Below are 82,571 nucleotides of genomic sequence, written 5' to 3' on the forward strand. Positions count from 1 at the left end.
TTGCGTGGGGATAAGTGGGATTCTGTTTGGTCAGAACTGACTGATAACGAGGATTTGAACTTCGTTGATGCCAGTAGAGGAACCAGTCTGTCATCGTTGATCACGTCATCGGTTGAGTCCATTCACACGGCCTTAATTGATGGGTGGACCATGATGATCGGCTATTCCAGTGGTAAAGATTCTGAAACGGTCTTGCACCTGTTCCTGATGGCCCTGATCCGGGCTGTAAGGAGTGGGGCGACCATCAGCCAGCACCACTTCATCTTGCACACTGACACACTGATCGAAAGCCCAGAGGTAAGGTGGCTGGCGGATCAGAAACTGGCCGAGCTGGAGCGTTTCATTGCGAAGGAAAACCTTCCTCTGACCATCGTTCTAGCAAAGCCTGGGATCTCGCAGAGTTGGACGGGCCGAATCCTTACTGGGAGGGGGTTGCCTACGTTTTCCAACTCCACGGCCCGCCAGTGTAGCCAGGATTTAAAAATCACCTCTGCCAAAAGAGCGAAGGCAGCTTATATGCGAGAGCTTCCCAAAGAGGTTCGACAGAAAGTCTGCCTTTTGCTGGGCAGTCGTGATGCTGAAAGCACTATTCGTGCGGCCAACATTGCAAAACAGCGAGGAAGCTCAGATCGCGTCATTAAGACGAAAGATGGGGGTGAGCTGTATGTGGTGAAAAACTGGTTGGCGAGTGATGTCTGGGAGTTCTTACTATCCGCTGGCATGGGCTCAGCATATCCTCTGCCAAGTTACTTGGAGAGCAATGTCACTACGGCAGAGCTTTACAAGGCGGCAACAGGGGAGTGCGTGTGGTCGGCAACAGAGAAGAAGGCCAGTGACGCCTGTGGCGCTCGCTTCGGTTGCTGGGCTTGCCAGGCTGTTGGGTTGGATAAGTCAATGGAGACGTTGCTTGCCACGGACCCTGAAAGGCATGGCTATATGTCGGGGCTGAACCGCATCCAGCGCTACTTGGCAAAACGCCGGTACGCATGGGAAGACCGCCATCCCGTAGGTCGAACGATTTACGAGGGCGGATACATCAAAATACAGCCGGACGTTTACAGTCCTGTTTTCCTAGAACGATTGCTTCATGTCTGTTGCAGCATGGACTACATGGAGCAAAAGAGAGCTGATGAGCTGGCATACAAGCTGGCTACTGGTCAAGCAGAGGATAACGACTGGAACCGTCGAATGGCAGAGCCACAATTCCGGATCATATCGGAAGAGGCTTTAGTCCATATCGACTTCATGTGGGCCTTCCATCATTTCAATGATAAGCCTTTCCATGCCCTGGAGATTTACCACAGGGTTTGGTCGATGGGTGATCTGGACTTGCTGGAAGACGAGCCGCAGTGTGAAACCGTTCCTCAGTCACCAATTCCGAAGCCATTGTGGTTGAAGGTTGGTCGCTGGGGCGATGGTTCGCTTTCTGATGGCTTGGCCGATCCGTTAGCGGAAATGGCTTACTTTGACGGCGGGGATGACCCGTTGGCAGCGCAAGTGATCAATACCGCAGACGGAAAGAGAAGGGTGGTTTGCTTCGCAGAAGATGATGAAGTGAAAGTCGATCCCGACTCCGCTGCGTTCATCATCTGGAACGAATACCCGCGACTAAGGGAGTCTGTACTGAAGGGACATTATACGCCCGGTAGTGCAGCGCAGTTCTACCTTCGGTTCGGAGCAATCCAGCTTGCGAAAGGAAAAGGCGCTTTGTATCACCGTATGATGCAAAGAGGTCAAACCTACCACCAGATGGGCCTTACAGGGCTACAGACGATGGAAGGAATCCAACAGCGCAAGGATGTCAAAGTGCTTAGCGATGCTAAGTACAAAGATCTGGTGAAGCGAAAAATCAAGGGAAGACTGGCAACGGTACGCTGGTGGGTCAACTTGCACTTAACGTTCAAGTACCATCTGCACCACCGTACTCCGACGGGGTTGTTCATCGAGAAGCAACTTGACCAGGAAGCAATGGAAGAACAGAAACGGCATCAGGAGCGATGGTTTAACTACGTGACTGACGCGATGCTTTGTTACTCCAGCGCATTCTGTATGAGCGTCATGGAAGGGCGAGAGGGGAGCGGAAACGCCAACATTCGTCGTTACATGGCCGCGACCAGAAGGAAGGCTTATACGGCCCTCTGCGAGCTCTTGGACAATACTGACGCCCAGTGGGTGAATGATGTGGTCCAGAGTGCCGTAGGGCAGTATGAGGCGATACAGGCAGCCCTAACCGAAGGTTCCGCGCTTGCTATCTATCTCGACTGGATCAACCTACTGTCAAAACGCCATCCAGCCTCTTTGGAGCGACATGTCAGAACGATGATCAAGGCGGTTCAACGCTTACATCGCCGCGACGACACAGAGTTGCAAAGAGGACAGCAAGGCTTGTCCTTGGCCGCATAAAAAGCCCTCCTTCGGGAGGGCTTTTTCTTTTGCACCCCAAAAGGGCAATTACAGCGTTTTACCCTTTTAGGTGGCTGTCATACTCTTTGTTCATTGTCAGCGCTTGCTGGCTATAACGGTAGCTGGCCCAAAACAGCAATAACCTAACCCCTCGGGAGGAAACCCCTCCTGGGTTCTCTCCCACAAACAAAGGAGAGAAGCATGAGCCTAGACAAGTTAAGTCGGCTGGTGGACCAACAACGAAAGACCCAGGATGAAATCGACAATGAAATCATTCTGGCCGTCAAAGAGGTGTTGGCTACAAACTCAGTCGGTTTAGCCCGTGAGCTTGTTGGGGGTGTCCCGCAAGATCATCCATTCCATCCGTTTTTACTCGCTATAGCTAAGCAGCTTGACCCGAGATAACTAAGTAACCCAACCGGGTACACCAAGGCCCGGTCGGCTTTGGTGTACCTCCAACCAATTTTGGAGGCACTATGTCTAATTCAAATTTCGGCTTTCTAGCTCTGGCCTTGCGCCAACGCCTGATCAAACGCTGGTCACTGATGCACTCTGTTCAACCGGAGTCTGTGTTGGAACACAGCGCTGTTGTTACCCTGCTTTCCTACCTGGCTGGCAATATTGCCATTCAGCAAGGGAAGTCGGTGGATCTGGCAGTCATGCTTGCTCATGCTTCGTTGCATGATGCAGCCGAGGTTCTCTGTTCGGATGTTGTAACACCGGTCAAGAAAGCAAACGCTGTTTTGCAGCGTGAGTTTGAACGACTGGAAAAGGCCGCAGAGGACAAACTCATCCAGACTCTTCCCGAAGAACTCCAGGATGCAGTCGCCATAGCCTTCGCTCCCGGTGGCTATGAACAATCACTGGTTAAGGCCTGTGATACCTACTCCGCTTACATCAAGTGCAAACTTGAGGTGGCCGCAGGTAATGGCCTTGAGTTCCAGGATGCTCTCAGCAAAATGGAACGTGTTGTTGCTCAGGTGAAATCGGACTTCCCGGAAATCGACGCTCTGGACAAATGGTTTGGTAACGGACTCGGCCATTCAGTAGATAAACTGCTGGCAGGGGGTAACGATGACTAATCCAATCCCTGGCGACATCAAGATTAAGGACTTTGGCCGCGACCGGAAATTCCGTTCGGTTGATGAGCTTCAAAGCACTTTGTCAGAACAGTACAAAGGTCAGCATGTCAGCATCGTTTACCCTGCAAAGCCCAGCGGTTTACTCCGCACGGTTTTTGTCAGTGTCGATGATGCTGGTGGCGTGAATCGAACCTATGGGGACCAGTCTCCTGTCGATTTTTCTGCCATCAAAGATGACCTGTATGTACCAAGTGACCTGTAGGAGAGCACTAGCTATGGTGGTGATCATCGTAAACACAGGACACTATGAGTTTATCGGCCTTGGTGAGACCCACGGACAAGCCACAGAAGGGCTTTTGAAACGCTGGGACGAACACTGCGAACGTAATCCGGATGCTGAGTCTGGTTACATGCAGGAGCTGATAGAAGAAGGAAGCGCACAAGTTGTCGAGATGGAGCCCGGCTCCGCCGTAATTTACGGACTTGACGGCTAAGCCTTCTCAACTAACCCACTCGGGCGCATCATCCCGAGAGGGTGTGGTGCGTCCTAACCAAAAGGAATGCACTATGTCTAACTTTGAACAAGCTCTGGAGCGTACTGACGGTAAAACACTGATTCTCAGCAATGGGAGTAAGTGGGCAGGCCAAGACCCGGACAGCATTCAGACTTTACTGGATGTCCTGGGTGACAACGTTCTTGACCCGATGTTTGAGCAGTATCACTGTTATCGCCCATACCCGTTTGAACCAATGGTGAGGACGGGGCGAAATGGCGAAATGTTCCAGCCTTGGCTTGGGGCAGCCTGCTTCTTTGGGAACTTCCTGACCGTCTCTCATGTTTTCAACATCATCACGAAAGATGACGGTGTTGTTGAGGCCTTAACAGAGGCGATCCGGAAGAATATGGCGACTGAACAGTACCAGCAGAATGCCTATGAGCGTTATGCCGGTTGGTTCTACGCTGAAACCAGCGAAGGGTTAAGGCTAGTCTCTCCAAGTGAGGCTGCCGACATCCGAGCTGGCGCAGTTTCAAAGCTGCGTTACCCAAGAAACTTCGAGGTTATGAAAACTGCGGTTCTCAAAGGTCCTCGATTTGATACTGAATTAAGCCGCAAGGCTTCTTAACCCAAACATTAACCCCACGGGGGACATCGGTCCCTGAGGGGATGGTGTCTCCCTCTGAAATTAAGGAGATACCAATGATTAAACAGCATTTTCAAAACGAACTGGTTAAGTGTGGATACCCGGATGATCTGACGATTGAGTACAGTCTCGGATACTGCCAGGGGGATGGCGTAGCCTTCTACGGGGATTTGAGCGTTGATGACGTCAAAGCTCTCATGAATCGCCTATTCAGCACTGAGCCCGGCCAAGTGGATGCTGTCAGCCGCGTGAAGAACCTGATGGCACAGAAAGACATTGAGAATATGCTTTCTGTCCTCCGCGAATATGGTTCCTGTGACCTGTCCATTACTCGGAATAGTCACGGGCATCACTACAGCCATTGGAACTGCATGAACATCGACGACAACGTGGACTTCACAGGGATCTTCCCTGATGATGATTCCATGATTGGCACCGGCATTGAAGGGATTAACCAGGATATGGTCGAGCGCTGGCAAGACCTCTGGGAACGCTTTGTGCTGGAGCTGGCGGATGATGTAAAAAGTCTTTCCAAGAAGCTCGAAGCGGACGGGTACTCGCTGATCGAGGCCTCTCCATGCGAAGATGAAGTGGTTTGGGAACGGGCCACTGAAAACTACCTGGTGCGTGTTACTGAACTCCCTGAGCGGGATTTCGATATGGGCCACTGGGATGACGAAGTAAGAGACCAAACAATTTGTTCTATCCTGGAAGGGAAAGAGCGAGTGCTTGGCCTACGTGTTGAGGTACTCTCTCGTGAAAACGAGATTGTCCTGGGTGAAGAGAGTCTGCACGGCTTGACCGTTGCCAGTGATGACAAGAGCTACGCTGGCTACAGACGAGAACTTCTCCGGGGCGCTATCCAGCAAACCAGGGACTTTTTCTCTCGCCACCTCAAAGCGGCATAACAAGGCAGGGGGAAACCCCTGCTTTACTTCCCAAGTCTTCTTACTCATGGTTAAGCCATCAGTAAGCAGATTTTGTCCTCCCTGAGGGCGAAAGCGTGCGATAGCTGGTCGCCAAAAACAAACAGCAAATTAACGTTAATTTATTAATCCCTGCGGGAGTCTATCTCCTGCTGGAGATACCTCCCGTTATTTCTGGAGGTATCCATGAACAAATTCCAAGACTTTAAGTTGGTTTATCGTCAAGGTGGTCGTCGCTTAGAGCGTGTCTTTAAGGACACTCTTTACGCGAATGTGAAGCGTGTCGCTGACTCGTTTCCTCCGACCGTTCTTTGGCGCATTCAGCCAGCGTAAAACTCGGAACCTTAAAGCTCGGCTTTGGCCGTGACCTTTCAATAACCCATGCGGGTACACTTCCCCGCACGGGGTAGGTGTACCCATTAACTTTGGAGTACACCTTATGAACCAAGTAGCTAAATTGGACCTCGCCCAAATCCGTCAACAAGCCATCAATGATGGTCTGCTGGTGGACCAATCTTCCATCGGTAAACAAGCTGGTTTCCTGACCAATGTGGCAGTGACCCCGGCAATTGTCGATGGAGTATTTGGTGCAGATGGTAAGCACTCGGTAGAAGACTTCCTTTTCATGTTTTTGCAGCTTTGTGTTGCTCAAACAAAGGTCGCTTTTACCGACAACAAGAATTGGGGAAAGATTCGTCTTTATTACCCCATGCCCACTGTAGATGGCTTTTTCAAACCCACTGAGGTTGTGATTAAGTCAGATCCTGTAACCGCAGATGTCACAATCATGATGGCCTCGGAAGATGGCACTCATTTGTGCTTGTGATATTCACAAAATTCGCCTCCGTTTCGGGGGCGACCTTTTTAAACCCCTCGCCGGGGAGTTCTCCCCGGCTGGGGAGCCTCCTTGGCACATTCTCCCGGTGTCGGGGTTTCCTTAAAACCCTGGCGACGGGGGTTTAAGGAAGCCTCGATGCTGGGGTTCACGCTAAGGAGAAAACCTATGTCTTACTACAAAGCTGACACCGTTCGTGAAGCTGCAAACGGAAACTGGCTATTCATCCTGGCGGCCCTAGCGCCCCATCTTGAACCAGCTCTCCGTAAACCTGGTCGTCATGTTTCTTGTCCTATCCACGGCGGGAAAGATGGCTTCCGACTGTTCAAGGATGCCCACCTGACTGGTGGCGGCGTATGCAATACATGCGGTGCCAATCATGATGGTTTTGAGCTGCTGATGTGGCTCAATAACTGGGACTTTAAACAGTGCCTGAGCGAGGTTGGTGATTATCTGGGCGTTGAGAAAGAGCAACCCCAGTATCAACAAGCCGCTGCACCGACACGAGCTCCTGTCCAGGCCAAAGCGCCTGTTCAGCAAGAGCCTATGAAGGTGAATAACAAGGTTCTCGATTCCAAGAATCGTAAAAAATCCATTGCCGGTACTCTGATTGCCCACGGTAAAGCTCCTTATGAGCATAACGAAGACAACGAGCTCAGCTACTTTGCCTTCATCCGTGACAAGAGCGGTTTGGAACGCACCATCTGGGGCGTGGATCTTGAAAGAGCCATTGGTGAAAGTGAAGCCAAGTATGGGGATGAGATCGTCATGACAAACCTCGGGCGCGAGCCTGTAACTGTCGTCGTTGAAGTTAAGGACGAGCAGGGGAATGTTGTGAGAGAACAACCTATGCAAACGCATCGCAACACCTGGCTGGTGGAACGTCGCGGCGCTACGGTAACGCAGTTCCGCGCTCGCTCGAACGGTGGTGTTGAGCCGGTGAGTCACCATGTTGAGTCGGCCCCTGTGGTCAACCGCACGGTAGAAGCTCCGGCACCGCAAGTACAACATGCGGCCACACAACCGGAAGAGCAAAGCAGCGAAAACAAGCCGAAAGTTGTTCCGATGTTTCGTGAACAACCTAAGCCTTGGCTGCTTGAGCTCCAAGAAGAAATGGAGAAGAGAATGGAGCGCGAACGCGCTTACAGTGCTCGTCTCCGTGAGAAAATCGAGAAGGTATGGAACGAGTGTTTGCCGTTCTCCAGTCATGTGACTGAGCCAATGCGTCTGTACTTCAAAAACCGCGAGCTTCTGTTCAAGGTTGATGAAGTAGAAAAAACAGACTGTCTGCGGTTCAATCCGGCTATGGCCTACTACGACGAAGATGGCAATGAAGTTGGGAAATTCCCGGCTATCGTCTGCGCTATCCGAGATGTGGAAGGCAACCTGGTAACGCTCCACCGCACCTATCTCACCCAAAACGGTAAAAAAGCCAAGGTCGGCAACGCCAAGAAGATGATGCCCATTCCTGACGGTTTGGATGTCAATGGCGCGGCCATCCGCCTCGGTGAACCGACTGAGGGTATCCTGGGTGTTGCAGAAGGGCTGGAAACAGCCCTGTCAGCTTATCGAGTCACTCAAATCCCGGTTTGGTCAACGGTCAATGCGACCCTGATGGAGTCCTTCGAGGTTCCAGAAGGTGTTCACACCGTACTGATCTGGGCTGACAAAGATAAGTCTGTGACTGGTGAGAAGTCAGCGAACGTGCTGAAAGCCAAGCTGGAGAAGCGCGGCATTCGTGTGTACGTCCTGCTGCCTAAACTCCCGATCCCGCCCAGAGCGAAAGGGATTGACTGGAACGATGTCCTGATGAGTCAGGGAAGCCTCGGTTTCCCGAATGCTCGCTACCTGCGCGATTTCATTGCGAGAAGGAGAGCTGAGTATGGCCGTCATTGATGTCTCGAAGGTTGATACAACGCCTGGTAACGACGCGGTGTGCCCCTTTTCTCCCCCTGAGGGGTGGGAGGGGGACTCTGCGGCCTACGTTGAGCTTATGCGGTCTCGGTATCGTCATCTGATGCACGGCCAGAGAATGATGGTGACAGCCTCCTTCGCAAGAAGGGAGCCTATCCAAGTTACTGGCCCGTTTGCTGATGAAGCGACGAAGATCATTAACTCAATGAAGATGAACAAGGCGAAGCCAACAGCTTTGTCTGCCTAAAACTTTAACCCTGAGGGGGTGTTCATGCCCTCTCGGGCATGATTCGCCTCCTCTTCAACTATGGAGGTAATCATGAAAAAGTTTTTGCGTATTAAGACGTGGTTTGTGCGTCTTTTCTCTCCTGACAAGAAGACTCTGGGAGCTATCGGTGAAGACCTGCGTAAGGTCGCCGTAACAGCCATCGGTGTCGGTATTGTAGGATTGGCTGTATCTGGGGACACTATAACCGTCAAAGAAGCCGGTTTGGTGTTGGTCATTGGGGTTATCCTGTGGATCTATGGTATAATCTTAACCAAGGTCAGCAATTCCTAAGGGGGTCAAATGGACGCTTTCACATTAGGCATGTTGGGGTTGCTCATTTTTTTCACTGTCGTCACTGGCGGCAGTCTGTATCTCTACCATGAGAAACAGAAGGAAAAAAAGCATCACAACGCCTAAAGAGTAACTGCGATAATGAACGTAAAGGCCAGCAATAGCTGGCCTTTTTTTATACTTGCAGTTTGAAGTGTTACATGTCACGATGAAGTTGGTGTGACATGTAACGGTAAAGGTGTTTTTTTGAAAGTATCCAATGAAGATGCTCAGGCTACGGCGATCTATCTCCTCAGAGCTGCTTCGCGCCCAGCTTTCTGGCGTGACGTCCCATTCGATAAGAAACTTGAAGCCGTGGACAGCCTGAACAGCATGGGGCGATCACCATCAGAACTCACTGAATGGATTAATAAATATCTGACAGCAGAGCAAATCAATAAACTCGGGACATCAATTAGGCAACGTCGCAGAAGGGGATATGGTGTTGGTAAAAGCATAACTATAAGCGATAAAGCCCACAGGATTTTGAAGCGGTTGGCAGAAGTCGATGGTTGCAATTTGTCAGAAGTGATAGAGAAACGCCTAGCCCGAGCTTATAAAAATACTTGGGACCACAAATAGAGTGGCACTAGGGGTTGCATTTTTAAAACCCGTGGTAGCATCTAAATGAACCCTAACGAATAGGGGTGCTGGCGGCGATGCCGACCATTATCCCGATAATGGAGAAATAGACCATGATGACACTGACTACTGTCTCGAAGAAAACTTCTAATAATTCAGCCCTTGTATTCTGGCGCGTTGGTACAAAACGGAAAGGCATCCTTGATGTTCGTATTGATTTTGACAACGAGGAGGCAGATCTTTTGGCTGAGCTCGTAGCCATTCGCTATCTGGCGCTGGACAAACAGGTTTTTTGCAGAGAGCCAGGTGCTGGTGCTGGTTACAAGCTGGTGGTATCCAAAGGTGCGATTAAAAAGCTGGCGCTGGGCAAATCCACCAAGGAGTTTGCATTCAAGTTTGCGGCTTGCCTCACTGGACGTTTAAAGGGCGCTACTATTGAAGTTTCGCAGAGCATGGAGTTTATGGATGAGCCGGGTGAGGGCAACGTTGAGCTCCTCGATGTGGACAAGCAAGCCTATACTCAAACCCATGACGAAATCTCTACACCGGCCATTGGTCCCGTCCTTGTTACTCAACATGCCATCGATCAGTATCAGGCCCGGATAACCTCTGGAGACCCTAAAAAACCGTGGGCCTCACTCGTTGGTCGCCTCCAGCATCCAGAGTTACAGGTTCAACCCTTTGACGAGAAAGTGGCTCGCCATAAAGCCAGAAAGTATGGCCGCGTAGATAACGTGGAAGTCTGGGGCCATAGAGATTCCAAGTTCAAGTACCTGATGGTGATCAACGACGACAACCAAAAACGTGTTCTTGTCACAGTGTTTGAGCGAAATGAGTAACCTGCTTCTCATTTGTTCTGAATACACAACCTCTCCAAATCACGTATTCATACCCTAAAAGGGCAAAAACGCAGTCGTTGATAACGACTCTCCCACCTGAAAATAGCTCCAGCATAAAAACTGGAGCTGTAAATGAGATCGAGACCTTCCCTTTTACTGATGCGAAACCTGCGGTCATTGGCCGTTGTGGTGCTCGCAACTTTGCCATGCGTTGCTTTTGCACAATGGCGGGTTGTAGCCGTGAGCACCGAAGTAGACAAAATGCGCTTCAACACCATCATAGACGCGCATTCCTTCATGAAGAATTATCGCTCTGGTGAGGAGCAAGGGAAGGGAACGCCAGTTGGGGATGCGCTTTATCCGGTTGCCAGTTATGGTGATGGCCGTTATGTCTCCAGGATCTGTTTTAAGTATCTAGGTGCTACTGGCGATTATGACCCCACTACCTGCACTGGCGACCCAGCTACGGTCTACTGGCGCTCAACCTATGTTCTGCCGGGTGAGATGGATAAAACACCGTTCCTGGACAGGGATCTCGGCTTACCAACAACGACCATGTGTGTAGGGAACCCTATCCATCTTGGCACCGGCAACAAGTTCCAGGCTGAACTGGATTATCAAAGCGGAGGCTCCGACCCTTTCACATTCACCAGATACTACAATAGCCACCTTCCTGATGAAGAGCTCGGCGGCTGGCGGCATACCTACTCGCGGAGCGTCGAGGTCAACGCCTCGAAGTACGGTGAGAACATGGTTGTCCTGCACCGGCCAGAAGGGCAACAACTCGCGTTCTACAACTCGTCCTCTGTCTGGGTGCCAACATGGAAAACCGATGATACCTTGACGAAGGATGCTACCGGCTGGCGTTACACTCAATCTGACGGGGTAGTCGAGGCCTATGATGAAACCGGACGACTGACCGGCATCGAGAAGCCCAACGGCAATCACATCACCCTGAGCTATCTGAACGGAGAGCTATCCTCGATCACTGACGGCTTTGGCCGCAACATCCAGTTCCAGCATCAAGATGGCCGCATGGTCAGTGTCACCGATCCTGCTGGTGGCAGTATTCAGTACCAGTACAACAGCGCTGGCAAGCTGGCGGAAGTGATCTACCAGGACAATACGAGCCGCAGCTATCTCTACGATGACCCGAATGCACCGGGTTTGCTCTCTGGGCTGGTGGACGAGAACGGCAACCGTTTCGCCACATGGGGATATGATGCTCAGGGGATGGCAGTTCTAAGTGAACACGCCGGGGGCGCAGAGAAGACTCAGGTAAGCTACAACGCTGACGGAAGCGTCTCTGTCACCAACGCCCTCGGCCACGTTCAGCGATATACCTACAGCCGTCACAACGGGATGCTCAAGCCTGATGTTGTTGAGGGTGCGCCGTGTACCGGCTTTGTGGGAGGCAAGGAAACCTACGTCTACGACAGCAAAGGCCTCGTCTCCAGCATTACAGATCGTGCTGGACAGAAGCGCACGTTCACCCATAACGACCGGGGATTGGAAACCACCCAGATAGACCAGGATGGGGGCAAGGTTACGACCGACTGGCTTCCTTCCAAGTCGCTCCCTGCAAAAATCACGGAACCAACCAGGATCACTGAGCTTACCTACGACACTCATCTCCGGGTGATAAGCCGCAAGGTCACAGATCGCAGCTCGGGCGCTTCCCGGACATGGACCTACACCTATGCCCCTGTTGGTACAGGAAAGCCGAGCCTGTTGGCCTCGGTTGATGGTCCGCGCACCGACGTCAGCGATGTTACGACATTTGACTACGATGACCAGGGCAACCTGATCCGGACAACAAACGCGCTGGGGCAGGTGATGCAGTTTGGTGACTACGACGCGAACGGTCGCGCCGGGACCATTCAGGGCGTCAACGGTGTAACCCAAACCCTCACCTATGACGCCAGAGGAAGACTTGTCAGCTCCACTGGACCAGAAGGAACCACGGCCTACAACTATGATGCTGTGGGCCTCCTGAGCTCGCTGACTAAGCCAAATGGTGCAACCGTCAGCTATGAGTACGACGCTGCACATCGGCTGGTGGCGGAAACAGATGCACAGGGCAACCGGCGCGAGCTTGAGCTCAATGACCTCGGGAACCCAGTAGAAGAGCGACTGCTCGATGCGCTGGGCCAGACCCGTTGGATAGAGCGCCGGATCTTCAACGAAATCGGCTGGCTCTCCAGTGTCTCCGACGCCTATAGCAATCAGTCATCGTTTTCCTACGATGTGGTGGCAAACCTGATACAGGAGACCAGTCCCTCTGGTAACACACACTCCTACAAGTACGACGGCTTCCATCACCGGACACAAACGACCGATCCACTCGGGAAGGTCACGCAGGTGCTCTACAAGGATACCGGCGATGTTTACCGTGTCTCCGACCCTCGTTCGCGCCTGACCTACTACAGCTACAACGGCTTTGGCGAAGTGACTCAGGTCCGGAGCCCGGACACCGGCACCACCGACATTACCTATGACGAAGCCGGTAACGTGGCAACGCGCAAGACGGCCAAGGGACAAACCACAAGCTACAGCTACGACGCGCTGAACCGGATCATCGAGGCATCCAGCGGTGTCGCTGGCGAATCGCCAATTCTGTACGGGTACGACGAAGCAACCTCACCATACGGCATGGGCCGCTTGACCTCAGTCGATGATGGCAACGGTGTCCGGAGATATGGCTATACACCCGAAGGATGGTTGGCTTACGAGACCTGGGAAACCCACGGGCAGAGCCTTACTACCCAGTACCAATACGATGGTGCAGGCCTCATCACGAAGATCACGTATCCCAGTGGTCGTGAGGTTTCCTACACCCGTGATTTAGCCGGTGACGTCATCGAGGTGGCAACGACACAAGCAGGCACCACAACAAGCCTGGCAAGCCAGATCGAGCGAGCGCCCTTTGGCCCCGTCACCAGTATGGTCAGATGGAACGGCATTTCAGAAAGTCGCTCTTTGGATCTCAATTACCGAGTCACCGGCATCGACGCTACTAGAGTGCATTCGCTGGTCTATCGGTACACGCCAGACTCGTTGATTTCAGCCATAGACGACAATCTGGGGTCGTCTCAGAAAACGGAATCTATGGTCACTCCCGTTTTTGCAACACCGATTTTGACGATAAATTGGCTTGCTTGAATCTATCCGGCGTCTGAATGGGATTTTATTCCCGCGCCTCGATGAGTTCCGCGCCTGATGAACCTCCAGAAAATATACGGCTTCAATGAGCCTTTCCGTTTTACAGGTTCCTCAACAGGCCGGTGGGCCGTTAGTATCATCAATATCAGTATTCGCAAAACCAGATCAGTGATTCTTTAAACCGGTGTATTTCTGCCGTTATGCTACATAAGTTTGCTGTCGTGCCGTTAGGGCCCAGGCTATTCTGGCCAGCTTGTTTGCCAGAGCACAAGTGACGACAAAGTTGCTTTTCCTACACAGTAGATCCCTGACCCAATCGGCCAATTTGCCAGACTGGTGTTCCAGTTTTTGTATGAATACCCTGGCACATTGAACCAACAAAGTTCGGATCTTTTTGTTACCTCGCTTACTAATTCCCAGCAATGTCGTCCGACCTCCCGTGCTGTACTGTCGAGGCACTAGCCCTGTTGCCGCCGCAAAGTCACGACTGCTGGCGTACTGCTTCCCGTCGCCAATCTCAGTTGAAATAGTACTCGCTGTCAGTGTTCCGACGCAGGGAATGCTCAGCAAGCGCTGTCCAATCTCATCTTCGTCCAACTTTCGTTTCAACTGGGATTCCAAATCTTTAATCTGCTCAACAAGATAGTGATAATGCTGTTGTAATTTCAGCAATAACTGGCTGAGGTATAGAGGCAAACTATTGTCCTCAAGAAGGGTACTCAGTCGGCTAATAACGGCAGCTCCTCGTGGAACGCTGATGCCAAATTCCAGCAGAAAAGCATGCATCTGATTGGTTGTTTTTACCTTATCCTGAACCAAGGATTCACGGACACGATGCAGCGCACGCATTGCCTGCTGAGATTCAGTTCTGGGCTGTACAAAACGCATAGACGGACGCGATGCAGCTTCACAAATAGCTTCGGCGTCGACAAAGTCGTTTTTGTTACTTTTAACGAATGGACGGACAAATTGTGGTGATATCAGCTTAGGAAAATGCCCCAACTCTTCCAACTTGCGTGCCATAAAGTGAGAGCCACCACAGGCTTCCATTGCGATGGTTGTAGCGGGGCATGTCGCCAAAAATTCGATTAACTTTGGCCGTGTAAATTTTTTACGGTAAACAGCCTTGCCGCGACGATCCTGGCAATGAATATGGAAAGAGTTTTTACCCAGATCGATACCAATGAGCGCAATGTTTTCCATGATAGTTCTCCGAATGAAAGCCTATCCTCAGCATAGTACCGGGAAGGAGGGAGTGACCATCTCATTAAATAAAGCACGCTAAGCCGGTGGCAGCGGTCGCAATGGCCTAAACTTCCCCGCACCGACCTTGGCGCTGCTGCGCCATAGGTAATCGCCGGTCAGGTTGATGTGCTCCCACCCCAGCGGCGACAGATATTGCAACAATGTGTCGTCCAGCGCCGTGCCGTTGCCACGCAAAGCACTGGTGGCACGCTCCAGATATACCGTGTTCCACAACACGATGGCCGCCGTCACCAGATTGAGGCCGCTGGCCCGGTAGCGCTGCTGCTCAAAACTGCGGTCGCGGATTTCACCCAATCGGTAGAAGAAGACCGCCCTGGCCAGCGCGTTGCGCGCCTCGCCCTTATTCAGCCCCGCATGGACGCGGCGGCGCAGCTCCACGCTTTGCAGCCAATCCAAAATGAACAGCGTGCGCTCGATGCGCCCCAGCTCGCGCAACGCCACGGCCAAGCCGTTCTGGCGCGGGTAGCTGCCGAGTTTGCGCAGCATCAGCGAAGCCGTTACCGTGCCTTGCTTGATGGAGGTGGCCAGCCGCAGAATTTCATCCCAATGGGCGCGTATTTGCTTGATGTTCAGCCTGTCGCTGCTAATCATCGGCTTGAGCGCGTCATAGGCGGCATCGCCCTTGGGGATGAATAGCTTGGTTTCGCCCAAGTCACGGATACGCGGCGCGAAGCGAAATCCCAGCAAATGCATCAAGCCAAACACGTGATCGGTGAAGCCTGCCGTGTCGGTGTAGTGTTCCTCGATGCGCAAGTCCGACTCGTGGTACAGCAGGCCATCAAGCACGTAAGTTGAATCACGAATGCCCACGTTGACCACCTTGGCACTGAAGGGCGCGTACTGGTCGGAGATATGGGTGTAGAAAGTCCGTCCTGGACTGCTTCCATACTTCGGGTTGATATGACCAGTGCTTTCTGCTTTGCTGCCGGTTCTGAAGTTCTGGCCGTCCGACGATGACGTGGTGCCGTCACCCCAGTTGCCGGCGAAGGGTTGCCGAAACTGCGCATTCACCAGCTCGGCCAGCGCCGTCGAATAGGTTTCATCGCGGATGTGCCAGGCTTGCAGCCAAGACAGCTTGGCGTAGGTGGTGCCAGGGCAGGACTCGGCCATTTTGGTCAGACCCAGGTTGATCGCGTCGGCCAGGATCGTCGTCAACAGCAAGGTTTTGTCCTTGGCCGTGTCGCTGGTCTTCAGGTGTGTGAAGTGGCGGGTGAAGCCCGTCCATTCATCGACCTCCATCAGCAACTCGGTGATTTTGAGGTGCGGCAGCAGCATAGCTGTCTGGTCGATCATGGCTTGCGCGGCGTCTGGTACTGCCGCGTCCAGCGGCGTGATCTTCAGGCCTGACGCGGTGGTGATGATGGCATCCGGTAAGTCGTTGGCCGCAGCCATGCGGTTGACTGTGGCGAGTTGCGCCTCCAACAATTCCAACCGGTCATGCAGGTATTGGTCGCAGTCGGTGGCCACTGCCAGCGGCAATTCGCTGGCCAGCTTCAAAGTGGCGAACTTCTCGACCGGCACCAGGTATTCGTCGAAGTCCTTGAACTGGCGAGAACCCTGCACCCAGACATCACCGGAGCGCAGCGCGTTCTTCAGCTCCGACAGGGCGCATAACTCGTAGTAACGCCGGTCGATGCCGTCGTCGGTCAGAACCAGCTTTGCCCAGCGCGGCTTGATGAATGCGGTTGGCGCATCGGCGGGCACCTTGCGCGCGCTGTCGCTGTTCATGCCGCGCAGCATGTCGATGGCATCGAGCACACCCTTGGCGGCGGGCGCAGCCCGCAATTTGAGCACGCCCAGGAACTGCGGCGCGTAGCGGCGTAGCGTGGCATAGCTTTCACCGATGTGGTGCAGGAAATCAAAGTCGGCAGGCCGCGCCAATGTTTGCGCTTCGGTGACGCTGGCGGCGAAGGTGTCCCAGGGCATAACGGCCTCGATGGCGGCGAACGGATCGCTGCCGCTTTGCTTGGCCTCAATCAACGCTTGACCGATGCGCCCATACATCCGCACCTTGTCGTTGATCGCCTTGCCGGAAGCCTGGAACTGCTGCTGATGCTTGTTCTTGGCCGCGTTGAACAGCTTGCCGATGATGCGATCGTGAAGGTCGATGATTTCATCGGTGACGGTGGCCATGCCTTCGATGGCCAGCGCTACCAGCGTGGCATAGCGTCGTTGCACCTCGAACTTTGCCAGATCAGCAGGCGTCATCTGGCCACCTTCACGAGCGATTTTGAGCAGGCGGTTCTGGTGAACCTGCCGCTCGATGCCTGCGGGCAGATCAAGTGCTTGCCAGGATTTCAGGCGCTCAATATGTTCGAGCATGTGGCGAGAGTTCGGTTTGGCAGGCGACTGGCGCAGCCATGCCAGCCACGTCACTTTACTGCCGTCCTTGCGCTTGAGAAGTTCGTCCAGGCGCTGACGGTGGGGTGATAACAAAGAATCGGTCAGCGCCGCGTAAATGCGTCGGTTGGCACGGGTGATGGCCTCGGCGCTTGCGCGCTCGATGGCATTCATGGCGGGCAGGATAATGCTCTGCCGCCGCAGATTCTCGACAAGTGCGCTCGCCAGCACGATGCCTTTGTCGGTCTGCAAGGCCAGCTCGGTCAATGTATGCACGGCTTGCCGATAGTGGCTCATGGTGAAGGGCTTGAACCCAAAAACCGTTTGCAGCTCGACCAAGTGCTCCCGCCGTGTCTGTTCGCGCTGGCCGTACTCGCTCCAACTTTCCACTGGCATCTTGAGTTGCGCGGCCACCATGCGCAACAGGGGCGGAAACGGAGGCTCATCGACGCCCAAAAAGGTGCCAGGGAATCGCAAGTAGCAAAGCTGCACAGCGAAGCCCAATCGATTCGCGGCGCCGCGACGCTGACGGATCACCGACAGGTCGGTTTCGTTGAACGTGTAGTGCCGTATCAGTTCGTCTTTGGCATCTGGCAGTGCCAGCAGGCTTTCGCGCTCGGTGGCGGACAGGATTGAGCGGCGTGGCATGGTCAGTCTTCCCGCAGGTACTGGTACAAGGTTTCGCGGCTGATGCCGAAGTCACGGGCCACCAAGGTTTTTTGGTCGCCTGCCGCAACTCGCCGTTTCAACTCGGCAATTTGTTCGCTGTTCAGCGATTTCTTTCGTCCCCGGTAGGCACCGCGCTGCTTGGCCAGCACGATTCCCTCGCGCTGACGTTCGCGGATCAGGGCGCGCTCGAACTCAGCGAAGGCTCCCATGACCGACAGCATCAGATTGGCCATCGGTGAGTCCTCGCCGGTGAACTTCAGCCCTTCTTTGACGAACTCCATGCGCACGCCCCGTTGTGTCAGCCCTTGGACGATGCGGCGCAGGTCATCAAGGTTGCGTGCCAGCCTGTCCATGCTATGCACCACCACGGTGTCGCCCTCGCGGACGAAGGCCAGCAGCCTTTCCAGCTCGGGACGCTGGGTGTCCTTGCCAGAAGCCTTGTCGGTGAACACCCGCGCCACCTGAACACCCTCCAATTGCCGTTCCGGGTTCTGGTCGAAGCTGCTGACGCGGACATAGCCGATGCGTTGACCTTGCAAGATGCCTCCAAAGGCAAAAGTGTCAGGATGAAATCTATTACCTTTGACGGAATATGTCAATCAATAGGAAATTTAACTCTATTCTGACATCGTTTGCACATGGCATCTGACATCAAGTTTGTCGTTTTCAGAAGACGGCTGCACTGAACGTCAGAAGCCGACTGCACTATAGCAGCGGAGGGGTTGGATCCATCAGGCAACGACGGGCTGCTGCCGGCCATCAGCGGACGCAGGGAGGACTTTCCGCAACCGGCCGTTCGATGCGGCACCGATGGCCTTCGCGCAGGGGTAGTGAATCCGCCAGGATTGACTTGCGCTGCCCTACCTCTCACTAGTGAGGGGCGGCAGCGCATCAAGCGGTGAGCGCACTCCGGCACCGCCAACTTTCAGCACATGCGTGTAAATCATCGTCGTAGAGACGTCGGAATGGCCGAGCAGATCCTGCACGGTTCGAATGTCGTAACCGCTGCGGAGCAAGGCCGTCGCGAACGAGTGGCGGAGGGTGTGCGGTGTGGCGGGCTTCGTGATGCCTGCTTGTTCTACGGCACGTTTGAAGGCGCGCTGAAAGGTCTGGTCATACATGTGATGGCGACGCACGACACCGCTCCGTGGATCGGTCGAATGCGTGTGCTGCGCAAAAACCCAGAACCACGGCCAGGAATGCCCGGCGCGCGGATACTTCCGCTCAAGGGCGTCGGGAAGCGCAACGCCGCTGCGGCCCTCGGCCTGGTCCTTCAGCCACCATGCCCGTGCACGCGACAGCTGCTCGCGCAGGCTGGGTGCCAAGCTCTCGGGTAACATCAAGGCCCGATCCTTGGAGCCCTTGCCCTCCCGCACGATGATCGTGCCGTGATCGAAATCCAGATCCTTGACCCGCAGTTGCAAACCCTCACTGATCCGCATGCCCGTTCCATACAGAAGCTGGGCGAACAAACGATGCTCGCCTTCCAGAAAACCGAGGATGCGAACCACTTCATCCGGGGTCAGCACCACCGGCAAGCGCCGCGACGGCCGAGGTCTTCCGATCTCCTGAAGCCAGGGCAGATCCGTGCACAGCACCTTGCCGTAGAAGAACAGCAAGGCCGCCAATGCCTGACGATGCGTGGAGACCGAAACCTTGCGCTCGTTCGCCAGCCAGGACAGAAATGCCTCGACTTCGCTGCTGCCCAAGGTTGCCGGGTGACGCACACCGTGGAAACGGATGAAGGCACGAACCCAGTGGACATAAGCCTGTTCGGTTCGTAAACTGTAATGCAAGTAGCGTATGCGCTCACGCAACTGGTCCAGAACCTTGACCGAACGCAGCGGTGGTAACGGCGCAGTGGCGGTTTTCATGGCTTGTTATGACTGTTTTTTTGTACAGTCTATGCCTCGGGCATCCAAGCAGCAAGCGCGTTACGCCGTGGGTCGATGTTTGATGTTATGGAGCAGCAACGATGTTACGCAGCAGGGCAGTCGCCCTAAAACAAAGTTAACCCAGGATGAGAACCTTGAAAGTATCATTGATGGCTGCGAAAGCGAAAAACGGCGTGATTGGTTGCGGTCCAGACATACCCTGGTCCGCGAAAGGGGAGCAGCTACTTTTTAAAGCATTGACCTACAATCAGTGGCTTCTGGTGGGTCGCAAGACGTTTGAATCTATGGGCGCACTCCCCAATAGGAAATACGCGGTCGTTACCCGCTCAGGTTGGACATCAAATGATGACAATGTAGTTGTATTTCAGTCAATCGAAGAGGCCATGGACAGGCTAGCTGAATTCACCGGTCACGTTATAGTGTCTGGTGGCGGAGAAATTTACCGAGAAACATTACCCATGGCCTCTACGCTCCACTTATCGACGATCGACATCGAGCCAGAGGGGGATGTTTTCTTCCCGAGTATTCCAAATACCTTCGAAGTTGTTTTTGAGCAACACTTTACTTCAAACATTAACTATTGCTATCAAATTTGGAAAAAGGGTTAACAAAGCTATGCAATCGACGGCAAAAAGCTTCGTTCGCTTCGCGCACTACGCCTTTTCCGCGATTGATAGCGACGTTATGTGAATATTGAAATGAGCATTCCAAAGAAAGGAAGTAGAAAAATTATCGTGGGCGAAAATGAGTTTTTGTGGCTCATTAGGTCAAAACTCACATATTCGCAGGACTGTTTAGGTACAGAAATGACTGCGGTCGTTGAACCGGATGCCGGTCCTCACTGATGAAGAAGTGAACACCGTACGGGAATCGTGCCGGCAGCTTGGAGCTATCGGCCGGAACCTCAACCAGGTGGCCAGGGCCTTGAACATCGAGTTCAGGGAAAGTGACAAGCTCAAGCAAGAGGCCATCGAAAAACTGGCCGAACGGATCGACCAGCATTTGGACCATGTGTCTGAGCTGTTCGATAAGACCTGGAGCCGGTGGCACGATTGTCATTTTCAGAAGACGACTGCACCAGTTGATTGGGCGTAATGGCTGTTGTGCAGCCAGCTCCTGACAGTTCAATATCAGAAGTGATCTGCACCAATCTCGACTATGCTCAATACTCGTGTGGGCTCTGTTGCAAAAATCGTGAAGCTTGAGCATGCTTGGCGGAGATTGGACGGACGGAACGATGACGGATTTCAAGTGGCGCCATTTCCAGGGTGATGTGATCCTGTGGGCGGTGCGCTGGTATTGTCGCTATCCGATCAGCTATCGCGACCTTGAGGAAATGCTGGCGGAACGCGGCATTTCGGTCGACCATACGACGATCTATCGCTGGGTCCAGTGCTACGCCCCGGAGATGGAGAAGCGGCTGCGCTGGTTCTGGCGGCGTGGCTTTGATCCGAGCTGGCGCCTGGATGAAACCTACGTCAAGGTGCGGGGCAAGTGGACCTACCTGTACCGGGCAGTCGACAAGCGGGGCGACACGATCGATTTCTACCTGTCGCCGACCCGCAGCGCCAAGGCAGCGAAGCGGTTCCTGGGCAAGGCCCTGCGAGGCCTGAAGCACTGGGAAAAGCCTGCCACGCTCAATACCGACAAAGCGCCGAGCTATGGTGCAGCGATCACCGAATTGAAGCGCGAAGGAAAGCTGGACCGGGAGACGGCCCACCGGCAGGTGAAGTATCTCAATAACGTGATCGAGGCCGATCACGGAAAGCTCAAGATACTGATCAAGCCGGTGCGCGGTTTCAAATCGATCCCCACGGCCTATGCCACGATCAAGGGATTCGAAGTCATGCGAGCCCTGCGCAAAGGACAGGCTCGCCCCTGGTGCCTGCAGCCCGGCATCAGGGGCGAGGTGCGCCTTGTGGAGAGAGCTTTTGGCATTGGGCCCTCGGCGCTGACGGAGGCCATGGGCATGCTCAACCACCATTTCGCAGCAGCCGCCTGATCGGCGCAGAGCGACAGCCTACCTCTGACTGCCGCCAATCTTTGCAACAGAGCCTCCGTCGCCATGCTCACCTCGCTTTGGTGCACACGAGTATTGAGCATAGTCGAGATTGGTGCAGATCACTTCTGATATTGAACTGTCAGGAGCTGGCTGCACAACAGCCATTACGCCCAATCAACTGGTGCAGTCGTCTTCTGAAAATGACACTGTTTGTATATAATCATGAAAAAATGGTGAGTAGAGTTTCAGGGTAACAGGGGATGCTTATGTCGGTTTTCCACAACTGGCTACTTGAGATCGCATGTGAGAATTACTTCGTCTACATCAAACGCCTTTCCGCCAACGATACCGGCGCAACAGGTGGTCACCAGGTAGGGCTTTATATCCCTTCAGGTATCGTTGAAAAACTCTTTCCGTCTATCAACCATACCCGTGAACTGAACCCTTCGGTTTTTCTCACCGCACATGTGTCATCGCATGATTGCCCTGACAGCGAAGCCAGGGCAATTTATTATAACAGCCGTCATTTTGGTAAAACCCGGAATGAAAAAAGGATTACCCGCTGGGGTAGAGGCAGCCCACTTCAGGATCCTGAAAATACAGGGGCTCTGACGCTCCTGGCTTTCAAGCTTGATGAGCAAGGGGGGGACTGTAAGGAAGTAAATATTTGGGTATGCGCCAGCACTGATGAAGAGGACGTCATTGAGACCGCTATTGGTGAAGTTATACCCGGAGCGCTTATATCCGGCCCCGCAGGACAGATTCTAGGCGGACTATCTCTACAGCAAGCGCCAGTAAATCATAAATATATTCTACCTGAAGACTGGCACCTGCGCTTTCCGTCGGGAAGTGAAATTATTCAGTATGCAGCCAGCCATTATGTGAAAAATTCCCTTGATCCGGATGAGCAACTTCTTGACCGCCGGCGCGTGGAGTACGACATATTTCTATTGGTTGAGGAACTGCATGTTCTGGATATCATCCGGAAAGGATTTGGCTCTGTGGATGAATTTATTGCGCTGGCCAATTCTGTCAGCAATCGCCGTAAATCCAGAGCCGGGAAGTCGCTGGAACTGCACCTGGAGCATCTATTCATTGAGCACGGCCTGCGACACTTTGCGACGCAGGCCATCACAGAAGGTAATAAAAAACCCGATTTCCTTTTCCCTTCCGCAGGGGCTTACCACGATACTGAGTTTCCCGTAGAAAATCTGCGCATGCTGGCAGTCAAGACTACCTGTAAGGATCGCTGGCGTCAGATACTGAATGAGGCCGATAAAATTCATCAGGTGCATCTGTTTACACTCCAGGAGGGAGTTTCTCTGGCTCAATATCGGGAGATGCGGGAGTCGGGTGTCAGATTGGTCGTGCCATCATCTCTGCACAAAAAATACCCGGAGGCGGTGAGAGCTGAGCTAATGACGCTAGGTGCGTTTATTGCTGAGCTGACAGGGCTTTACGCAGATATTCCATAGATTATCTCCCGGCATAAATACCGGGAGGAGCGATCAGATTCGTTCAACCTTGCACGAATCGGCATTAACCGCTTTCAGGATATAAGGTTCAAGCAGTTTGGCTACGGCTTCAAACACGGGCACCACTACGGAGTTACCGAACTGCCTGTACGACTGAGTGTCTGACACAGGAATGCGAAAAGGCCTGCCATCTACTTTTTCAAAACCCATAAGGCGCGCGCACTCTCGCGGAGTCAGCCTGCGGGGCCGATGCGCCTGATTTTCTTCGTTCGCGAAGTCTGTTTCACCTGTGGCCATATCCCAGCCACGGTCTATCAGAATTTCAGACCCGTCTTTGTGATAGCGAGCAGAAAGCGTACGGGCAATGCTTTCTTTATTTTCAGGATTAACGAGGCCAAAACCGAATCCGTTACCCTTAGCTGCGTGCTTTTTGGCGTAGTTATAGAGATACTCCCAGAGTTTCGGCGTCAGTATATATTTGCTGTCAACCACGGGTTCCAGCAGTTCGCCAAATGACGGACGCTGTTCCGGATAAAAACGACTAATATCGCGCAGGGTAAAGCCCTGGTGAATGTTCAGATCACGGCGGAAACCGACCAAAACGATACGTTCTCGGTGCTGAGGTAAAAAGTGTTTTCCGTCGATAACTTTAGGATCGTTTTTGCCCATCTCAGCTGCATCCGCAACTTCATAGCCAAGTTCGTCGAGGGTATCCATGATGACTTTAAAGGTTTTACCCTTGTCATGGCTCTTCAGGTTTTTAACGTTTTCAAGAACAAAGATGGCAGGTTTTTTTGCGCGGATAATACGCGCCACATCGAAGAAAAGCGTTCCCTGAGCCTCACATTCGAAACCATGCGCGCGCCCGAGCGAGTTTTTCTTGCTTACGCCCGCAAGGCTGAACGGTTGACAGGGGAAACCTGCTAGAAGTACATCATGATCCGGCACATGCTCATTAATGTAAGCATAGGCATCGTTTTCAGGTACTTCAGGTTTATCACTGAGCGTGACTTCCCGAATATCTAGATTGAAAGTGTGTTCCTGAGCATCGTTAAACCAGTTAGCTTTATATGTGCGCACAGCCTCTTTATTCCATTCACTGGTAAAAACGCACTGGCCACCGATGGTTTCGAAGCCCTTCCGTATACCTCCAATCCCAGCAAACAGGTCAATAAACCGGAAGGCATAGTCAGGGTGATGTGCAGGCGCTTCCGGAAGCATTTTTCGTAGAAGTTCCTCTTCGGCTAACGTCAGCGTCTTAGGTGAGCACTTACCATTAATCCAGCGATTAAGAGTCTCGCGACTCCACTCATTTTTACCAACTTTTCTAAGCAGTTCAGCCACGTACTTCTGGTCATAGATTTCCAGCACCTGCCCGAGCAGCTTTTTATCATTTTCCTGTCGCAGTTGTTCTTCCGCTTCTGCTTTCTCAAGCAGATCCTGCGCCAGTAATTCAAATTCAGACATATTGCCTCCATTGGGTCTTATGGGTGAAACTGTATCACTCATTTGACCCAGATTGAATGTTTTTATCTGGATATTTAAACAGGTTTATTGTTAGGTAACGCACGTTGGCCACGCTGGAGCGTCTTCTGGGCCTGCTGTCGGCCTTTGAGGTCGTGGTATGGATGACGGATGGCTGGCCGCTGTATGAATCCCGCCTGAAGGGAAAGCTGCACGTTATCAGCAAGCGTTACACTCAGCGCATTGAGCGACATAACCTGAATCTGAGACAACATCTGGCAAGGCTGGGACGGAAGTCACTGTCGTTCTCAAAATCGGTGGAGCTGCATGACAAGGTCATCGGGCATTATCTGAACATAAAACACTATCAGTAAGTTGGAGTCATTACCGGTTCTCTTTGTCTTTTAGTGATTCTATAAACCTCATTACGTCTGAATATAAAAATCTATTATTTGATTTATGTGGCTCATGAGGTTGTGGGATGGTCTTGTTTTTGAATGTGCCAGTTTTCTTAATGGCAAAGATTAACTCACCTTCTGTTATTCCTAACATTTCAGCAAATGTTTTTGCTTCTATAGTTACTGACTTCATTTAATTAACTCTCATGGTATCGATTTTCTTTACCGGCATCTTTAACAATGGTGCTCGTTTCTAGTGTTGCTGCGGTACGCTTCATCATCGTCTGCGGGGCGGTTGCGATAGTGAAGGAGCTGCCGGGCGTGAGCAAATCTATCAGGCGCTGGCCGCTGATAATCTCCATCCGTTCACTGGCAATACTGACAGATTTTGAACCTGCGCCGGTTTTCCCGGTATGGCAAAACAGACCGCGACAGTTATGACGTTTAAGCAACTTCTCGAACTCCTGTACGTGCTGTAAAGCAATATGGCCGCGATAGCGTTTAGCCTGAATAAGATAGCGATATTTTCCTATTATTACCTGGCCGTCAATGCCTCCATCGCCGGTATAGCGTTTGTTTCTGATGGTTCTGAAGCCATGCGCTTCAAATCCTTCCAGCAACAGTTCTTCAAACACAAAAGGATCAATTTTCCTCAGGTAGTTAATTTTTTGGGCACTGTTGCAAATAGTCGGTGGTGATAAACTTATCATCCCCTTTTGCTGATGGAGCTGCACATGAACCCATTCAAAGGCCGGCATTTTCAGCGTGACATCATTCTGTGGGCCGTACGCTGGTACTGCAAATACGGCATCAGTTACCGTGAGCTGCAGGAGATGCTGGCTGAACGCGGAGTGAATGTCGATCACTCCACGATTTACCGCTGGGTTCAGCGTTATGCGCCTGAAATGGAAAAACGGCTGCGCTGGTACTGGCGTAACCCTTCCGATCTTTGCCCGTGGCACATGGATGAAACCTACGTGAAGGTCAATGGCCGCTGGGCGTATCTGTACCGGGCCGTCGACAGCCGGGGCCGCACTGTCGATTTTTATCTCTCCTCCCGTCGTAACAGCAAAGCTGCATACCGGTTTCTGGGTAAAATCCTCAACAACGTGAAGAAGTGGCAGATCCCGCGATTCATCAACACGGATAAAGCGCCCGCCTATGGTCGCGCGCTTGCTCTGCTCAAACGCGAAGGCCGGTGCCCGTCTGACGTTGAACACCGACAGATTAAGTACCGGAACAACGTGATTGAATGCGATCATGGCAAACTGAAACGGATAATCGGCGCCACGCTGGGATTTAAATCCATGAAGACGGCTTACGCCACCATCAAAGGTATTGAGGTGATGCGTGCACTACGCAAAGGCCAGGCCTCAGCATTTTATTATGGTGATCCCCTGGGCGAAATGCGCCTGGTAAGCAGAGTTTTTGAAATGTAAGGCCTTTGAATAAGACAAAAGGCTGCCTCATCGCTAACTTTGCAACAGTGCCTTTTTTCCTGCGGTGTACGACGCCGACGCCGCTCAGGTCCTGATAACACTCCAACCATCTTATCGTTCTGACTGGTATTAAACATAGTTCCAAGACTACCTCTTATTTTAAGAGAGTCGAAGTGTCTGGTGATCTATGGGGCCAGTCTAGCCCTCTTCCAAGTGTAGGGAGATATAGTCAAAGTTTGCTTCTCCGCCGATGAGTCCGCCCTGCGTCGGATAGTCCGATTTTTTACCGGCGAAGCACGGCTCTCCTAACCCTATCTAAAGCGAATAACTTTTTTCAACAGGGCCGCGTGCCAATGCAAGAGCGATAGGCGCTCTACGCGCCAATTTGACCACTTAAAACAGGTAAATTGAGGGGTTGTAATGTGTTGATGTAACAGGCTTTTATTTTAATGTCTTGGCATATGTATAATGGTAGTCTAGCCCTCCTTTCAACAAGGAGTACTCATGGAAACCTACAATCATACATATCGGCACCACAACTTTTCACATAAAGACTTAAGTGATCTCACCTTCACCGCTTGCACATTCATTCGCAGCGACTTTCGACGTGCTAACTTGCGTGATACGACATTCGTCAACTGCAAGTTCATTGAACAGGGTGATATCGAAGGCTGCCACTTTGATGTCGCAGATCTTCGTGATGCAAGTTTCCAACAATGCCAACTTGCGATGGCAAACTTCAGTAATGCCAATTGCTACGGTATAGAGTTCCGTGCGTGTGATTTAAAAGGTGCCAACTTTTCCCGAACAAACTTTGCCCATCAAGTGAGTAATCGTATGTACTTTTGCTCAGCATTTATTTCTGGATGTAATCTTTCCTATGCCAATATGGAGAGGGTTTGTTTAGAAAAATGTGAGTTGTTTGAAAATCGCTGGATAGGAACGAACCTAGCGGGTGCATCACTGAAAGAGTCAGACTTAAGTCGAGGTGTTTTTTCCGAAGATGTCTGGGGGCAATTTAGCCTACAGGGTGCCAATTTATGCCACGCCGAACTCGACGGTTTAGATCCCCGCAAAGTCGATACATCAGGTATCAAAATTGCAGCCTGGCAGCAAGAACTGATTCTCGAAGCACTGGGTATTGTTGTTTATCCTGACTAATTGCTTTGATGTGTGATTTTAAACGCTCAAATTTATAAAACGAATAATATTGTCAACCTTGCAATAATAGACATAGGGACAACCATGTATAAATTTTTACCCTCAGGCGTCTTCACAATAGAGCCATATAGCAGTGGGTCACTTAGTGGGCTTAATTTTTCCATTAAAGATAATATTAATATTGCTCAGTATAAAACATCATATGGTAGCCCATCTTGGCAAGTAAACATAAGGCTGCCATTTATAAGGCACTGTTGCAAAAATGTGGAGGTGATAGGGGTACTACGCCGGAACCCCAGATTTTTCCGTCCGTTCAAATTATCCACGGTTGAACAGCTTGATCCCGTCCGCCCGCAGTTGACCAACAGGGGAAATATGCCTGTACAAAGTTTGCCGGGTTATCCCAAGTTCCTGGCATAGCGTACTGACCTTTGTTTCTGATTGTCCCATTGATGCCATTGCCAGTCGCAGTTTGACTGGCGTCATTTTATAAGGTCGGCCGCCGTTCCGCCCACGGGCTCTTGCTGATGCCAGACCTGCAGTCGTTCTTTCAGCAATCAGTTCGCGCTCAAACTCCGCCAGTGCGGCAAAGATACCGAAGACAAGCTTGCCAGCGGCCGTTGTTGTGTCGATAGTCGCCCCGTGACCGGTCAGCACTTTCAGACCGGTCCCCCTCGCGGTCAGGTCGTGCACTGTATTAATGAGATGACGAAGATCACGACCGAGGCGGTCCAGCTTCCATACGACCAGCGTGTCTCCGGGTCGTAGTGCTTTCAGACAGGCTGTAAGTCCAGGACGCTCTTCTCGTTTGCCCGATGCCCGGTCCTCATAAAAATGTGCGGCATCAACACCTGCGGCGATCAGTGCATCACGTTGTAAATCATTCGTCTGCGAACCATCCGCTTTTGACATCCGAATATATCCGATGAACATATTTCCTCTGTCACATATACGTTCGATTATGTGACATTCTGATTTGGGTACCATAATCTGTCAACGGTAGTCACATTACCCGTAATTTAAATTATGACACGTAAAGGTTCTATGTTAATGATAATGTGACAAGCGCGTTTAAATAGGCATAAGGATCAGAGATGCCTACTAAAAATAAGCTCCTCAGTATTCTTTCGGACGCCGAGCAGGAAGCGCTCTATGGTCTACCTGATTTCGATGATGCACAGCGGCTGGAGTTTCTGGCGCTGAATGAATATGAACTGGCGCTGGCCTGCAGTCGCCGGGGGCTTCACGCTCAAATTTATTGCATCATCCAGATCGGAGAGCATGAAAAACCTCGGGGCAGCCATCGAATGATGCCATCTACAGGGGTTAAAATAACCACCATCATTTCATAACAATACCTGCTGACTATGAAGATCTACGTCATCAAAATAGCAGTTCATGGAGTCAGTCCGATGGTCTGGCGTCGGCTGAGAATTGCTGCCGACACGTCACTGGCCGCGCTTCACTTCATTTTCCAGATAGTGCAGGGCTGGGGGGACGACCATCTCCATCAATTTCACATTTATGGCAAAGATTACGGTATCTCCTACGAAGGAGGCATCGGTTTTGTCGATAATCCGTTCCGGGTCGTGATTGATGATTTTGCTTTTGATGCTGGCGATCGCTTTACCTATGAATACAATTTCTTTGAGCACTGGCTTCATGACATTCGTGTTGAGGCCATTTATGAAAACTCTACGCTGAAAGCGCCGTTTTGTATAAGCGGCCATGGTATGCCCGGAGCCACAGCTGCGGATGAGTTCGATAAAACCCTGGCGTTTCTTGAAGCTATCGTTAATGCGGATGATGAAACAACGGTCGGCGAGATCCGCCCTTTTGCTGACGACCTGGATGCTGTCAGGTTCAACCGCCACAAAATCAACCGGCAACTGAGCAGGCTCGACCTTGCATCTCCGGTACTGGAGCCTGAAGTTATCTGGCTGGGCCGTCGTCGCTGACTGATGTCTATAAAGGTATACGTTTTCAGCATGCCTCTCAGATCCCCGAAAAAATGTCTATAAACCTCCCTAAATCAGTGTTTATGGATTATTCTTTAAATCTCTATGATGTTTAAAGACCTTCCGGAGGTTTTGCGTGCAATATGCCTACATCAGGGTAAGCTCGGCCGATCAGAATACGGCCCGTCAGGAAGAGGCATTGTCAAAGGCGGGTTTTCAGCCTGATAAAATTTGTGTTGAGCATGCCAGCGCGAAGGACACAAACCGCCCGGGGTTACAGGAACTCCTGGGGCAATTACGCCCTGGTGATACGCTTCTGGTTCATTCCATCGATCGCCTTTGCCGGAATATGTCGGATATGTGCGCTGTCACCACCCGGCTTCGTGACCAGGGCGTTACCCTTATTTTTCTGAAAGAGCAGCTGACGTTCAGCGCCGGCACAAACAATCCGATGCAGGAACTGCAGCTGCACATGATGTCGGCATTCAGCCAGTTTGAACGAGCCTTACTGAAGGAAAGGCAGGCCGACGGCATCGCCGCGAAAAAAGCACGGGGTGAAAAAACAGGGCGCCCCGGCGCCGATATCAAAAAGATCCAGGAAATTGACGCACTCAGAAGCAGAGGGGTCAGGCTCAGGATCGCCTGCGACCATGCGGGCCTTGGCGTTTCCACATATTATAAGCTTCGTCACCAGATGAACAACCAGTAGCCGGGAGATAGTCATCCACCACAGCAGGAGGCAATGATGCAACTGACGCTCCAGATAGTCATCACCGATGAATCAGGCTCCAGTCGAACGGAGGAACTGATGACAATCCAGAAATCAGGGGAGACCCGGAACGACATCGGATTATCGGTGTCAGAATCCAAGCTGTTGCTGAATACGGTCCAGCAGTCGGTGGTCCAGCTGCAGGCAGACGAATATACTCAACACCATATCCGGTGCCCTCACTGCCTTGCTGCGCGCAGAATCAAAGGCAAACAGAAAATACGGTACCGGACGCTGTTTGGCGTTATTCCGGTATCCGGGCTTCGGGTGTACCGGTGCCGTTGTGAAGAGAGTGATACAAAGACAGTCAGTTTGCTCAGCGACTGGGCCGGCGATTATTCTCACCCGGCACTGAAATATATTGAAACCCGCTGGGCCTCGATGATCTCCTATGAAATGACGACTCGTCTGCTGAAAGATATTCTGCCGGTGGGCCACAGCCTGAATGCCTCAACGGTGAGGAATCATTTATGCCAGGTGGCGCAGCGTCTTGACGCTGAGGCTGAAGCTCATTCAGGTTTTCTTTCCGGCTGCCCCCGCGACTGGGGGAACCTGCCCAGGCCAGGAAAACCGCTTGTGGTGGGTATAGATGGTGGTTATGTTCGCGATCGGGATGACAAAAAGCGTAATTTTGAAATTATTGCCGGGAAGTCTTTTTCCGTTGGTGCGCCTGCTGACACCCGCCGCTTCGGTTTTGTTCAGAAGGATGACTGTCATCCGGAACGCAGGCTCATGACCCACCTTTCAGCGCAGGGAATGCAGGCCAACCAGCAGATATTTTTTCTGTCCGACGGCGCGGATAATCTCAGGGACCTCCAGTTCGGTATGTACCCTGAGTCAACGCATGTGCTGGACTGGTTTCATATCACCATGAGGCTGACGGTGCTCATGCAATATGCCCGGGGACTGCTGGTATCAGATCCAGAGGCGGGGAGTAAAGTTCTGGCACTGCTGGAAAGCATTAAACGATATCTCTGGCATGGCAATGTTGTCGCTGCGCTGGAACATATTGATAATTGCGTTATGTATTGCGATGACCCTGAACTCAGCTATCCTAGCCTGAAATCCCTGCAAAAACATCTGGATGAAATGTATACCTACATCCGGAATAATAAGATGATGATCCCAAACTACGGCGAAATGCGTCGGTACGGAGAGCCGGTATCAACCGCGTTTGTGGAATCCACGATCAATGAAGTGATCGCCAGACGAATGGCCAAAAAGCAGCAGATGCAGTGGAGCAGAAAAGGGGCTCATTATTTGTTACAGACCCGGACCGCCGTTTTGAATAACGAACTGCAGGATAAATTTGTCTGCTGGTATCCGGGTTTTCAAAGTGACGGGAAGGGACCAGCGATGGCAGCATAGCTCACGCTGCCCCAATATTTTTTATGCTCTCCTATTAGACGAGCACAGCATGGGCATTGCCGCTTTGATCTTCTCCAGTGACCAATTCCACCACTCCATCTCCAGAAGCAATGAAATTTCCTCATCGGTGAAGCGTTTCTTAATCTTCTTAGCGGGATTGCCGCCAACGATAGCGTAAGGCTCCACATCTTTTGTCACCAACGAGCGGCTGCCTATCACCGCACCGTGCCCGATCTTGATTCCGGGCATGACCATTGCCTCAGAGCCGATCCAAACGTCATTGCCAATGACAGTATTACCTGCTTTTTGGAAGGCATCGAGTGCGCTTGAGAATGCAGGTTCTTCCTGCATATAAAAGAACGGGAAAGATGATGCCCAGTCGTACCGATGCCCCTGATTGCCAGCCATGATAAAGGAAGCCCCACTCCCGATAGAGCAGAAACTACCGATGATCAACTTATCAACGTCATCACGGTCCGGAAACAGATACCGTGCGCAGTCATCGAATGAGTGCCCATGATAGTAGCCAGAGTAATAGCTGTACCGCCCAACTTTGATATTGGGGTTCTTCACTTGCTCAGAAAGCAGCTTGCCTTTGAAGGGGCTATCAAAGTAGTTGGTCATAAGAGATCCCGCGGTCTGTGACTTTGCCGTCTAACGTTTGAAATAAGGGGCGCCGAGCGCCAGCGAGGGGAGCCAAAAGCTTGCTTTTGGCCGTCCCGACTTGATTGAAGGGTTGGGCGATTTTGCCATTAGATTTTTTATAAATTTAGTGTGTTTAGAATGGTGATCGCATTTTTCTTGGCTTTTATGCTTGATGTTAAATTCGACCCCAAGTTTCCTGTAAGTGCGGACACAAAAACATATTTATGTCCTGATTTGCTTATAATAAACCCTTCAAACCATCCGTTTTGTAAGGTTCTATTTGCTGTGAATCCTGCACCAGTTTTCCCATACAGTTTTGTACTATTATCCAGATCTTGTAGATACATGTTCTCTATGGTGTTTTCTATGGCTGAGTTTTTAACTGGGAGATTGTGATTAATAATTTTACGCAGGAATTGAATTTGTTCTTCTGGTGAAATTTTTAAGCTACTTTCGAGCCATGCTTCTGTTAATCCGTTGTTTCTTTCTTTATCTCCAGAGAAGTCTTGATTTCCATAATCAAAATCTTTGAGATAATTCTTGATTTTATTTAATCCAATTTTTTGGGTTATTTCTTGCGAAACCCAAACAACAGAAAATTGCATCCACGTCTTTGGTGTATGATTGCTGTTCCAGATCTCCATTCCTTTGGGGGTTTTATCCCATTTGAATATGGTTTTCTGATCTATTATTTCCGCATCAAATGCCATAAGTGATAATGCGATCTTGAAAGTTGAATCTGGTGCCATTTGCGTTGCACACTTTGCTTTATTGAATTGAGCAATTTCAGCGTTTGTGGATGCATCGTAAAGTAAAAAACAACCTTCAGTTCCTTCAAATAATGGAGATGCAACAGTAGAGATATCTGTTGATGCACTGGCGCTGCTGTAGATAATATTTGCAATTATTAAAAAAATAGCGAAGTTGATATGTATTGTGTTTTTCATAATAAGTATTGGTTTGGTAAAGGGCTTAATTTTAACGGCTAACAATTAATGAGGCTCCGGGTTCGCCCAACGTTTGACATGAGGGGCGGCCAAGGGCGCCAGCCCTTGGACGTCCCCCTCGATGGAAGGGTTAGGCATCACTGCGTGTTCGCTCGAATGCCTGGCGTGTTTGAACCATGTACACGGCTGGACCATATGGGGTGGTTACGGTACCTTGCCTCTCAAACCCCGCTTTCTCGTAGCATCGGATCGCTCGCAAGTTGCTCGGCGACGGGTCCGTTTGGATCTTGGTGACCTCGGGATCATTGAACAGCAACTCAACCAGAGCTCGAACCAGCTTGGTTCCCAAGCCTTTGCCCAGTTGTGATGCATTCGCCAGTAACTGGTCTATTCCGCGTACTCCTGGATCGGTTTCTTCTTCCCACCGTCCGTCCCCGCTTCCAAGAGCAACGTACGACTGGGCATACCCAATCGGCTCTCCATTCAGCATTGCAATGTATGGAGTGACGGACTCTTGCGCTAAAACGCTTGGCAAGTACTGTTCCTGTACGTCAGCAAGTGTCGGGCGTGCTTCTTCTCCGCCCCACCACTCGACGATATGAGATCGATTTAGCCACTCATAGAGCATCGCAAGGTCATGCTCAGTCATGAGGCGCAGTGTGACGGAATCGTTGCTGTTGGTCACGATGCTGTACTTTGTGATGCCTAACTTTGTTTTTGCGTTGCTCATGATGTCTAACTCCCAATTTGTGTAGGGCTTATTATGCACGCTTAAAGGCACTGTTGCAAAGTTAGCGATGAGGCAGCCTTTTGTCTTATTCAAAGGCCTTACATTTCAAAAACTCTGCTTACCAGGCGCATTTCGCCCAGGGGATCACCATAATAAAATGCTGAGGCCTGGCCTTTGCGTAGTGCACGCATCACCTCAATACCTTTGATGGTGGCGTAAGCCGTCTTCATGGATTTAAATCCCAGCGTGGCGCCGATTATCCGTTTCAGTTTGCCATGATCGCATTCAATCACGTTGTTCCGGTACTTAATCTGTCGGTGTTCAACGTCAGACGGGCACCGGCCTTCGCGTTTGAGCAGAGCAAGCGCGCGACCATAGGCGGGCGCTTTATCCGTGTTGATGAATCGCGGGATCTGCCACTTCTTCACGTTGTTGAGGATTTTACCCAGAAACCGGTATGCAGCTTTGCTGTTACGACGGGAGGAGAGATAAAAATCGACAGTGCGGCCCCGGCTGTCGACGGCCCGGTACAGATACGCCCAGCGGCCATTGACCTTCACGTAGGTTTCATCCATGTGCCACGGGCAAAGATCGGAAGGGTTACGCCAGTACCAGCGCAGCCGTTTTTCCATTTCAGGCGCATAACGCTGAACCCAGCGGTAAATCGTGGAGTGATCGACATTCACTCCGCGTTCAGCCAGCATCTCCTGCAGCTCACGGTAACTGATGCCGTATTTGCAGTACCAGCGTACGGCCCACAGAATGATGTCACGCTGAAAATGCCGGCCTTTGAATGGGTTCATGTGCAGCTCCATCAGCAAAAGGGGATGATAAGTTTATCACCACCGACTATTTGCAACAGTGCCCACGGTTTGCAGCTCGCTCAGGTGCTCGCGCCGGGTCTGCTCCCGCTGGCCGTACTCGTTCCAGCTTTCGACGCCGACCTTGAGCTGGTCGGCGACCAGCTTCAACAAGGGCGGGAACGGTAGTTCATCGACGCCCAGGATGACGCCGGGAAAGCGCAGGTAACAGAGCTGCACCGCGAAGCCCAGCCGATTGGCTGGCCCGCGCCGCTGTCGGATGATCGAGAGGTCGGTATCGTTGAATGTGTAATGTCGGATCAGGTCGTCCTTGGAGTCCGGCAACGCCAGCAGGCTTTCCCGCTCGGCGGCGGACAGGATGGAACGACGTGGCATATTTACTGATCCGTTCTCAAGTATTGATACAGGGTTTCGCGACTGATTCCGAATTCACGAGCAAGCTTGGTCTTTTGCTCGCCAGCCTCGACACGTTGGCGCAGTTCGGCAATACGCTCAGACGACAGGGATTTCTTCCTGCCACGGTAAGCCCCGCGTTGCTTGGCGAGCGCAATACCCTCGCGCTGACGCTCGCGGATCAGGGCGCGCTCGAACTCGGCGAACGCGCCCATCACCGAGAGCATCAGGTTCGCCATCGGAGAGTCTTCGCCAGTAAAACTGAGGTGTTCCTTGACGAATTCGATATGCACGCCGCGTTGTGTCAGCGTTTGCACGATCCGGCGCAAATCATCGAGATTGCGCGCCAGGCGATCCATGCTATGCACCACCACGGTGTCGCCGGTGCGGGCGAAGCTTATCAGCGCTTCCAGTTGCGGACGCTTGACATCCTTGCCGGATGCCTTGTCGCTAAAAGCGCGATCAACCTTGACGCCTTCCAGTTGCCGTTCCGGGTTCTGGTCGAAGGTGCTGACCCTGATATACCCAATGCGCTGTCCAGTCATGGAATTCCCTGCAAAATGTCAGGGAAGACTCTATGACCTTCAACGAGATATGTCAATAAATTCAAAATTCAATCCTATCCTGACGCAATTTACACATGGCATCTGACATCAGGTTAGGGTATGCCTCAACCTGACGGCGGCGAATCACAAGCGTCCGGTTTGACGCTGGTTTCGGTCGCAGTGCTGGCCCGCGCCTGGAAGCGCTGATAGCACTCCAGCCCGCAGAAATGCTCCACGTACTCGGCCCCTTCCGGCGTGAAGGCGGCATCGAGCGGGATTTCCTTGCAGCACACGCAGCAACTGGTGCTCGGTTCATTGGCGTTCATGGTGGTGTTCCTCCATTGGTTGACGAAGCCGACGAAGGCCGCCGCCGGCATCGGCCTGGCGAACAGGAAACCCTGCACCGTGTCGCAACCCGCCTGCCGCAACCACGCAAGGCAGTCGGGTGTTTCCACACCCTCGGCTACCACCTCCATTGTCGTTTTCAGAAGACGGCTGCACTGAACGTCAGAAGCCGACTGCACTATAGCAGCGGAGGGGTTGGATCCATCAGGCAACGACGGGCTGCTGCCGGCCATCAGCGGACGCAGGGAGGACTTTCCGCAACCGGCCGTTCGATGCGGCACCGATGGCCTTCGCGCAGGGGTAGTGAATCCGCCAGGATTGACTTGCGCTGCCCTACCTCTCACTAGTGAGGGGCGGCAGCGCATCAAGCGGTGAGCGCACTCCGGCACCGCCAACTTTCAGCACATGCGTGTAAATCATCGTCGTAGAGACGTCGGAATGGCCGAGCAGATCCTGCACGGTTCGAATGTCGTAACCGCTGCGGAGCAAGGCCGTCGCGAACGAGTGGCGGAGGGTGTGCGGTGTGGCGGGCTTCGTGATGCCTGCTTGTTCTACGGCACGTTTGAAGGCGCGCTGAAAGGTCTGGTCATACATGTGATGGCGACGCACGACACCGCTCCGTGGATCGGTCGAATGCGTGTGCTGCGCAAAAACCCAGAACCACGGCCAGGAATGCCCGGCGCGCGGATACTTCCGCTCAAGGGCGTCGGGAAGCGCAACGCCGCTGCGGCCCTCGGCCTGGTCCTTCAGCCACCATGCCCGTGCACGCGACAGCTGCTCGCGCAGGCTGGGTGCCAAGCTCTCGGGTAACATCAAGGCCCGATCCTTGGAGCCCTTGCCCTCCCGCACGATGATCGTGCCGTGATCGAAATCCAGATCCTTGACCCGCAGTTGCAAACCCTCACTGATCCGCATGCCCGTTCCATACAGAAGCTGGGCGAACAAACGATGCTCGCCTTCCAGAAAACCGAGGATGCGAACCACTTCATCCGGGGTCAGCACCACCGGCAAGCGCCGCGACGGCCGAGGTCTTCCGATCTCCTGAAGCCAGGGCAGATCCGTGCACAGCACCTTGCCGTAGAAGAACAGCAAGGCCGCCAATGCCTGACGATGCGTGGAGACCGAAACCTTGCGCTCGTTCGCCAGCCAGGACAGAAATGCCTCGACTTCGCTGCTGCCCAAGGTTGCCGGGTGACGCACACCGTGGAAACGGATGAAGGCACGAACCCAGTGGACATAAGCCTGTTCGGTTGGTAAGCTGTAATGCAAGTAGCGTATGCGCTCACGCAACTGGTCCAGAACCTTGACCGAACGCAGCGGTGGTAACGGCGCAGTGGCGGTTTTCATGGCTTGTTATGACTGTTTTTTTGTACAGTCTATGCCTCGGGCATCCAAGCAGCAAGCGCGTTACGCCGTGGGTCGATGTTTGATGTTATGGAGCAGCAACGATGTTACGCAGCAGGGCAGTCGCCCTAAAACAAAGTTAGGCCGCATGGACACAACGCAGGTCACATTGATACACAAAATTCTAGCTGCGGCAGATGAGCGAAATCTGCCGCTCTGGATCGGTGGGGGCTGGGCGATCGATGCACGGCTAGGGCGTGTAACACGCAAGCACGATGATATTGATCTGACGTTTCCCGGCGAGAGGCGCGGCGAGCTCGAGGCAATAGTTGAAATGCTCGGCGGGCGCGTCATGGAGGAGTTGGACTATGGATTCTTAGCGGAGATCGGGGATGAGTTACTTGACTGCGAACCTGCTTGGTGGGCAGACGAAGCGTATGAAATCGCGGAGGCTCCGCAGGGCTCGTGCCCAGAGGCGGCTGAGGGCGTCATCGCCGGGCGGCCAGTCCGTTGTAACAGCTGGGAGGCGATCATCTGGGATTACTTTTACTATGCCGATGAAGTACCACCAGTGGACTGGCCTACAAAGCACATAGAGTCCTACAGGCTCGCATGCACCTCACTCGGGGCGGAAAAGGTTGAGGTCTTGCGTGCCGCTTTCAGGTCGCGATATGCGGCCTAACAATTCGTCCAAGCCGACGCCGCTTCGCGGCGCGGCTTAACTCAGGTGTTATGCTGTGAGCCGGGTTATTGGCGAAGCGAACGTATGACGATTACAGCAATAAACGCAAAGGTAAAAAAATGACATGGAGAACGACCAGAACACTTTTACAGCCTCAAAAGCTGGACTTCAATGAGTTTGAGATTCTTACTTCCGTAATTGAGGGCGCCCGAATTGTCGGCATTGGCGAGGGCGCTCATTTTGTCGCGGAGTTTTCACTGGCTAGAGCTAGTCTTATCCGCTATTTGGTCGAAAGGCATGAGTTTAATGCGATTGGTTTGGAATGTGGGGCGATTCAGGCATCCCGGTTATCTGAATGGCTCAACTCAACAGCCGGTGCTCATGAACTTGAGCGATTTTCGGATACCCTGACCTTTTCTGTGTATGGCTCAGTGCTGATCTGGCTGAAATCATATCTCCGCGAATCAGGAAGAAAACTGCAGTTAGTCGGAATCGACTTACCCAACACCCTGAACCCAAGGGACGACCTAGCGCAATTGGCCGAAATTATCCAGCTCATCGATCACCTCATGAAACCGCACGTTGATATGTTGACTCACTTGTTGGCGTCCATTGATGGCCAGTCGGCGGTTATTTCATCGGCAAAATGGGGGGAGCTAGAAACGGCTCGGCAGGAGAAAGCTATCTCAGGGGTAACCAGATTGAAGCTCCGCTTGGCGTCGCTTGCCCCCGTCCTGAAAAAACACGTCAACAGCGATTTGTTCCGAAAAGCCTCTGATCGAATAGAGTCGATAGAGTATACGTTGGAAACCTTGCGTATAATGAAAACTTTCTTCGATGGTACCTCTCTTGAGGGAGATACTTCCGTACGTGACTCGTATATGGCGGGCGTAGTAGATGGAACGGTTCGAGCGAATCCGGATGTGAAGATAATTCTGCTGGCGCACAACAATCATTTACAAAAAACTCCAGTCTCCTTTTCAGGCGAGCTTACGGCTGTTCCCATGGGGCAGCACCTCGCAGAGAGGGTGAATTACCGTGCGATTGCATTCACCCATCTTGGACCCACCGTGCCGGAAATGCATTTCCCATCGCCAAAAAGTCCTCTTGGATTCTCTGTTGTGACCACGCCTGCCGATGCAATCCGTGAGGATAGTATGGAACAGTATGTCATCGACGCCTGTGGTACGGAGAATTCATGTCTGACATTGACAGATGTCCCCATGGAAGCAAAGCGAATGCGGTCTCAAAGCGCCTCTGTAGAAACGAAATTGAGCGAGGCATTTGATGCCATCGTCTGTGTTACAAGCGCCGGCAAGGACAGCCTGGTTGCCCTATAGGAAACCGGAAATGAAAATGAGGGAGCATAACCTGCGAATCCACCGGACGGTTTTCAACCGCCGGTGATCAGCGCGTTAAACATCATGAGGGAAGCGGTGATCGCCGAAGTATCGACTCAACTATCAGAGGTAGTTGGCGTCATCGAGCGCCATCTCGAACCGACGTTGCTGGCCGTACATTTGTACGGCTCCGCAGTGGATGGCGGCCTGAAGCCACACAGTGATATTGATTTGCTGGTTACGGTGACCGTAAGGCTTGATGAAACAACGCGGCGAGCTTTGATCAACGACCTTTTGGAAACGTCGGCTTCCCCTGGAGAGAGCGAGATTCTCCGCGCTGTAGAAGTCACCATTGTTGTGCACGACGACATCATTCCGTGGCGTTATCCAGCTAAGCGCGAACTGCAGTTTGGAGAATGGCAGCGCAATGACATTCTTGCAGGTATCTTCGAGCCAGCCACGATTGACATTGATCTGGCTATCTTGCTGACAAAAGCAAGAGAACATAGCGTTGCCTTGGTAGGTCCAGCGGCGGAGGAACTCTTTGATCCGGTTCCTGAACAGGATCTATTTGAGGCGCTAAATGAAACCTTAACGCTATGGAACTCGCCGCCCGACTGGGCTGGCGATGAGCGAAATGTAGTGCTTACGTTGTCCCGCATTTGGTACAGCGCAGTAACCGGCAGAATCGCGCCGAAGGATGTCGCTGCCGACTGGGCAATGGAGCGCCTGCCGGCCCAGTATCAGCCCGTCATACTTGAAGCTAGACAGGCTTATCTTGGACAAGAAGAAGATCGCTTGGCCTCGCGCGCAGATCAGTTGGAAGAATTTGTTCACTACGTGAAAGGCGAGATCACCAAGGTAGTCGGCAAATAATGTCTAACAATTCGTTCAAGCCGACGCCGCTTCGCGGCGCGGCTTACCTTGGCCGTTAGATGCACTAAGCACATAATTGCTCACAGCCAAACTATCAGGTCAAGTCTGCTTTTATTATTTTTAAGCGTGCATAATAAGCCCTACACAAATTGGGAGATATATCATGAAAGGCTGGCTTTTTCTTGTTATCGCAATAGTTGGCGAAGTAATCGCAACATCCGCATTAAAATCTAGCGAGGGCTTTACTAAGCTTGCCCCTTCCGCCGTTGTCATAATCGGTTATGGCATCGCATTTTATTTTCTTTCTCTGGTTCTGAAATCCATCCCTGTCGGTGTTGCTTATGCAGTCTGGTCGGGACTCGGCGTCGTCATAATTACAGCCATTGCCTGGTTGCTTCATGGGCAAAAGCTTGATGCGTGGGGCTTTGTAGGTATGGGGCTCATAATTGCTGCCTTTTTGCTCGCCCGATCCCCATCGTGGAAGTCGCTGCGGAGGCCGACGCCATGGTGACGGTGTTCGGCATTCTGAATCTCACCGAGGACTCCTTCTTCGATGAGAGCCGGCGGCTAGACCCCGCCGGCGCTGTCACCGCGGCGATCGAAATGCTGCGAGTCGGATCAGACGTCGTGGATGTCGGACCGGCCGCCAGCCATCCGGACGCGAGGCCTGTATCGCCGGCCGATGAGATCAGACGTATTGCGCCGCTCTTAGACGCCCTGTCCGATCAGATGCACCGTGTTTCAATCGACAGCTTCCAACCGGAAACCCAGCGCTATGCGCTCAAGCGCGGCGTGGGCTACCTGAACGATATCCAAGGATTTCCTGACCCTGCGCTCTATCCCGATATTGCTGAGGCGGACTGCAGGCTGGTGGTTATGCACTCAGCGCAGCGGGATGGCATCGCCACCCGCACCGGTCACCTTCGACCCGAAGACGCGCTCGACGAGATTGTGCGGTTCTTCGAGGCGCGGGTTTCCGCCTTGCGACGGAGCGGGGTCGCTGCCGACCGGCTCATCCTCGATCCGGGGATGGGATTTTTCTTGAGCCCCGCACCGGAAACATCGCTGCACGTGCTGTCGAACCTTCAAAAGCTGAAGTCGGCGTTGGGGCTTCCGCTATTGGTCTCGGTGTCGCGGAAATCCTTCTTGGGCGCCACCGTTGGCCTTCCTGTAAAGGATCTGGGTCCAGCGAGCCTTGCGGCGGAACTTCACGCGATCGGCAATGGCGCTGACTACGTCCGCACCCACGCGCCTGGAGATCTGCGAAGCGCAATCACCTTCTCGGAAACCCTCGCGAAATTTCGCAGTCGCGACGCCAGAGACCGAGGGTTAGATCATGCCTAGCATTCACCTTCCGGCCGCCCGCTAGCGGACCCTGGTCAGGTTCCGCGAAGGTGGGCGCAGACATGCTGGGCTCGTCAGGATCAAACTGCACTATGAGGCGGCGGTTCATACCGCGCCAGGGGAGCGAATGGACAGCGAGGAGCCTCCGAACGTTCGGGTCGCCTGCTCGGGTGATATCGACGAGGTTGTGCGGCTGATGCACGACGCTGCGGCGTGGATGTCCGCCAAGGGAACGCCCGCCTGGGACGTCGCGCGGATCGACCGGACATTCGCGGAGACCTTCGTCCTGAGATCCGAGCTCCTAGTCGCGAGTTGCAGCGACGGCATCGTCGGCTGTTGCACCTTGTCGGCCGAGGATCCCGAGTTCTGGCCCGACGCCCTCAAGGGGGAGGCCGCATATCTGCACAAGCTCGCGGTGCGACGGACACATGCGGGCCGGGGTGTCAGCTCCGCGCTGATCGAGGCTTGCCGCCATGCCGCGCGAACGCAGGGGTGCGCCAAGCTGCGGCTCGACTGCCACCCGAACCTGCGTGGCCTATACGAGCGGCTCGGATTCACCCACGTCGACACTTTCAATCCCGGCTGGGATCCAACCTTCATCGCAGAACGCCTAGAACTCGAAATCTAACGTCCGTTCGGGCATCGAGGTCCATGTCGGGGTGGGACGGGCCCGTGGCTTCAAGATCACTTGCAGTCCGACCGCGATGTCTTGGTTGCGCGAGAGGTTGTCGACAGGCCATGCTGAGTGTGCGATGGTTGATCGCTTCCTCGCCGCTCTCCACGGCGACGATGGCCGCCGCCATCAGCAAGTGCGCCAGTTCCCCTATGGTGCCCTCGCTGCGTGTGAGCAGGTAGCGAGCCATGTCCAGCGTGGCAATTGGGGAAGGCCGGCGCAGCGGGAGCGAAGCGGCGAAGCTGGCCAGCAGTGAGCAGCAATCGTCGTTGGCCTCCCATACCGGCAGCATCATCGGCTCGAAGCGATTTTCCAACTGGTCATCGGAGCGGATGGCTAGGTAGGCGTCGCGCGTGCCTACCCCAACCAACGGGATGCGCAGTTCGTTGCCGAGGAAGCGCAGCAGGTTGAGGAATTCCCGGCGGTTGACGCTGTTGCCGGCCAGCACGTTGTGCAGCTCGTCGATCACCAGCATGCGCACGCCGACCTTGCGCAGCAGTGCCAGAGCCAGTTGCTCCATTTCCGGCAACCGTGGGCGTGGGCGCAGCGGCGCGCCCATCGCGGCGAGCAGCGCGACGTAGAAGCGGATCACGGACGGCTCGGACGGCATCTGCACGACCAACACCGGGATGTGCTCCTGGTCGGCGTCGGAGCTGGCCGGGTGGGTGCGGCGGAACTTCTCGACGATCATCGACTTGCCATTGTTGGTCGGGCCAACCAGCAGCAGGTTGGGCATGCGTTGCTTGTTTGGCCACGCATAAAGGGCTTCCAGCCGGTTCAGCGCCTCGACTGCGCGCGGATAGCCGATCCAGCGGTCGGCGCGAAGGCGCTGGATGCGCTCGTCCGCCGGAAGACGGGCCAAGCCCTGGGCCGCCGGCAGCAGGTGGGACAGGTCGATGATGGGATATTCGTCCACGGCTACCACTCCTCAATCTGGTCGAACGGTTTGGCGGGTGGCAAGTTGTCTGCCTGCGGGTCGGCAATATCCGTATCCGGCGGAACGGGCTTGTCCGGCCGAGCTGATGTCTTGAGGTGCTGGCGGCGATCCGCGTCACGCCGCGCCTTGCGTGTGGCCTTCTGCGCGCTGGTCACAATCTCACGCATCTGGCCGATCATGCGGAACAGCGCCGACTCATCCACCTGTTCGCGCCCTTGCTGCCGCAGTTTCGCCAGCGCCTGCCGTTGTTCCCAGAGGGTGACAGCCGGATGCGACAAGGTACGGTAGGGAATTTCCAGGTAATGCTGTCCCTCCGGTTCCAGGACCCAGATACGGCTGATGTCGCGCGGATCGCGCCGGATCAGAAAGGACGGCCAGCGTTCACGCCGCGCAATCCACGGCTTGAGCGCATCGGCGTAGTAGTGGATGTGGTCGATGACAAAGCCGGTGCGGGTCAGCGTGCGCCGGAGGATCGGCAGAAAATCGACCAGGAACGAAGTAGCGCGTGTGACGACGGCCGGTACGCCGACACGCGCCACGGCCTCGGCCCAGCGCGCGGCCGGCGGTTGGAGCAGGCCGTTGTGCACCGAACCGTGGTAGGTGCCGACCGCCAATGTGAGCCAGCGCTCTAGCTCGCGCAGCGTCAGGGCGGCCTTGTTTTCGGAATCGTAGTCGCCGCGCTGGTCAGGGTTGGAGAAGGTCGTTCCCGGCAGTTCGTCGTGAATCATCTGCATCGCCGTGCCGATGATCCGTTCCACGATGCCGCCATAGTGCGGCTGTCCCAGCGGGCGATAGTCCAGCCGGATGCCATGCTGCTCGCAACCCCGGCGCAGGGCCTCGCTCTTGAACTCGGCCGCGTTGTCTAGGTAGAGCAGCAAGGGCTTGCCGCTCATCTGCCAATCCATTTCCACGTTCAGTCCTTCCAGCCAAGGGCGCTTGTCGCAGGCGACATGCACGAGGCACAGGCCAACCGAAACGGCAGACGGCGCTTCCAGCGTGACGACCATGCCGAGCACGCAGCGGGTGAACACGTCGATGGCGAGGGTCAGGTACGGGCGGCCAATAGGTTGCCGGTCGCGGTCATCGACCACGATCAGGTCGATGACCGTATGGTCTATCTGCACCTGCTCCAGCGGCGCGGTCACGGCAGGAGGCTCGCCGCCCACACCTTGTAGGTCACGAGCGGCATCCTGGCCTTCCCGCCGGCGGATGACCTTGCGCGGGTCAAGGCTAGCGATCCGTAAGGCCACGGTATTGCGCGCCGGCACTCGCAGTTTTTGAGCCTTGCACACCTGAGTGACTTCGCGGTGAAAGGCCGCTAGGCTGCGCTTCTGCTTGGTCAGGAACCGCTTTTGCAGTAGCTCGTGGATGACGCGCTCGACCGGTTCCGGCAAGCGCCCCTTACCTTTACCTCCACCGGACTGGCCGGGCACCAGATCCGTCACGAGGCCGCTGCCTTGCCGGGCACGCCGGATCAGAACGTATACCTGGCGCCGAGACAAGCCCAGCGCCTGAGCCGCCATATCGGCCGCTTCGTGCCCGACCGTCTCCGACTGCGCCAACGGACTGATGATCTCCGCACGACGGCGCGCACGCTCCCAAGCCTCATCAGGCAGAGTGGCCACGCCTTGTTCTGGAATCCGTGGGGTGTCCGTCGCCATGCTCACCTCGCTTTGGTGCACACGAGTATTGAGCATAGTCGAGATTGGTGCAGATCACTTCTGATATTGAACTGTCAGGAGCTGGCTGCACAACAGCCATTACGCCCAATCAACTGGTGCAGTCGTCTTCTGAAAATGACATCCATGCCCAGCCCGTGCGCGAGCTGGATCACCGCCCGCACGATAGTTTGGTCACGGGCATCATCCGGGAGCCTGGCGACAAAGGATTGGTCGATTTTCAATGTGGTGATGGGGCAGCATTTCAGATGTTGCAGGCAGGAATAGCCGGTGCCGAAGTCGTCGGCGGCGAAGCGCACGCCGATGGCGCGCAAGGCGTCGAAACTGGCGAACAGGGCTGGATTGCCGAATGCGACCGATTCGGTCAGTTCGATCTCCAGAAGCTCGGCGGGCAGGGCCATATCGGCCAGCACCCGCTTTACCTCGTCGTCGAACGTTGGCCCAACCTGGCTGGCGGACACATTGATGGCAAGACGGAACGGTTGCCATGCCGGTCCTTGCCACTTGTGCATCTGGCGACAGGCCTCGCCCAGCACCCACGCGCCTATTTCCGGCATCAGGCCGAACGACTCGGCCAGCGGCAGGAACTGGCCGGGCGGCAACAGGCCAAGCCTCGGATGCCGCCAGCGCATCAACGCTTCCGCGCCAGCGATCCGGTGATCGCGCAGATCGACCAGCGGCTGGTAATGCAGGTCAAGCTGTCCGCGCGCCGCCGCCTGCGCCAACTCGGCCGCCGTCCATCCGGCGGGCTGCGAACTCGTCATGATCCGCCCCGGAAGGCGCGCAGCAGCCGCGTTACGGCCAGAACGAACAAGCCGGTCAGCGCGAGCGCGGCAACACCCCAATGCTCGCCAAGGAAGGCACCGGCGGTCGTCCCGGCCAGCACGGCGGCGAGAATCGGCAGATGGCAGGGGCAGGTCAACACGGCCAGCGCACCCCACAGGTAGCCGGAAACGGGTTGGCGCGTCTCGGGCGGCAGTTTGTCAGGGGCGTTCACGGCAATGCCTCCTCGTGCGCCCGCTCGGCTGGCATGGAGGCCAGTTGCGCGTCCAGATGGGCCAACGCCGCGCGCCGCCGCTCGACCAACTGGCGCAGCACGGCAAGCTGCGCTGCGGCTTGTGCGCCGTCCGCTGCGTCGAGCGCACGGCACAGCCGCGCCAGGGCATCCAGGCCGATACCCGCCTCGAAGGCCGCGCGCACGAAGCACAGCCGTTGCAAGGCCGCATCGTCGAACACGCCGTAGCCGCCCGTGGTGCAGGCCACCGGCCGTAACAAGCCGCGCACCAGGTAGTCGCGCACGATATGTACGCTCACCCCAGCGTTATGGGCCAGTTGCGATACCGTGTAGGCGCTCATCGCACACCTCCTTGTCCTCACCCGGCGCAGCAGGAAAGCTGCTTCACATCCTTGTTGAAGGTCTGCGCCGCGAGCTTCAACCCTTCGACCATCGTCAGGTAGGGGAACAACTGGTCGGCCAGTTCCTGCACCGTCATCCGGTTGCGAATCGCCAGTGCGGCCGTCTGGATCAGTTCGCCCGCTTCCGGGGCCACTGCCTGCACGCCGATCAGTCGTCCGCTGCCTTCTTCAACCACCAGTTTGATGAAGCCGCGCGTGTCGAAGTTGGCGAGCGCGCGCGGCACGTTGTCCAGCGTTAGCGTGCGACTATCAGTTTTGATGCCGTCATGGTGCGCTTCCGCCTCGCTGTAGCCTACGGTCGCCACTTGCGGGTCGGTGAACACCACGGCCGGCATCGCGGTCAGGTTCAGGGCCGCGTCACCGCCGGTCATGTTGATCGCGGCGCGAGTGCCGGCCGCTGCCGCCACATAGACGAACTGCGGCTGGTCGGTGCAGTCGCCTGCGGCGTAGATGTGTTCCACGCTTGTACGCATGCCGGGGTCGATGACGATAGCGCCTTGCGGGGTGAGCGTGACGCCCGTCGCATCCAGTGCCAGCTTGCGTGTGTTGGGCGCGCGGCCGGTGGCGACCAGCAGCTTGTCGGCGCGCAGTTCGCCGTGCGCCGTGGTGAGCACGAATTCGCCGTCCCCTTCACCATTGATATACGCGACCTGGCTGGCCTGGGTGTGTTCCCTCACCTCGATGCCCTCCATGCGGAATGCGGCCGTGACGGCTTCGCCTATAGCTGGGTCTTCGCGGAAGAACAGCGTGCTGCGAGCCAGGATCGTCACCTTCGCTCCGAGTCGGGCGAACGCCTGCGCCAGCTCCAGCGCCACCACTGATGAGCCAATCACGGCCAGGCGCTTAGGAATCGTCTCGCTGACCAGCGCTTCAGTGGAAGTCCAGTACGGAGTGTCTTTCAGGCCGGGAATCGGCGGCACGGCCGGGCTCGCGCCGGTGGCGATCAGGCAGCGGTCGAATGCCACCACGCGCTCGCCGCCGTCGTTGAGTTGCACGATCAGGTTGCGATTGTCCTTAAAGCGGGCGGAGCCGTGCAGCACAGTGATCGCCGGATTGCCCTCCAAGATGCCTTCGTACTTGGCGTGGCGCAGTTCATCGACGCGGGCCTGCTGCTGGGCCAGCAGCGCCGTGCGCTGGATGGTCGGCGTGGTAGCGGCGATGCCGCCATCGAACGGGCTTTCCCGGCGCAGATGGGCGATATGGGCGGCGCGGATCATGATCTTGGACGGCACACAACCGACATTGACGCAGGTGCCGCCGATGGTGCCGCGCTCGATCAGCGTGACACGTGCGCCTTGCTCGACGGCCTTCAGCGCCGCTGCCATCGCGGCCCCGCCGCTGCCGATGACGGCGATATGCAATGCGCCGCTGCTACCCGTCTTGTCGTTTCTGCCCAGCAGATCGCGCATCTTGTCGAGCAGGCCGGCGCGGTTGTCCGTCGGTGGCGCATCGGCAAGCGTTGCCTCGTAGCCCAGTCCGGCCACGGCGGTAGTCAGCGCATCCGATGACGTGCCCGCCTCAATGGCGAGTTGCGCTGTGCCCTTCGGATAGGACACCAGCGCCGATTGCACGCCGGGCACTTTCTCCAAGGCTTCCTTGACGTGAGCCGCGCACGAGTCGCAGGTCATCCCGGTGATTTTCAGGGTGGTCATGTATTTTTCCTTTTCTGTGGTGGCTACGGCTGTTGCCGTCAGCCACGTTGTTCTGGCAATTCACAGCTGTCCGGCCCGCAGCGGCGATGTGCTGGCGAGATGAAATCCCAGACCGACACCCCAACCATCAAGGCCAGGCCGACATAGAGCAGTCCACCGCTCTGCCAGCCGTAAGCCCGCATTAAAAACACCGCTGCCAGCACCAAGATCGGGCCTATCGTGCCGAGCGCCGTGCGTCGCCACTGTCGATGATTGAGCCAAGCGATAGCATTGGCGAGTAACGCGATGCCGGCGAACATCGGCAGCAGGATGCCAATGAATAGCCCCTCGTACTGGCTCAAGAAGCCCAGTCCGATGGCCGCGCCAAAGCTGGCGATGGCAGGAAAACAGGCGGCGCAGCCCATCGCGGAAACGACGCTGCCGAGCGCGCCGGTTTTGCCAGCGATGCGCGTGATGAGTCCCATGTGTCGCTCCCGAGTTCGGTTAACGGATCAGCGTTTGAGGCTGGACGGATAGCCCGCGTCCTCGGTCGCCTTGGTCAACTTCTGGACGTTGGTCTTGGCATCGTCGAAGGTGACGACGGCCTGGCGCTTGTCGAAACTTACGTCGGTCTTGCTCACGCCCTCAACCTTGGAAAGCGCGTGCTTGACAGTGATCGGGCAAGAGGCGCAGGTCATGCCAGGCACGGACAGCGTGACGGTCTGGGTGGCGGCCCACACGGGGGCAACAACGGCAGCGAGGGCGAGGGCGGCAAACAGTTTTTTCATGATGAACTCCTGTGATTAATAGAAAAATGGCATGACGTAGGGAAATCCGAGCGAGACCAGGACCAGCGCGGCCACGATCCAGAAAATGAGCTTGTAAGTAGCTCGCACTTGGGGAATCGCGCAGACCTCACCCGGTTTGCAGGCTTGCGCCGGGCGGTAGATGCGCCGCCAGGCGAAAAACAGCGCGACCAGCGCTGCGCCGATGAAGATCGGGCGATAGGGTTCCAGCACCGTCAGGTTGCCGATCCATGCCCCGCTGAACCCCAAGGCGATCAAAACCAGCGGCCCCAGGCAGCAGGCCGACGCAAGAATGGCGGCCAGCCCACCGGCGAAGAGCGCGCCGCGCCCGTTTTGTGGTTCAGACTTTTGTGGTTCAGACATACGCTTGTCCTTTCAAATTTGGTTTGGATAGCTTAAGCTTACTTCCGTAGTTATGTACGGAGTCAAGCGATATGCAAATTAATTTTGAGAATCTGACCATTGGCGTTTTTGCCAAGGCGGCCGGGGTCAATGTGGAGACCATCCGGTTCTACCAGCGCAAGGGCCTGCTGCCGGAGCCAGACAAGCCCTATGGCAGCATTCGCCGCTATGGCGAGGCGGATGTAACACGAGTGCGGTTCGTGAAATCGGCCCAGCGGCTGGGCTTTAGCCTGGACGAAATCGCCGAGCTACTGCGGCTGGAGGATGGCACCCATTGCGAGGAAGCCAGCGGCCTGGCCGAGCACAAGCTCAAGGATGTGCGCGAGAAGATGGCCGACTTGGCACGCATGGAGGCCGTGCTGTCTGAACTGGTGTGCGCCTGCCATGCGCGGAAAGGGAACGTTTCCTGCCCGCTGATTGCGTCACTGCAAGACGGAACGAAGCTCGCTGCATCGGCGCGGGGGAGTCACGGGGTGACTACGCCTTAGCGTGCTTTATTTTCCGAATTCTGAGACGACCCCAATCTCAGCTCATCAGTCAATCAGTCACTCGGTTATGACGCGGTTGGCCGCATCACCTCTGCTGAGGGGCTCTATGGCGTTTTGGGCTATGGCTATGACGCCACCGGCAACAGGACCTCGATCACGACCGATGGCCTGAGCCAAAGCTACACCATCAACTACATGAACAACTGGCTGGTGAAGACTGGGCAAACCTCCAGAAGCTATGACGCCAATGGCAACCTGACGAAGCAGGGGGCGGATACCTTCACCTATGACAGCCAGAACCGGCTGGTGGCCGCAACGGTCGCTGGAGTGACAGCAGCTTACACCTACAACCATCTGGATCAGCGTGTAACTAAGACCCTAAACGGCCAGACCCGCCTACTGATTTACGGCTTGGCAGGAAACCTCATCGAGGAGCTGGACGCAGCCACTGGAGACGTGCTGGCGGAGTATATCTGGCTCGATGGCACCCCCTTGAGCTTTGCTCAGTCAGGACAGACCTATCAAGTCCACGTCGATCATCTGGGCACCCCGAAGGCGCTAACCGACGCCAGCGGCCAAGTGGTTTGGAAGGCGAGCTACAGCCCGTTCGGTAAGGCCAGCATCACCACTCAGGGGCCGACCTTCAATTTGCGGTTCCCAGGACAGTATTACGACGCGGAGACCGGGCTCCACTACAACTGGCGGCGTTACTACGACCCGAATACCGGGCGTTACATCACCAGTGACCCGATTGGGCTGGCTGGTGGGATTAACACCTATGCCTATGCGCTGAGCAACCCGATAGGCAATGCAGATCCAACAGGGGAGTTTGTGCCGCTTCTTCTGGGGGCTTATGTTGCCATAGACTTTGCCTTGAGCGCTTGGGACGCCTATGACACCTTCAAGACCATCACCAGTGATTGTGCGACCTCAAGAGAAAAGTGGATTTCCGGGGGGCTTTTTGCTGCTGGGATTATCCTGCCTGGCAACTATAAGGCGCTAGGGAATGTTGCGGAACGCGCTTTTAAAAATACGGCTGATGATTTTGTAGACCTAGCCAGTTCCCAGAGACGTAAGCATATTCTTGATGGTGACGCCACTGGTGGAGGGCATCGAGCAGGAACAGGCAAGCCTGGAAAAAGTGAGTTTCCTCAAAGTTGGTCTGATGAAAAAATTATGCACGTCATTTCCGATATAGCTACCGATCCAAATGTTTCTCGAAAGGCTGGGCGCGGTGGTAGGACTATTGCAGAGGCAGTTAAAGAAGGTATTAATGTTCGTGTAATACAAGAATCTAATGGTGATATTGTTTCAGGTTTTCCAACAAACGTACCAAGGAATCCAAAATGAAAAATGAATATAGAGAAATTGAATCCACGCTAGATCTTTTGCTTATGGTGCTGTCTGATTCGTTTTCTGAATCTGAAAGTATAGAAGTGCAAGAATTTATTGATGTGGGTGAGTATGGAATCGCACTAGAAACTATCATTGACATTATTAATGAAGAGTCAAAGAACATAACAAATGAAGCTGAGTTTCTGATTGAAAAAGCAGGGAGGATAATGAATATGGATACTACATCCATTGTAGATAAGATTTCAAAACATATAGATAAATAATAAGATGAAAAAAACCGGTTTAAAATATAGAGCAGTATATCTGCTTGGATTTCCGTTAGCTGGAGCCTTTATAGGAATTGCAGTGTTCGCTTTATTAAATTATGTGAATGGGCCTCTAAGCAAATTCGCCTTATATCTGTCCGTTGGTGTTTGGGGGGGGTATGGAGTGTTCTCAGGAATCTATGGATACTTAAATCTAAGGAAAATATTAAAGTTAAAGAGAGCTAATGAGGAATCCAGGGATTAAATACGGCTCACATGGTTCTGCTATTGGCGCAGCATTGGGGACGGCTTATGGAAATCAATAACTGGTTTGATTTTATTATATACACAATTTATTTCTTTGGGGTTGTGATAGTTATCCTTCCTACTGGGGTTATCTTTCTTTGGTTGACATTGAAAAATCTAGTCAAAATGAGAGCCCCGAGATACGAAAAAAAGCACTACAAGTATTTCTCTGCAAGAAATAGATTTGAAGTGTGTGTTGCAGGTGTTTTTTCTGTGGCTTTTTCTGTTTGGTATCTGTTTTTTGCCAAAGGGGGAAATCTGTTTCTTTATCCGTCAGAGGTAATGAGATTTTTTTCAGGCGGATGATAGTGTGGATCAGGCTCTGGCGTTGGCCCAGCCGCCGCCAGCGGCCAAGTGTTTGGAAGGCGAGCCATCATAGAGTCAGTAGAGAGAGATACTTTTGGAAATCAATAGTATTATGATTGGTACAAATGAGTTGTAGCTCCATATTTTAAAGGGGGATTTCAGAGAAATGAAGAATAAGAAGGTAATAACTTTGATAATGGCCGCAGCCGCATCATGCTCGTCAGTCTATGCCGCGACATTACCGACCAGTGAGGTAGACGCATACATACTTGCGATGAACACCATGTCACCTATCACTGCAAAGTACACCATCCAGTACAAGCAAGCGGTTGAGCAGAAATGCAATACAGCCCTGAGCGTTGAGCAGCTCAACTCAAAGGCATTCACCAATGTTGTCCAGGCAATGGTGAGTAGTGAGACCGTCGATAGAATGGGGCTTGATGCTGCTGGTGGATCACTCCAGGATACCCTGTCTGTGATCGGCAAGAACGTCACATGCAGTGACCTGAACGCGCCATTTAAAGCACTCTTGGATGATAAGGACTTCACCAGAAAGCATCAGCACCTATCGAAGGTGCTGCATACTTGGAATGAAGTTGTTTCTCAAAGCAAACCCTGAGTAACAAAAAGGAGCCTAACTGGCTCCTTTTTTAATGGGGATGATGTTACGTTCGTGGACGTTATTTTCACTCGGGATATGTAACGTTGAAAAAGGCGTACCGACAAGAGAGTGGTCACATAGCTCTCCATAATAGATGAGCGACAAAATCTCTTGCTCGTTGATTTTTCCCACCTTAAAAAGGTAATTGATTATTGCTGTATCCAGTAGGTCGTGACACCCATTAAGCAGATCCACGATATTGGCCGCAGCTTCATTTTCCTCTCCGTCATCTCGACCGGCTAATACTGATTCAACCCAAGCCTCAAGGCTCGGATGTCCCTCAGCGAGCTCTATTTGACGGCACTCGTTCTCGATCAACCCTGTGATTGCTTCGTTGAGCGTTCCGCCATAAGTCGGCATGTTGAGAACAACTCCAAATCCGGGGATTTCTTTTTGGATTGGCTTCGCATCCTTGGGAGCTGATTTCAGCCACAGGAAAAACCAGATCCCAGAGCTTATGTCTTCCGGCTTGACCTGGTTGGCCGCAAGGAATTTGGAAACCTCGTTACAGATGATGCCATCTGGCGCTGCCATCTCGTAAATACCCGCCATCAGATCTTCAAGGCTCTTATACATATTATCTCTCGCACCTGTACATGATGTTTTCACTATCGTTGTTAAGCGTTTTTTCAGCAAGTATGTTCCAGCGAGACATCTTATACCATTCCATCCAAATCTGTAAAATTACCGTATTACCGTAATTATGATAATTACGGTAAATAAATTTGAGTTCCTCTTGCTGTTGTTCTACTTATTAAAATGTATCTTTGAAAAAGTAGAGTTTTTGGAATAGGATAGGTGGTGCTGAATGCCCACTTTTTACAAGGAGCGCGACCAGTGATTTTTGATGTAAGAGCGACCTTTGAAGTGGCACTCCAGACGGACACCCACCTGGTACTTATCGATCTGGATCAGGGAGCATCAGTTACGAACGATGCTGATGCAGTGATCGCCTGGTTGGCCGCAAACCTCGAAGGTGGAATTGGAAAACGTAAGGTGTACTACCGGGACACCGATGGACGCTTTGATGAGCTCAAGGTTAATGCCGGTGGTTTTGCCGGATTTGCACCTTGTAGCGAAGGCCAGCAGACCACCTTGGCTGGGATGCTCGGCCAGTAACTTTGTGTGGAGAACTCGATGTTAAACAAAAACAAATTTGAGAAAGTTTTAAAGAGAATCCTCGATAAGAACTTTGAGCGCTGCTCTATTTGCAGGAAACCATTCCCTGGACCGTGCCATACTTTTGCTGGTTTGGATTCGGACAATAAAGTTCAGAACGTAGGTTCTTGCTGTCGGACCAGTATTGTGGACTTGCGGCATGGAGGTGTGTATACGACCGCTCCTGTAGATACTCAAGAGGGGCAAAGTCAGGCGCGTGAGCTACTCGCAACACATCCTTGTAAGGGGATGATGGGACATGCTTAGCAAAAAAGTCTTTTTCATTAGTCAAGCGGAGGCCGAAAGACTGGAGCCGGTTCCCGGTGCGGCCATGATCTCCATAACTGACCCAGACAAGTCCCCTGCCGCTCTCGGACAGTGGGGGCAGTTGTACCGCGATAGCTTCTATGACGGCGGCTATTCTGAGAACACCATCCACACGATGAAGGCAGCGTTCCGGATGAATTACGCCTCTTACATTGACTCATCCCAGGCTGAAAAGCTGTCCACCTTCCTGGATGGATTGGTTGGTAGCGGTATCGATCAGATCTTCGTTCATTGCTATTACGGAGAATCCAGAAGTGGCGCGGTAGCGCTGTACCTCCAGAACAAACATGGATTCACTCCGAATAAGCCGATCACCAAGCCCAACCGAACAGTTTACGAATTGCTGTGCAATCCAACCAAGTTTGAACCACTGATGCAAAGCTACGAAACGCAACATATGGAGGAGGAACTACCTCTTCACCTCAAAATATGGGATTTTCTTCTCGTTGCGGTCGGGCTTAGGAGGTAACTTTGCACGACACAAACAATGACAAGGAAGAGCTAGTTTCACATGCGAAAGTAAATGTTCCGGCAGAACAAAGCATTCGCGGTGAACTGTTGCCGTCATCGAGCTCGCTCCGGAACATCCAGGACAACCCCGCCGTCGCCTATCTGGTGAGCCTCGGGTCAAAGCGAAGCAGGCAGACCATGAGCTCATTCCTCAACATTGTCGCCAAGATGATCGGGTTTCAGAACCTTCGTGACTGTGCATGGAGCTCAATGAGGCGGCACCACATATTGGCGGTGCTGGAAATGCTGGGGGATGCAGGGAAGGCTCCGGCAACGATCAACACCTACCTGTCAGCGCTCAAAGGGGTGGCTCTTGAAGCCTGGACGATGAAGCAAATTGATACGGATAGCTTCCAGCACATTAAGCAAGTCCGTTCAGTACGTGGATCTCGACTTCCTAAAGGGCGGGCACTTGAACGCCATGAGATTCGCAGCCTCTTTTTCACATGTGAAAGTGATTCAAGCGCCAAAGGGCTTCGGGATGCGGCCATTCTCGGGGTGCTCCTCGGGTGTGGCTTGCGCCGCTCGGAAATCGTTGCGCTGGACATGGGAAGCATGATCTACAAGGACCGCGCTCTCAAGGTTCTTGGCAAGGGCAACAAAGAGAGAATGGCGTATGTGCCTGGTGGCGCATGGAAAAGACTGGATAAGTGGGTTGAAGAGGTTCGAGGAACGCATGAAGGGCCTTTATTCCCGAGGATCAGGCGGTTTGATGATGTGACTGGAGAGCGGATGTCGGATCAGGCCATCTACCACATCTTGGAGACCAGAAGAGTTGAAGCCGGTCTGGAGATGTTTGCGCCCCATGACCTGCGACGCACCTTTGCCTCCTCGATGCTGGATAACGGTGAGGATATTGTGACCGTGAAGGACGCAATGGGCCACTCAAGCATTGCAACTACCCAGAAATATGACAGACGCGGCGATGAGCGTTTGAAGAGAGCGAGCCAACGCCTCGATATAGCGGATTAACAGCATGAATGATGAAGAACTCGAACTTGCCAGAGCCGAAGCCATGAAAGCCGATAGGTGCTTTTCAAAAGGACGGCTCAGGGACGAATTTCGGATGAAGCCTAAGCCAGGAGTAGAGCCAGTTTCGTTCTACAAAAACGGGTATGGTGGCCAATTTGGAGTGTACCGGATAGCAGATTGCCAACCAATGCGGAGAAGGGGTTGTTCACCGGCATCACAAAAGCAAATAAGGGCGCAATCCATCCTTTCGGTCAAGGCAAGAATGCGTAGCAACCTGGCAAAGGCCTCTGTCATGGCACAAAGGTGGGTCGCTCTGGAACCTCTGGTTCTCGATACCGAGACGACCGGACTTGGTGAAAGAGACCAGGTGATCGAGCTGGCTGTTACTGACATCAGAGGCGCGGTTCTCCTCTGCACCAGATTACGGCCAACCGTGGAAATAGACCCTCAGGCAATGGGTGTTCATGGCATCACCGAGACTGAGCTGTCGAATGAGCCTACGTGGACTCAAGTTGCGCCAGCTCTCGCCCGGCTTTTGTCGGGCCGTCATCTGGTGATATTTAACTCCAGTTTCGACAGTAGGATGTTGAGGCAAACAGCCAGTGCATTTGGAGACCAACTCTCTTGGTGGCAAGAGCAGAACTGTCTGTGCGCGATGAAGCTGGCGGCTGATGCCTTTGGCTCAACCAACCGGCACGGCACAATCTCACTTGCGGATGCCACCTGCGAGGCAGGTGTGAGCTGGAAAGGTCGAGCCCATTCAGCAGCGACCGACGCTATTGCCACCGCCGACTTGGTGACAGAGATAGCCAAAGTCCAACGTGACCTCGTGGTCCAGCTCCAGGAGCTTCAAAGCAAAGGTAATTTGGAATGACAGAACAATCCTACGGCGAAAGTCTCAAATTTTTCTCAGACTGGCAGAAGGACCCCGCGAAACGCACCGGCCTGAATGTGCAACACACGCTAACCAGAGGTGAATATCCTACGGTCAGCATCGAGATTGCGCCGATCAGGGCATCGGGGTCCAGCCCAGACTGGAAAAGCAAGATCACGGTGCAGCTCACTCGCGGCGAACTGACGGCGTTTTGCAGCGTTCTCTTTGGTTTGCGTAGCAAGGCTGAGGGTTCCTATCACGGCGACGCGAAGAATAAGAGCTTTGCGGTTTACAACAACGGCAAGGCCGGTGTTGCGATCATCCTTAGTGAGCGAGGAAACCAGCTCCAGAATTTCATCAATGATGACGACCGAATGGAGCTCGCAGTCTTCGCAGTTCGCCAGCTTTCCAACGCATGGAAAGTTACCCCTTCTGATGCCATCGCGCTGCTACGCCAATCAGCGTGGATGGACCGAAATTTGTCCTAATCGAGCAAATCTAGGCACTCTAAAAGTCGTCCTATAACCACAAAGTTAGACCATCATGCAAAGTGGGGTATAGAGAGTGCCAGCCCCACCCCAGCAGTCCCCCTCAGCCACATTTCTGGCTTGCCCCGCGCTTTTCTTCTTTCTCTCTTTTTCTCTCTTTTTCTCTCTCTTTCTCAATCTAATCTCACACACGAAGGTCAAACAGGGCACCCGCCGACGCGAAGCGGAGGCGTATTCTTGCCCCTCCCCCTCGTTGCATGATGGTCTAAATCTGTCTACTATGTAACCAATGAACTGTTAGAACAAACCCACACATAGGCGGCAGCATGGCTAAAAACTTCATATCAGAACAATTCTCGGCCATGTGCCGCGACTTAACGAACCTGTCCTCTCTTATCAAACGACTACCGCCACGGTACGCAAAAGTTGCGGCCATCCCTCCTACCGGAAAAGGAATGGAGAACGAGCCCGTCAACAAGATTGTCGTAACTGAACAAACTGGGCGCGAAGCTCTTGAGCTGGCAGCGCACAGCTACAGAGATCTTCACATCAACCCAGACTATTCGCAGAAGTCTGCCAGGCGCACCGTGGGGGTACTCTGGTTCTCCCCTTCCAGGATTGGTGTAGCTGACGAAATTGCGGCGACGGTTGAACGCATCAACGCGGCCAAAGCTGGTATCGAGGAGTTCATTATCTCGACGTACCCCACCAGGCAAGAGAGGTTTGAAGCACTTCGAGCGGACTGCCCTGGTGTCATGACTCTCCACCTTTACAGACAAATTCGGTGCTATACCAATGGCGACATCGACTCTATCCGCTTCACCTGGCAACGGAAGGACTCCTTGAAGAAGCCCGTAAAAGAGGAGCTTTTGCAACGCATCAGAGAGGAGCTGGAGCGATCTGGGCCAGACTATCAACTTCCCCTGGAGCAGCTTATCCAGAAGATCGCCAGCACCCCGGAGCCTTATCTCCGGGAGCGAAGGGAAGTAAAGGTTCAACCGGTGGCAAACGTCATGGCCGCAGGGGTACTCAAAACCGTTACCGCGCCAATGCCCCTGATCGTGCTCCAGGATAAGGATGTTCAGCTCAAATTGCTTCGTAACTTTGACGCCTCAGAACAACGCAAAACTCGATCTGATAAAGCGGCATCGGAAATCCTTGGCACCTTCGGTGGAGTCACTATCGAATCCTTCCCTGGATGAATCAGCGTGACCGCGTAACAAGGCTTTTCCGCAGCCGGAAGGGCTTTGTCCCACACAAACAGGGGTTGTGTGCCCATTTCATCGAAAAGTCCAAAGTTTGCTTGTAGCCCTTTGATATCAAGGACTACAGCCGATATATAGTTTAATAATATTAATAGACTATGCCGCTAAGCTTAACGACTCTTCTGAAATAAGAGGATCTAAATTCTCCAGTAATCTTTCCAGTACAATATTATCTTTTTTAAGGCCAAAGGTGTAATTACCGGCCAGCTGTATATGCTGCCATGCGACAGGTGATAACTCAGCTATCATATTCACCGCTTCTTGATTATTTTCACGCGCAAATTTTTCAATCAAACTGGATAATAATGCAGAATTATAATAAATAATGCAGTTAGCAATGATACGAGCACAATCATTCCATTGTTCTATCTGGTAATCATCGCCACCTCTGAATTGATTACCATTAATTGACGCAATTGCACGCCGTAATTGATGGTAAGCCTCACCCCGATTAAGTGCTTGTTGGACAAACTGCCTGAGCATTTTGTCATCAACATAATCGAGAACGTATAAACACTTAATTATTCGGTCATATTCACGAAGAGCCGCTAAGGTGCGATTGTTTTTCTTACTGTTAGAAAGCTTAGTAATCACCGTGCTTTGTGTCGTCGTTTTACGGCTTAATGAACAAATTATCCATTGAATATTTTCCCACTCTTCTTGAATGAGTGATAAGTTGAGCGATTTTTTAAGTTTCAGGGAAAGGATTTCATCATACTCGATCTCAAACAATTCATTAAAAACGTGTTTAAATTTTGCATATCGCGGGGCAAACTGATACCCAAAGAGATCAAGGATAGCAAAGTTTACATTGTTAACGCCATGCGTGTCTGTTGCTAATGTTTTGGGCTGAATATGGCTGGTATTATTATAGAGTAAATCGAATGCGTGGTGAGCCTCATATTCATTGGCTGAAATCACTTTCGTATTTATTGGTACATGATTTGAAACTAATGTGAGTGCTGATACGCCTTTCCCTTTTCGGAAATATTTAGCAGAAAAACGGGCTTTAAATGTATTGATTCGGCAACCATGTTTTTGGCCATCAATACTACCAAATGGGGCACTTTCGTTAATCGTATAATATTTGAAAATGGGGAGTTTTGCTAAAGCATCAGCTATCATATCATTAGCTTCACTCGTTGTTTCAGGCCTAATATAACCATCATTGACGGCTCTAAGCACACCGATGGCTCTATCTGATATTGATGACATATGATGAACACCATAGTTTGAGCCATTTCCAAATATGCAAGCGAGTAAATCGCCCTCTTTGGCCTTAGTGTTTTTCTTTTTTGATGCGATATTTTTAAATGCATCTAAGTAACCCGTTTTTTGATGAACATAGTCCATAATTTCAATGATCCCCATATGTTGGAGCTGGTTATATATGGGATTATCAATGTCATCTTTCCAGCGTTTATTCGCCAGTTTCCATGTTAACTGATTTGAACGCGGTTGAAGTGTCACGAAATCATTGGCTCCATCATGGATATTGCGACCAATTCGCTCCATTTGGTCTCTCAGTTTTTGCGTTAATTCCGAAAGCGTTTGTTGTATCGGTGTATTGAGCCGAGTTAATCCTGTTTTTTGAATGATGACATGGCTTTTTTTCCACTCGGTGGCTGAAATCAGATCATCGTCTAAACGCTTGTTGCTGGCGCTTTCATTGATGTAAATATTGTTACTCTCAATCATCCGAGCCACTTTTTGGTATAAATAGTATTCAAATCGTTGAGTATTAACCTGTTCATCTATCAGGATAAAAGGTTTATCGTTTTTTAACAGTAACCGCTGATCGACGGTAGAAATGTGCTTATCTTTTTGAAGTTCTGATTTTGCTGTTAATAATTGGGAAGATAGTAGTTGTAATCCTGGTTCGCACTCGATATCAATCGCGAGAAAGAGTGACCTCATTGTATTCGCAATTTTTCTGTATTGTGTATCAATGTATAGCCACTCATAATGGGTTTTATCAAAACTATTCTTATTAAGATGTTGACTTATTAACTGAATTTCATCTTTAGACATCATTGCAAATGCATTTTGGCGAATATCACCAAATTGCGTATTGTCACTGACGTTTTCATCAACAAAGAGGTGTAAAATATTACCCGCATGCATTAACTTTTCACGAATAATTTCCAGTTCTTCTGCAATGCGTAACTTAGCTAAAGCACTCGCAGCTTCCCTTTGCTTTCTCGTCACATATAAAAAAGCTGTTACCAATTTATCATTAGTTTCTTGGTAGCGAAAAAATAGATAACAAACCAGATATAACATGCCTTGCCATTCGGGAAATCGACGAATTTTATAAATCGATTGATGTTGAATAATCGATGCATAATAGCTTAAATTACCTAATGATAATCCCAATTCACCAACAAGACGTTTTACGTCGGGATAAACACTTTTTATGGCATTATGCGTTTCAATTTCACTTGCGAGCTCTGTCGGTGTAAAATCTTTAGCTGCGCCTTGTTGGCCAGATAGACTATTTAAAACCCCTTTTGTATGCAGTATCTTCTTTAATTTTTTATGTATTATTGGTGGCACGCTATTTGAAAGGATCAACTCGGTACGATGCCTCTCATTAGCTAAAACCGTGGTGATCATATTTTGCAAAGTGGAATAACCCACTAATCCAATTCTGTTTTGACCTAAAAAAGCGAGGCATTCATCAAAAATATATTTGGGGTATGTACAGATTGTTGCGACATCACCCAAACGCTCTATCAAGGCTTGTTTATCTTGTCTTAATAACCGCGAAAAACCCAGTATTTCATGCATTTTAGCGATCAATGTTGCTCGAGTACTTTTAGCAATAAAGGGGTATTTCGGCTTTCTATTTGGAAAATGTGTCGCATAAATATAGTCGACATCTTGTTTAACCTCTCGTAGTTTAAATTGAGCGACAACAGGCTTCGCGCGAAAATAACCAATCAGAAGAATTAAATATATTTTCGTTTCAATTTTTCCCATTTTAGTGAGGATTTTTTTTATACTCGGATCTAATGAAAAATATTCTTCACGCTCAATTTGATTAAATATTGGACGAGAATAGAGCTCATGAATCTCCTGTTCTGTCAAAATTTGAATACGGCCTGATTTAATCTCTTTCATTGTGGTTATGTTCTATCCTCTAAAAATAAACAACATCATATAATGGACGCGCGCGTAATCGATATAAAAGTGCAATTTAAGTCTACCTTAACTACACTAGGTAAACTCTAGTGTAATAAGTATAAAAAATAGATGTATAATGCACTACTATAACAACACCAATGTATAGTGCACCGATGAAGACAAATATACGAATTTATGGATATCTACGTGCTTCTACGCATGAACAGGATGCGTCAAGAGCAAAAAATGAACTGTTGAAATTTGCTGAAGGAATGGGGCTACAAATTGCCTGCTGGTTTGAAGAAAATGAGTCAGGCGCTCAGCTTCACAGACCTGAACTCTTTCGCTTACTCAATGTGGCCATGCCCGGTGATATTATTTTAGTTGAACAGGTAGATAGAATTAGCCGCTTGAATGCCGATGACTGGGAAAAATTAAAATATCTCATTGGACACAAAGGGTTAAAGGTCGTTTCTTTAGACCTCCCAACCAGTTACCAGTTTATGAGTCGCACCGATGAATTTACAGAACGAATGCTTGCTGCCCTTAACAGTATGATGTTAGACATGCTGGCAGCGGTTGCAAGAAAGGATTACGAAGATAGACGGCGTCGTCAAGCGCAAGGAGTGCAAAAAGCCAAACAAGAAGGGAAGTATAAAGGCCGTCCGATCAACAAAATATTACACCAAAAAATTGAAGGCCTTCTGATGGAGAAAAAAAGCTATAGCCAAATAGAAAACCTGATAGGTTGTTCGCGGCATACTATTTCGAAAGTATCAAAATCGATGAAAATAGCGCAATAAATGTCCCTCTATTCGTTTATCAAGTTTATGTTACTCAACAATGAGTCATACCGCGTGGAATGACATGAGAGAGATATTTAAGTATAAACAAGTGATTGGATACTTTTTAATTAAATAACTTATATTTATCACAATAAACCGAGCTTCATGACAATCATGAGCACGCATTAAAAGGGAGATTGAATGTCATTATCACCACAAAAGTCTCAAACGTGGGGGAAGATAAATCCGCCCGTTTTCTTTGTTTCCGCTTTTATTATTATATGTGTCGTTGCAATAGCCGCTATTTTTCCTCAACGTTCTGAAATTTTGCTCAAAGCTCTACAGGCACAACTTTTTGAGAATGCCAGCTGGTTTTATATTCTGGCTGTTGCCTTAATTTTATTGACTGTCGCCTATTTAGGCCTCTCTCGATTTGGTGAAATTAAATTGGGTCCTGACCATTCCCAGCCCCAATTCAGTTATCTTTCCTGGTTTGCTATGTTGTTTTCTGCTGGAATGGGAATTGGGCTTATGTTTTTTGGGGTCGCAGAACCCGTGATGCATTATCTTGCTCCTCCCATTGGAGACCCACAGACAGTTCAAGCTGCAAGAGAAGCGATGGAAATTACGTTTTTCCATTGGGGACTACATGCTTGGGCGATTTATGCGATTGTCGCCTTAATTCTCGCTTTTTTTAGTTATCGACATGGCTTACCGCTCACCTTACGTTCAGCACTTTACCCGATCATTGGTGAACGGATTTATGGACCTATTGGTCATGCTGTCGATATTTTTGCTGTTGTCGGCACCGTTTTCGGGGTGGCGACATCATTAGGCTTTGGTGTTTTGCAAGTGAATGCAGGATTAGCACACCTCTTTGGTTTTCCCGTTAGTCCAACGATGCAAGTGATTTTGATTGTGGTGATCACGGGATTAGCCACGTTATCGGTGGTCAGTGGTTTAGATAAAGGGATACGAATTCTCTCTGAGATCAATCTCAGTTTAGCCGGATTGTTACTGCTATTGATTGGGATTTTAGGCCCGACCGTATTGTTACTCAAATCTTTTGTCCAAAATACAGGCGCTTATCTTTCAGATATTATCAATAAAACCTTCAATCTTTATGCTTATGAACCGCAATCCAGTGAATGGTTGGGGGGATGGACATTATTGTATTGGGGATGGTGGCTTTCATGGTCGCCTTTTGTCGGGATGTTTATCGCCAGAATTTCTCGAGGGCGTACCATTCGCGAGTTTGTCACTGGCGTTCTGTTTGTCCCTGCCGGGTTTACGCTACTTTGGATGACTTTTTTTGGCAATAGTGCCATCCATCTGATCCGCGATAATGGGGCAGAAATGTTGGCGCAAGTGGTTCAAAAAGACGTTGCTCTCGCTTTATTTGAATTTTTAAATTACTTTCCGTTTTCATCTGCCCTTTCTTTTGTCGCGATGCTGATGGTCATTGTTTTTTTTGTGACATCCGCGGATTCCGGTGCGATGGTTGTCGATACGTTAGCCTCCGGTGGTGAAATTCACACGCCAGTATGGCAACGTATTTTTTGGGCCTTTTTGATGGGGGCCGTTGCAATCACACTTTTACTGGCCGGAGGATTAACGGCATTACAAACCATGACAATTGCTACCGCGCTACCCTTTGCGATTATTTTATTGACTGCTATCGTCGGATTGCTAAAAGCCTTACGTATTGATGTTTACAAAAAAGACAGTCAACAGCTTGCCACTTTAGCACCGAATACAGGACGTGGGGGGTTATCATGGGAGCGTCGATTACGTAAAATAGCCTTCTTCCCTAAACGTAATCAGGTTAAACGTTTCATGACAGAAGTGATTGAGCCCGCTATGCAATCTGTCATCACTGAGTTGGAAAAGCAGAGCACAGAGGCCGCTATCCATAATAAGGACGATAGGGTGACTCTGGAAGTGCAATTTGGTGAGAGTCTCAATTTTCTCTATGAAATACGATTACGGGACTACCTGACGCCGTCTTTTGCATTAGTGGGGATGGATGATGATGAAAATAATGAACCTCAGAAATATTACCGCGCTGAAGTCTATTTAAAGGAAGGTGGGCAGGACTACGATATTATGGGATGGAGTGAAGCGCAGATTATTCATGATATCCTCGATCAATATGAAAAACACATTCACTTTATTCATATTGTGGATAAATCGTAGCCACTTATTATGATAGAGAGGTGACGAAAGTGAGTCACCTCTCTTGGTAATAATGACAATAGACGAAAAAACTAACGAATGATGAGTAATGACACGGGCGTTTTATGTATCATCTCTGTCGTATGACTTCCGGTAAAAAATTGCTTCACTCGCGAATGACCAAAAGCCCCCATGATGATCAAATCAATATGGTGTTGTACTGCAAAGTTACACAATTCATCAACGATGCTATCGGCACCCTCAAGTAAATTGGCTTTCACCTTAATGTCGGCTTGATGAAGTCGGTTTTGTGCTTTTTTGAGTTGACTGTCTTGGTTACCGTGCATTACCAGATAGCAATCACTACCGGCTAATAATTTCACTTGTGTTAACCGATGAATGACGCGTTCACCTTCCTCACTTCCATCAAACGCAATCATCATCTTTTTTGGTGGGGTAAAATTTTGCTTACAGATAAGCACTGAGTTTTTTTGAAGACGAATAATGCCTTCGAGTTGACGGCCAATATGCCCCGTTAATTCAGATTGCTCGCCTCGACGACCGAGTACAACAATATGCGTATCATCTTGATTTAGCACTTCGGCTAAAGCTCCTTGCCGCTGAAGTGTATTAACATCAAGAAGACCTAAATCTTGAGTGATTTCTTTTGCACTCATCAATAATTGTCGGCCTTCCTCACGGGTTAAACGCGCCCGCTTTTCCTCAATATCCACGAGTTCATTCAATAAAGTTTCTCGGGTATCAAATCCAATGACCCCACTTAAATCATGGTGTGCTGATGTCGAGATTTTTTCATTCATGTGTAACAGTGTCAGCGGAAGTTTGAGTGTTTGAGCTATCCAAGTACTTGCGTGACAAACGGCAATCGCCGAGGGCGAACGGTCAATACACCCAATTACGCAAGTTTTTTGAATGATATCTGCTGTCATAATTAATGACCTCCCATGAATTTTTCAATTTTTTCCGGGTCGTCATGAATACCAAACTTATCAACCAACGTTGCAGTGGCTTCATTCATCCCCTTAATTTCAATATCAATGCCTTCACGTCGAAACTTAATCACCACTTTATCTAACGCGCTGACGGAAGTGATATCCCAAAAATGAGCATGATTCACATCAATAATCGCTTTATCAATGTCTTCTTTAAAATCAAAGACATTAACAAAGCGTTCCGATGTGGCAAAGAAAATTTGTCCCCGAACTTCATAATGACGTACCTTTCTGTCTAGTCTTGATGTAACTGTCATGTATCTCGCGACTTTATTGGCAAAATTAAGCGCTGCGATGAGCACCCCGACAAGTACCCCGTAAGCCAGATTATGGGTCCAAACGACAACAATGACGGTGGCTATCATAACGATGCTGGTCGATAGCGGATGGACTCGTATATCGGCAAGGGATTGCCAAGAAAAGGTCCCAATTGACACCATAATCATCACAGCAACTAACGCCGCCATAGGGATTTTTGATACCCAATCATTAAGAAAAACCACCATTAGTAATAAAACAACACCCGCAACCAGTGTCGATAATCGACCTCGGCCACCCGATTTTATATTGATAATGGATTGACCGATCATCGCACATCCTGCCATCCCGCCAATAAATGCAGTGGCTATATTGGCAATGCCTTGCCCTTTACATTCTCGATTTTTATCACTGGTTGTATCCGTCAAATCATCCACAATCGTTGCAGTCATCATTGATTCCAATAAGCCAACAACAGCAAGCGCTAATGAGTAGGGTAATATGATAAGTAGCGTTTCAATATTCAAGGGAATATCGGGCAAAAGAAAGATAGGCAAACTGTCAGGCAGAACGCCCATATCACCAACCGTTCGGATATCAAGACCAAGCCATATTGAAATTATCGTTAATACAACAATACACACTAATGGAGACGGAATGGTTTTATTGACTAATGGAAACAGATAGATAATCCCTAAGCCTGCCGCGGTCATTGCATAAACATGCCAACTCACATTGGTTAATTCAGGGAGTTGCGCTAAAAAAATCAAGATAGCCAGCGCATTAACAAATCCCGTTACCACCGAACGTGAAACAAATCGCATTAAATTACCGAGCTTTAAATATCCTGCGATAACTTGAAATATCCCGGTTAATACCGTCGCAGCTAATAGGTACTGAAGGCCATGTTCTTTCACCAGAACGACCATTAAAAGTGCCATTGCACCAGTTGCCGATGAAATCATGCCGGGGCGCCCCCCGATAAAAGCGATAATTACCGCAATAGAAAATGCGGCGTATAACCCAACTTTGGGGTCGACGCCTGCAATAATTGAAAATGCGATGGCTTCAGGAATTAACGCTAAAGCAACAACAATACCGGCTAGGACATCCCCACGGATGTTACCCAGCCAGTCCTGACGAGAGGAGGACAAAAGCATATTAGACTACCTTGTAATCTATCAATCCCAAGATGGGAGAGTATATTTTAAATAAACGAAATTATCCCAAAGAAGGGATGTGGAAATTGGCTGATTTAGTATCAACCTAAAAGGAAGGGGGTATCTCAGGGTGGAGTAAGGCGCATAATATGATCAGCTGTTCCTATGAATAGTATATTTTTTTAAAATACCAATATCAACGACCTTAAGCAAGTACCGGATTAACATGAGCGTACTGATGCCATACATCGGTACGCTCATCATGATAAATATCGTCAGTGATTTACTTTACTCTAATGCCTTGTTTATCAACAATAACCTCACCATCTTCTTTGATAAATTCACGTTGTTGCGGATGAGGTAATATATCCAATACGACTTCTGAAGGTCGGCAAAGTTTAGTTCCTATTGGCGTAACAACAATGGGTCTATTAATCAGTATTGGGTACTGCAACATAAAATCAATCAGTTGGTCATCGGTATAAATATCATTTTCTAAAGCTAATTGTTCATACGGTTCAACATTTTTTCGTAGTAACGCCCTTACCGTGATATTCATATCAGCAATAAGTTGTACTAACATATCTTTAGTCGGCGGTGTTTCTAAATAATAAATAATCGTTGGCTCAACGCCGCTATTGCGGATCATAGCAAGCGTATTGCGTGAAGTGCCACAATTTGGATTGTGATAAATGGTAATTTCATTCATTCGGTTAGCCTTAATTTAACAGTGAAAGTCGAAGCACTAAAGCAACGAGAGTGACGGTAAGTACAGGGAGTGTCATGATGATCCCTGTTTTAAAATAGTATCCCCATGTAATGCTCATGTTCTTTTGTGATAAAACATGCAGCCACAGCAACGTCGCCAAACTCCCTATAGGTGTAATCTTAGGCCCCAAATCGGCACCAATCACATTGGCATAAACCATTGCTTGTTGAATTAGCCCTGACGCTTCACTCCCTTCAATGGATAAAGCACCAATTAATACCGTTGGCATATTATTCATTATTGAGGATAAAAATGCAGTTATAAATCCCGTACCAATTGTTGCTGCCCATAACCCTTTGTCTGCAAGGTAATTGAGCGTTTCAGAAAGATAATCGGTTAACCCTGCATTTCTTAAACCATAAACAACCAAGTACATACCTAAAGAGAAAATGACGATTTGCCACGGTGCGCCACGTAATACTTTTTGGGTATTAATCGTATGGCCTCTGGCTGCAATCACCCAAAGAATTAAGGCGCCAATAGCCGCAATTGCACTCACTGGAAGACCTAATGGTTCTAAGACAAAGAAACCAATAAGTAGCAGTACCAATACCAGCCAACCTGCTTTAAACGTTGTCATGTCCTTAATGGCTAAAGTCGGTTCACTCAGTTTGGTAACATCATATTGTTTAGGAATATCTTTGCGGAAAAACCAATGCAGCATCGCTAATGTTGCAATAATTGCTGCAATATCCACTGGGACCATAATCGATGCATATTCAGTAAATCCAATATTAAAGAAGTCCGCAGAAACGATATTCACGAGGTTCGAAACAATCAGCGGCAAGCTCGCCGTATCTGCAATAAACCCGGCAGCCATGACAAAGGCTAATGTCGTGCCTTTGTTGAAACCAAGTGCCAATAACATCGCAATCACAATGGGCGTTAATATCAATGCTGCGCCATCATTGGCAAATAAGGCCGCAACCGTTGCACCAAGTAACACGATATAACTGAATAACAGTTTTCCTTTACCCCCGCCCCACTTGGCAACATGTAATGCCGCCCATTCAAAGAAACCACTTTCATCTAAAAGTAGGCTAATGATAATTACGGCGACAAATGTCGCCGTGGCATTCCAAACAATGTTCCAAACAATCGGGATGTCTTGAAAACTGATCACACCAAAGATCAGTGCCAATACAGCCCCTGCTGTAGCACTCCAGCCAATACCCAGTCCTTTGGGCTGCCAAATAACAAAGGTGATCGTTAAAATAAAAATGAATGCGGCAATAAACATAACAACCTCATTTAAAAGGTGCTTTTCCGCACCTTTTATTTTTAGAAAATAAAACTTATTCTGCGAGCTGACTTAATGCAGATATCCCCACAGGCTCTGTTTCAAGCAAAGGAACAATAGCAACACGTTTTGCCAATGTTGATGTCACCTTTTCAATCTGAGCGACTTCCTGTTCTGCTCTTGAAAGTAACAATGGTGAGGTTGTTTCCGTGATAGATAGACTGTTATTGATTACCCACGCCCACGGATGTATGTCTGCCCGTATTAAATCATTTTGCAAATTTTCCGCCTCAAGCACAGGCGTTGTTTCAGCGAGTGTCGTAATAATGACTTTGGTGCGTTCAGGATCTTGTAATTGCATCATCGGCGTTAAATAGTGGCCTTTTTCACCCATATTCTTAGCAATTTCTTTATGGTATGCCCCTGTTGCATCCAGAAGTAATAATGTATGCCCAGTCGGCGCAGTATCCATGACGACAAAACGTTTACCCGCGTCTCTAATGATGCGAGAAAAAGCCTGGAATACCGCAATTTCTTCAGTACAAGGAGAGCGCAAATCTTCCTCAAGTAATGCGCGCCCCTCTGCATCTAAATCTTTCCCTTTTGTTTCTAAGACATAATGACGATAACGTTCAGTTTCAGCGATAGGGTCAATTCGGCTAACTTGAAGATTCGGTAAAACACCATCGAGGGTTGATTCAATATGCGCGGCTGGATCGGATGTAGTCAGATGTACATCAAGCCCTTTTTCTGCCAATTTAACCGCGATTGATGCCGCAATCGTTGTTTTCCCTACACCACCTTTGCCCATTAACATAATCAGCCCATGCTGTTGCTGAGATATTTCGCCAACCAGTTCTGACAAGGTGGGTAAAGAAATAGGTTGTTTTGTCGGGGTAATAGTTGGAATTTGTGGCATCTCATTAGATAACAACTGCTTCAGTGCATCGACACCCACCATATTGATATTTTGTAAATAAATAATATCGACAGGTAACGAGCGTAGTGCTTCAGGCATAGATGCTAATGCCGCTTGTTCACGAGAGTAGAGCGCATGGGATAACTTATCATTTTCAGTCACCGCCGTTTCAGGGAAAACACCATTGACAATTAATTGCTGATTTCTGATACCCAGAGATGACAACTCGCTATAGGTTCTCGCAACCTCTCTCAATGCCGCTGATTGAGGTCGTGCAACTAATACTAACCTTGTTAGTGATTTATCACTCAACGCTTCCACCGCCATGCTGTACTGTTCACGTTGTTTATCAAGACCAGACATTGGCCCTAAACATGACGCACCATCAGGATTATCAGTAATAAAATCACTCCATGCACTCGGGAGTTGTAATAAACGGATGGTATGCCCCGTTGGTGCGGTATCAAAAATGATATAGTCAAATTGCTTTGTAATTTCGGTATTGGTTAACAACCCAGTAAATTCATCGAAAGCTGCAATCTCTGTGGTACAGGCACCTGATAGCTGTTCCGTAATACTTTGAATTACCGCTTCAGGTAAACTTTCTTTGATTGGATTAATAATTTTGTTTCGATATTCTTCAGCGGCAGCTTGAGGGTCTATTTCAATAGCAAATAAATTTGGAACCCATGTTATTGGCTTAATATTGTTGCCTATCGATTGAGAGAATACTTGCCCAACGTTAGAAGCTGGATCAGTGCTCACCAGTAAGACTTTTTTCCCTTTTTCAGCCAACTTAATTGCGGTCGCACAAGAAATAGAAGTTTTACCCACACCACCTTTTCCAGTAAAAAATAAATAATTAGGTGTGTTATCTAAAAATTTCATTTTATTGCTCCTGTTAACAACACGTTTTACCATTACCACAACACGATTTAACAATTTCGGCTTTTTCAATATTCGGCCGAATACCAAACCATCTTGCTAGCTCATGTCGTTTTGGGTATCGACCAGTCAGCACAATCTCACCATCAAGAATCAATAGTGGAAGTGACTCGGCGCCTGCGGTTTCCAAAAATGTTTTTGCTTTTGTGTTGTTAACGAACTCCATAGGCTCTTGCGCTAAATTAAAACGCCTTATACTTGCCCCTTGTTTTTTTAACCAATCCACATCTGTTGGGGGTTCTAGGGATTTTCCCCTCTAAAGTAACATAAATCGCCATACTCACGATATCTAAAGGCATACAAAGGTGGGTTACTTCTCCAAAGTATGGCAAATTATGAGGTTAACTACCCCTTAAACTTAACGTAATTCCTATGGCTATAAAAAACGAACTCTCAATTCTTACCAAAGCTGAGCAGCTTGATCTATATTCTCCGCCACTATTAACCCTTGAACAGCAACGATTGTATTTTACGCAAAACGAGATCGAGTTAACAGAGTCGAAAAGCATTCGCCTAAGGAGCCATCGATGCTATTTCATTGCGTTATTAGGGTATTTTAAGTCTAAGCCTGTCATTCTTTCACCTAGCTTTAACCTCATCTTTAACGATATGCAGTTTATTTCAACGCAAGTTCAAGGAGGCAAAGGGCTCAGGCCTTTCAGCATAAATAAGATGCAGCGTGACCGTATTTATCAAAGAATACTGAGGCTACTAAACTATCAGAAATGGGAAGAAAGTCTGCACTTTGCGCCGTTGTACGATCATCTTGTAATGGTCGGCAAAGCTTGGCTTGAGCCTCGTTATCTATTTGATGCAGCCGCTGAATATCTAGCAACGCATAGAATTGCCATCCCTAAATATACTGTCGTACAAAAGCTTATCAGTCGTGTTATCCAACAGGTCAAGAAGACGTTAAATAATAAGCTTCGTATTCATGTTTCATCTGAACTACACGGATTTCTAAATACTATTATCGATGACAAAGATGGGCTCTCCTTAAGCCAGCTTCGAGCAGGTGCAAAAAGCGTTATGGTGACAGAGCTAAAAAAAGAACTGATTGTTTATCATCAGTTACAGCCTTATACAAGACAGATTGATGATGCTGTTAAGGACTTAGCCTTATCGTCTAAAAACCAACAACACTTCGGTGAAATGGTGGATTATTATGGTAGTAAACTAAAACGCTTTAAGCGTCCACAGCAACACCTATGGTTGCTGTGTTTTCTGACTCAACGCATACGGCAAAGCTTAGAGCGACTGACTGATGGTTTTATTCATCATATCCGGAAACAACAAGAAGCTGCGCATGCGTTTGCCCAACAGGCAGTGTTTGATTCATGGAGGTCAGCTGCGGACAATGTCACCAAAGCTGCAGAATTACTCCATCTGTTTGTTGATGACAGTATCGACGATAATCAACCATTTGCAACGGTTAGGCAACAAGCATTAAGTGTAATGAATAACCAAGATATAGAAACGCTATGCCTGTACTTAAAAAAGCAAAAACGCACAGTAGAAGAATATCAATGGCAATATTATGATGATCAAAACACCTTACTTGAACAGTTATTAAGGCCCGTGTTTCTATGTCTTGAATGCCAAGCAGGTAAAGGCTCAGAAGTATTGGTGACACAGCTCAGAACCACAAAAACAGAACTATTAGCAGGTAATACATTGCAAACAATGGATAGTACACTTATCCAACAAAAACATCGTCCATGGTTACTCAACAACGATGTTGTTCATCCACAGCGATACGAATGGTTGCTTTACCGTCAACTGGCTTCTCGGCTTAATGGTCGAATTTACTTATCAAACGTCACTAAATATCGTGCGCTAGAAGACGACTTAATTGCATCGTCAATACAGTCTGATCTATTGGCATCGTCAACGTTGGAAAAGCTAAAGCAGCCGATTCAGAAGCTACTGCAAGTAAAACAAATACGCTTAGCAACATCCCTAGAAGATGTTGCTCGTCACATTGATAATGGTGATAACCGCAATGTGATCATGAAGAGCCGAAGTGGCGCACGATGGCGACTGCCAGTTAAAGGCTCCCGATCATTTGTCAACAACCCCTTCTTTAAACAGATGATCCCCGTCAGTATTGCTGATGTGTTGCGTTATGTTGAACAAGAAACCAACTTTATGCAATGCTTCGCACACGTGCTGCCAATCCAAAAACAAGTAGGCGCCAATCAGGATGATTTATTGGCTATTCTCATTGCGAATGCGACACATCGTGGCGTATATGGGATGGCACAAATATCTGATCGCAGTTATGATCATCTAAGCACTATACAAGCTAATTATATTAGGCCTGAAACCTTGCAAGAGGCAAGTGATATCATCAATAACGCAGTAGCGGCACTCCCTATTTTCCGTCACTATCACATCCAAGAAGACGTCCTACACGCCAGTACCGATGGGCAAAAATTTGAAACTCACCTTGAGACTTTTAAAACTCGCTACTCCTCGAAATACTTCGGCACCAACAAAGGTATTACGGCCATGACGTTAGTTGCCAATCATAGTGCGTTAAATGCCCGTATAATAGGATCTAATGAGCATGAGTCCCATTATATTTACGACTTACTACAATCTAATACTAGTGATCTTAAGCCTGACGTACTCTCAACCGACACCCATGGTGTTAATCATGTTAATTATGCCTTATTGGATTTATGCGGTTATAGTTTTGCGCCTAGGTATGCTCAGTTCACCAGTGTGATCAATGACCTATTTAACGTAACTGAAAGCGACGACGGAAATACGCATCTGGCGCTGAAAAAGCCGATAAAAATGAATGTGATTGAGGAAGGCTGGCAGGATATTCAGCGTATTGTGTTATCCCTTCAAGAAAAACGCACAACACAGGCATTGCTAGTACGCAAATTATCTGGTTATCCATCTGGACACCCTATATTACAAGCATTAACGGAATATAATAGGCTCATCAAAGCCCAATATTTACTTGATTATATTGATGATGCAAGTCTGCGCCAATATGTTCAACGAGCACTGAACCGAGGCGAAGCCTGGCATTTCCTCAGGCGAGCCATTGCATCGGTCAATCGTGACCAGTTCCGCGGAAAAAACGAATCAGAAATAGTCGTTTGGAACGAGTGTGCCCGTTTGACGGCAAATGCAATTATTTACTTTAACTCGATGATCCTAAGTCATCTACTACTGCACTTTGAAGACGTTGGTGACGAGGAAAAAGCTGCAATAACTCGACAAGTATCACCCGTTGCATGGCAGAATATTAATCTAAGCGGCACTTATCAGTTCGCTAGTAACCGCAAACTACCTGATTTACAGGAAATAACTAGGCCTATTGTTCAAAATGAAGTCTAAAATGAAAGGTAACCCAGCTCCACAAGCCACTAACTGCTTGGGTTATGGCGATTTATGTTACTTTAGAGGGGAAAATCCCTAGAACCCCGCATTGCGCCGTATCCCGCGGCACGCCGGCCTGATCGGCAAGCCAACCGGCGATCACACGATGCACGATGCCCAGCACCGGGCCGATCGCCTCAGGCTTGCTGGCGAACAGGAAGCGCAACGGGTACGGGAAACTCAGCACCCATTGCCGCACCGGCCGCGGGCCGAACACCTCGTCCACCAGATGCCGCGCCGACTCGGCCATGCGCCGTGCGCCGCAGCTCGGGCACAGCCCGCGCTTCTTGCAGGAATACGCCACCAGCCTCTCGGCACGACAGTGCTCGCAGACCACGCGCAGGAAGCCGTGCTCGAGCACGCCGCAGCGCAGGTAGGTCTCGAACTCCTCGCGCACATACTCGGGCAGCGGGCGGTCTTCGGCCTCAAGACGCGCGATGAAGTCCGGGTAGTGCGCCTGCACTAGCGCGTACAGCAGCGTGCGCTCGGGCAGGTGGCGCGCGTAACGCGCAGCGGCGTGGGCGGCCGGCAGTGGCGCGCACACCTCGGCCTGCCGCCGGGGTGCGGTCAGGCGCGGCACGCAGCGCTCCGTTGCAGGGACGGCTGCTCAGGGTTGCGCCCGCGAGCACGCGTTCATATCGGCGTTTTCTGATCTTCGCGTCAGACATTGCCGCGGGGCGGGTAGGAAGTCTCCCGCCTCGGACGCCAGAACGCACAAAGCCCGGCACGAGGCCGGGCTTTGTGGTCTTGCTTGATGGATCGCGGGGCTTAGAAATCCATGCCGCCCATGCCGCCCATGCCGCCGCCGGCCGGCATCGCCGGCTCGTCCTTCTTCGGGGCCTCGGCCACCATCGCTTCGGTGGTGATCATCAGGCCCGCGATCGACGCGGCGTTCTGCAGCGCGGTGCGGGTGACCTTGGTCGGGTCCAGGATGCCGAACTCGATCATGTCGCCGAACTCGCCGTTGGCGGCGTTGTAGCCGAACGCACCCGAACCTTCGACCACGCGGTTGAGGATGACCGACGGCTCATCGCCGGCATTGGTCACGATCTCGCGCAGCGGGGCTTCCATCGCGCGCAGGGCGATCTGGATGCCGTGGTTCTGGTCTTCGTTCACGCCCTTGATGCCGGCGATCGCCGCCTTGGCACGGATCAGGGCGACGCCGCCGCCCGGGACGATGCCTTCCTCGACGGCCGCACGGGTCGCGTGCAGGGCGTCTTCGACGCGCGCCTTCTTTTCCTTCATCTCGACTTCGGTGGCGGCACCGACCTTGATCACCGCAACGCCGCCGGCCAGCTTGGCCACGCGCTCCTGCAGCTTCTCGCGGTCGTAGTCGGAGGAGGTCTCCTCGATCTGCGCCTTGATCTGCTTGATGCGCGCCTCGATGCCCGCGCCTTCGCCGGCGCCATCGATGATGGTGGTGTTTTCCTTCGACACCTGGATCTTCTTGGCGCGGCCGAGGTCCTTGATGGTGGCCTTCTCCAGCGACAGGCCGACTTCCTCGGAAATCACCACGCCGCCGGTCAGGATCGCCATGTCTTCCAGCATCGCCTTGCGACGGTCGCCGAAGCCCGGGGCCTTCACCGCGCAGACCTTGACGATGCCGCGGATGGTGTTGACCACCAGGGTCGCCAGCGCTTCGCCTTCGACTTCCTCCGCCACGATCAGCAGCGGCTTGCCGGCCTTGGCCACGCCCTCGAGGACGGGCAGCAGGTCGCGCACGTTGGAGATCTTCTTGTCGTACAGCAGGATGAAGGGATCATCCAGGTCGGCCGACATCGACTGCTGGTTGTTGACGAAGTACGGGCTCAGGTAGCCGCGGTCGAACTGCATGCCCTCGACCACGTCGAGTTCGTTGTCCAGGCCGCTGCCTTCCTCGACCGTGATCACGCCTTCCTTGCCGACCTTGTCCATCGCCTGCGCGATCAGGTCGCCGATGTTGGCATCCGAGTTCGCGGAGATCGCGCCGACCTGGGCGATTTCCTTGCTGGTCGACGACGGCTTGGACAGCGACTTCAGTTCGCCGACCGCGGCCTTCACCGCCTGGTCGATGCCGCGCTTCAGGTCCATCGGGTTCATGCCGGCGGCGACCGCCTTCATGCCCTCGCGGATGAACGCCTGCGCCAGCACGGTGGCGGTGGTGGTGCCGTCGCCGGCGTTGTCGGAGGTCTTGGAAGCGACTTCCTTCACCATCTGCGCGCCCATGTTCTCGAACGCGTCAGCCAGTTCGATTTCCTTGGCGACGGAGACGCCGTCCTTGGTGATGGTCGGCGCGCCGTAGCTCTTCTGCAGCACGACGTTGCGGCCCTTCGGGCCGAGGGTCGCCTTCACGGCGTTGGCGAGCACGTTGACGCCGCGCACCATCTTGGAGCGCGCGTCTTCGCCGAAACGAATGTCCTTGGCAGCCATTGCGAATTACCTCGAAAAATTATTCGGATGAGAAATGTGTGGGAGCGACGCGCGATCAGCCGAGGATCGCGAACAGGTCGTCTTCCTTCACCACCAGCAGCTCGACGCCGTCCAGCTTCACTTCGGTGCCGCTGTACTTGCCGAACAGCACCTTGTCGCCGACCTTGACCTGCGGCGCGCGGACCTGGCCGTTGTCCAGCACCTTGCCGGTGCCGACGGCGACGACTTCGCCCTTGATCGGCTTCTCGGTGGCCGAATCCGGGATCACGATCCCGCCGGCGGACAGCTTCTCTTCTTCCATGCGCTTGATGACCACGCGGTCGTGCAGCGGCTTGATATTGGACATGGCAACCTCGGTAAATGGTTGATTGACGTGGAAAAACCCGGCGATTTTAGCAGTCGCGCGAAGCGAGTGCCAAACCGCGGACAACAGAACCGGGCGAACCCGGCATGCCACCGAGATGGGGCGGGCCCGCCGACTTTCAAGGGCCGCACGCGGATGTCCGCCAGGCCCGCCGGATCGGGGCAGCCGCTACCCTATGCCGGTGAGCGCCCTGATCTGCTTCTGCACCTGTCCCGACGCCGACAGCGCCGAGCGCATCGCCACCGCGCTGGTGGCCGAGCGCCTGGCCGCCTGCGTCAACCTCCTGCCCGGCCTGCGTTCGGTCTATCGCTGGCAACGCAAGGTCGAGGCCGCGGCCGAGGTCCTGCTGCTGGTCAAGACCAGTGCCGAGGCCTACCCCGCCCTGCAGGAACGCCTGCGCCAACTGCATCCCTACGAACTCCCGGAGCTGCTCGCGGTCGAAGCCGCGTCCGGCCTGCCCGAATACCTGCAATGGCTGGCCGCCGAGAGCCGACCGGTAAACTGAGCCAATGACCGCATCCACGATCCGCCTGCGCCGCTGGCTGGCCGGGCTCGCCCTGCTGCTTGCGCTGCCCGCGACCTCGGCCGTCGCCCAGGACTTCGAACTGCCGCCGGTCGACGAGGTCTTCGTCCTGTCCGCGCAGGCCACCGCGCCGGACCGCATCGAGGTGCGCTGGCGGATCGCCGACGGCTATTACCTGTACCGGCACCGCACCTCGGTCAAGGCCGATGCCGCCTTCACCGGCGCGACCATGGCGCTGCCGAAGGGCAAGGCCTACCGCGACGAATTCTTCGGCGACGTCGAAACCTACCGCAAGGAATTGCTCGGCACCCTCACCGGCACGCCCGCGGCCGGCGCGAGCGCGACCACCCTGACCGTGAAGTACCAGGGCTGCGCCGATGCCGGCGTGTGCTACCCGCCGCAGACCCGCACCCTGAAGGTCGCGTTGCCGGGCGAAGCGGGCGCTGGCGGCTTCGGCTGTAAGGCGCGCGGGCTGCATGATTATGTCGTCAAGAACGGCTCTGCCGATCATCCCAACGCCGAGGTGAAATTCGCACTGGGTGATGTGGTCAACACCATGATCGGCTGCACTAATGGTGAAACGATCATGCTGTGCCACGACACCTCGCTGCCGCGCCCCTATTCTCTCGGCTTTCGGGTGCAAGGCACCGAGGGGCTGTGGATGGACGTCAACAAGTCGATCTATCTGGAGGGCAAGAGCCCACAGCCGCACCGCTGGGAGCCTGCCGAGGGCTGGTTTGCGAAATACGATCACCCGCTATGGAAACGCTACGCCGATCTGGCGGCAGGGGCCGGGCATGGCGGGATGGACTGGTTCGTGATCCACGCTTTTGTCGAGGCGCTGAAGGCCAAGGCCCCGATGCCAATCGACATTTACGACGCGCTGGCCTGGAGCGCGATCACGCCTCTGTCGGAACAATCGATTGCTGAGGGCAATCGCACGTTAGATTTTCCCGACTTCACCCGAGGGCAGTGGCGCACCCGCAAGCCGATCTTTGCGCTGAACGACGCCTATTGATCGACGCGATTTAGGCCAAGCGCACCGCAAAGGCGAAATTGGTAATCTTGTCGGTATCCTTGACGCCCGGCGCGCTTTCGACGCCGCTGGAGGTATCGACCAGCGGCGCTCCGGTGCGCGCAATCGCCTCGGCAACATTCGTCGGATTTAGCCCGCCTGCCAGCCCCCACGGCAAGGCACCGCGATATCCGGCCAGCAGCGACCAGTCGAACGCCAACCCCATGCCGCCGGGCAGCGCGCCTTTGGGGGTCTTGGCGTCGAACAAGATCAAGTCCGCCGCCCCGGCATAGGCTGCGGCGCGTGCGACATCGCTGGCGCTGGCGACGGGCAGCGCCTTCCACACCGGCTTGCCAAACCGCGCGCGCAACTGGGCCACGCGTTCGGGCGATTCCGAACCGTGCAGCTGCAGCGCGTTCAGCTTGGCTGCCACCAGTGCGTCGGCGATGACAGCATCATCCGCATCGACGAACAAACCGACCATGGCGATCTGGCCAGCTGCGCGCGATGTCAAAGCGCCCGCGACATTCGACGTAACCGCACGGGGCGACGCTGGATAGAACACCAACCCGGCATAGTCCGCCCGCGCCGCGATGGTCGCATCGAGCGCCTCGGGTGTGCTGATCCCGCAAATCTTGATTTTCGCGGGCATGCGGTCAGTCGGGGTTCTGGATCAGCCGCACCAGCGTGCAGTCGGGATCGATCAGGTAGCCGATCCTCAGGCCGCTCGCCTCCAGTTGCGGAGCTTTGAAGCGCGGCCAGCCGGTGCTTTTTTCCTCGGCTCCCGCCGCGTTCACCAATGCCACCATGGCATCGAGATCATCCAACCGCAGGCAACAGCCGAACGAGCTCGTAGCTGGGTCGAGGTCAGGATAGGGGAAGAATTCGAGCTGCAAACCGCCGCGCTGCAGGATCATCCAGCCGCGATCCTTCCAACTCGTCGCAAAGCCCAGCTTCGCATAAAACGCCTCTGTCACATCGAAATCGCGCGATGGCAGATTGGGGGTGACGTGGTCAGCCATGGCTCAGCGCAGCTTGTCGGCCATGCGGGCCGTATGAGTGATTGCGGCGCGGCTATCGGGGGCGGAATGGCTCATCACGATCATGCTGGCCTTGGGGAACGCCGCACCAAACGCGCGCGCTGACGCGGCGTAGTGCTCAGTGTCGGCATCACCGAGATTGCCGAGCGACTTGGCCTTGCTGTCCTTGATCAGGCAGCCACCAAAAGCGATGTCGGTGCCGTCGATCCCAACGGTGATATTGTCACTGGTGTGGCCGGGGCCGGGGTAAAATACCTTGAGCGGGCCAAAGTTGGGCGCGGTTGCTGGTTCGACCCAGCCATTGGCGGCGAAAGTCAGGCTGTGTTGCGCCGCAACCATCCCCTCTTGCGGGGCAAGCTGGTTCGACAACGCATTGGCATAAGTCGCAATCCCCGCCGCATGCAGCGCGTCCATACCGCCCATCTTGTCCTGATGCGCGTGAGTCACCACCGCCAGCGCGACCGGCAGGTTGATCTCCTGCTTGATCCAGTTGAGGATCTGGGCGGTCTGGTCATCGGTCCAGGCGGTATCGACCACCAGCACGCGGCCGCCATCCCTGACGATCAAACCGTTGGAAGCGACTGCCCCGAAACCCGGCATGTCGAGATAGGAAGTGTGCTGCCAGACATTCGGTGCGAGCTGGCGGAAAACCAGATCGCCAAACCGTTGGTCGCCAGTTTCCATTTGCTGGCCAATCGTCGGGCGGATTTCACCGGGCATGCACCCGCTCAGCATCAATGCAGCGGCTAATGCGGTGCTCAGCTTCGCGACCGGGTGCATAATATTGGGCAATTCCATCAAGTTTTCCTTTTATTCAGCATTAAAAACCCCGCAAATGCGAGGCCTAGTAAATAGATGATCTTAATTTGGTTCACTGTAGCAAAAATATGGGGCGAATTCAAACATGAGGTGCGACAGTTTCAAAAGCCATATGATAATCAACAAGCTGAGCAAATTTCTCTAATGGTGTAAGCCAATCTAACGCCTTTCTAGGACGAGTATTCAGTGACATGGCAACTTGATTTAAATAATGCTGATCTGCCTGATTTAAATCAATCCCTTTAGGTAAATATTGCCTAATTAAACCATTCATATTTTCGCATGTGCCTTTTTGCCAGGGTGAATGTGGGTCACAGAAATATACATCTATGCCTAAATCTTCTTCGAGTATTTTATGTTCTGACATCTCACGTCCACGGTCATAGGTCAACGTTTTACGCAGTTCTGCAGGTAAATATTTCAGAGCTTCAGTTAAAGCCTTGCGCACTGATTCTGCCTTTGCATCAGGTAATGTTGCCAAGATACAGAGCCGTGTATTTCGTTCAATAAGTGTTGCTATCGAACTTTTATTGTCTTTACCTTTAATTAAATCAGCTTCCCAATGACCCGGTATTTTTCTTTCTTGAACTTCGGCTGGGCGCTCATGAATAGTTTTAATATCCTGTAATATAGAATCTTTTTTAGGTTCACCGTTAGCTTTTCGCTTTTTATTTTCATGACGTAGACAGGATAATAAGTCTTTTTTCAACTCACCCTTTGGTAATGCTCGTATCGTTGAATAAATCGTTGTATGGCTTACATTCATTGTTTGATCCAAATCAGGAAATGTCTTTAAACGCTTTGCTATTTGCTGAGGAGACCATAAACAACGGATCGCTTCAACAATAAATTTCCAGAGGATTGAATCGATTTTGAGTTTTCTGTGACCACGTCTACGTCTAGCGAAGGTGTTATCAGAAGCATATCGAGCTTGATAAACGTCATTGATGCTATTTCTTTTAAGCTCACGATAGATCGTACTAGGATGTCTTTTAATGAGTTCAGCAAATTTTCTGGCTGAAAAGCCTTCTTTTCTTGACTCAAGCATTAATGCAGTACGATCTTCAAAGTTAAGATGATGGTATGACAATTTTATATACTCCATAAACCCTTTAAATTAATTAGGTGGTTTATGTCGCACTTCAAGTTTTACTCTGCCAACTTTAAATCAGTGGCTCCACTAACACTCTTCACTTATTTATTTAAAATTTAGCGACGTTAAAAGACAATTAAGTATTTTTAGATAATGCTTAGAATCAATTCAATTCATCAAGTTTTAAAAAATAATTCCTTTTGTCAGGTCTATCATTTTTTAAATGCTTTAAAAATATTTTAGCAGTTTCCTCCGAGGCATCCTCTCTTAGGCAACGTTCAACAAAGGATATATCTACAAATTCATCAGCTAACCCAGCACGGCCAAGATCTAAAAAGTAAATTTCATTGAATTTATCTATAAAAATATTACTATCCGTGATATCGCCATGAGAAAAAACCAATCTTTCTTCAACACGAGTCTCAGTTAACTCATTCCATAGACTTAGGTAAGTTCTATGGTCTCCCCATAATTCAGCGTCAAAATCATCTTGATCTATATCGTCAAGGAGTTGGTTATCAATAAAAAATTTTGACTCTTTTAACCGATGATCAATGTTTGAAATAAATGGACAATCAATAATAGCAACTGAATTTAACAGATTGAGTGCCTCCTTATAGATAGCAAGCAATTCTTGGTCTGTTAAAAAAAGCGCTGAAATTGGTTTTGCATTGATCGCTTTAGTGATCATTAATTCAAACTGCTCATCCTGAAAAGTCATGATGAGTTCAGGCACCTTTAATTTCTCAGAGAGCCAACTCAACATTTTCGCTTCGCGAGAGACACTGTATGTGGTCTCTGTATATAAAGTGCTAGATCGCTTAAGAAAAAAAGTTTCATTATTTCGATTAAAAGAATAAACATCCGATGGCGACTGACCAATTTTATTTGGCTCTAAAACGCTGTTTCCAATAAATTGTTGAATAATATTGGGCAATTCCATCAAGTTTTCCTTTTATTCAGCATTAAAAACCCCGCAAATGCGAGAGAGGTGGTCCCACTTGTTTGAACAACTAAAAGCGTATTTATAAGTGATATTCCGCTCTAGTTAAGCCACCTTGTTTTGTTGGGGTAGCTGATCATAGTAAAACTCATTTGGTGTCATTTTGTCTAGACTCGAATGAGGTCGTTTCAAATTATAAAACTCAAAATATGCACTTAATTGCTTTTTCGCATCTGTGACACTGCTATAAGCTTTGAGATACACCTCTTCATATTTAACGCTCCGCCATAATCGTTCAACCATCACATTATCTACCCATCGACCTTTACCATCCATACTGATTTGAATGCCATTTGGGGTTCTAGGGATTTTCCCT

The 82,571-nt window shown here is 51.4% G+C and carries 83 protein-coding genes and 8 pseudogenes (1 of these 91 only partly in view); 48 read left to right on the forward strand and 43 right to left on the reverse strand.

What is annotated here, in order from left to right; all coding sequences use genetic code 11:
* The 14 genes from ACOXYR_RS24335 to ACOXYR_RS24400 form a co-directional block, all read left to right on the forward strand.
* On the forward strand, positions 1-2,403 hold the 3' portion of the coding sequence (locus tag ACOXYR_RS24335) for an adenine nucleotide alpha hydrolase family protein (RefSeq protein WP_001187970.1). 51 nt of this gene lie to the left of the window's left edge; only the last 2,403 of its 2,454 coding nucleotides appear in the window; its start codon lies beyond the left edge, outside the window; its stop codon occupies positions 2,401-2,403.
* 201 nt (positions 2,404-2,604) lie between these two features.
* Positions 2,605-2,808, forward strand: coding sequence for a hypothetical protein (locus tag ACOXYR_RS24340; RefSeq protein WP_000050848.1), 204 nt, complete (start codon positions 2,605-2,607; stop codon positions 2,806-2,808).
* A gap of 71 nt (positions 2,809-2,879) precedes the next feature.
* Entirely contained in the window at positions 2,880-3,485 is a 606-nt protein-coding gene (yfbR, locus tag ACOXYR_RS24345) for a 5'-deoxynucleotidase (RefSeq protein WP_000071870.1), read from the forward strand.
* Positions 3,478-3,747 (forward strand): hypothetical protein, encoded by a 270-nt coding sequence (locus ACOXYR_RS24350; RefSeq protein WP_000184110.1) that lies wholly within the window; start codon positions 3,478-3,480, stop codon positions 3,745-3,747. The genes yfbR and ACOXYR_RS24350 overlap by 8 nt, the downstream gene beginning before the upstream one ends.
* Positions 3,748-3,760: 13 nt before the next feature.
* A complete protein-coding gene (locus ACOXYR_RS24355) occupies positions 3,761-3,979 on the forward strand; it encodes a hypothetical protein (protein WP_000260293.1) in 219 nt (72 codons plus the stop codon).
* A gap of 73 nt (positions 3,980-4,052) precedes the next feature.
* Positions 4,053-4,610: a hypothetical protein gene (locus tag ACOXYR_RS24360; RefSeq protein WP_000064432.1), complete on the forward strand. Its 558-nt coding sequence runs from the start codon at positions 4,053-4,055 to the stop codon at positions 4,608-4,610.
* Between the two features lie 74 nt (positions 4,611-4,684).
* On the forward strand, positions 4,685-5,536 hold the full coding sequence (locus tag ACOXYR_RS24365) for a hypothetical protein (RefSeq protein WP_000595210.1): 852 nt from the start codon (positions 4,685-4,687) through the stop codon (positions 5,534-5,536).
* Positions 5,537-5,993: 457 nt separating this feature from the next.
* Positions 5,994-6,380: a hypothetical protein gene (locus ACOXYR_RS24370; protein ID WP_001077335.1), complete on the forward strand. Its 387-nt coding sequence runs from the start codon at positions 5,994-5,996 to the stop codon at positions 6,378-6,380.
* Between the two features lie 177 nt (positions 6,381-6,557).
* The gene (locus ACOXYR_RS24375; RefSeq protein ID WP_000122923.1) at positions 6,558-8,285 is read left to right on the forward strand and encodes a DUF7146 domain-containing protein; all 1,728 of its coding nucleotides are present in this window, start codon (positions 6,558-6,560) and stop codon (positions 8,283-8,285) included.
* Positions 8,272-8,550: a hypothetical protein gene (locus ACOXYR_RS24380; protein ID WP_000268337.1), complete on the forward strand. Its 279-nt coding sequence runs from the start codon at positions 8,272-8,274 to the stop codon at positions 8,548-8,550. Before ACOXYR_RS24375 ends, ACOXYR_RS24380 begins: the two co-directional genes overlap by 14 nt.
* Before the next feature lie 72 nt (positions 8,551-8,622).
* Entirely contained in the window at positions 8,623-8,862 is a 240-nt protein-coding gene (locus ACOXYR_RS24385) for a permease (protein WP_000714162.1), read from the forward strand.
* A gap of 246 nt (positions 8,863-9,108) precedes the next feature.
* Positions 9,109-9,483 (forward strand): hypothetical protein, encoded by a 375-nt coding sequence (locus ACOXYR_RS24390; RefSeq protein WP_000868821.1) that lies wholly within the window; start codon positions 9,109-9,111, stop codon positions 9,481-9,483.
* A 113-nt stretch (positions 9,484-9,596) separates the two neighbouring features.
* The gene (locus ACOXYR_RS24395) at positions 9,597-10,322 is read left to right on the forward strand and encodes a hypothetical protein (RefSeq protein WP_000988732.1); all 726 of its coding nucleotides are present in this window, start codon (positions 9,597-9,599) and stop codon (positions 10,320-10,322) included.
* A gap of 240 nt (positions 10,323-10,562) precedes the next feature.
* Complete coding sequence (locus ACOXYR_RS24400) at positions 10,563-13,484, forward strand: DUF6531 domain-containing protein (protein ID WP_425364801.1); 2,922 nt, start codon at positions 10,563-10,565, stop codon at positions 13,482-13,484.
* Positions 13,485-13,682: 198 nt separating this feature from the next.
* Here ACOXYR_RS24400 and ACOXYR_RS24405 read toward each other — a convergent pair whose 3' ends face one another.
* From ACOXYR_RS24405 to intI1 (ACOXYR_RS24420), 4 genes are all read right to left on the reverse strand, one after another.
* A complete protein-coding gene (locus ACOXYR_RS24405; RefSeq protein WP_000427620.1) occupies positions 13,683-14,687 on the reverse strand; it encodes an IS110-like element IS4321 family transposase in 1,005 nt (334 codons plus the stop codon).
* 78 nt (positions 14,688-14,765) lie between these two features.
* Positions 14,766-17,738: a Tn3 family transposase gene (locus ACOXYR_RS24410; protein ID WP_001138073.1), complete on the reverse strand. Its 2,973-nt coding sequence runs from the start codon at positions 17,736-17,738 to the stop codon at positions 14,766-14,768.
* A gap of 2 nt (positions 17,739-17,740) precedes the next feature.
* Positions 17,741-18,298, reverse strand: a complete 558-nt coding sequence (locus tag ACOXYR_RS24415) for a recombinase family protein (RefSeq protein WP_001162012.1) — start codon at positions 18,296-18,298, stop codon at positions 17,741-17,743.
* Between the two features lie 321 nt (positions 18,299-18,619).
* Complete coding sequence (gene intI1 / locus ACOXYR_RS24420; protein WP_000845048.1) at positions 18,620-19,633, reverse strand: class 1 integron integrase IntI1; 1,014 nt, start codon at positions 19,631-19,633, stop codon at positions 18,620-18,622.
* A gap of 155 nt (positions 19,634-19,788) precedes the next feature.
* On the opposite strand from intI1 (ACOXYR_RS24420), the gene dfrA14 reads away from it, so the two are divergent.
* The 4 genes and pseudogenes from dfrA14 (at position 19,789) to ACOXYR_RS24435 (ending at position 21,656) form a co-directional block, all read left to right on the forward strand.
* Positions 19,789-20,262, forward strand: a complete 474-nt coding sequence (dfrA14, locus tag ACOXYR_RS24425) for a trimethoprim-resistant dihydrofolate reductase DfrA14 (RefSeq protein WP_004201280.1) — start codon at positions 19,789-19,791, stop codon at positions 20,260-20,262.
* A 220-nt stretch (positions 20,263-20,482) separates the two neighbouring features.
* Positions 20,483-20,653: pseudogene (gene mobC, locus ACOXYR_RS24825) on the forward strand (plasmid mobilization relaxosome protein MobC); the annotation flags it as partial.
* Between the two features lie 46 nt (positions 20,654-20,699).
* Positions 20,700-20,774: pseudogene (locus tag ACOXYR_RS24830) on the forward strand (EAL domain-containing protein); the annotation flags it as partial.
* 117 nt (positions 20,775-20,891) lie between these two features.
* Positions 20,892-21,656, forward strand: a complete 765-nt coding sequence (locus ACOXYR_RS24435) for an IS6-like element IS6100 family transposase (RefSeq protein WP_001389365.1) — start codon at positions 20,892-20,894, stop codon at positions 21,654-21,656.
* 139 nt (positions 21,657-21,795) lie between these two features.
* Here ACOXYR_RS24435 and ACOXYR_RS24835 read toward each other — a convergent pair.
* A pseudogene (locus ACOXYR_RS24835) lies at positions 21,796-21,861 on the reverse strand (EAL domain-containing protein); the annotation flags it as partial.
* A 61-nt stretch (positions 21,862-21,922) separates the two neighbouring features.
* On the opposite strand from ACOXYR_RS24835, the gene ACOXYR_RS24440 reads away from it, so the two are divergent.
* Positions 21,923-23,131, forward strand: coding sequence for a type II restriction endonuclease (locus ACOXYR_RS24440; protein ID WP_001749969.1), 1,209 nt, complete (start codon positions 21,923-21,925; stop codon positions 23,129-23,131).
* Between the two features lie 33 nt (positions 23,132-23,164).
* Here ACOXYR_RS24440 and ACOXYR_RS24445 read toward each other — a convergent pair whose 3' ends face one another.
* Positions 23,165-24,598, reverse strand: a complete 1,434-nt coding sequence (locus tag ACOXYR_RS24445; RefSeq protein ID WP_001288432.1) for a DNA cytosine methyltransferase — start codon at positions 24,596-24,598, stop codon at positions 23,165-23,167.
* Between the two features lie 98 nt (positions 24,599-24,696).
* Here ACOXYR_RS24445 and ACOXYR_RS24450 point away from each other — a divergent pair.
* Positions 24,697-24,969, forward strand: a pseudogene (locus tag ACOXYR_RS24450) (IS1 family transposase); the annotation flags it as partial.
* Positions 24,970-24,979: 10 nt separating this feature from the next.
* Here ACOXYR_RS24450 and ACOXYR_RS24455 read toward each other — a convergent pair.
* Together ACOXYR_RS24455 and ACOXYR_RS24460 are read right to left on the reverse strand one after the other, a co-directional pair.
* Positions 24,980-25,186: a hypothetical protein gene (locus tag ACOXYR_RS24455; RefSeq protein WP_001749967.1), complete on the reverse strand. Its 207-nt coding sequence runs from the start codon at positions 25,184-25,186 to the stop codon at positions 24,980-24,982.
* A gap of 4 nt (positions 25,187-25,190) precedes the next feature.
* Positions 25,191-25,628 carry a restriction endonuclease gene (locus ACOXYR_RS24460; protein ID WP_020325134.1) on the reverse strand — a complete coding sequence of 146 codons (438 nt, stop codon included), beginning with the start codon at positions 25,626-25,628 and terminating at the stop codon, positions 25,191-25,193.
* A 99-nt stretch (positions 25,629-25,727) separates the two neighbouring features.
* On the opposite strand from ACOXYR_RS24460, the gene ACOXYR_RS24465 reads away from it, so the two are divergent.
* Together ACOXYR_RS24465 and ACOXYR_RS24470 are read left to right on the forward strand one after the other, a co-directional pair.
* Positions 25,728-26,432: an IS6-like element IS26 family transposase gene (locus tag ACOXYR_RS24465; RefSeq protein WP_001067855.1), complete on the forward strand. Its 705-nt coding sequence runs from the start codon at positions 25,728-25,730 to the stop codon at positions 26,430-26,432.
* A gap of 504 nt (positions 26,433-26,936) precedes the next feature.
* Positions 26,937-27,593, forward strand: a complete 657-nt coding sequence (locus ACOXYR_RS24470) for a quinolone resistance pentapeptide repeat protein QnrS1 (protein ID WP_001516695.1) — start codon at positions 26,937-26,939, stop codon at positions 27,591-27,593.
* A gap of 318 nt (positions 27,594-27,911) precedes the next feature.
* Here ACOXYR_RS24470 and ACOXYR_RS24475 read toward each other — a convergent pair whose 3' ends face one another.
* Positions 27,912-28,526: a recombinase family protein gene (locus ACOXYR_RS24475; protein ID WP_014839983.1), complete on the reverse strand. Its 615-nt coding sequence runs from the start codon at positions 28,524-28,526 to the stop codon at positions 27,912-27,914.
* Positions 28,527-28,687: 161 nt separating this feature from the next.
* On the opposite strand from ACOXYR_RS24475, the pseudogene ACOXYR_RS24480 reads away from it, so the two are divergent.
* The 4 genes and pseudogenes from ACOXYR_RS24480 to ACOXYR_RS24495 all read left to right on the forward strand — a co-directional run.
* Positions 28,688-28,870 (forward strand): annotated as a pseudogene (locus tag ACOXYR_RS24480) (DUF4158 domain-containing protein); the annotation flags it as partial.
* A gap of 90 nt (positions 28,871-28,960) precedes the next feature.
* Positions 28,961-29,551 (forward strand): plasmid pRiA4b ORF-3 family protein, encoded by a 591-nt coding sequence (locus tag ACOXYR_RS24485; RefSeq protein WP_012477564.1) that lies wholly within the window; start codon positions 28,961-28,963, stop codon positions 29,549-29,551.
* A gap of 136 nt (positions 29,552-29,687) precedes the next feature.
* Positions 29,688-30,260: a recombinase family protein gene (locus tag ACOXYR_RS24490; RefSeq protein ID WP_001493762.1), complete on the forward strand. Its 573-nt coding sequence runs from the start codon at positions 29,688-29,690 to the stop codon at positions 30,258-30,260.
* 36 nt (positions 30,261-30,296) lie between these two features.
* The gene (locus ACOXYR_RS24495; protein WP_014839878.1) at positions 30,297-31,688 is read left to right on the forward strand and encodes an ISKra4-like element ISKpn19 family transposase; all 1,392 of its coding nucleotides are present in this window, start codon (positions 30,297-30,299) and stop codon (positions 31,686-31,688) included.
* Positions 31,689-31,709: 21 nt separating this feature from the next.
* Here the strand turns inward: ACOXYR_RS24495 and catB are convergent, their stop codons facing one another.
* The 8 genes and pseudogenes from catB to intI1 (ACOXYR_RS24535) form a co-directional block, all read right to left on the reverse strand.
* A complete protein-coding gene (gene catB / locus ACOXYR_RS24500) occupies positions 31,710-32,312 on the reverse strand; it encodes a type B chloramphenicol O-acetyltransferase (RefSeq protein ID WP_421356720.1) in 603 nt (200 codons plus the stop codon).
* A gap of 137 nt (positions 32,313-32,449) precedes the next feature.
* A complete protein-coding gene (locus ACOXYR_RS24505; RefSeq protein WP_001334766.1) occupies positions 32,450-33,280 on the reverse strand; it encodes an oxacillin-hydrolyzing class D beta-lactamase OXA-1 in 831 nt (276 codons plus the stop codon).
* Between the two features lie 130 nt (positions 33,281-33,410).
* Entirely contained in the window at positions 33,411-33,965 is a 555-nt protein-coding gene (locus ACOXYR_RS24510; protein WP_063840321.1) for a fluoroquinolone-acetylating aminoglycoside 6'-N-acetyltransferase AAC(6')-Ib-cr5, read from the reverse strand.
* Between the two features lie 143 nt (positions 33,966-34,108).
* Positions 34,109-34,813: an IS6-like element IS26 family transposase gene (locus tag ACOXYR_RS24515; protein ID WP_001067855.1), complete on the reverse strand. Its 705-nt coding sequence runs from the start codon at positions 34,811-34,813 to the stop codon at positions 34,109-34,111.
* A 63-nt stretch (positions 34,814-34,876) separates the two neighbouring features.
* Positions 34,877-35,206: pseudogene (locus ACOXYR_RS24520) on the reverse strand (DUF4158 domain-containing protein); the annotation flags it as partial.
* A 2-nt stretch (positions 35,207-35,208) separates the two neighbouring features.
* Positions 35,209-35,769 carry a recombinase family protein gene (locus ACOXYR_RS24525; RefSeq protein WP_000147567.1) on the reverse strand — a complete coding sequence of 187 codons (561 nt, stop codon included), beginning with the start codon at positions 35,767-35,769 and terminating at the stop codon, positions 35,209-35,211.
* A gap of 125 nt (positions 35,770-35,894) precedes the next feature.
* Positions 35,895-36,245: a DUF3330 domain-containing protein gene (locus tag ACOXYR_RS24530; RefSeq protein ID WP_000454193.1), complete on the reverse strand. Its 351-nt coding sequence runs from the start codon at positions 36,243-36,245 to the stop codon at positions 35,895-35,897.
* Between the two features lie 202 nt (positions 36,246-36,447).
* Positions 36,448-37,461: a class 1 integron integrase IntI1 gene (intI1, locus tag ACOXYR_RS24535; protein ID WP_000845039.1), complete on the reverse strand. Its 1,014-nt coding sequence runs from the start codon at positions 37,459-37,461 to the stop codon at positions 36,448-36,450.
* A gap of 145 nt (positions 37,462-37,606) precedes the next feature.
* Between intI1 (ACOXYR_RS24535) and aadB the strand changes: the two genes are divergently transcribed.
* The 6 genes from aadB (at position 37,607) to ACOXYR_RS24565 (ending at position 42,328) form a co-directional block, all read left to right on the forward strand.
* Positions 37,607-38,140 carry an aminoglycoside nucleotidyltransferase ANT(2'')-Ia gene (gene aadB / locus ACOXYR_RS24540; RefSeq protein WP_000381802.1) on the forward strand — a complete coding sequence of 178 codons (534 nt, stop codon included), beginning with the start codon at positions 37,607-37,609 and terminating at the stop codon, positions 38,138-38,140.
* Positions 38,141-38,259: 119 nt separating this feature from the next.
* On the forward strand, positions 38,260-39,480 hold the full coding sequence (ere(A), locus tag ACOXYR_RS24545) for an EreA family erythromycin esterase (protein WP_421356594.1): 1,221 nt from the start codon (positions 38,260-38,262) through the stop codon (positions 39,478-39,480).
* An 84-nt stretch (positions 39,481-39,564) separates the two neighbouring features.
* Positions 39,565-40,356 (forward strand): ANT(3'')-Ia family aminoglycoside nucleotidyltransferase AadA1, encoded by a 792-nt coding sequence (aadA1, locus tag ACOXYR_RS24550; protein WP_001206317.1) that lies wholly within the window; start codon positions 39,565-39,567, stop codon positions 40,354-40,356.
* 163 nt (positions 40,357-40,519) lie between these two features.
* Complete coding sequence (locus tag ACOXYR_RS24555; RefSeq protein WP_000679427.1) at positions 40,520-40,867, forward strand: quaternary ammonium compound efflux SMR transporter QacE delta 1; 348 nt, start codon at positions 40,520-40,522, stop codon at positions 40,865-40,867.
* Positions 40,861-41,700: a sulfonamide-resistant dihydropteroate synthase Sul1 gene (gene sul1, locus ACOXYR_RS24560; protein WP_000259031.1), complete on the forward strand. Its 840-nt coding sequence runs from the start codon at positions 40,861-40,863 to the stop codon at positions 41,698-41,700. The genes ACOXYR_RS24555 and sul1 overlap by 7 nt, the downstream gene beginning before the upstream one ends.
* 127 nt (positions 41,701-41,827) lie before the next feature.
* Complete coding sequence (locus tag ACOXYR_RS24565; RefSeq protein WP_000376623.1) at positions 41,828-42,328, forward strand: GNAT family N-acetyltransferase; 501 nt, start codon at positions 41,828-41,830, stop codon at positions 42,326-42,328.
* On the opposite strand, the gene ACOXYR_RS24570 is transcribed toward ACOXYR_RS24565, so the two are convergent.
* The 9 genes from ACOXYR_RS24570 to merT form a co-directional block, all read right to left on the reverse strand.
* The gene (locus ACOXYR_RS24570) at positions 42,297-43,289 is read right to left on the reverse strand and encodes a TniB family NTP-binding protein (protein WP_001381192.1); all 993 of its coding nucleotides are present in this window, start codon (positions 43,287-43,289) and stop codon (positions 42,297-42,299) included. The two genes, ACOXYR_RS24565 and ACOXYR_RS24570, sit on opposite strands and share 32 nt — an antisense overlap.
* Before the next feature lie 2 nt (positions 43,290-43,291).
* Positions 43,292-44,971, reverse strand: coding sequence for a Mu transposase C-terminal domain-containing protein (locus ACOXYR_RS24575; RefSeq protein ID WP_000179844.1), 1,680 nt, complete (start codon positions 44,969-44,971; stop codon positions 43,292-43,294).
* Positions 44,972-45,045: 74 nt separating this feature from the next.
* Positions 45,046-45,714 carry an EAL domain-containing protein gene (locus tag ACOXYR_RS24580; protein ID WP_001300294.1) on the reverse strand — a complete coding sequence of 223 codons (669 nt, stop codon included), beginning with the start codon at positions 45,712-45,714 and terminating at the stop codon, positions 45,046-45,048.
* A gap of 35 nt (positions 45,715-45,749) precedes the next feature.
* Positions 45,750-45,986, reverse strand: a complete 237-nt coding sequence (gene merE, locus ACOXYR_RS24585) for a broad-spectrum mercury transporter MerE (RefSeq protein WP_000993386.1) — start codon at positions 45,984-45,986, stop codon at positions 45,750-45,752.
* Positions 45,983-46,345, reverse strand: a complete 363-nt coding sequence (gene merD / locus ACOXYR_RS24590) for a mercury resistance co-regulator MerD (protein ID WP_001277456.1) — start codon at positions 46,343-46,345, stop codon at positions 45,983-45,985. Before merD ends, merE begins: the two co-directional genes overlap by 4 nt.
* 17 nt (positions 46,346-46,362) lie before the next feature.
* On the reverse strand, positions 46,363-48,057 hold the full coding sequence (gene merA / locus ACOXYR_RS24595) for a mercury(II) reductase (RefSeq protein WP_015063453.1): 1,695 nt from the start codon (positions 48,055-48,057) through the stop codon (positions 46,363-46,365).
* A 38-nt stretch (positions 48,058-48,095) separates the two neighbouring features.
* Entirely contained in the window at positions 48,096-48,521 is a 426-nt protein-coding gene (merC, locus tag ACOXYR_RS24600; protein WP_000522996.1) for an organomercurial transporter MerC, read from the reverse strand.
* A gap of 27 nt (positions 48,522-48,548) precedes the next feature.
* Positions 48,549-48,824 carry a mercury resistance system periplasmic binding protein MerP gene (gene merP / locus ACOXYR_RS24605; RefSeq protein ID WP_000732275.1) on the reverse strand — a complete coding sequence of 92 codons (276 nt, stop codon included), beginning with the start codon at positions 48,822-48,824 and terminating at the stop codon, positions 48,549-48,551.
* Positions 48,825-48,839: 15 nt separating this feature from the next.
* Positions 48,840-49,205 carry a mercuric ion transporter MerT gene (merT, locus tag ACOXYR_RS24610; RefSeq protein ID WP_001294656.1) on the reverse strand — a complete coding sequence of 122 codons (366 nt, stop codon included), beginning with the start codon at positions 49,203-49,205 and terminating at the stop codon, positions 48,840-48,842.
* A gap of 71 nt (positions 49,206-49,276) precedes the next feature.
* Between merT and merR the strand changes: the two genes are divergently transcribed.
* The 5 genes from merR (at position 49,277) to ACOXYR_RS24635 (ending at position 52,564) form a co-directional block, all read left to right on the forward strand.
* Positions 49,277-49,732, forward strand: coding sequence for an Hg(II)-responsive transcriptional regulator (gene merR, locus ACOXYR_RS24615; RefSeq protein WP_001166628.1), 456 nt, complete (start codon positions 49,277-49,279; stop codon positions 49,730-49,732).
* A 114-nt stretch (positions 49,733-49,846) separates the two neighbouring features.
* Positions 49,847-51,082, forward strand: coding sequence for an RHS repeat-associated core domain-containing protein (locus ACOXYR_RS24620; protein WP_016808914.1), 1,236 nt, complete (start codon positions 49,847-49,849; stop codon positions 51,080-51,082).
* On the forward strand, positions 51,079-51,351 hold the full coding sequence (locus ACOXYR_RS24625; RefSeq protein ID WP_000787563.1) for a MafI family immunity protein: 273 nt from the start codon (positions 51,079-51,081) through the stop codon (positions 51,349-51,351). Before ACOXYR_RS24620 ends, ACOXYR_RS24625 begins: the two co-directional genes overlap by 4 nt.
* Before the next feature lie 294 nt (positions 51,352-51,645).
* The gene (locus ACOXYR_RS24630) at positions 51,646-51,945 is read left to right on the forward strand and encodes a hypothetical protein (protein WP_011872911.1); all 300 of its coding nucleotides are present in this window, start codon (positions 51,646-51,648) and stop codon (positions 51,943-51,945) included.
* A gap of 166 nt (positions 51,946-52,111) precedes the next feature.
* Positions 52,112-52,564: a hypothetical protein gene (locus ACOXYR_RS24635; protein WP_000791469.1), complete on the forward strand. Its 453-nt coding sequence runs from the start codon at positions 52,112-52,114 to the stop codon at positions 52,562-52,564.
* Between the two features lie 15 nt (positions 52,565-52,579).
* Here ACOXYR_RS24635 and ACOXYR_RS24640 read toward each other — a convergent pair whose 3' ends face one another.
* Entirely contained in the window at positions 52,580-53,242 is a 663-nt protein-coding gene (locus tag ACOXYR_RS24640) for a hypothetical protein (RefSeq protein WP_015063586.1), read from the reverse strand.
* A gap of 201 nt (positions 53,243-53,443) precedes the next feature.
* Between ACOXYR_RS24640 and ACOXYR_RS24645 the strand changes: the two genes are divergently transcribed.
* From ACOXYR_RS24645 to ACOXYR_RS24670, 6 genes are all read left to right on the forward strand, one after another.
* Complete coding sequence (locus ACOXYR_RS24645; protein WP_421356595.1) at positions 53,444-53,725, forward strand: hypothetical protein; 282 nt, start codon at positions 53,444-53,446, stop codon at positions 53,723-53,725.
* Positions 53,726-54,023: 298 nt separating this feature from the next.
* On the forward strand, positions 54,024-54,560 hold the full coding sequence (locus ACOXYR_RS24650) for a protein-tyrosine phosphatase family protein (RefSeq protein ID WP_000949433.1): 537 nt from the start codon (positions 54,024-54,026) through the stop codon (positions 54,558-54,560).
* A gap of 2 nt (positions 54,561-54,562) precedes the next feature.
* Positions 54,563-55,573 (forward strand): tyrosine-type recombinase/integrase, encoded by a 1,011-nt coding sequence (locus ACOXYR_RS24655; RefSeq protein ID WP_000543934.1) that lies wholly within the window; start codon positions 54,563-54,565, stop codon positions 55,571-55,573.
* A 4-nt stretch (positions 55,574-55,577) separates the two neighbouring features.
* The gene (locus ACOXYR_RS24660) at positions 55,578-56,447 is read left to right on the forward strand and encodes a 3'-5' exonuclease (protein ID WP_000997323.1); all 870 of its coding nucleotides are present in this window, start codon (positions 55,578-55,580) and stop codon (positions 56,445-56,447) included.
* Complete coding sequence (locus ACOXYR_RS24665) at positions 56,444-56,935, forward strand: hypothetical protein (protein ID WP_000139717.1); 492 nt, start codon at positions 56,444-56,446, stop codon at positions 56,933-56,935. The genes ACOXYR_RS24660 and ACOXYR_RS24665 overlap by 4 nt, the downstream gene beginning before the upstream one ends.
* A 326-nt stretch (positions 56,936-57,261) precedes the next feature.
* Complete coding sequence (locus ACOXYR_RS24670; RefSeq protein ID WP_001097010.1) at positions 57,262-58,137, forward strand: DNA replication terminus site-binding protein; 876 nt, start codon at positions 57,262-57,264, stop codon at positions 58,135-58,137.
* Positions 58,138-58,296: 159 nt separating this feature from the next.
* Here ACOXYR_RS24670 and ACOXYR_RS24675 read toward each other — a convergent pair whose 3' ends face one another.
* Positions 58,297-61,323, reverse strand: a complete 3,027-nt coding sequence (locus ACOXYR_RS24675) for a Tn3 family transposase (protein ID WP_042849110.1) — start codon at positions 61,321-61,323, stop codon at positions 58,297-58,299.
* A gap of 176 nt (positions 61,324-61,499) precedes the next feature.
* Here ACOXYR_RS24675 and ACOXYR_RS24680 point away from each other — a divergent pair, with 176 nt between their 5' ends.
* Together ACOXYR_RS24680 and ACOXYR_RS24685 are read left to right on the forward strand one after the other, a co-directional pair.
* Positions 61,500-62,129, forward strand: a complete 630-nt coding sequence (locus ACOXYR_RS24680; RefSeq protein ID WP_172412315.1) for a recombinase family protein — start codon at positions 61,500-61,502, stop codon at positions 62,127-62,129.
* A gap of 183 nt (positions 62,130-62,312) precedes the next feature.
* Positions 62,313-64,307 (forward strand): BCCT family transporter, encoded by a 1,995-nt coding sequence (locus tag ACOXYR_RS24685; RefSeq protein ID WP_042849111.1) that lies wholly within the window; start codon positions 62,313-62,315, stop codon positions 64,305-64,307.
* 71 nt (positions 64,308-64,378) lie between these two features.
* Here ACOXYR_RS24685 and ACOXYR_RS24690 read toward each other — a convergent pair whose 3' ends face one another.
* From ACOXYR_RS24690 to ACOXYR_RS24715, 6 genes and pseudogenes are all read right to left on the reverse strand, one after another.
* Positions 64,379-65,236: a universal stress protein gene (locus ACOXYR_RS24690; protein WP_052219461.1), complete on the reverse strand. Its 858-nt coding sequence runs from the start codon at positions 65,234-65,236 to the stop codon at positions 64,379-64,381.
* Between the two features lie 2 nt (positions 65,237-65,238).
* Entirely contained in the window at positions 65,239-66,717 is a 1,479-nt protein-coding gene (locus ACOXYR_RS24695) for a SulP family inorganic anion transporter (protein ID WP_042849112.1), read from the reverse strand.
* Positions 66,718-67,000: 283 nt separating this feature from the next.
* Complete coding sequence (gene arsC / locus ACOXYR_RS24700; protein WP_042849113.1) at positions 67,001-67,426, reverse strand: glutaredoxin-dependent arsenate reductase; 426 nt, start codon at positions 67,424-67,426, stop codon at positions 67,001-67,003.
* A 10-nt stretch (positions 67,427-67,436) separates the two neighbouring features.
* A complete protein-coding gene (locus tag ACOXYR_RS24705) occupies positions 67,437-68,726 on the reverse strand; it encodes an arsenic transporter (protein WP_042849114.1) in 1,290 nt (429 codons plus the stop codon).
* A gap of 55 nt (positions 68,727-68,781) precedes the next feature.
* Entirely contained in the window at positions 68,782-70,533 is a 1,752-nt protein-coding gene (gene arsA, locus ACOXYR_RS24710; protein ID WP_102140129.1) for an arsenical pump-driving ATPase, read from the reverse strand.
* A gap of 13 nt (positions 70,534-70,546) precedes the next feature.
* Positions 70,547-70,819 (reverse strand): annotated as a pseudogene (locus ACOXYR_RS24715) (arsenic metallochaperone ArsD family protein); the annotation flags it as partial.
* Between the two features lie 143 nt (positions 70,820-70,962).
* On the opposite strand from ACOXYR_RS24715, the gene ACOXYR_RS24720 reads away from it, so the two are divergent.
* On the forward strand, positions 70,963-73,947 hold the full coding sequence (locus tag ACOXYR_RS24720; protein WP_042849130.1) for a Tn3 family transposase: 2,985 nt from the start codon (positions 70,963-70,965) through the stop codon (positions 73,945-73,947).
* A gap of 79 nt (positions 73,948-74,026) precedes the next feature.
* On the opposite strand, the pseudogene ACOXYR_RS24725 reads toward ACOXYR_RS24720, so the two are convergent.
* From ACOXYR_RS24725 to groES, 3 genes and pseudogenes are all read right to left on the reverse strand, one after another.
* Positions 74,027-74,569: pseudogene (locus tag ACOXYR_RS24725) on the reverse strand (transposase zinc-binding domain-containing protein); the annotation flags it as partial.
* 188 nt (positions 74,570-74,757) lie between these two features.
* A complete protein-coding gene (gene groL, locus ACOXYR_RS24730) occupies positions 74,758-76,398 on the reverse strand; it encodes a chaperonin GroEL (RefSeq protein WP_004201176.1) in 1,641 nt (546 codons plus the stop codon).
* Positions 76,399-76,453: 55 nt separating this feature from the next.
* A complete protein-coding gene (groES, locus tag ACOXYR_RS24735; RefSeq protein ID WP_004201172.1) occupies positions 76,454-76,744 on the reverse strand; it encodes a co-chaperone GroES in 291 nt (96 codons plus the stop codon).
* Between the two features lie 193 nt (positions 76,745-76,937).
* On the opposite strand from groES, the gene cutA reads away from it, so the two are divergent.
* Both cutA and ACOXYR_RS24745 read left to right on the forward strand, forming a co-directional pair.
* The gene (cutA, locus tag ACOXYR_RS24740) at positions 76,938-77,267 is read left to right on the forward strand and encodes a divalent-cation tolerance protein CutA (protein ID WP_004201171.1); all 330 of its coding nucleotides are present in this window, start codon (positions 76,938-76,940) and stop codon (positions 77,265-77,267) included.
* 4 nt (positions 77,268-77,271) lie between these two features.
* Positions 77,272-78,303 (forward strand): protein-disulfide reductase DsbD domain-containing protein, encoded by a 1,032-nt coding sequence (locus ACOXYR_RS24745; RefSeq protein WP_004201169.1) that lies wholly within the window; start codon positions 77,272-77,274, stop codon positions 78,301-78,303.
* 10 nt (positions 78,304-78,313) lie between these two features.
* Here the strand turns inward: ACOXYR_RS24745 and ACOXYR_RS24750 are convergent, their stop codons facing one another.
* The 6 genes from ACOXYR_RS24750 to ACOXYR_RS24775 all read right to left on the reverse strand — a co-directional run.
* Positions 78,314-78,952 (reverse strand): phosphoribosylanthranilate isomerase, encoded by a 639-nt coding sequence (locus ACOXYR_RS24750; protein WP_004201168.1) that lies wholly within the window; start codon positions 78,950-78,952, stop codon positions 78,314-78,316.
* Positions 78,953-78,956: 4 nt separating this feature from the next.
* Positions 78,957-79,322 carry a bleomycin binding protein Ble-MBL gene (gene ble, locus ACOXYR_RS24755; protein WP_004201167.1) on the reverse strand — a complete coding sequence of 122 codons (366 nt, stop codon included), beginning with the start codon at positions 79,320-79,322 and terminating at the stop codon, positions 78,957-78,959.
* A gap of 3 nt (positions 79,323-79,325) precedes the next feature.
* The gene (locus ACOXYR_RS24760) at positions 79,326-80,138 is read right to left on the reverse strand and encodes a subclass B1 metallo-beta-lactamase NDM-1 (RefSeq protein WP_004201164.1); all 813 of its coding nucleotides are present in this window, start codon (positions 80,136-80,138) and stop codon (positions 79,326-79,328) included.
* Positions 80,139-80,238: 100 nt separating this feature from the next.
* Positions 80,239-81,264, reverse strand: coding sequence for an IS30-like element ISAba125 family transposase (locus ACOXYR_RS24765; RefSeq protein WP_004994718.1), 1,026 nt, complete (start codon positions 81,262-81,264; stop codon positions 80,239-80,241).
* A 151-nt stretch (positions 81,265-81,415) separates the two neighbouring features.
* Complete coding sequence (locus ACOXYR_RS24770; protein ID WP_014386410.1) at positions 81,416-82,195, reverse strand: APH(3')-VI family aminoglycoside O-phosphotransferase; 780 nt, start codon at positions 82,193-82,195, stop codon at positions 81,416-81,418.
* A 105-nt stretch (positions 82,196-82,300) separates the two neighbouring features.
* On the reverse strand, positions 82,301-82,571 hold a 271-nt coding region (locus tag ACOXYR_RS24775), incomplete at its 5' end, for an integrase core domain-containing protein (RefSeq protein ID WP_421501785.1).

It is taken from the genome of Pseudocitrobacter faecalis, assembly GCF_965231525.1.
Taxonomy (GTDB): domain Bacteria; phylum Pseudomonadota; class Gammaproteobacteria; order Enterobacterales; family Enterobacteriaceae; genus Pseudocitrobacter; species Pseudocitrobacter faecalis.

Bases quoted from the DNA above. Each gene is read 5' to 3' on its own strand.
- merP (WP_000732275.1), bottom strand. From the start codon at position 48,824: ATGAAAAAACTGTTTGCCGCCCTCGCCCTCGCTGCCGTTGTTGCCCCC.
- ACOXYR_RS24765 (WP_004994718.1), bottom strand. From the start codon at position 81,264: ATGGAGTATATAAAATTGTCATACCATCATCTTAACTTTGAAGATCGT.
- ACOXYR_RS24665 (WP_000139717.1), top strand. From the start codon at position 56,444: ATGACAGAACAATCCTACGGCGAAAGTCTCAAATTTTTCTCAGACTGG.
- ACOXYR_RS24675 (WP_042849110.1), bottom strand. From the start codon at position 61,323: ATGAAAGAGATTAAATCAGGCCGTATTCAAATTTTGACAGAACAGGAG.
- ACOXYR_RS24405 (WP_000427620.1), bottom strand. From the start codon at position 14,687: ATGGAAAACATTGCGCTCATTGGTATCGATCTGGGTAAAAACTCTTTC.
- arsC (WP_042849113.1), bottom strand. From the start codon at position 67,426: ATGAATGAAATTACCATTTATCACAATCCAAATTGTGGCACTTCACGC.
- ACOXYR_RS24530 (WP_000454193.1), bottom strand. From the start codon at position 36,245: ATGGAGGTGGTAGCCGAGGGTGTGGAAACACCCGACTGCCTTGCGTGG.
- merD (WP_001277456.1), bottom strand. From the start codon at position 46,345: ATGAGCGCCTACACGGTATCGCAACTGGCCCATAACGCTGGGGTGAGC.
- ACOXYR_RS24770 (WP_014386410.1), bottom strand. From the start codon at position 82,195: ATGGAATTGCCCAATATTATTCAACAATTTATTGGAAACAGCGTTTTA.
- merT (WP_001294656.1), bottom strand. From the start codon at position 49,205: ATGTCTGAACCACAAAAGTCTGAACCACAAAACGGGCGCGGCGCGCTC.
- intI1 (WP_000845048.1), bottom strand. From the start codon at position 19,633: ATGAAAACCGCCACTGCGCCGTTACCACCGCTGCGTTCGGTCAAGGTT.
- ACOXYR_RS24370 (WP_001077335.1), top strand. From the start codon at position 5,994: ATGAACCAAGTAGCTAAATTGGACCTCGCCCAAATCCGTCAACAAGCC.
- ACOXYR_RS24565 (WP_000376623.1), top strand. From the start codon at position 41,828: ATGGACAGCGAGGAGCCTCCGAACGTTCGGGTCGCCTGCTCGGGTGAT.
- ACOXYR_RS24360 (WP_000064432.1), top strand. From the start codon at position 4,053: ATGTCTAACTTTGAACAAGCTCTGGAGCGTACTGACGGTAAAACACTG.
- groL (WP_004201176.1), bottom strand. From the start codon at position 76,398: ATGGCTGCCAAGGACATTCGTTTCGGCGAAGACGCGCGCTCCAAGATG.
- ACOXYR_RS24475 (WP_014839983.1), bottom strand. From the start codon at position 28,526: ATGTTCATCGGATATATTCGGATGTCAAAAGCGGATGGTTCGCAGACG.
- catB (WP_421356720.1), bottom strand. From the start codon at position 32,312: ATGACCAACTACTTTGATAGCCCCTTCAAAGGCAAGCTGCTTTCTGAG.
- ACOXYR_RS24650 (WP_000949433.1), top strand. From the start codon at position 54,024: ATGCTTAGCAAAAAAGTCTTTTTCATTAGTCAAGCGGAGGCCGAAAGA.
- ACOXYR_RS24435 (WP_001389365.1), top strand. From the start codon at position 20,892: ATGACGGATTTCAAGTGGCGCCATTTCCAGGGTGATGTGATCCTGTGG.
- ACOXYR_RS24630 (WP_011872911.1), top strand. From the start codon at position 51,646: ATGGAAATCAATAACTGGTTTGATTTTATTATATACACAATTTATTTC.
- ACOXYR_RS24365 (WP_000595210.1), top strand. From the start codon at position 4,685: ATGATTAAACAGCATTTTCAAAACGAACTGGTTAAGTGTGGATACCCG.
- ACOXYR_RS24705 (WP_042849114.1), bottom strand. From the start codon at position 68,726: ATGTTTATTGCCGCATTCATTTTTATTTTAACGATCACCTTTGTTATT.
- yfbR (WP_000071870.1), top strand. From the start codon at position 2,880: ATGTCTAATTCAAATTTCGGCTTTCTAGCTCTGGCCTTGCGCCAACGC.
- ACOXYR_RS24660 (WP_000997323.1), top strand. From the start codon at position 55,578: ATGAATGATGAAGAACTCGAACTTGCCAGAGCCGAAGCCATGAAAGCC.
- ACOXYR_RS24455 (WP_001749967.1), bottom strand. From the start codon at position 25,186: ATGAAGTCAGTAACTATAGAAGCAAAAACATTTGCTGAAATGTTAGGA.
- merR (WP_001166628.1), top strand. From the start codon at position 49,277: ATGCAAATTAATTTTGAGAATCTGACCATTGGCGTTTTTGCCAAGGCG.
- ACOXYR_RS24485 (WP_012477564.1), top strand. From the start codon at position 28,961: ATGAAGATCTACGTCATCAAAATAGCAGTTCATGGAGTCAGTCCGATG.
- ACOXYR_RS24635 (WP_000791469.1), top strand. From the start codon at position 52,112: ATGAAGAATAAGAAGGTAATAACTTTGATAATGGCCGCAGCCGCATCA.
- ACOXYR_RS24495 (WP_014839878.1), top strand. From the start codon at position 30,297: ATGCAACTGACGCTCCAGATAGTCATCACCGATGAATCAGGCTCCAGT.
- ACOXYR_RS24555 (WP_000679427.1), top strand. From the start codon at position 40,520: ATGAAAGGCTGGCTTTTTCTTGTTATCGCAATAGTTGGCGAAGTAATC.
- ACOXYR_RS24440 (WP_001749969.1), top strand. From the start codon at position 21,923: ATGTCGGTTTTCCACAACTGGCTACTTGAGATCGCATGTGAGAATTAC.
- ACOXYR_RS24375 (WP_000122923.1), top strand. From the start codon at position 6,558: ATGTCTTACTACAAAGCTGACACCGTTCGTGAAGCTGCAAACGGAAAC.
- ACOXYR_RS24625 (WP_000787563.1), top strand. From the start codon at position 51,079: ATGAAAAATGAATATAGAGAAATTGAATCCACGCTAGATCTTTTGCTT.
- ACOXYR_RS24670 (WP_001097010.1), top strand. From the start codon at position 57,262: ATGGCTAAAAACTTCATATCAGAACAATTCTCGGCCATGTGCCGCGAC.
- ACOXYR_RS24680 (WP_172412315.1), top strand. From the start codon at position 61,500: ATGAAGACAAATATACGAATTTATGGATATCTACGTGCTTCTACGCAT.
- ACOXYR_RS24380 (WP_000268337.1), top strand. From the start codon at position 8,272: ATGGCCGTCATTGATGTCTCGAAGGTTGATACAACGCCTGGTAACGAC.
- ACOXYR_RS24410 (WP_001138073.1), bottom strand. From the start codon at position 17,738: ATGCCACGCCGCTCAATCCTGTCCGCCACCGAGCGCGAAAGCCTGCTG.
- ACOXYR_RS24745 (WP_004201169.1), top strand. From the start codon at position 77,272: ATGACCGCATCCACGATCCGCCTGCGCCGCTGGCTGGCCGGGCTCGCC.
- ACOXYR_RS24760 (WP_004201164.1), bottom strand. From the start codon at position 80,138: ATGGAATTGCCCAATATTATGCACCCGGTCGCGAAGCTGAGCACCGCA.
- ACOXYR_RS24340 (WP_000050848.1), top strand. From the start codon at position 2,605: ATGAGCCTAGACAAGTTAAGTCGGCTGGTGGACCAACAACGAAAGACC.
- intI1 (WP_000845039.1), bottom strand. From the start codon at position 37,461: ATGAAAACCGCCACTGCGCCGTTACCACCGCTGCGTTCGGTCAAGGTT.
- ACOXYR_RS24445 (WP_001288432.1), bottom strand. From the start codon at position 24,598: ATGTCTGAATTTGAATTACTGGCGCAGGATCTGCTTGAGAAAGCAGAA.
- ACOXYR_RS24470 (WP_001516695.1), top strand. From the start codon at position 26,937: ATGGAAACCTACAATCATACATATCGGCACCACAACTTTTCACATAAA.
- cutA (WP_004201171.1), top strand. From the start codon at position 76,938: ATGCCGGTGAGCGCCCTGATCTGCTTCTGCACCTGTCCCGACGCCGAC.
- ACOXYR_RS24525 (WP_000147567.1), bottom strand. From the start codon at position 35,769: ATGACTGGACAGCGCATTGGGTATATCAGGGTCAGCACCTTCGACCAG.
- ACOXYR_RS24350 (WP_000184110.1), top strand. From the start codon at position 3,478: ATGACTAATCCAATCCCTGGCGACATCAAGATTAAGGACTTTGGCCGC.
- ACOXYR_RS24515 (WP_001067855.1), bottom strand. From the start codon at position 34,813: ATGAACCCATTCAAAGGCCGGCATTTTCAGCGTGACATCATTCTGTGG.
- aadB (WP_000381802.1), top strand. From the start codon at position 37,607: ATGGACACAACGCAGGTCACATTGATACACAAAATTCTAGCTGCGGCA.
- ACOXYR_RS24505 (WP_001334766.1), bottom strand. From the start codon at position 33,280: ATGAAAAACACAATACATATCAACTTCGCTATTTTTTTAATAATTGCA.
- merA (WP_015063453.1), bottom strand. From the start codon at position 48,057: ATGACCACCCTGAAAATCACCGGGATGACCTGCGACTCGTGCGCGGCT.
- ACOXYR_RS24695 (WP_042849112.1), bottom strand. From the start codon at position 66,717: ATGCTTTTGTCCTCCTCTCGTCAGGACTGGCTGGGTAACATCCGTGGG.
- ACOXYR_RS24690 (WP_052219461.1), bottom strand. From the start codon at position 65,236: ATGACAGCAGATATCATTCAAAAAACTTGCGTAATTGGGTGTATTGAC.
- ble (WP_004201167.1), bottom strand. From the start codon at position 79,322: ATGGCTGACCACGTCACCCCCAATCTGCCATCGCGCGATTTCGATGTG.
- ACOXYR_RS24575 (WP_000179844.1), bottom strand. From the start codon at position 44,971: ATGGCGACGGACACCCCACGGATTCCAGAACAAGGCGTGGCCACTCTG.
- ACOXYR_RS24750 (WP_004201168.1), bottom strand. From the start codon at position 78,952: ATGCCCGCGAAAATCAAGATTTGCGGGATCAGCACACCCGAGGCGCTC.
- merC (WP_000522996.1), bottom strand. From the start codon at position 48,521: ATGGGACTCATCACGCGCATCGCTGGCAAAACCGGCGCGCTCGGCAGC.
- ACOXYR_RS24395 (WP_000988732.1), top strand. From the start codon at position 9,597: ATGATGACACTGACTACTGTCTCGAAGAAAACTTCTAATAATTCAGCC.
- arsA (WP_102140129.1), bottom strand. From the start codon at position 70,533: ATGAAATTTTTAGATAACACACCTAATTATTTATTTTTTACTGGAAAA.
- groES (WP_004201172.1), bottom strand. From the start codon at position 76,744: ATGTCCAATATCAAGCCGCTGCACGACCGCGTGGTCATCAAGCGCATG.
- ACOXYR_RS24685 (WP_042849111.1), top strand. From the start codon at position 62,313: ATGTCATTATCACCACAAAAGTCTCAAACGTGGGGGAAGATAAATCCG.
- ACOXYR_RS24385 (WP_000714162.1), top strand. From the start codon at position 8,623: ATGAAAAAGTTTTTGCGTATTAAGACGTGGTTTGTGCGTCTTTTCTCT.
- ACOXYR_RS24465 (WP_001067855.1), top strand. From the start codon at position 25,728: ATGAACCCATTCAAAGGCCGGCATTTTCAGCGTGACATCATTCTGTGG.
- ACOXYR_RS24720 (WP_042849130.1), top strand. From the start codon at position 70,963: ATGGCTATAAAAAACGAACTCTCAATTCTTACCAAAGCTGAGCAGCTT.
- sul1 (WP_000259031.1), top strand. From the start codon at position 40,861: ATGGTGACGGTGTTCGGCATTCTGAATCTCACCGAGGACTCCTTCTTC.
- aadA1 (WP_001206317.1), top strand. From the start codon at position 39,565: ATGAGGGAAGCGGTGATCGCCGAAGTATCGACTCAACTATCAGAGGTA.
- ACOXYR_RS24355 (WP_000260293.1), top strand. From the start codon at position 3,761: ATGGTGGTGATCATCGTAAACACAGGACACTATGAGTTTATCGGCCTT.